Here is a 110,958-nt window from a genome sequence, read left to right as displayed (position 1 = left end):
CGACGAGTGGCGCGTCCTCGACTTCGCCACCGCCGCCCCGTCGACCCATCAGGGGCCGCCCTCCTCCGACACCCGCCCGGAGATCGACCGAGGCCAACTGCGCGGCCTGCTCCTGGACTCGCTCACCGACGGCACGGTCCGGTGGGACCGCGCCGTCGCCGGGGTCACCCCACTGCCGGACGGCACCTGCCGCCTCCTCCTCGCCGACGGCGGCACCGAGGACTTCGACCTGGTGGTCGGCGCCGACGGCGCCTGGTCACGCGTCCGCCCGGCCCTGTCGCCCGCCGCACCCCGCTACACCGGTGTCACCTTCCTCGAGACCGGCTTCGACCACTGCGACACCCGCCATCCCGACCTCGCCCGCCTGGTCGGCAACGGATCGATGCTGGCGAAGGGCGCCGGCAGGTCCCTGGTCGCCCAGCGCAACAGCAACGGCCACATCCGCGCCTACATCGCCCTCCGCGAGCCGCAGGACTGGCACGCGACCGCCGGCGTCGACCTCGACGACCACCGGGCCGTACGGACGCAGCTCCTCAGGATGTTCGACGGCTGGGACGAAAGCCTGCGCTACCTCCTGCGCAACGGCGACACCGGCTTCGTCAACCGGTCCCTGTTCGTCCTGCCCGCGCCCCACACCTGGGAGCACGTCCCCGGCGTCACCCTGCTCGGCGACGCCGCGCACCTGATGCCCCCGGTGGGGCTCGGCGCCAACCTCGCCATGCTCGACGGCGCCGACCTCGCCCACGCCCTCCTCACCGAATCCACCATCGACGCCGCCGTCCGCGCCTACGAGAGCGTCATGCTGCCCCGCTCGGCCGAGGCCGCGACGGCCAGCGCGCAGGGCCTCGACCACCTCGTCCCCACGACGGCCCCCTGAACCGGCTCCCCCGCCCCGCGATCCGGATCCGCCCCCGGAACTCGCCGAGAAGCCGGCCGCCGACCCCGAGGAGCGCGTCCGCCGCGCGGTCGCGCCCCATCGCAACCTCCCGCACCCGTCCCTGCTCCGCCTCCTCGCCGACCCCTCGGAGCGCGTGGCGGAAGCCGCCGGCGCCTCACCGTTCCTTCCGGGCGAGCACATGGAGCGGCTGCTGAACAGGGCGGGTCTGTAGCCCCGACCCACCCGGGCCCCGTAAGCGAGCGGTACGCTCCTTCTACAGCTGTAGAAGATCCGGCGAGGACGAGGGGAAGGACCGGTCATGAGCGGCAGGAACGCGGTGGTGGTCGGGGGCGGCATCGGCGGGCTGGCGGCGGCGATCGGGCTGCGGCTGGCCGGGTGGGAGGTGACCGTGCTGGAGCGGGCCGCCGTCCTGGACGACGCGGGCGCCGGCATCTCGCTCGCCGCCAACGGGATGCGCGCCCTCCAGGCCCTCGGGGTGGGCGAGCGGATCGAGGCGGCCGCCCGGCGCCAGTACACCGGCGGCACCCGCACCCCCGACGGGCGGCGGCTGGCCCGGATGGACGGGCGGGCGCTGGAGCGCGAGCTGGGCGCGCCGATCGTCGGCATCCCCCGCGCGGAGCTCCACCGCATCCTGCGCGAGGCGCTGCCCGCCGGCTCCCTGGTGGTCGGCGCGGAGGCGACGGAGGTCGGCGGTGCCCCCGGCCGGCCGCTGGTCCACCACGGCGGCACCGCGCTCGAGGCCGATCTCCTCGTGGCGGCCGACGGCATCCACAGCCGCGTCCGCCGCACCCTCTTCCCCGCCCACCCCGGGCCGGTCTACAGCGGCTCGACCGTCCTGCGCGCGATCACCGAGCACCCCGTCGAGGGCCTGCGCACCGACTTCGAGCTGACCTGGGGCCACGGCGCCGAGTTCGGCCACATCGCCTTCCCCGACGGCCGGGCCGAGTGGCACGCCGTCCTCACCGCCCCCGCCGGGGTCCGCCACCGGGACCCGCTGTCCGAGATGCGCCGCCGCTTCGCCCGCTGGCACGAGCCGATCCCGGCACTGCTCGCCGCCACCGACCCGCGGGCGGTGCTGCACCACGACATCCACGAGCTGGCCACCCCGCTGCCCTCCTACGCGGCCGGCCGGGTCGCCCTGCTCGGCGACGCCGCGCACGCGATGACGCCCTTCCTCGGCCAGGGCGCCTGCCAGGCGCTGGAGGACGCCGTCACCCTCGCGGCGGCCGTCGCCGCCGGCCCCACCGTCGAGGGCGCGCTCGCCCGCTACGACGCGGCGCGCCGCCCGCGCAGCCAGACCGTGGCCCGCGACGCCCGCCGGGCGGGACGGATGGGCCAGCAGCTCACCAACCCGCTCGCGGTCGGGCTGCGCAACGCCGCGATCCGGCTCACCCCGCCCGGCGCGATGATGCGCACCGTGCTGCGGCACGCCGACTGGACGCCGCCCCGGATCGCCCCGCGCGCCGCATGAGCGCGCCCCAGGCGTCCGGGCGACTTGACCGCGGATCTGATTAGGTACCATATTAGATCCGTGAACGAGCACCCGACCCCCGAACCGGCCTCCCCCAGCCTCGACCAGGCCCGCCGCCAGATCGCCCGCTACGGCCTGTCGGCCGATCCGCAGGCCGTCCTGGTCGCCGCCCGGCTGATGGCCGCGGGCGCCAGGGTCGGCCAGGCCGGGGAGGTGCACTTCGGACGCTTCGGGCTCTCCACCGGCCGCTACCGGCTCCTCGCCGACCTGGAGGACCACGGCGGCGAGAAGTCGCCCTCCCAGCTGGCCACGAGCCTGGGCGTCTCCCGGGCGACGGTGACGGGCCTGGTCGACGGGCTGGAGCGGAAGGGCCTGGTGGCCCGCAGGCCGTCCACCGAGGACGGCCGGGGCAACGTGGTGATCCTCACCGCCCGTGGCGCGGACCGGCTGCGCGAGCTGGCCCCCGAGCACTTCGCCCGGATGCAGGCCATGGTCGACGGGCTCTCCGTCGAGGAGCGCGCGACCTTCCTGGACCTCCTGGGCCGGGTGGTCGCGGGCATCGACGCCCTGACCGCCGACTGACCGGAACACCCCGAGGCGGGCCGCCCCACGCCGGCGGCCCGCCTCCCCTCGGCCCTCATAGTTAGCTGCCTAAGCACAAATACTTAGCCACCTAAGCACATCCCGAGAGGACACCGCATGAGCACCAAGGCCCCCGGCGCTCCCCCGCCCTTCGTCCTGTGGCGCGAGGTCCTGGCCGCCTACGCCATGCCCGCCCTCATGGCGGGCGCGGGCGGGGCGATCACCCGGCAGCCCGAACTGGTCGCCGCCGCCCTGACCACCATCGGCGGCACCTCCGCCCTGGTGGCCGCCACCCTCGGCGCCCTGCTGCGCCGCCGCCCCGCCCGCACCCGGCCACCGCGCACCCCGCGCGCCCTGGCCGCCGCCCTCCTCGGGCTGACCGCCGCCGCACTCGGCCTGGCCGCCGGACTCGCGGCCGCGCACTGGCTCCCGCACCTCCCGCACCTGGCCGACAACCCCTGGCCCCGCCGCCTGCCCGTCGACCTCCCGCTCTCCTCCGCGATCGCCGCCACCATCGTCACCTGGCGCTGGCGCGGCAGCCGCCGGACCCCCGGCACCACCACCGCACCCCTCCCCGAAAGGCAGAACGCATGATCGTCGTCATGGGCGCCACCGGCGCCACCGGAGGCGCCACCCTGCGCAGCCTCTCCGCCCTCGGCGTGCCCACCCGGGCCCTGAGCCGCGACCCCGCCCGCCTGGCCGCCGCGCTGAACGGCTCCGCGCTGGTCGGTTCCGCACCGGACGATCCCGCGCCCGCCCTCGCCCAGCCCGTCGCGGCCGACGCCGCCGACCCGGCCTCGCTCCGGGAAGCCTTCCGGGGCGCGAAGCAGCTCCTGCTCACCATGGCCAACGGGCCCCGGCAGGTGCAGTACGAGCTGAACGCCGTCGAGGCCGCGCTCGTCTGCGGGGTGGAGCACATCGTCAAGGTCTCGGCCCCCGCCGCCGAGCCTGACTCCCCCGTCGCCGTCTCGCGCGGCCACCACTTCATCGAGGAGCAACTGCGCGACTCCGGCATCCGGACCACCGTCCTGCGGCCGTACGCCTTCATGCAGAAGCTGCTCCTGCAAGCGCCGGCGATCGCCGCCGGGGTGCTGCCCGGCGCGATGAAGCGGGCGCGGTGCAACTACGTGGACGTCCGCGACGTCGGCGAGGCGGCGGCCGCGGTGCTGACCCGCCCGGAGATGGCCGGCGCCACGGTGCCGCTCACCGGCCCCCGGCCGTACAGCCACCAGGAGCTCGCCGACCTGCTGAGGGACCTGCTGGGACACCCCGTGCGGCACCTGGAGCTGACCCCGTCCGAGTTCCACGCCCATCTGGTCGGGCGCGCCGGGATGCCCGACTGGCTGGCCGCCCACGTGGTGGAGATCCAGCAGCTGGCCACGCTCCGTGAGGAGAAGCCCGACGACGCCTTCACCCGCCTGACCGGACGGGCCCCGCGTACCCTGGAAGCCTTCCTCGGCGAGCACCTGCACCACTTCCGCTGACCGTCCGTGACGGCCCGGCGGGCCGGGTCTACCGACCGGTAACCCGGCCCGCCACCCGAAGGGAGCACCATTCCCTGTGGCGTGGGTCACGATCGGAAAATCGGCCTGACGATCCGTCAATTCGACTGACTCACCGTCACCGTCGGGAGAACAGGCGTCAGTTGTGAGCTGATGAGGCGTCAGATTCGGCCACCGAAGGCCTAGTTGGGCCGAGTGTCACCCTCCGCAACCACGGCCGTACGGGTCTACCATCGGTCGGGTTGTCCGCTCCGGCCCCGGAGTGGGGTCACCCGGTCCGGCGAGTGCTCCCACTGCCCCCAAGGGCCGGGCATCGATCGGGACGGGGCGAGGACGAGGAGTACACGGACCGCCATGACCACCGAACCGAGTCAGACGCACGAGAGCACCGCGAGCACCGAGCCGCACGGCGCAGCGCAGGCCGCGCCGCAGGCCGCGCAGGCCGAACAAACCGCGCCGAAACAGGCCCTCTTCCGGGGCCGCCCGGCCGCCGAGCCGCGCACCCTGGTGGACGTCCTGGACGCCACCGTACGCGCCCACGGCGACGAGCCGGCCCTGGACGACGGGCGCACCGTGCTCAGCTACCGGGCCCTCGCCGCCGAGGTCGATCAGCTGCGCCGCCGCCTGGCCGCCGCCGGGATCGGCGCCGGCGACCGGGTGGGCGTGCGGGTGCCCTCCGGCACCAACGACCTGTACGTGTCCATCCTGGGCGTGATCGCCGCCGGCGCCGCCTACGTCCCCGTCGACGCGGAGGACCCGGACGAGCGCGCCCAGCTGGTCTTCGGCGAGGCCGCCGTGGCCGCCGTGCTCGGCGCCGAGCGCGCCCTGACCGTCACCGGCGAGCGCGCCCCCGCCCTGGAACGCCGCCCCACCCCGGCCGACGACGCGTGGATCATCTTCACCTCCGGCTCCACCGGCAAGCCCAAGGGCGTCGCGGTCACCCACCGCAACGCCGCCGCCTTCGTGGACGCCGAGGCCGCGCTCTTCCTCCAGGAGGAGCCGATCGGCCCCGGCGACCGCGTGATGGCCGGGCTGTCCGTGGCCTTCGACGCCTCCTGCGAGGAGATGTGGCTGGCCTGGCGCCACGGCGCCTGCCTGGTGCCCGTGCCCCGCTCCCAGGTGCGCAGCGGCGCCGACCTGGGCCCGTGGCTGGCCGAGCAGGAGATCACCGTGGTCTCCACCGTGCCCACCCTGGCCGCGCTGTGGCCGGCCGAGGCGCTCAACGAAGTCCGGCTGCTGATCTTCGGCGGCGAGGCGTGCCCGCCCGAGCTGGTGCAGCGCCTGGTCACCGAGGGCCGCGAGGTGTGGAACACCTACGGCCCCACCGAGGCGACCGTCGTCGCCTGCGCGGCGCTGCTGACCGGCGAGGGCCCGGTGCGCATCGGCCTGCCGCTGGACGGCTGGGACCTCGCCGTGGTCGACGAGGCGGGCGTGCCCGTGGCCCCCGGCGGCACCGGGCAACTGGTGATCGGCGGCGTCGGCATGGCCCGCTACCTGGACCCGGAGAAGGACGCCGAGAAGTACGCGCCGCTGCCCTCGCTGGGCTGGGAGCGCGCCTACCGCAGCGGCGACCTCGTCGAGGCCGACCCGCAGGGCCTGCTGTTCCTGGGCCGCACCGACGAGCAGATCAAGCTCGGCGGGCGCCGCATCGAGCTGGGCGAGGTCGACGCGGCCCTGCAGGCGCTGCCCGGCGTGGCCGGCGCGGCGGCGGCCGTGCGCACCGCGCGCGGCGGCAACCAGCTGCTGGTCGGCTACCTGGTGATCCAGGAGGGCTTCGACCGGGAGCTGGCCGTGGAGCGGCTGCGCGCCGAGCTGCCCGCCGCCCTGGTGCCGCTGCTCGCGCCCGTGGACACCCTGCCCACCCGCACCTCGGGCAAGGTCGACCGGGCCGCCCTGCCCTGGCCTCTGCCGGAGCTGGAGAGCGCCGGCCCGTCCGAGCAGCTGTACGGCACCGAGGCGTGGCTGGCCGAGCAGTGGTCCGAGATCCTCGGCGTGCAGGTCTCCGGCGCCCGCGACGACTTCTTCGCCGTCGGCGGCGGCAGCCTGGCCGCCGCCCGGCTGACCACCCTGCTGCGCTCGCGCTACCCCAACGCCTCCGTGCTGGACGTCTACCAGCACCCGACGCTGCGCAAGCTCGCCCGGCACCTGGAGAGCACCGCCGCCGAGAGCGGCGAGGCGCGCACGATCACCCTGGTGCCGACCAGGGCCAAGCTGCTGCAGCTGCTGCTGCTGATCCCGCTGTTCACCGTGGTGGGCCTGCGCTGGACGGTCGCCCTGCTGGCCGCGGGCAACCTGCTCACCCACCTGGGCGACTTCCCGTGGGCGCCCACCGCCTCCTGGTGGTGGGTCGGCGCGGGCGCGCTCGCCCTGTACACCCCGGCCGGCCGGCTGGCCGTCGCGGCGGGCGGGGCGCGGCTGCTGCTGCGGGACCTTCGCCCGGGCACCCACCCGCGCGGCGGCTCGGTGCACCTGAGGCTGTGGACGGCCGAGCGGCTGGCCGAGCTGACCGGCGCGACCGGTCTGTCCGGCGCCTGGCTGACCCGTTACGCGCGGGCGCTGGGCTGCAAGGTGGCCCCCGAGGTGGACCTGCACTCGCTGCCGCCGGTCACCGGCATGCTCAAGCTGGGCCGGGGCTGCGCCGTCGAGGCCGAGGTGGACCTGTGCGGTTACTGGCTGGACGGCGACCTGCTGGAGGTCGGCTCCGTGAAGGTCGGCTCCGGCGCGACCGTCGGCACCCGCTCGACGCTGCTGCCCGGCGCCAGGGTCGGCAAGCGCGCCCAGGTACTGCCGGGCTCCAGCGTCCTCGGCCAGGTGCCGACCGGCCAGCGCTGGGGCGGCGCGCCCGCCGTCAAGCTGGGCCGCGCCGAGCGGACCTGGCCGAAGTCCCGCCCGCAGCGAAAGGCCCACTGGGCCGCGATGTACGGCGTCGGCGGCGCGGTGCTGGCCGCGCTGCCGGTGCTGCCGGCCGTCGCCGCGCTGGTGGTGCTCTCCCGCTTCGTCGAGCAGGGCACGGACCTCGGCGGGGCGCTGGGCGGCGCGATGCTGGGCCTGCTGCCCGCCACCCTGGCCTACGGCGCGGTGTACGCCGCGCAGCTGGTGGCGCTGGTACGGCTGCTGAGCCGCGGGCTGACGCCGGGCGTGCACCCGCTGCACGGGCGGGTCGGCTGGCAGGCGTGGACGGTGACCCAGCTGATGGACCAGGCCCGGGAGGTGCTGTTCCCGCTGTACGCGGGGCTGGTCACCCCGCTGTGGCTGCGGGCGCTGGGGATGCGGGTCGGCCGGCACGCGGAGGTCTCCACGGTGCTGGCGCTGCCGAGCCTGACCACGGTCGGTGACGGCGCGTTCCTGGCGGACGACACGCTGATGGCCCCGTACGAGCTGGGCGGCGGCTGGCTGCGCCTGGGCGAGGCGAAGGTGGGCGAGCGGGCGTTCCTCGGCAACTCGGGGATGACGGCGCCGGGCCGCTCGGTGCCCAAGCGGGGCCTGGTGGGCGTGCTGTCGGCGACGCCGGCGAAGGCGAAGAAGGGCGGCTCGTACCTGGGCATGCCCCCGGTGCGGCTGCCGCGCTCGGCCGACGAGGCCGACCAGAGCCTCACCTACGAGCCCCCGGCGCGGCTGCTGTGGGCGCGCGGGCTGGTCGAGGTCGCGCGGGTGCTGCCCGTGGTCGCCTCGGGGGCCCTGGGCCTGCTGACGGCGGCGGCGCTGACCTGGCTCACCGACACCTCCCCGCTGCTGGCCGCGGCCCTGTCGGGCCTGGTGCTGCTGGCGGCGGGCGCCGTGGCCTGCCTGGTCGCGGTGGCGGCGAAGTGGCTGCTGGTCGGGCGGTTCCGGGCGGTGGAGCACCCGCTGTGGAGCGGTTTCGTGTGGCGCAACGAGCTGGCGGACACCTTCGTCGAGGTGCTGGCCGTGCCGTGGCTGGTCGGCTCGGTGCCGGGCACGCCGGTGCTGAACCTGTGGCTGCGCTCCCTCGGCGCCAAGGTCGGCCAGGGCGTGTGGTGCGAGAGCTACTGGCTGCCGGAGGCCGACCTGGTCACCCTCGGTGACGGCGCGACCATCAACCGTGGCTGCGTCGTGCAGACCCACCTCTTCCACGACCGGATCATGCGGATGGATACTGTGGTCCTCCGCGAGGGCGCCACCCTGGGCCCGGGCGGGATCGTGCTGCCCGGCAGCACGGTCGGCGCGCGCAGCACCCTGGGCCCGGCCTCGCTGGTGATGCGCGCCGAGTCCGTCCCCGCCGACACGCGGTGGCTGGGCAACCCCATCGAGGCGTGGCAGACCACGTCGTGACCACCCGTCCCGGCCCCGCGAGCGCCGGCCCCCAGGAAGTGCACGCCCCCGTGAAGCCCAAGCACCTCCCGGCCGTCGCCGGCGCCCCGGACCCGTACTTCCCCGACAGCGGCGACCACCGCTTCCGGGTGCACCGGTACGAGCTCGCCCTGGACTACCGGCCCGGCCCCAACCGGCTGGCCGGGTCGGCCCGGCTCAGCGCGGTCGCCGACACGGCGCTGGACTCCTTCGCCCTGGACCTCGCCGAGTTCCGCATCGGCCGGGTGCTGGTCGACGGCAAGGCCGCGAAGTACACCCACCGCGGCGGCAAGCTGCGCATCCGCCCCGCCCGGACGCTGGCCGCGGGGGCGGCCTTCACCGTCGAGGTGCACTACACCGGCAACCCGCGCCCGGTGCGCAGCCCCTGGGGCGGCGTGGGCTGGGAGGAGCTGGAGGAGGGCGCGCTGGTGGCCAGCCAGCCGATCGGCGCGCCGTCCTGGTACCCGTGCAACGACCGGCCGGCCGACAAGGCCACGTACCAGATAGCGGTGACCACGCCCTCGCCGTTCACCGTGGTCGCGAGCGGGCGGCTGCTGACCCGTACGACCCGGGCCTCCAGCACCACCTGGGTGTACGAGCAGAGCGCGCCGACCTCGCCGTACCTGGTGACGGTCTCCATCGGGCCGTACCGTCCGGTGCCGCTGGCCGCGCGCCCCGCCGTGCCGCAGACCGGGTACGCGCCGGAGCGGCTGACGGCCGACTTCGCGCGGGACTTCGCCCGGCAGCCGGAGATGACGGAGTACTTCGGCCGGGTCTTCGGGCCGTACCCGTTCGGCGAGTACACGGTGGTCGTCGCCGACGAGGAGCTGGACGTACCGGTGGAGGCGCAGGGCGTCGCCACCTTCGGCACCAACCACCTGGGCGGCGGCTGGGAGCGCGAGCGGCTGATCGCCCACGAGCTGGCACATCAGTGGTTCGGCAACAGCGTGACCATCGCGAACTGGCGGCACATCTGGCTCAACGAGGGCTTCGCCAAGTACGCGGAGTGGCTCTGGTCCGAGCACGCCGGCGGCCCGTCCGCGGCCACCCACGCGGCGGCCGCGCACTCCCTGCTCGCCTCGCTGCCGCAGGACCTGCGGCTCGGCGACCCGGGGCGCAAGCTCATGTTCGACGACCGGCTGTACCAGCGCGGGGGCCTGGTGGTGCACGCGCTGCGCCACCTCCTCGGCGACGACGCCTTCTTCGCGATGCTGCGGGACTGGACGGCCGTGAACCGGCACGGCGTGGTCTCCACCGAGGACCTGGTCACGCACACCGCCCGGTACGCCGGGGCGTCGCGGGAACCGCTGGAGGCGCTGTTCGAGGCGTGGGTGTACCGGCCCGAACTGCCGGAGCTGCCGGGCCGGGGGCCCGGGGAGTTCGTTCGCCGGCTGTTCATCCGCTGAGCTCGTTCGCCGGGGCCCGGGCTCGGTCCATTCGCTGAGGCCGGGGCTCGGTCTGTTCGCTGAGGCCCGGGCTCGGTCCATTCGCCGCGGCCGGGGCGCCGGATATTCGCTGAGGCCGGGATGTGGGCTCGGCTACTGTCGCCGGCATGCCGAACTTCGATCATCAGACCGACCTGCCCGCCGAGCTGCTCCCCGCCACCCAGCGCGCGCTGCTGCACCGGATCGCCGTCGCCCAGTCCGAGGGCCGCACCCCCTCCCTGGTCGCCGGCCTCCTGCGGGGCGGGCGGCCGGTCTGGAGCGGCGCCCGCAGCATGATCGACGGGCACGCGCCGACCCCCGACGTCCAGTACCGCATCGGCTCGATCACCAAGACCTTCGTGGCCGTGCTGGTCCTGCGGCTGCGCGACGAGGGCCTGCTCGACCTGGCCGACCCGCTGGGCCGCCACCTGCCCGGCACCCCCGCCGACGGGGCCACCGTCGCCCAGTTGCTCTCGCACTCCTCCGGGCTCACCGCCGAGACGCCCGGGCCCTGGTGGGAGCGCACGGAGGGCTCGCTGCGCCCCGGGCTCGGCGACCTGCTGGAGGCCGAGCGCCCGCTCAAGCACCCGGCCGGGCGGCGGCACCACTACTCCAACCCCGGCTTCGCGCTGCTCGGCGCCCTCGTCGAGCAGCTGCGCGGCGAGCCCTGGGGCGAGGTGCTGCGGCGCGAGGTCCTGGAGCCACTGGGCATGGACCGCACCAGCCTGCTGCCGCAGGCCCCGCACGCGGGCGGCTTCGCCGTCCACCCGTGGGCCGATGTCATGCTCCCCGAGCCGCTCACCGACACCGGGCGGATGGCCCCGGCCGGCCAGCTCTGGTCCACCGGCGCCGACCTGGCCCGCTGGGCGGCCTTCCTCGCCGCCGGCGACGACAAGGTGCTCTCCTCCGCCACCCTCGCCGAGATGCGCCGCCCGGCCGTCGCCCCCGAGGACGAGCAGTGGACCTCAGCGTACGGGCTGGGCCTGGCGCTGATCCGCCACCAGGGCCGCACCCTGTACGGGCACTCCGGCTCCATGCCCGGCTTCACGGCGGGCCTGTGGGTCAGCGCGGCGGACGGCCTGGCCGCGTACGCCCTGTCCAACGCCACCACCGTCGACACCCCGCGGGTGGCGGCCGAGCTGATCGACCTCGTCGCCACGCACGAGCCGGCGCTGCCCGAGCCCTGGCGCCCGCTGCCGGCGGCGGACGCGGACGACGAGCTGCTGGCGCTCACCGGGCCCTGGTACTGGGGCGCCGCACCGCAGGCCCTGCGGCTGCGCGCCGGGCGCCTCCTGGAGCTCGGCCCGCTCGGCGGCGGGCGCCGGGAGTCGCGCTTCGAGCCGCAGGCGGACGGCACCTGGCTCGGGCTGGAGGGGTACTACGCGGGCGAGACGCTGAGGGTCGTCCGGGGCACGGACGGCGCGGTCAGCCACCTGGACGTCGGCTCGTTCGTCTTCACCCGTGAGCCGTACGGGCCGGCCGCGGTCGTCCCCGGCGGGATCGATCCGCAGGGGTGGCACGCGGGCTGAGCCTCCCCTCGGGGGGCTCGACGGGCTGCGCGGGGGCGTGCATGACAGGTGCGCGCCCCCGTTGTCCACCCATGTCGAACGGCCGTCCGGTGCCCGGGAGATGACCTACGGGCCACGGGTGGTCCCATTCAGCAGTTGCACATCTGCGCTCCTCCGCGCCGCAACGTGGATGCCAACCGGCTCGGACATTCATACGGGGACCGGTTCGCGACCCTGCCCGACACCTGCGAGCCGGGACGGTGCCTGGGGAGACCACGGCACCGCCGATCGTGCTGCCCTGGAGGGTCCGCCATGACCACCGTCCCCACGTACGCTCCGACCGCAGTAGCCCCCACCCACGAGACCCCGGCTGTCCCGGCTGTCCCGGCCGTGCCGGCCCAGCGCCACCAGCCCGCCCCGGCCGGCTACACCGTCTCCCTCGCCCGCGACGAGGACGACGTCCGCGCCGCCCAGCGCCTGCGCCACCGCGTCTTCGCCGCCGAGCTCGGCGCCGTCCTGAACAGCCCGCTCTCCGGGCTCGACATCGACCCCTTCGACGAGTTCTGCGACCACCTGCTGGTCCGCGAGCAGGAGACCGGCGAGGTGGTCGGCACCTACCGGCTGCTGCGCCCGGAGGCCGCGCGGCGGGCCGGACGGCTCTACTCCGACGGGGAGTTCGACCTCTCCGCCCTCGCCCCGGTCCGCCCGGACCTGGTCGAGGTCGGCCGCTCCTGCATCCACCCCGACCACCGGGGCAACGGCGCCGTCATCAACCTGATGTGGGGCGGCATCGCCCGCTACCTGGTCGACACCGGCAACACCTGGGTCGGCGGCTGCTGCTCCATCGACCTCGCCGACGGCGGCGCCGAGGCGGCCCGCGTCTGGGACACCGTCAGCGCCAAGCACCTCGCCCCCGACGAGTACCGCGTCACCCCGCACCGCCGCTGGGACGCCACCGGGGTGCCGCGCGCCGAGCGCGGCGCGCTGCCCGCCCTGCTGCGCGGCTACCTGCGGCTCGGGGCCTGGGTCTGCGGCGAGCCCGCCTACGACCCGGACTTCGGCTGCGCCGACCTGTACGTGCTGCTGTCGCTGAAGCGCACCGACCCGCGCTACCTGCGGCACTTCCTGTCCGGCGCGGCCCAGACGCAGCCCTCCGGCACGTCCGGCACCTCCGGCACGTCCGCCACCTCCGGCTCCTCCGCCCCTGCGGCCCCCTCGGTCCCGTGAGCGTCTGGCTGCCGACCGCACCCTGCCGTCCGGAGACCTGCCTCGGCGAGCGGGCTCCGGCGGTGCCGCACCCCCTGCGGGTCCTGCGGCTGGCCTCCTGCGTGGCGGTCGTCCTGGCGGGCGTCGCGCTGAGCGTGCCGGTGAAGCTGCTGCCGTACGCGGCCCGGACGCCACTCACCCGACTGTGGGCCCGCGTGCTGCTGCGCAGCCTCGGGGTCACCGTGCGGCTCAGCGGGTCGGGCGGCAGCGGCGGGGCCCTGGTGGTCGCCAACCACGTGTCCTGGCTGGACATCCCGCTGCTCGCGGTCGGGCGGCCGGGGCGCTCCCTCGCCAAGACCGAGGTGCGCAGGTGGCCGGTGCTCGGGCACCTGGTCGCGTGGGGCGGCACCGTCTTCCTCGACCGGGACCGGCTGCGGACCCTGCCCGACACCGTGGCGGCGGTGGCCGCGGTGCTGCGCTCCGGGCGTCCGCTGATCGTCTTCCCCGAGGGGTCGACCTGGTGCGGCCGGGAGAGCGGTCGCTTCCGCCCGGCGCTGTTCCAGGCCGTGGTGGACGCGGGAGCCGTCGTCCAGCCGGTGACGATCCGCTACCGGCTGGAGGACGGCACGCCCACCAACGCCGCGGCCTTCATCGGGGACGACGGGCTGCTCACCTCCCTCGCCCGGGTGGTCGCCGTCCGCGGGCTCGTCGCCGAGGTGACGTTCCGTCCGCCGATCCCCCCGCCCGGACCCCAGCCCACCCGAGCGGGCGCCCGCCGCGAACTCGCCCGCGCGGCCCAGGCGTCGGTGGTGGGCTTCCACTGAGGCGCACGCCGGATCGGGCGGCGAGGCGTGACCGCCGCCCGACCCTGCTCGGGCCTGCTCGGGCTGTTCCGGCTTGCTCCGGCCTCCGGCGCGGGGTGGTGAGGTCGAGCGCTACGCGGGGGCGGCCTCGGGTTGTTCCTGCTGGGCCTGCGGGTTGGGCCGGTCGCTGCTGCCGCCGTTGCCGGACTCGGACTCGGACTCGGCCTGGGCCCCGGACTCGGGATCGGGATCGTGCTGGAGGCGGGTGGCCCGGCCCAGCAGCACGGCGACCAGGACGGCGGTGACGGCCAGCGCCACCGAGCCGCTGCGCAGGGCGAGGTGGATGCCGTCGACGAAGGCGCCGTCCACCGCCTGCTGCACCGGGGCGGGCAGGGCCACGGCGGCGGTCCCCGCCCCGTGGGCCCCGCCGGCGGGGGCGTCCGCGATCGAGCCGACCGACTCCGGCGAGATACCCAGCCGGTGCAGCGAGGAGGTCAGTTCCTCCGTCATCCGGCTGGTCAGGACGGCACCGAGCACCGCGATCCCGAAGACGCCACCGAGTTCGCGCAGGGTGTTGATGGTGGCCGAGGCCATGCCCATCTGCACGGGCGCGACCCGCTGGAGCACCGCGACCGAGATCGGGGTGAAGGTCAGCCCCATGCCGAAGCCCATGGTGAACAGCGTCCAGAGGTAGGCGTCGTAGTGGGCGTGGTCTCCGTAGAGCGACAGCCCGCCCAGGCCCACGGCGCAGAGCACCAGGCCGGCCACCATCGGCAGCCTGGGGCCGTACCTCCCGGCGAGCCGGCCGGAGAGCGGACCCGCGATCACCAGCATCGCGGTCATCGGCAGCCCGCCGTAGCCCGCGCCGGACGGGGACCAGCCGAGCACGCCCTGCATCATCAGCGGCAGGAAGAACAGCGCCCCGAACATCCCGAAGCTGACCATGAACGCACCCAGCAGCGCCCCACCGAGCCCGCCGTCGCGGAAGAGCCCGAGCTCCAGCATCGGTTCGGCCAGCCGCAGTTCGAGCGCCAGGAAGGCGACCAGCAGGAGGACCCCGGCGGTGCCGCAGCCGAGCACCACGGTGCTGGTCCAGCCGCGCGAGGCGCCCTCGATCAGGGCGTAGACCAGCAGGCCCAGGCCCGCCGAGGACAGTGCGAAGCCGCCGTAGTCGATCCGCCGGGCGCGCGGCGGGATCACGGGCAGCACCTTGGCCGCGAGCACCACCCCGGCCACGCCGATCGGCACGTTGATCCAGAACACGCTGGACCAGCCCAGGTGTTCGACCATCGGACCGCCGATCACCGGGCCGACCGAGAGGCCCAGGGCGGAGACCCCGGACCACAGCCCGATGGCCTTGGCCCGTTCGGCCTCGCCGGTGAAGACGTGGCCCAGCAGGCTCAGGCTCCCGGGCGTGAGCAGCGCGGCCCCGACGCCCTGCACCATCCGCGCCGCGACCAGGACGCCGATCGTCCCGGCGAGGGCCGCCACGGCGGAACCGGCCGTGAACAGGGCCAGGCCCAGGACGAACATCCGGGTGCGGCCGTACCGGTCGCCCAGCGCTCCGCCGGTCAGGACGAGCGCGGCGTAGATCAGGCTGTAGCCCTCGGCGACCCACTGGAGGCCGCTGATCCCGGCGTCCAGGTCCTGCCCGATGCGGGGCAGGGCGACGTTGACGACGACGTTGTCCAGCATGGCCATGAACATGGCCACGCAGAGCGTGAGCAGCGCCAGCCCCTTGCGGCGCGCGCTCGACTCCCCCATGGGGTCCCTCCCGAGTTCCGGCCCCTAACGGCGTTAGGGGCTGATGTGACACGCACAGGCTGCCCCTAACACCGTTAGATGGCAAGCCGAATTCCCGACCTGCGGATTCGCCCGCGAAGCCGCCGTGGCACTGTTGATGCGCCGCACCGCACGATCGGGGGCACCGCACCGATCCGCTCGACCACTGGAGGCGTCCGAACAGCCATGCCGGAGAATGACCACGCGACACCCGCTCTGACCAGGGACGCCCTCGCCCAGGCAGCCCTGCGCGTGCTCGAACGGGACGGCCTCGCCGGACTGTCGATGCGCAAGGTCGCCGCCGAGGTCGGCGTCAAGGCGGCCTCGCTGTACTGGCACGTGCGCAACAAGGAGGAGCTGCTCGACCTCCTCAACGACGCCATCCTGGCCAAGGCCGATCCCCCGCCCCGCGAGGGCGGCTGGCGCGAACAGCTCGCCGAGTACTGCCACCGCTACCGCCGGCTACTCCTCGACAACCGCGACGCCGCCAAGGTCATCTCCGGTCGGCTCGTCCCGGGCCCGAGCATGTTCGACCTGATGGAGGACAAGCTCGACCGCCTCCGCTCCGCCGGGTTCTCCGACTCCGACACCGCCATGGCCACCTACCTGATGAGCTCCTTCGTCCAGGGTTTCGTACTCCAGGAACAGTCACCGCTGTCCGCCGCCGAGGCCGGCGGGGCCAGCCGGCTGGAGGTCGTCACCTCCGTCGCCGACCGGTTCCGGGCACTGCCGCCCGAGACCTACCCCAACCTGGTCGACCTCGCCGACGAGCTCACCACCCCCAATATGGATGTCCGTTTCGAATTCTGCGTCCAGCGCGTCCTCGACGGGCTCGCCACACTCCTCCCACCGGAACGCCGCTGACCACCGCCCCGACCTGCGGTGACACCCCGGGCCACTGTTAGCCTTCCCGGAGGTCAAGGGCGGGCAAAGAACGGCGGGGGCATGAGCGACACTCAGGCGGGCGGGGGCGAGCCGACCGGCCATCAGCCGGGGGACCCGACACCCGTCCCCGGCGGTCAGGTCGGCCCGATCACCTTCGTCGCCCGGAAGGCCGGCGGCTGCCTCGGCGAACTGCTCATCGAACTCGTCGGCGGCACCCTCGCGATGGCTCTCACCACAGCCTCGCTCGCCGGGGCCTTCTACGGCGTCAAGCTCCTCCACCGCGCCAGCGCCCTCGGCGCCTACGGGGTGGCCGCACTCGGCCTGCTCGCCCTCGTCCACGGCATCCGGCAGGTGCGCCGCCCCAGGGAACAGCGCAGCCGTGCCGGACGGTTCGCCGCCACCGCCACCGCCGTACTCGGCGGCTGGCTGCTCCTCTGCGTCGGCTACGCCTCCCTGGACGCCGCCTTCGGCCTCAACATCGGCCTCTGACCCCCGACTTGTGGCCACCGCCTTGCGGCCCCCGACCGGCGCCCCCGACCGGTGCCCCCGGCTCGGCCCCGCCGTGCTGCGCCTACGATACGAGTCATGATCGCCTACCTCCCTGCCGCCTTCTTCTTCCTGTTGTTCGGCATCGGGGTCCTGCGAGACCGCCGCCGGTTCAGCAATGCCGTCCTGCTCGGCATCGCCGTCTCCCTCCTCTCCCTCGCCCTGCTCGCCGAACTGCGCCACGCGCCCACCCTGGTCGCGGAGTTGGCGGCGGTCGCGATCGTCCTCCTTCCGGCCATCGGCACGATCGCCCTGATCTGGTTCCTGATCGCCAACGGCCTCACCATGATCCGCAAGGAGGGCCGCCGACCCGCCAACCTGCTGTCGTTGCTCGCTGGGCTCGGCATCCTCGCCCTGCTCGCCCTGATGGCCGCCGCCATCGCCACCCGCTCGCCCCGTCTCGGCATCCTCGCCGGCACGGCCCTCCTGGTCGTCGGCTACATCTCCTTCCTGTTCGTCTGCTTCGTGGGCTACGCCTTCCTGTACGGCCGCCACCGGCCGCGCCGGGACGTGGACTTCGTGGTCGTCCTCGGCTCCGGACTGATCGGCGGTGAGCGCGTCCCGCCGCTGCTCGCCAGCCGGATCGACCGGGGCCGGGAGGTGTACGAGCAGCAGGCCGCCCGCGGCAACCCGCCGGTGCTGATCACCTCGGGCGGCCAGGGCCCCGACGAGAAGCTGCCGGAGTCCCACGCGATGGCCGACTACCTGACCGAGCGCGGCTTCCCGGCCGAGCACGTCGTACGGGAGGACCGCTCGCGCACCACCGAGGAGAACCTGCTGTTCAGCAGGGCCCTGATGGAGCAGGCCAAGCCCGACTACCGCTGTGTGGTGGTCACCAACAACTTCCACGCCTTCCGTGCGGCCCTCCTCGCCCGCAAGACCGGGGTCAACGGCCATGTCTTCGGCTCCCCGACCGCCGCCTACTACTGGCCCAGCGCGACGATCCGCGAGTTCGCCGCCGTCTTCCTCTCGCACAAGCTGATCAACTTCGGGATCTGCGGCCTCCTCGCTCTCTGTGGTCTCCTCGCCGTCCTCTGACCGGCACTGACGGCACCACCCGCGCCGTTCGGGCCCGGTCGCCGGGCCGGGGCGTCCGGCCCGGCGACCAGCGCCCTCTCAGGCCGCCGGACGCGGGGCCAGGATCGCGCAGGTCGTGGTGCCGTGGGCGTAGAGCTTGCCGTTCTCCACACCCACCACCCGGGCCTCCGCCGTCGCCATCGTCCGCCCCAGGTGCAGTACCTCGCCCTCGCACCGCAGCAGCCCCGAATCCGCGAACAGCGGGCGCAGCATATGGACGTTGAGCTGGGTGGTGGTGTACCCGATCCCCGCCGGAAGCCGGCTCAGCACCGCGCAGCCGAGCGCCGAGTCCAGCAGGGTGGCCAGGTAGCCGCCGTGCACGGTGTTCATCGGGTTGTACAGGTGCTCACCCGGCTCACCCTCGAACACCGCGATGCCCGGCTTCACCTCGGTCACATGGAAGTCCATCGTGCTGCAGATCGCGGGCTCCTGGATCCGCCCGGCGATCATCTCCAGCAGAATCTCCTCTCCGGTCAAATGGGTGTACTCCGCCAGCGGCGGGCCCACCGTCCAGGTGTGCGTCCGGGAGCGCGGCTCCCCACCCTCCGCAGTCCCCTGCCCGCCGTCACCGATCTCATGGTTCGTCATGGGATCAACCTGCCCTGCCCGACCTCCGCTCTCAAGTGCCCTCTACGGGAGGGCGGGTGGCCAATCGCCGCGAAACCGGACCATGTCGGCCCACACCATTCCCGGGTGGCGGACCTCGGCTCACCGTCACATGGCTCCCGGCCCCGGCACGCGCCACCCTGCAGGGAATCGGCCCCCACGCCGACCCCACCCAGGAGCCCCCATGTCCCTGCGCTTCACCCTGACGCGGCTGCGCCCCGCCACCGCCGCGCTGCTGACCGCCGCAGCCCTCGCCATCGGCACAGCCGCACCCGCGCCGACCTCCGCCACCACCGAAGCCACCGCAGCCACCGCAGCCACCGCCGAGGTCACGACCGCTACGACCGCCACCACCACCGACGCCACCGGGGCCTTTCAACAGGTGACCGGCTTCGGTGCCAACCCGGGCCACCTGGCGATGTACACCTACACGCCCGCCACCCTGCCCACCGGCGCTCCCCTCGTCATCGCCCTGCACGGCTGCACGCAGAGCGCCACCGACTACTACCGCAACTCGGGCTGGACCACCTTCGCCGACCGCTACGGCTTCGCGGTGGTGTTCCCGCAGACCGACAGCACCAACAACCCCCTCTCCTGCTTCAGCTGGTTCGACACGACCAAGGACGCCCGGGGCGTCGGCGAGGCCGAGTCGGTGGCCGAGATGGTCACCAAGGCCGAAGCCCTGTACAGCTCGGACACCCACCGGGTGTTCGTCACGGGCCTCTCCGCCGGCGGCGGGATGGCCGCCGACCTGCTGGCCGACTACCCCGACGTGTTCGCCGGCGGGGCGATCGACTCCGGCCTGCCGGCCCGCTGCGCCTCCACCCAGGCGGCGGCGAGCAGCTGCCAGAACTCCGACCAGGGCCTCTCGCCCGCCCAGTGGGGCGACAAGGTCCGGGCCGCGTACCCGGGTTACACCGGCTCGTGGCCCCGGGTGGCGATCTGGCAGGGCAGTGCCGACACCACGGTGAAGCCCGTGAACGCGACCGAGCTTCGCGATCAGTGGACCAACGCCCAGGGTCTCGGCCAGCAGCCGAGCAGCACCCACAGCCTGCCGGGCGGCACCACGGAGGAGGACTACGCCGCCTCGAACAGCCGGCCGGGAGTGGCACTGTTCACCATCCCCGGGATGGCCCACGGCCTCGCCGTCCACCCCGGCACGGGCCCCGACCGGTGCGGGGCGACCGGCACCTACTACCTGGACACGATCTGCTCCAGCTACTACACCTCGCTCTTCTGGGGGCTGGACGGCACCGGCCCCGGCACCCCCGGCCTCCCGGCACCGACCGGGCTGACCGCGGCCCCGGTCGGACAGGACTCGGCCTCCCTCAGCTGGCAGGCCGTCAGCGGGGCCTCCTCCTACCAGGTCTACCGGGACGGCGCCCCGCTCAGCAGCAGCACCGCCACCTCCTACACCGACGAGGGGCTCTCCCCCGCCACCACCTACGGCTACGCCGTGGCCGCCGTGGACCCGGCCGGAGCCATCGGCGCCCGCTCGCCGGCCGTGACGGTCACCACCGGTGGCAGCGCGCCGCAGTGCTTCACCGACAGCAACTTCGGCCACGTCCAGGCGGGCCGGGCCACCCAGCGCTCGGGCCTGACGTACGCGCTCGGCTCGGGCCAGAGCATGGGCCTGTGGAACGTGTTCGTCACCCACACCCTGAAGCAGACCGGCCCGGGCTACTTCGTCCTCGCCGACGGCCAGTGCTGACCGGAGGACGATCGAACGGCGGTTCATCCGCACCCCTCCTTACTGCTCTGGCCCGCGTCCTTACTGCTCTGGCCCGCGAATTCCGGACGCAGCCCCTCGAACAGGTCCGTCTCGACCCGCCCGTCCCCGGTGCTCGGCGCCGCCGCCAGGCTCCGGGCCAGGTGGTAGTCCTCCGTCGGCCAGACCTCGCGCTCGATGTCCCGGGGGTGGGCCATGAAGGCGACGCCGGGCTGCACCTGGGTGGCGTGGGCCAGCAGTGCCGCGTCCCGTACGGCGAACTGCTCGGCGCAGGCGATCCGGGTGGTGGTGGCGAGGGCGGGTGGGGTGTCGGGCCAGCCGGCGAGCAGCTCGCCCATGGGCGAGGGCATGCCCTTGGCCGTCATGGCGTCGTGCAGGGCCTGGAACCAGGCCCGTGAGAGAGCGAGGTGGTAGTAGAGCTTCGCCACCTGCCAGGGCTCTCCCGCCTCCCGGTACCGGGTGCCGTCGGCCGCCGCCTCGATGGCTTCGAGCGTGGCCCGGTGCGTCATCACGTGGTCGGGGTGCGGATAGCCGCCCGTCTCGTCGTACGTGATCACCACCTGCGGGCGGAACTCCCGGATCAGGGCGACCAGCGGCCCGGCCGCGACCTCCACCGGTTGGGCCGCGAAGCAGCCCTCGGGCAGGGGATCGCCCGGGCCGGGCATCCCGGAGTCGACGAAGCCGAGGAACTGCTGCCGCACGCCGAGGATCTCCCGGGCCGAGGCCATCTCCCGGCGCCGGATCCGGGCGAGATCCGCCCTGACCTCGGGCGTGTCCATGGCCGGGTTGAGCACCGAGCCACGCTCGCCTCCCGTGCAGGTGGCGACCAGGACGTCCACTCCCTCGGCCGCGTAGCGGGCCAGGGTGGCGGCGCCCTTGCTGGACTCGTCGTCGGGGTGGGCGTGCACGGCGAGCAGGCGCAGTCCGGACTGGTGCTGGATCAACATCGGGGCCTCCCAAGCGGTTCGGTCGGCGGCCACGGTGGCCGCCCGAGGAGAACTTAGGACGGTCCCAGTCATGAGGTCAAGGCAATTAATTAGGTCGAGCATAAATACTGTGCTCGACCCAGAGAAGTGCGCTAAGGTCGCGCCATGACGAAGCCCAGCCCCGAAACCGCCCCCGGAACCGCGACCACCCCCAACCTCCGCGAGCTCAACAAGCGCCGCACCCGCGAGGCGATCTCGCACGTCGCGACCAGGCTCTTCATCGACCAGGGCTTCGACCGGACGACCATCGCCGAGGTGGCCGCCGCCGCCGGCGTCGCCAAGATGACCGTCACCAACCACTTCCCGCGCAAGGAGGACCTGCTGCTGGACCTTCACGAGGAACTCGTCGGCCGACCCGCACGAGCGGTGGCCGCCCGCACGCCCGGTGAATCCGCGCTCGCCGCAGTGCGCCGCGACTGCCTCTCCGCACTCGACCGGCACGACCCCCGACTCGGCTTCGCCGCCCAGGCGTTCGCCCGCACGATCGCCGACAGCCCCGCTCTCCTCGCCCGTCTCCGCGAACTGCACGAGCAGGGAGAGACGGCGCTCGCCGAGGCGCTCGCGGAGGCCGCCCATCCGACGCCCGCCACCGACCCCACCGCCACCGACCCCGCCACCGACCGCACCGACCCCGTCCACGTCGACTTCGAGAGCCGGGTCGCCGCCGCCCTGCTCGCCGCAGTCGACCGGTCGGTGTTCACCGAGGTGTTCCGCCGCATCCTGGCCGGGGAGGAGCACCCCGCCATCACCGCAGCGGTGCGCCCGTCAGCCGTCCTGGCCTTCGACCGATTGGAGGGTGCCCTCGGAGGCTTCGCCGTCCGGCCCACCGACTGACCCCTCCGACCACTCGGGCCCCTTTGACCCGCCTTGACGAAAGGTTGACTTGTTCACGGCAGAAGCTAGAAGCACACCAGACCTATCGTCGGCCCATGCCCCCACAGCCCCTCAGGCCCACCACCCTGCCGGTCCTGCCCTACCGCAAGCCCACCCGCGGCCGGGACTACTGGGTCCTCGACAACGTCCTGGCCGACCCCGACGCCGTCCGTGAACGCTGCCTGGCGCGGGGAGAGTGGACAGAGGGCTACCCGTACCGTCCCGAGACCTGGCCGGGCCTGCGCACCATGCCCGGTCTCGAACCCGAGGAGCTGGCCCGGGTCGAGGCGCTGGTCCGCAAGGCCACCGGCGCCTCCCGCCTCTGGGTCCAGAGCACTCCGGGCGGCGGCACGCTCAACCACAACTGCGTCCAACTCGTGGGCGCGGGAGAGTCGGAGTCCCGTCCGCACACCGACTCCCGCGCGCTCTGCCGCTACGCCGCCGTGCTCTACCTCAGCCCGGGCGCCCCCAAGGACGCGGGCACCAGCTTCTACCGCCAGCAGTTCCCGGGCGGCCGCCTCGGGGGCAACCTGGTCGACGCACCGCACAACAACCTGGTCGAGGCACTGGGCACCCGGCGCGTGCCGGCCGACCACTTCGTCGAGGATGTCCGCGTCCCCAACCGCTACAACCAACTGCTCCTCTACCACTCCAACCTCATCCACAGCGCGACGAGTTACTACGGCATCGAACTGCCGGACCGCCGGATGACGGCCGTCTTCTTCTGGATGGCCTGACACCCCCGCTCCCCGACCCGCCCGGGGACGAGAGCTGCCGCCCTCAGCCCCCGACCCCGGGCCGCCCGCCACCGCGCCCTCGCCCTGGTTCGGATGCGTTGTGTGCGGGGACGGTGACGGCATGGAGAACCCCGAACCGCTTCCGGCCACCGAGGCCGTTCACCCTGCCTGGGCGGGCATCGACGAGCTGCCCACCCTCGACCTGCTTCGGCTGATGAACGCGGAGGACCGTACCGTCCCGCCGGCCGTGGGTGCCGAACTGGAGGGGATCGCCGCCGTGGTCGATGCGGCTGCGGCGCGGATGGCGGCAGGTGGGCGGCTGATCTACGTGGGCGCGGGGACGGCAGGGCGGCTGGGGGTCCTGGACGCCTCCGAGTGCCCGCCGACGTTCGGCACTGATCCGGGGCTCGTGGTCGGTCTGATCGCGGGTGGGCCGTCGGCCCTGACCACCGCCGCCGAGGGTGCGGAGGACCGCCCGGACCTCGCCGAGGCCGACCTCGCCGCTCTCCGCCCCACACCGGCCGACACGGTGGTGGCCGTATCGGCCTCGGGGCGGACGCCCTATGCGGTGGCGGCCGTGCGGGCTGCCCGCGCGGCGGGTGCGCTGACGGTGGCTCTGGCCTGCACTCGTGGCTCGGTTCTGGCGCAGGCTTCCGAGCTGGCCGTCGAGGTGGTGGTGGGCCCGGAGGTGCTGGCCGGGTCGAGCCGTCTCAAGGCGGGCACAGCGCAGAAGCTGGTGCTCAACCTGCTGTCGACCGCCGTGATGATCCGTCTGGGTCGGACCTACGGGAATCTGATGGTCGACCTCCGGGCCACCAACACGAAACTCCGCGACCGGGCCCGCCGGATCGTCACGGAGGCCACCGGGGCGGATGAGGAGGCGGTGCGTCAGGCCCTGGAGGCGAGCGGCGGTCGGACGAAGGACACGATCCTGATGCTGCTCGCCGACGTCGACGCCGAGTCCGCGGCCCGCCTGCTCGCCGCCTCCGAGGGGCGCCTGCGCCAGGCCCTCCGAGCGGCAAAGCCCTGAGCAGCCACCCCGCCCCGCCTCACCCCAACCGCAGCTCCTCCGCCGTCACGACCTCGCCGAGGCGCGGGAAGTCCAGGTCCACCGAGGCCCGGTGCTCCTCCGCCGAGAGCGCCGCCATCGCGTCCTCGACGAACACCACCTCGTAGCCATGGTCGCTGGCCGCCCGCGCGGTCGACTCCACGCCCAGGTTGGTCGCGATCCCGGCGAACACCAGGGTGTCCACCCCGCGCGCCGCCAGCAGCTCATGCAGCCCGGTGCCCTGGAAGCCGCCGATGGTGCGCTTCACCACCACCTCGTCGGCCACCGCGACGACCTCCGCCGCCAGGTCGCTGCCGGGCGGCTGCACCTCGACGTTCGGCCGCTCGACGCGCACCGCGACGACCGGCGCCCCGGCCTCCCGGAAGGCGCGGGCGAGGCCGAGGGAGGCGGCCAGCACCTCCGAACCGGGGCGCGGCGCCAGCTGGTTGGCGATGATCCGGTCCATCAGGTCGATCAGGACGAGGGCCGTACGGCGGGATTCGAGAGTGGTCACCCGCCTCACGCTAGCGCACTCCCGAAACACCCTCCCCGCCTGCGCCCGCGTCCCCACTCACGCCCTCGCCTGCGCCCGCACCCCGACCCGCATCCCCGCCCTCACGCGCGATCTCGACCCGGAAGCCCTCGATCAGCACCCGCAGCCCGTACTCGAAGTCCGCGTCGTGGTCGGTCATCCGCAGCACCTCCACGGCCTCGCTCAGCAGCGGCAGTCCGTCCAGCGCCTCGTCGGGGAAGGGCTCGCGCCCGGCCGCGTTCTGGAGCCACGCCTGTTCCTCGGTGACCCAGCCCATGATGTACCGGTCGACGGTGAGCAGCAGCCGCAGCGCCGTCCGGGGCCGCAGTCCCGCCCGGCACAGGGCGCTCAGCTGGGCCTCGACGGCGGGCAGTTCGTCGACCGTGGGCAGGGTGCCGGCGTGCACCCGGGCGCCGTCGCGGTAGGCGAGCAGCCCCTTGCGCTTGGCGCGGGCGTCGGCGGCGATCCATTCGGGCCAGCGGTCCGGTTCGGGGGCGCGGTCGGGCGGCAGCGCCTCGGCGAGCATGGCCTCGGCCATGAGGTCGAGCAGTTCCCGCTTGTTCTTGAAGTGCCAGTACAGCGCCGGGGACTGCACGCCGAGTTCACGGGCGAGGCGCCGGGTGGTGAGCCCCTCGATGCCCTCCTCGTTGAGCACGCGCAGCGCGGTGCGCACCACCTCGTCGCGTTGCAGCGCCATCCGCGACCACCCCTTCCCGCATACGAGATCGAACCCCTGCGGAGGAGCAGAAGAAATCGACTTGCCCCCTCACCTTATCGCCGATAAGTTCCCGAGCTGGAATTTATCAGCGATAAGTAACGCCGTCGCGCCCAGCCGTCGTACCCGGCCGACACACCCACGCCGACACACCCAGCCGACACACCCACACCGACGCCCCTGAAGGGATCGACTCCCGCATGCCCTCGCTCCTGTCCGGCCTGACCCGCCTGTCCGGACTGCTGCCGAACACCGCCCCCTGGCGCAACTCCCGGGACTTCCGGCTGACCTGGACCTCCGGCACCGTCACCATGCTCGGCTCGATCTTCACCATGACCGCGATCCCCCTACAGATCGCCCACCTCACCGGCTCGCCGCTGGCCGTGGGCGCCGTCGGGGCGGTCGAACTCGCCCCCGTGATCCTGTTCGGCCTGTACGGCGGTGTGCTCGCCGACCGCGCCGACCGGCGCACCGTCGCCCTGGTCACCGAGATCGCGCTCGCCGGCCTGAGCGCGCTGCTCCTGGCCAACGCCCTGCTGGGCACCCCCGCCGTGTGGCCGCTGTACGTCGCCGCCGGGGTGACGGCCGCCCTCCAGGGCATCCAGCAGCCCTCGCTCGACGCGATGATCCCCCGCCTGGTGCCGCACGGCCAGCTGGTCGCGGCCGGGGCGCTGCTGTCGCTGCGCGGGAGCATCGCCACCGTGGCGGCCCCGGCCGCCGCCGGGCTGCTGATCGCGGGCGCGGGCGTCCCATGGGCCTACCTGATCGACCTCGTCACCTTCCTGGTCTCGATCGCCCTGCTCGCCCGCGTCCGCCCGGTGCCCTCCGAGCGCGACGCCGAGGCGCCGCAGCTCCGCGAGTTCATCGAGGGTGCCCGCTACGCCGCCCGCCGGCCCGACCTGATGGGCACCTACCTGGCCGACCTGGCGGCCACCGCCTTCGCCCTTCCCACCGCCCTGTTCCCGTTCCTCGCCGAGGAGTTGGACGCGGTGTGGGCGCTCGGCCTGCTCTACTCGGCGGCGGCGGTCGGCAGCCTGCTCGCGGCCGCGACCGGCGGCTGGACGGAACGCGTCCACCGGCACGGCCGCCTGGTGCTGCTGTCCGTCGCCCTGGTCGGAGCGGCCACCGCCGCGGCCGCCCTCGCCCCGAACCTCTGGACCGTCCTGATCTGCCTGGCCCTCGCGGGCGCCGCCCACTGGATCGGCGACACCTTCCGCGGCGCCATCTGGAACCAGTCCATCCCGGACGAACTCCGGGGCCGCGCCGCTGGGTTGGAGATGCTGATCGGCACCGCCGGACCGGCCCTCGGCGACCTGCGGGCCGGGGGCCTGGCCGCCCGGCAAGGCATCCTCGCCTCGCTGCGCACCGGGGGCCTGCTCTGCCTCGGCGGAGCCGCCGTCCTGTCGGCCTCGTTCCCCTCCCTGTGGCGCTACGACCAGCGCACGCACGCGCAGCACACGCACGGGCAGGAGCCCCACGGACAGGAGCCGCACGAGCAGGAGCCGCAGCCCGCTGAGCCCGCGCACTGACGCCGGCTCAACCGCGCCCCGGGGGCGGCAGGATCCCGTACGCATACGAGCCATGCGCCACCCGCCCACCTCGACCGGCCACCCTCCGAAACCAAATCGACGTGGCCGCGTCAAGCGAAGACTTGCCCACGGATTGCCGACCGATGCTTCGTCAATCGTTCACCGCACGAGGTCTACTCGCATAGACGATCCAATGGTGCCATGGACACGTCGCCCGGCCGCCCGAGCCCGGCCCACCCCCAGGAGCCCCCATGCCCCGCCCCCGCCGTCTGGCCACCGTCCTCGCCACCGCCGCCCTGACGGGCGCCGCCCTCACCACCGGCGCCACCGCCCACGCGGCCCCGGTCGCCCACACCGCAGGCTCCACCCTCGCCGTGAGCTGCTCCCAGGCGTACCTCCCGCTGCCCGACCCGGCCTGCACCCCCGGCGCCACCAACCCGGACGTCAGCCAGGACACCATCGACTCCACCATCTGCGTCGGGGGCTACAGCACCTCGATCCGCCCGTCCACCAGCTACACCAACCGCCTCAAGATCCAGCAGATCGCCCAGTACGGCTACGCCGACACCAACACGGCGGACTACGAGGAGGACCACCACATCCCGCTGTCCCTCGGCGGCCACCCGACCGACCCGCGCAACCTGTGGCCCCAGCCCCGCTACGCCACGGGCCCGAACGACAACACCGCCGCCGACAAGGACACCGTGGAGTACAAGCTCTACAAGGCCGTCTGCAACCACCAGGTCGACCTGGTGCCCGCCCAGCAGGCCATCGCCACCGACTGGACCACCGCGCTGTCCGTCCTCGGCCTCTCCTGATCACAACCGCGCCCCATCACGGCTGCACCTGATCACAACGGCGCCCGATCACAACCGCGCCCGATCACAACGGCACCCGATCACAACCGCGCCCGATCACAACCGCAGCCGATCGAACCCACGAGGGTTCACAGACCGAGCGCCCGCGCCGACGCCCCGATCGGCGCGGGCAGCTCCGTCCACCCGCGCAGGTAGCGATCCACCGCCGCGGCCACCGCCCGGCCCTCGGCGATCGCCCAGACGATCAGCGACTGCCCGCGCCCGGCGTCCCCTGCCACGAACACCCCGGCCGGACCGGCCGCGAAGCCCTCGTCCCGCTGCAGGGCGCCGTCCGGCCCGGTGGCGAGGCCGAGTTGGGCGAACAGCACGTCCGGCTCGGGCCCGGTGAAGCCCAGCGCGAGCAGCGCCAGCCGTGCCGGCAGCACCCGTTCGGTGCCGGGCAACGGGCTCCGCTCCCTCGGGTCGGCCTCGGCGAAGCGGACGGCGCCCAGCCGGCCGTCCGGCCCCGGCTCGAAGCCCACCGTGGCCGCCGCGAACATCCGGGCGCCGAGCGCCGCGGCCCCGCCCTCCTCGTGCGAGGTCGTCTCCCGCTCGACCTTGGGATGCACGGGCCAGGGCTGCCCGGCCGCCCGACGCGCAGGAGGTCGCGGGTTGATGTCCAACTGCGTGACGGAGGCCGCGCGCTCGCGCAGCGCCGTCCCCAGGCAGTCCGCCGCGGTGTCCCCGCCGCCGACGATCACCACGTCCAGGCCCTCGGCGGAGAGCGGCGAGACCGGACGGTCGCCCTCGGCGACCCGGTTCGCCCAGGTCAGGTACTCCATCGCCGGGTGCACCCCGGGCAGGTCCCGCCCGGGTACGGGAAGCTCCCGGCAGGCGGTGGCGCCGACGGCGACCACCACCGCGTCGTACTCGGCCCGCAGCTCCGAGCCCGGTACGTCCCGCCCCACCCACACCCCGGTGCGCAGCACCGTGCCCTCCTCCCGCAGCTGGTCCAGGCGGCGCTCCAGCCGGTACTTCTCCAGCCGGAACGGCGGGATGCCGTACCGCAGCAGGCCCCCGGCCCGGTCCTCCCGCTCGTACACCGTGACGGCGTGCCCGGCCCTGGTCAGCTGCTGCGCGGCGGCCAGCCCGGCCGGGCCCGAGCCGACCACCGCGACCCGCCACCCGCCACCAGGCCCGTCACCCTGCCCGTCACCACGCCCGTCCCCCCGCCGCGCCCCGCACGGATCGGCGGGCTGCGGACGGTCCCAGCCCTGCTCCCAGGCCCGGTCGGCGAGCGCCAGTTCCACGCTCTTGATCGTCACGGCCCCGATCGCCGCGGCCGAGCCCTCGATGGCGAGCACGCAGGCACTCTCGCAGGGCGCCGGGCAGAGCCGCCCGGTGAACTCGGGGAAGTTGTTGGTCGCCAGCAGCCGCTCCGCCGCCGCGCGCCAGTCGCCCGCAGCCGCCAGCCGGTTCCACTCGGGCACCAGGTTCCCGAGCGGGCAGGCGCTGTGGCAGAAGGGCAGTCCGCAGTCCATGCACCGCGCGGCCTGCGCGCTCACCACCGGCAGCGGCGGGCCCGGCCGGTACACCTCGCGCCGGTCCCCCAGCCGTTCCCGGGCGTCACGCCGCTCCCGCTCGGTGCGCGGGGTGGTGAGGAAAGCCATCCGGTCCGCCATGACGGCCTCCGGCGAGGGGCGTGCCGACATCGTGCCCGGCGGCCCGCTCGGCGGCGCGCCACCGTGAGGCCACCGTACGCCCCCGAAGCACTCCACAACACCCCGAAGCAGCCCCGGGAACCGCCCCGAACCCAGCGGGCCCGAGGGCACGCACGGGAACAGCCCCAACAGCAGGCCCGAGGCGCACACGGGAACTCCCCGAGCACGGGCCCGAGCCCTCGCCCACGCGCCCCCCGGCGCGCGCCGCCACCCCGTACGCCCCCGAAGCACCGCCCAAAAGCCGCATCGCAGCCCGAAGCCCCGCCCCGCCCTCACCCGCCGTGGCCACGCCAGGGAGAATCGCTCGTCATGAGCCACACCGTGCTGATCGCCGAGGACGACCGGGCCATCCGCGACTCGCTCACCCGCGCGCTCACCCTGGAGGGGTACCGGGTCCGCAGCGCCCCGGACGGCGTCCAGGCCCTGGCCGTCCTGGCCGAACAGCGCCCCGACGTCCTGATCCTGGACGTGATGATGCCCGCGCCGGACGGCCTGGAGATCTGCCGCCGCCTGCGCGCCGCCGGCGACCGCACCCCCGTCCTGATGCTCACCGCCCGCGTCGAGGTGCCGGACCGGATCGCGGGCCTGGACGCCGGGGCCGACGACTACCTCGTCAAGCCCTTCGACGTGGAGGAGCTCTTCGCCCGCCTGCGCGCCCTGCTGCGCCGCAACCCTCCCGAAGCCCCGCCCGGGCCCGCCGAGGAGGTGCTCACCGTCGCCGATCTGCGGGTGGAGCCCTCCGCCCGGCGCGTCTGGCGGGCCGAGCACGAACTGGAGCTCTCCCGCACCGAGTTCGACCTCCTGGAGCTGCTGGCCCGCAACGCCGGCGCCGTCCTCGACCAGACCACCCTGTACGAGCGCATCTGGGGCTACGACTTCGGCCCCGGCTCCAAGAACCTCGCCGTCTTCATCGGCTACCTGCGCCGCAAGCTGGACCTGCCCGGCCTGGCCCCGCTGATCCACACCGTCCGCGGCGTCGGCTACACGCTGCGCGAGCCGTGACGGGCCCGCGCCGCCGCATGGGGAGCCTGCCCCGGCCGGGGTTGCGCACCACCGTCACCCTGGTCTTCGCCGCGATGGCCGCCCTGGTCGCGGTGCTGATCGGCACCCTCGGCTACCACTCCGCCGCGCGGCTGATCCGCGACGACGAGTCGGACGACTTCACCTCCGCCGTCCGGGCGGTGAGCGGCCAGGTGCAGAGCCAGAACCTGTTCCCGGGGGACTTCAACGGCCCGACCGGGATGGGCGAGCAGCTGCTGCACCCGGTCAGGGTGACCGCCCAGGCCCTCGACTCCCACGGCGCCGTCCTCCCCGGCACCTCCCACTTCGACCTGCCGACCACCGCGGCGGACCGCGAGCTCGCCGCGGCCCAGGCCCCCGGCCGCACGGAGACGGGCGTGCGCAACCCCAACGGCATCATCTGCCGGGTGGGCGTGATCTCGCTCGGAAACGGCCGGGGCGCCGTCCAGATCGTGCAACGGCTGGACGACGTCGAGGAGTTGCTGGGCGAGCTGCGCCGCCAGATGATCGCGGTGGTGGCCGTCGTCGTCCTGGTGGCGGGGGCGGCCGGCTGGCTGGTCGCCGGCCGGATCACGGGACGCCTGGTCCGGCTCACCGACGCGGCCGAACTCGTCGCCGCCAGCGGCCGGTTGGACGTTCCGGTGCCCGCCCGGGGGACGGACGAGGTGAGCCGTCTCGCGCGGGCCTTCGACCGGATGCTGGTCCGGCTGGCCACGGCCAAGGAGAACCAGCGCCGGCTCGTCCAGGACGCCGGACACGAGCTGCGCACCCCGCTGACCAGCCTGCGCACCAACCTCTCCGTCCTGCCCAGCCTGAACCGGCTGCCGCCCGCCGAACGCAACGCGCTGATGGCCGATCTCGCGGACGAGGCCCGGGAGTTGACCCAGCTCGTCGAGGAACTGGTGGCCCTGGCCGCCGACCGCAAGGCGGACGAGGAGCCGACGCGGGTCGCGCTGGCCGAGCTCGTCCGCACCGCCGCCGCCCAGGCCCGCCGGCGCAGCGGCCGGGAGATCACCGTGGACGCGGACGACTCAGTGGTGACCGCCCGCCCGGACGCGCTGGCCCGCGCGGTGGCCAACCTCCTGGACAACGCCGCCAAGTTCGACCCGGCCGGCACCGCCCCGATCGAGGTGGTGGTGCGCGACGCCCGGGTCGAGGTGCGCGACCGGGGCCCGGGCATCGACCCGGCCGACCTGCACCGGGTCTTCGACCGCTTCTACCGCGCCACCGCCGCCCGCAGCCTGCCCGGTTCGGGCCTCGGCCTGGCCATCGTCCACGAGGCCGCCCGCTCCCACGGCGGCTCCGCGTTCGCCGCCAACCGCGAGGGCGGCGGCGCGGTGATCGGCTTCACCCTGGGGCCAGGCTGAGGCCCCTCAGCCCAGACTGAGGCCGCGGCCTCGTTCATCCGGCACCGGCGGCTGGAGCACTGTCGCGCCGACCTGATGGCCGCCGCCTTCGGCGGGGTGTCGGTCGCCAGGATCGGCGCGCGCTGGGGGTTCCCGGACGCGGCGGTGTTCAGCCGGACGTTCAAGGCCGCCTACGGACTGCCCCCGGGCGAGTTCCGCCGACGGGCCTTCACCGGCTCCGGGTTCGTCCTGGCGTGACGCACGTCCAGGTGTGACGCACGTCCAGGTGTGACGACGGCGGGCCCCGGCGACGAATCGCCGGGGCCCGCCGGGGGAGGTGCCGTCAGACGGCGGCCAGCAGCGCCCGGCCGAGCCAGTCCGCGTTGTCCTTCACGCCGGGCAGGACGAAGAAGTACCCGCCGCCGGTCGGCGAGATGTAGTCGACCAGCGGCTCGTCGATCAGCCGGGTCTGGGTGGCCTCGAACTGCCGCACCACGTCCTGCTGGTAGCAGCAGAACACCAGGCCCATGTCGAGGTTGCCCGCCTTGTCCACGCCCCGGTCGTAGTTGAAGCCGCGGCGCAGGATGCGGGAGGTGTCGGTGTCGGCGGTGCGCGGGTTGGCGAGGCGGATGTGGGCCTTGAGCGGGATCGCCTTGCCGTCCGGGTCCTTGGCGTAGTCCGGGGTGTCGTTCTCCGCGTGCCCGTCCAGCGGCGCGCCGGTGTCGCGGCGGCGGCCGAACATCTTCTCCTGCTCGGCGAGGGTGACGCGGTCCCAGAACTCGATCAGCATCCGGATGATCCGAATGACCTGGTAGCTCCCGCCGGTGGCCCAGGCGGGCTCACCCGCGCCGTCCTGCACCCAGATCAGCCGGTCCATCTCCCGGGAGGAGGTGGTGTCCGGGTTGACGATGCCGTCCTTGAAGCCGAGCAGGTTGCGCTGGGCGCCGTCCGGGCGGGACTGGTTCTGGAAGCCGTCGACGCGCCAGAGGATCTGCAGGGCGCCGCGGGTGTGCCGGGTGATGTCGCGCAGGGCGTGCAGCACGGTGTCCTGACGGTCGGCGCAGATCTGCAGCGAGAGGTCGCCGTGCAGTTCGGCGGCCTGGAGGTTGTCGTTGGGGAAGGTCTTCATCGGCGCGAGCTTGACGGGCTTGGCCTTGGCGAGGCCGTAGCGGTCGTCGAAGAGCGAGGCGCCGACGCCGACGGTGACGGTCAGGTTGTCGGTGGTCACGGTCGGGCCGAGGATGCCGCTGTCCGCGGGCGGCGCGCCGACGCCGAGGTCGGGCGGGGTGCCTCCGGCGGTGAGGAAGCGGATCCGCTCGGTCAGGGTCTTGAGGAGGTCTTCGAGGCCCTTGCGGTCCTGGGCGATGACCTGGCAGGAGACGAACGCGGCGTAGCCCGGGACCGGGGTGGTGACGCCGGCCTGGTGCGCGCCGTGGAAGGGCACGACCCCGTTCGACGCCTGCTTGCTGTCCCCGGCGGTGGCCGTGCCCGTACCGAGGGCGAAGGAGGCCCCGCCGGCGAGGACGGCAGCCCCGGCGCCCGCGCCGAGCGCGGCGCGCATGAAGCCGCGACGCGCCGGTCCGGCCTCCGCCACCGCCGTCGCCGCCGTCGGAGCAGCGGGGGCGGTGTGGCCGAACGGGCAGGTGCCTCCGGAGGCTGCGGTGTGGTCGGTCATCAGGCGGCCTTCCGGATCTCGAGCAGGGCGGGGATGGGCGAGAGGTCTTCGAGCAGCTGGCCGGTGGCGCCGTTGATCTGACGGCGGGTGTCGGCGGGCAACTGGTCCAGGGGCGTCCAGCCCTCGGGCTTGTGGGCGGCGGCGACGAGGTCTCCGACCCGCTTCATCCCGGCGTTGACGCGCACCAGCACCTGCGGGTCGCGCTCGTCGAGCAGCGGCTGCAGGACGGTCAGCAGCTCCTGGGTGCCGGCCAGGTTGGCCTGCGTGGTGGCCAGGTTGGTGCCGCTGCCCTGGTCGGTGTCGCCGGTCAGCTCGAACTGCAGCGTGTTCTCGAGGATCTCGTGGGCGCGCAGCGGCAGGTCACCCGGGTCGAACTGCTGCCCGGGGAAGTCCTGGACGAGCTTGGCGACGTCTCCGGAGAGCTGGTCGGCGACTCCCGTCAGCTCCTCGGCGGACTGGCCGTGCCACAGGCCGTACTCCAGCCGCAGGAAGCCGGAGAAGTCCTTGTCCCGGGCCTTGTCGGCGAGGCCGTCGGGGCGGCCGTCGATCTTGCCGTCGAGGTCGGCGAAGGTGCCGTAGGCGGCGCCGAGGGAGGCGTACCGGAGGTGGGCGGTGAGCCAGTCGGCCTTCGCGGTGGCGAGGTCGCCCGCGTGGACGTCGGCCTGGAGCTTCTGCGTCTCGGTCAGCAGGGTCGCGAGGCCCTTGTTGACGTAGTCCTTGTAGGCGTCGAGCGGGCCCTTGAGGTCGTCCTCGGCCACGGGCTTGACGGCCTTGACCTGGGCGCCGCCGGTGACGTGGACGGCGGCCGAGGTGACGGACTTCCCGCCGGTGGGCACGCAGCGCCAGGCGTAGTCCCCGGAGCCGATGGTCGCGGTCAGCGCCCGGGTGGTGCCGGGGGCCAGGCCCTCGATCTCGCCGTAGACGGCGCCGGTTCCGGGGTTGACGAGGTACACCTCGGAGACCTTGTCCCCGGTGTTGTGCATCTGGAAGACCTGCTGGCCGGGCAGCGGGGTGGTGAAGCCGTGGCCGCACTCCGCCTCGGAGACGGAGACGGTGGAGGAGCTGTCCTTCTTGCCGTCACTGGCCGCGATCACCACGCCGGCGACCACCACCGGGACGGTCACCAGCACGACCGGCACCACCCAGCGCGGACGCCCGGAGCGTACGGGCTCGGCGGGCTCCTCCTTCGGCTCCGAAGCAGCCGAAGCAACCGGGGCAGCCGGGGCAGCCGAAGCGGCCGGGGCGGAAGGAGCCGGGGCGGAAGGTGCCGAGGCCGGCCTGCGCACACCCTCGACGAACAGCGTCATCACCACGCACAGGTACGCCACGTACCCCAGCACCTGCAGCACCGTCATCGTGACGGTCAGGTTGAGCGTGCCCTGCACCAGCGTCGCGTACCAGGACGAGGCGTCCAGGTGCCCGCTCAGGTCGACGGCGTACGTGCTGCCGCCGCCGACCAGCCCGGACTCCTGGAGGTCGCGCAGCCCGTACCCGAGCACACCCGCCGCGACGACGATCAGCCCGGCGCCGGTGATGGTGAAGAACCGGGTGAGGTTCATCTTCAGCGCCCGCCGGTACAGCCCCCAGCAGAGCCCGGTGGAGAGCAGCAGGCCGACGGCGGCGCCGAGGAGCGGGCCGGTGGACTCCCCGGCGGTGCGCACGTTGGTCCAGAGGAAGAGCGAGGTCTCCAGGCCCTCGCGGGCGACGGCGAGGAAGCTGGTGAGCACCAGCGCGCCGGCGCCCATGGCGAGCGAGGCCTGCACCTTCTCCTTGAGGTCGGCGGAGAGGGTGCGCGCGGAGCGGCGCATCCAGAACACCATCGCGGTGACGAAGCCGACCGCGATCAGACTGAGCACCCCGCCGAACGCCTCCTGGGCGTGGCCGGAGAGGTTGGCCGCGGTGAAGGTGAGCACCGCGCCGAAGCTGAGGCTGAGCGCGACGGCCGCCGCGACGCCGGTCCACACCTGGGGCAGTCGGGCCCTGTGACCGAAGCGGACGAGCGTGGCGACGAGGATCGACACGATCAGTCCGGCTTCGAGGCCCTCCCGGAGCCCGATCAGAAAGCTCGGAAACGCTTCATCCCACATGCAGCGGGCTCCTCCCCCGGGCCGCCCCGGGTCATACCGGTCCTGAGGCCCCCGACGCCGGCGGCGGGCGGGGCGGCACAACCGAACGCCCCGGACGGATATGGTCCGGGGCGACACGGATTAGCTTAGGCAAACCTTAGGGTCGGGCCGGTCAACTGCACCCCACGATCGCGTAAGAGTTCGGTATGAGAATGGTTGTGCGAAGGTCAAGACCGCAGGTCAACACCGTGCAGCGCGTCTCACCCCCACCACTGCCCGGGGAGGGCCTCCGGCTCGTCCGGCCCGGCCGCGCCCACCCTCGCGGGCTCGGCCGCGGTGACGAGCAGACCGCCGTCCGCCGTCCCGGCGACGAGGTGGCCGCGCTCGCGCAGCACCGTCGCGGCGGCCTCGACGACCGCCGCGCGCGTCGCCCCGGAGGGCGGGCCGTCGGGCCCGTCGGCGGGCCGCCAGCCGACCACCACCCCCTCGGGGCCCGGGCCGATCCACAGCGGTGAGGCTCCGGGCGCGGTGTCGAAACCGGCGCGGGCCAGGGCTTCGGTGACGTCCTCGCAGAGTTCAGGGTGATCCACCATTGGCGCAGCGTAGGCCCGGGCCCGTACGGCCCCCCGGCGCCGCGCGCGCCGGAGCGCCCCAACGGCACCCGACCGCAGCAGCGGCACCCGTACGGCCGTCCGGTGGACGCCCGATCGGGCGTCAGGGACCCCCGTCCGGCCCGACACGAGCCGCCGGACGGGCCGATGGACGTGCACAGTCGGCGCGCTGCGGACAGCATGTCAGAGTAAGCGCTTCATCACTCTGAGCAGCGGGCCGGCGGATCGGGCCGATCCGCCCGCCGGTGCGTCCGGCGGGTCCCGCATCGAGAGGTCCCATGATCACCACACTTCGTCGGCCGGCCGTCGCGCCGGCGGGCCTCCCCGTCGGCACGACGGCTCGTCGGCCGAGGACGCCGATGACGCGGATGACGCCGGGGAGCCAGTCGTGAGCACCGACCAGCAGTCGAAGCCGGGACCGGTCACCAGCACCCGCGCCAAGCCGGCGAACAAGGCCGAGGCCCTCGCCGACTGGACCGACGGCCGGCTCGGCATCTACTCCCTCGCCAAGGCGAACCTGCGCAAGATCTTTCCGGACCACTGGTCCTTCATGCTGGGCGAGATCGCGCTCTACACGTTCGTCATCATCATCCTCACCGGCGTCTGGCTGACCCTGTTCTTCAAGCCGAGCATGGGCGAGGTCGTCTACGACGGCTCCTACGTGCCGCTCAAGGGCATCCGGATGTCGGAGGCGTACGCCTCGACGGTCGACATCAGCTTCGAGGTGCGCGGCGGCCTGCTGATGCGCCAGATCCACCACTGGGCGGCGATCGTCTTCGTCGCCTCGATGCTGACGCACATGCTGCGCGTCTTCTTCACCGGGGCGTTCCGCAAGCCGCGTGAGATCAACTGGGTCTTCGGCGCGCTGCTGCTCTTCCTCGGCATGTTCGACGGCTTCATGGGCTACTCGCTGCCCGACGACCTGCTCTCCGGCACCGGCATCCGGTTCATGGAGGGCGCCGTCCTGGCCGTCCCGATCGTCGGCACGTACCTGCAGTTCTTCCTCTTCGGCGGGGAGTTCCCGGGCTTCGACATCGTGCCGCGCCTGTTCACCGTCCACATCCTGCTGATCCCCGGCATCATGGTCGGCCTGCTCGCGGCCCACCTGATCCTGGTCTTCTACCACAAGCACACCCAGTTCGCGGGGCCCGGCCGCACCAACGACAACGTGGTCGGCATGCCGCTGCTGCCGGTCTACATGGCCAAGGCCGGCGGCTTCTTCTTCCTGGTCTTCGGCGTGGTGGCGGTGATGTCCGCGATCGCGACCGTCAACCCGATCTGGGCGTACGGCCCGTACCGGCCCGACCAGGTGTCCACCGACGCGCAGCCCGACTGGTACATGGGCTTCTCCGAGGGCCTGGTGCGCGTGATGCCGGGCTGGGAGATCAGCGTCTGGGGCGGGCACACCCTCAACCTCGGGGTGTTCGTCCCGCTGGTGATCTTCCCGACCGTGCTGCTGGTCATCTGGTGCTGGCCGTTCCTGGAGGCGTGGGTCACCGGCGACCGCGGCGAGCACCACATCGCCGACCGGCCGCGCAACGCCCCGGTGCGCACGGCGTTCGGCGCCGCCTGGATGAGCCTCTACCTGATCCTGCTGGCCGGCGGCGGCAACGACCTGCTGGCCACCCACTTCCACCTGTCGATCAACGCGATCACCTACGCGGTGCGCGCGGGCTTCTTCGCCGTGCCGGTGGTCGTCTTCGTGATCACCAAGCGGTGGTGCCTGGGCCTCCAGCGGCGCGACAAGGAGAAGGTGCTGCACGGCCGGGAGACCGGCGTCATCGAGCGGCTCCAGCACGGCGAGTTCGTCGAGATCCACGCGCCGCTGCCGCAGGGGCGGCTGCACACGCTCACCTCGCACGACCAGCCGCAGCCCTCCGAACTGCCGCCCGCGGTGGACGAGAACGGGGTGGCGCGCAAGGCGGGCCTGCTGACCCGGGCGCGGGTGAAGCTGTCGCGCGGCTTCTACGGCGAGGGCAGTCAGATCGCCAAGCCGACCGCCGAGGAGCACCACGAGATCACCAGCGGCCACGGCCACCACTGATCCCGGCTCGAACACGACGAAGGCCCGCCGCACCCGCGGCGGGCCTTCGTCGTTGCGAACCTTCGTCGCTGCGGGCTCAGCCCCGCAGGGCGGCGGGGACGACGGCGAGCAGCGCGGCCGCCAGGGTCACGGACAGGCAGAGCACCGCCCAGCGGCCGCAGATGCGACGGCACTCGGCGCGGTAGCGGGCGGCGAGGCGGCGGCAGCGCTCGACCGCGCGGTCCACGACCTCCTCGGCGTAACGCAGGCGGTCGGCGGTGTACGCCTGTTCCAGGCTCTCCCGCTCGGCGGCGGGCAGCCAGGGGAACTGCTCGGCGAAGGCCCGGGCGTCCCGTTCGGCGGCCGCGACCTCGGCCTCCCAGGCCAGGAACCCCTCCAGGCGGGCGAGCCCCAGCCGGGACTCCCCGCGGCCGCCGGTCGGCCCGCCCTGCCGCGGGGCCCGTGCTCTCGGCGGACGCCGTCTGCCAGCCATGACCGCTCCTCGTGTCCTGTCGGGTCGTCCCGCCGGCACGCCGTCCGGGACTCACTCCTGCGCTGGATCGCTCCGCGACCACGCCACTACTACCAGTGACCGTGCGCAGCTCACCGCCCGACTCGCCGACCCCCTCGGCGGCGGAGCCGATCCGGGGCGACCGGCGGTTTGGACGTTGCGTGCCGCGCATACTTGCGTGGCACGCAACTTTCTGGCCAGAGTGGGCACATGACGAAGGAGCAGCCCGGTCTGCGGGAACGGAAGAAGGCCGCGACCAGGGAGGCGATCACCTGGGCGGCGCTGTGCCTGGCCGTCGAGCGCGGGCTGGAGAACGTGCGGGTGGAGGACATCGCGGCCAGGGCCGGGGTGTCCCCGCGCACCTACAACAACTACTTCTCCAGCAAGGCGGAGGCGATCGTCTCCCGCCACCACGACCGCATCGTCCTGGCCGCGGAGGAACTGCTCGCCCGCCCGGCCGAGGAGCCGCTGTGGGAGGCGCTCACCCACGTCCTGCTCGCGCGCTTCGAGCGCGCGACCGAGGACCCGGACCCGGAGTGGACCTCGGCCGTACGGCTGGTGATGAGCCGGCCGGCCCTGCAGGCCGAGTTCAGCCGCGGCGGCGCGGTCGCCCGTACGGGCCTCGCGGCCGCGGTGGCCGCCCGCACCGGCACCGACGCCGCCCGCGACCTCTACCCGAGGCTGGTCGCCGCCGTGGCGCTGGCCGCGGTCGACGCCGCCAACGAGCAGTACCTCGCCGCCGACCCGGTGGTGCCGTACCGGCCGCTGCTCGCCGACGCGCTGCGCCAGGTGGCGGCCGGGCTGCCGGCTCCTCCGTCATCCCCATGAAGTCACCGCGAACTCACCGTCCCTGAGGGGGATTCGAGATGAGCACACCATCGACGACCGTCGACGTCGTCATCGCGGGCGCCGGCCCGGTCGGCCTGATGCTGGCCTGCGAGCTGACCCTGGCCGGGATCCGGCCGGTGGTGCTGGACCGGCTGACCGGGCGTTCGACCGCGCAGAAGGCCAACGGCCTGGTCGGCCAGGTGGTCCGGCTGATGGACCGGCGCGGACTGTACGAGCCGCTGGGCGGCACCGGCACCCCGCAGCCCGTGCCCCGGTTCGTGTTCGGCGCCTTCCCGCTCGACCTGAGCCTCGTGCCGGACAGCCCGCTGCACGTCCTGATGACCCCGCAGCACCGGATCGAGGCGGTGCTCGAGGAGCGCGCCCTCGAGCTCGGCGTCGGGTTCCGCCGGGGCTGCGAGGTCACCGGGTACGCCGAGGAGGCCGACGGCGTCACCGTCGAGTACCGGGGCCCCGAGGGCGAGGGACGGCTGCGCGCCCGGTACCTGGTCGGCGCGGACGGCGGGCGCAGCACCGTCCGCAAGCTCGCGGGCATCGGCTTCCCCGGGGTCACCTCCACCGACCCGGTCTCGTTCACCGGCCACGTGGCGCCGCTGGAGGGCCTGCGCACCACCGAGTCCGGCGCGCTGCTGCTGCCCGGCTGCCCGACGCCGATCGCCCCGTTCACCCACACCCGCACCGAGCACGGCGTGGTGGTCGTCGCCCCGTTCAGCCCGCAGGCCACCATGCTGGCCGCCGTGGAGTGGGGCCGCCCGGCCCCGGAGGAGGCCGAGCCGGCCACCCTGGAGGACCTGCGCGCCGCACTGCGGCGGGTCACCGGCGCCGACCTGGAGCTCGCCCCCGCCCCCGAGGGCTTCCCGCAGGGCGTACGGCGCCACGCCGGGCACAACACCCGGCTGGCCGAGCGCTACCGGCGGGGCCGGGTGCTGCTGGTCGGCGACGCGGCGCACGTCCACGCCGCCGCCGGGGGCCCGGGCCTCAACCTCGGGCTCCAGGACGCCGCCAACCTCGGCTGGAAGCTGGCCGCCGACATCCGGGGCTGGGCACCGCCGGGCCTGCTCGACACCTACGAGGGCGAGCGGCGGCCCGTCGGGGAGCGGGTGTTCATGCACAGCCAGGCCCAGATGGCCCTGATGGCCCCGGGCGACGGCATCACCGCGATCCGCGCCCTGTTCGGCGAACTGCTCGCCCACCCGGACAACCTGGGCCGGATCACCTCGCTGATGGCGGGCAGCGACGTCCGCTACGCCGTCGACTGCGCGCACCCGCTGGCCGGGCGCTTCGCCCCGGACCTCACCGTGACGACCACCGAGGGGACCGCCCGGCTCGCCGAACTCACCCGCACCGCAAGGCCGTTGCTCCTCGACCTCACCGGCGGGCCCACCGGCGGGCCCACCGACGGCCCGCCCGGCCTCGCCGACCGGGCGGCGGGCTGGAAGGACCGGGTGGACGTCGTGTCGGCGCGCTGCGCGGAAGCGCCCGCCGGCGCGCTGCTGCTGCGCCCGGACGGGTACGTCGCCTGGGCCGGCGGGGCCGAGGCGGACGGCCCGGACGGCCCGGACGGGCTGGAGCGGGCACTGAACACCTGGTTCGGCGCGCCCCGGGCCTGAGCCCCGCCCCTGAAACAGGCCGCGCGAGCGGCCCGGCGTCCACTATCGTCGTCGCGGCCCGTGCCACCGGGGGCGGGCCGTCATCTGACGGAACGACGGGACGGGGACGCGGTGCGCGTCGGAATCATCGGTACGGGCATGGTCGGGCAGACGCTGGGGAGCAAGCTGGTCTCCCTCGGCCACCAGGTCACGCTGGGATCGCGGAGCAAGGACAACGAGAAGGGCCTGGCCTGGGCCGAGGAGGCGGGCCCCGACGGCCACACCGGCACCTTCGCGGAGGCCGCGGCCTTCGGCGAGGTGGTGCTGAACGCCACCGGCGGCACCGTCTCCCTGGAGGCGCTGCGCGCGGCCGGGGCCGAGAACCTCGACGGCAAGCTGCTGATCGACATCTCCAACCCGCTGGTGTTCGGCCCGGACGGCCAGGTGAGCCTCGACCCGGTGAACACCGACAGCGTCGGCGAGCGGATCCAGCGCGAGTTCCCCGGGGCGAGGGTGGTCAAGACCCTCAACACCGTGAACCGCGAGCTGATGGTGGCCCCGGAGAAGCTGGCCGGCGAGCACAACCTCTTCGTCGCCGGGAACGACGAGGCCGCCAAGGCCGAGACGGTCGCGCTGCTCGGCGAGTTCGGCTGGCCGGCCGAGTGGATCATCGACCTCGGGGACATCGCGGGCGCCCGCGCCACCGAGATGATGATGCCGTTCTGGCTCCGGGTGATGGGAAGCCTGGGCACCGCCGAGTTCAACTACCGCATCCAGCGAGCCGGTTGATCCGGCTCGGGACACACCCTGAGCCCGCCCCCGCGCGCACACCGCCGACGGGGGCGGGCCCGGGGCGGCCACGGGCGGCCGGTGGGGGAGAATGGGGGCATGTCCCGACGTCGCTCCGCGCCCCGCCAGGCCGCTCCCCGGCTGCTGCCCTCCTCCCCCTGCCCGTGCGGGCTGCCCGGCACGTACGGCGACTGCTGCGGCCGGCTGCACCGCGGGACCGCGAAGGCGAGCACCGCCGAGTCGCTGATGCGCTCGCGCTACAGCGCCTTCGCCGCGCGGGACGAGGCGTACCTGCTGCGCACCTGGCACCCGGACACCCGGCCCGCCGAGGTGGAGCTGGACCCGGGGCTGCGCTGGACGGGGCTGGAGGTGGTCGCCACCACGGAGGGCGGGGCCTTCCACTCCCAGGGGACGGTGGCCTTCCGGGCGCACTGGACGGAGGGCGGCGAGGAGGGCGTGCTCACCGAGAACAGCCGCTTCGTCCGGCACGAGGGCGCCTGGGTGTACGTCGACGCCCTCTCGCTCGGCTGATCGGGCGCTCCTTACAGGTAGTCGTCCAGGCGGGCCAGGGTGAAGCCGGCCGCGGTGACGTCGTTGACGACCTTGCGCAGCAGGTCCGGCATGGTGGCCTTCCAGATGTCGGTGCCCCGGAAGTGGGTCAGGATGATGTCGCCCGGGTGCAGCTTCTGGTCGTCGTAGCGCCAGTCCATGCGGTCCGGCCACGCCTCCTCGTTCCACATCGGCACCGCCTGCACGCCGCAGGAGGCGGCTGCGCGCAGGGTGTCGTCGTTGTACTCGCCGTAGGGCGGGCGGAAGAGGCGGGGGCGGGTGCCGATCTGCTGCTCCAGCTGGTCCTGCTGGCGGCAGATCTCCGCGCGCTGGGTCTCGTAGTCGAGGACCTTGAGGTTGCGGTGGTTGATGGTGTGGTTGTTGATCTCCACACCCTGGGCGTGCAGGTCGCGGAAGTAGCCGTAGTTGTCGCGGGCGAGGTAGTCGGAGACGAACGCGCTGACGGGGACGCCGAGTTCGTCGAGCATCCGGTTGAACTCCGGGTCCTTCTCGGCTCCGTCGTCGACGGTCAGGAAGACCACCTTGTCCTCGGTGGGCACCCGGTAGACGACGGGCGGGCGGCCCTCCTTCATCTTGACGCCGGTGGTCGGGCTCAGCGCGACCCTGGCCGCCGGGCGCGGGGCCTTGAGCAGCGGGGTGGTGACGCCCCAGCGCTGGGCGGTCTCGAAGGCGGCGCGCACGGCGGCCTCCTGACGGGCCACCGCCTCGCTGCTGCTCTCCTCCTCCTTGCGGGCGAGGCCCGGCAGCAGCGGCGGCGCGGCCGGAGGGCGGGCGGTGCCGCGCTCGGCCACGGCGGGGGCGGCCGCGTTCGCCTCGACGTTCGCCTCTGCCTTCGCCCCTGCGTTCGCACCGGCGTTCGCACCGGCGCCTCCCCCTGCTTCCGCGCCGGCGCCCGCCACGGCCGGGGCTGTCGGGGCTGCCGGGGCCGCCGGGGCGGGCTGGGGACGGTCGGGCGCGGCCGGCCCGGCGCAGCCGGAGACGACGGCGGAGAGGCAGACGGTGGCCAGCAGGCTTGTTCGCGCCGCTCTCCTCTGACTCCCCCTCAAACCCCCATTAATCCGACTATCTGATGGTCTGCTCATGAGGGCACTGCTCCCCCCTCACGGGCCCCCGCCAACCCTCCATCACCCGTGCGGGGCAACGACGCGCCGGGCACCTTGCCCATCCTTTGCCTGGCCCCCACCTGCGGAGAAAACCCGATTGCGGCCGACGGGCCCGACCGACGATCATGCGCCCATGACCGACACCGCGCACCCGACCCACCGCTGGACCGTCACCCCGGAGGACGTGACCACCCCCGAGGCCCAGCGGCTCCTGCGCGACTACTACGACGACGTCGCCAACCGCTACTACCGCCTCCACCTCGGCCGCGAGGGCACCCCCGAGGAACTGGAGACCGGCTTCGCCGACTCCCCCAGCGACGACCTCGCCCCGCCCACCGGCGTCTTCCTGCTCGGCCGCCACGACGGCGCCGCCCAGTCCTGCGCCGGGCTGCGCCTGCGCGAGGACGCCACCGTGGAGCTCACCCGCGTCTTCGTCCGCCCCGCGCTGCGCGGTACCGGCGGCGGCGCCCGGCTGCTCGCCGCCGTCGACGAGGCCGCCCGGGCGCTGGGCGCCCGCCGGATCGTGCTCGACACCCGGCTCGACCTGGTCGAGGCCCGCGCCCTGTACGGCCGCCACGGCTACCGCGAGATCCCCGCCTACAGCGACGGGCCCTACGCCGAGATCTGGTACGCCAAGGAGCTCACGCCGTCGGCGAGTTGACCGGCACCCCTGCCTGCAGGGCCGCCTCCAGCTCCGCCGCCGAGGGCGGGTTGGCGCCGGGGCGGGAGACGGTGAGCGCGGCGGCCGTCACGGCCTCGGCCAGGCAGCCCGCCAGGTCGGTGCCGGCGGCGCGGGCGTGCAGCAGGGCGGCCATGAAGGAGTCCCCGGCGCCCACCGTGTCCGCGACCCGCGCGGGGACGGCGGGCACCCGCAGCCGCTCGCCCTCGGAGGTGAGCGCGAAGGCGCCCCGCTCACCCAGGGTCACCGCGACCACGGACGGGCCGAGGGCCAGCCAGCGTTCGGCCACCGCCTCGGGCCGCTCACCCGGGTAGAGCCAGTCCAGGTCCTCGTCGCTGGCCTTGACCAGGCCGCTCAGCGCCACACAGCGCTCGACCCGCCGCACGGCCCCGGCCCGCTCACCCATCAGCGCGGGGCGCACATTGGGGTCGTAGCTGACCGGCACCCGGCCGCGCCAGCGCTCCACCAGGGCGAGGACGGAGGTGGCGCCCGGTTCGGTGACAGCGCCGATCGAGCCGAGGTGGAGGGCGGCGGGCGGCGCCCCGAGGTCCACGGGCGGCAGCGTCCAGCCGATGTCGAAGGTGTACTGCGGACGCCCCTGCCCGTCCAGGCGGACCACCGCCGAGGGCGTGCGCGCCGACTCCGCCGCCCGGACCGTCACCCCGGCCGACTCCAGGTGCGCCCGGATCAGCCTGCCGTTGGCGTCAGGACCCAGCTCCGTCAGCAGCACCGCCGGGCGGCCCAGCCGGGCCAGGCCGTACGCGACGTTCGCCGGGCTGCCGCCGGGGTGCACCACGTCCGGGGCGCCGTCCGCGCGGACGATGTCGGCGACGCACTCGCCGACCACCAGGACGGGGGAATCGGGGCTGGTCACGGGCGGGCTCCTGGCGTCCGGTGCGGGCGGCGGTCGGGCGCCACCCTACGGGGCGATGCCGGACGAGGGGAGCCGTGCACACGAGTACGGCCGCCGGATCTGGCCAGGAGCTCCGGCGGCCGTGACCTCGTCCGTCAGGGGACGAAGTGATTCCGAGACTAGGCACACCCCGGGCTCGCTGCCAGCACAGTGCGCCGTCCGGGGGATCACCGCGTGTCGCGGGGGGCGATCGGCTAGCGTCCGGCGGTGTGCTGAACCTTCTGCGCGGGACTCGTGCCGTCCTCGCCCTGGTACTCGGAGGGGTGCTGCTGTCCGGCGCCGTCCCGGTGGCGAACGCCGCGGACGGGCTGGGCGACCCGGTCTTCCCCGAGCTCGGCAATCCCGGCTACCGGGCGCTGGCGTACGACCTCGCCTTCGACTACCGGGGCGACACCCGCACCGTGGAGGCCACCGCCGCCGTCACCGCGCGCCTCGACCGGACGCTCGCCGAACTGCGGCTGGACGCCCTCGGGTTGGCGGTGCGCGCGGTGCGCGTCGACGGGCGGCCGGCCCGGTTCGCCACCCGGGACGAGAAGCTGGTCGTCACCCCGGAGCGGCCGCTGCGGCGCGGCGGCACGGCCCGGGTGAGCGTCGAGTACACGGCCGATCCGCGCGCCCGGCTGCCGCACAGCGCCTGGGTCCCGACCCCGGACGGCTTCGCCGTCGCCCCGCAGCCGGACACGGCGCACACCGTCTTCCCCTGCAACGACCACCCCGGCGACAAGGCCCGCTTCACCGTCGCCGTCACCACCCCGGACGGCCTGACGGGCGTGGCCGGCGGGGAGTTGACGGCCACCGAAGCCCTGGGCGACGGCCGCACCACCCGCCGGTACGTCTCGCGGGCGCCGATGGCCACCGAGCTGTTCCAGCTCTCCGTCGGCGACTACACCGTGCGCGAGCGCACCGGCCCGCACGGGCTGCCGGTGCGCGACGTCGTCCCGACCGCCCGGGCCGCCGCCCTCGAACCGGCCCTCGCCCTCACCCCCGGCCAACTCGCCTGGGCGGAGGACAGGTTGGGGCCGTTCCCGTTCGAGACCTACGGCCTCCTGCCGGTGAACAGCGACGACCCGGCCGCCTTCGGCTTCACCGGGCTGGAGACCCAGACCCTCACCCTGTACAAGCCCGGCTTCCTGCTCAAGCCCGAGCCGGCGATCGGCTCGCACATGATGCACGAGATCGTCCACTCCTGGTTCGGCGACAGCGTCACGCCCGCCACCTGGGCCGACCTCTGGCTCAACGAGGGCCACGCCGACTACTACGGACTGACGTACCGCTACGAACGCGGCTGGCCCGACGACGCCGGGCGCACCACCCTGACCGAGCGGATGCGCGAGGTCTACCGGCAGGGCGACCGGTGGCGCCGCGAGGCCGGGCCGGTCGCCGCGCCCACCGCCGAGCACCTCTTCGACGACCAGCGCTACCTCGGCGGCGCACTGGTGCTGTACGCCCTGCGCGAGAAGGTCGGCGAGGACGCCTTCGCCCGGATCGAGCGCGCCTTCCTGACCCGCTACCGCCACGGCAACGCCGACACCCGGGACTACGTGCGGCTCGCCTCCGAGGTCGCGGGGCAGGACCTGGACGGGTTCCTCGGCGCGTGGCTGTACGGGCGGAGCACCCCGCCGATGCCGGGGCACCCGGACTGGACGGTCGGGTAGCGGAGCGGGTGGCGGACCGGGCCGCGGGGCGCCGCGCCCGTACGCCGGGTTTGCGTCCGCGCGCCCGTGTGCGCCCCTGGCCGGGCGGGTGGCGCGGGGCCCATCGTGGTACTCACGGCCCGCCCGCCGCCCGGCCTAGCCCCGGTCGGCTCGCGGGCCGTCCAGCTTTCCCCTCGGCGCTTTCCCCCGAGAATCCCGCAAGAAATCTCGCCCCGGCGGGCAACCGGACCCGCCCGCCATCGCGTTCAGCAGCCGTGAGAACGACATCGACGGCGCGGCCCCTCGGCCCGCCACGGCTGACGGGAACGGCGCGGACACCATGGCGGGGGCGGCGGGATGAGGGACGCGACACCGGACTTCGGCGAGTTCGTCGCCGCCTGCGGTCCCAAACTGCTGCGCACGGCCTGGCTGCTGACCGGCGACCCGCACCAGGCCGAGGACCTGCTGCAGACGGCGCTCGCCAAGGTCTGGCCCCGCTGGGAGCGGATCGCGCGCGACCGGCCCGAGGCGTACCTGCGCAGAGTCCTCGTCACCTGCCATGTCTCCTGGTGGCGGCGTCGCTGGACCGGGGAGCTGCCGCACGGCGAACTGCCGGAGCCGGCGCCGGGCGCGGACCCGTTCGAGGGGGTGGTGCTGGGGCAGGTGGTCGCCGAGGCCGTCCGGGCGCTGGCGCCGCGCCAGCGGGCGGTGGTGGTGCTGCGGTTCTTCGAGGACCTGAGCGTGGAGGAGACCGCCGAGGTGCTGCGCTGTTCCACCGGCACGGTCAAGAGCCAGACGCACCGTGCGCTGGCCGTCCTGCGCGAACGGCTGCCGGAGCGCGAACTGCTCCTGCACGGGCGCGGGGGGCGGCATGAGTAGGCGCGACCTCCACCGGGACGTGTACGACGAGGGTGAGCTGCGTGAGCTGCTGCACCGCGCCGTGCCCCCGCTGGCGACGCCGGACGACCGCGTCCGGCAGGTGCTCGCGAAGGCCGGGCGCACCCGGCGCCGTCGGCGGGCCACCGGGCTCGCGGGCGGGCTGGGCGCCGGGCTGCTCGCGGCGGCGCTGGCGGCCGCGCCCGCGATGGCCCCGCGCGGGCCTGACGCGGTGATCGAGCCGGGGGCCGGTGCCTCGGGCTCCGCGTCCGCGCCCGGGGAACCGGTGGTGACGACCCGGTTCCCGGCGTTCAGCCTCGCCGTGGACCTTCCGCCGGGCTGGCAGGCCCGGAGCGTCACCGCGAACCCCGCGGACGGCATCGGTCACCTGGCCAACCTGCCGTTCGACGCGAAGCCCTCCTGCCCGGCGAACACCGGCTCCTGCTCGCCGCTCGGGCTGCTGCCCGCCGACGGCGCCGTCCTCACGGTGCGGCTCACCACGGTGACGCAGCAGGACACGCCGACACCGGCGGCCCTGACCGACATGACGCTCGACAAGGACTGCTCCACCCACGGCGGCACGCGCGAACTCCTCGGCCACCGGACGGTCGGGACGGCCGAGAAGCAGGCACGCGTCGAGGTGACCGCCTGCCTCAGGACGCCGAGCCAACGGACCCTGGGGCAGGTCCAGCACATCCTCGACTCGGCACGGGTCGCGGGCCCCGCCGACGAGGGCTCGGCCGTCGCCGAACCACAGGGCTGAGCCCCCCTTCCTCCTCGCCCCTTTTCCCCCTTCACGTGAGGAACAGATCGACATGTCCCTACCCCGTCGCGCCCTCTTCGGGCTCGGTGCGCTGGTCCTGGCGGGCTGCGCGCCCAGCGGCCACCCGGCCTCCGCGCCGGCCATCTCCGCCGCGGCGCCCGCCGCCGTACCCTCCACCACGACGGCCGCGCGGCCCGCGCCGCCCGAGCTGCCGCGCCAACTGCCGGGCGTCGGGCCGAGGATGCTCGCCGCCGTCCCGGCCGAGGCGCGCCAGGTGCTGGTCGTCACCGGCGACGGTCCGGAGGCCACCACCGGGCACGCGGTGCTCTACCGCGACGACGGCGCCGGGTGGCTCGCCAGGCCCTCCTCGCCCACCCGCAACGGCGGGCACGGCTGGAGCGCCGACCACCGCGAGGGCGATCTGCGCTCCCCCGTCGGCGTGTTCGGCCTCAGCGACGCCGGCGGCCGCCTCCCGAACCCGGGCACCCGGCTGCCGTACGACCGCACCGACACCTTCACCATCGGCGGCACGGGCCTGATGGGTGAGCCGCTGGCGGGCTCCTTCGACTACGTCGTCGCCATCGACTACAACCGGGTGCCGGGCAACTCGCCCCTGGACACCCGCCGTCCGCGCGGCGGCCGCTTCGGCGGCGGGATCTGGCTGCACGCCGACCACGGCGGCCCGACCCACGGCTGCGTCGCACTGCCCCTGGAGCGGATGCGGGACCTCCTGCTCGCCCTCGATCCAGCACTCCACCCGGTAGTGGTGATGGGGGACGCGCAGTCCCTGGCGGGGTGATGATCAATTCGGTCGAGCGGGACCGGCGCTCCGCGTAGCCTCAGCCCATGGAGGATCAGGAGACGTACGCGCGGTACCGGGAGGACGCGAAGGTGCTGGCGGCGATCGGGGAGCACGTCCACGCCCAGGTCGACCGGGTGCCGCTGCGGCTGCCCCGGGCGCTGGCCCAGGCTGCGGTGGACGCCTGGGAGCGGGACGAGGAGGGCGACATCGGGGAGGAGACGATCGCCGAGTACGAACTGCGGGGCCAGGCCGGTGACCTGGCGCTGCTCGGCCTCTCGATCCAGGAGAGCGGCCGCTGGGAGGGCGAGGAGGTCGTCGTCGACCTGCACGTCTCCTACGCCGGGGCGGCCTTCGACGCGTACGTCGAGGCCGCCGGGCCGGCGTTCCGTCGGCGGGACTGAGGCGCATCGCGTAACCCGGGCGGCGGAGTGTCGTTGGACCTGCCATGAAGAAGCGCAGCATGCTCGCCGTCGCCTCCCTGGCCGTGGGGGTCGTCGCCTCCCTCACCGCTCCCTCCGCGCACGCCAGTGCCGTCGGCGGGCAGGAGGGCCTGCCCGGGCCGCTGGCCGGCGCGCCGGACGCACTGCCGGGGCAGGTCGGGGACGCCGGTGGCGTGGTCGGCTCGGCCACCGGGTTCGTGACGGGCTCGGCGCCGGGTCTGACGCCCGCGTAGGTCGGGGCACCTGGTCGAGCGCCGGGGCAGGACACCCGGTCAGGACATCGGCGCGGCGAGGTCCTGCGTCCAGTAGGTGGCCGTCGGGGTGGTCGCGAAGCCGACGCCGACGTCCTTGAAGGCGCAGTCCAGCAGGTTGGTCTGGTGGATGCCGCCGTCCATCCAGCGGGAGACGACGGCGGCGGGGGTGATCGGGCCCCGGTCGAGGTTCTCGCCCCACTGGGACCAGCGGTAGCCCGCGGCGGTGATCCGGGCGTCGGTACGGACGCCGTCGGGGCCGATGTGGTCGAAGTAGCCCCGGGCCACCATGTCGTCGACGTGCTTCTGGGCGGCGGTGTGCAGGCGGGGGTCGATCCGCAGCGGGCCGCAACCGGCCTTCGCCCGTTCGGCGTTGACCAGGTCGACGAGCTGGCGCTCGGGGTTGGGCGGCGGGGCGGTCGGCTTCGCGGTGGTCGCCGTGGGCGTCGGGGTCGGTGTCGGAGACGCGGTGGGCGTCTCGGCCGGGGTCGGCGTGTCGGCCGCCGCGGCGACGGTCGCCGGGGCGGTGTCGGGGGCTGCGGCGGCCGGGGTGGTCGGCGCGGGTGCGGCCTGCTGGGGCGGTTCGCCGTGCGGCCAGACCATGGCGAGGGTGGTGACGGCCAGGACGGCGGCCGTGCCGCCGGTCAGGGCGGCCTTGCGGGTGACGGAGCCCGTCCAGCCGCTGTGCCCGCCCGCGGCGTTCCCGGCGTGCCGGGCCGCCGTGGAGGCGGCGGTGGCGGCGGCGTGCTGGAGGGACAGCGCCGTGGGAAGGCCCGGCAGGCTCGGCGGGAGCGGCACCAGGGCGAGGCCCGCGAGCAGCCCCTCGGCGGGGAAGAGGTCGCGGCCGAGGCGGTCGCAGTCGGCGCAGCCCCGGACGTGGCGGGCGATGCGCTTGCGCCACACCGAGTTGGGGGTGCCGTCGAACCCGGTGGTCAGTTCGGCGAGTTCGGGGCAGCGCGGGTACGCGCCGAGTGCCCGGACCACGACGCGGCCGGCCTCCAGCTGCTTCTTCATCCGCTGGACGCGCACGGCGGTGTGCTGCGGGCTCAGGTCGAGGGCTTCGGCGAGTTCGGCGCGGGTGAGCTCGCCGGACGCCTCCATCCACCAGAGGGCGAGCAGTTCGCGGTCGTCCGGGTCGAGCCAGCGGGTCGCCTCGGCGACCTCGCGGCGCTGTCCGGACAGGCCGAGGCGCAGGATGGTCAGGTCGGTGAAGTCGGCCCGGGGGTCGGCGACCTCCCAGGTCTCGTCGAGGCCCCCGACGGTGGGCTGCTGCCGGCCGTCGGCGTGGCGGCGGCGGATCTGGTTCATCGTGATGGCGACGAGCCAGGAGCGGAAGGCGTCCGGGTCGCGCAGCCCGTCCAGGCCGTCGAGGGCACGGATCATGGTCTCCTGGGCGACGTCGTCGACGTCGGCGTGGCCGCCGAGGGCCCGCCCGGCCACGTTGTAGACGAGTGGCAGCCAGGCGGCGGCCAGCGCCTCCTGGGCCTGCCGGTCTCCTGCCTGGGCCGCCCTGACCAGGGTGCTCCCGGTCCGGTTCCGCACGTCCCTGCCGTGCACCTCAGCGTTCATGGTCCGCACTCCGTGTTGCCGTGTTTCCGTCCGCCGCTGCCTCCTCGGAGACTCGTGGGGAGTGATCAGATAACAACAATGTGCGCGGAATCGGAAAATCGGCTCTGATCGGTCTCTCGGTCGGTCTCTCGGTCGGCGTCTCCGGCGGCGGCCGGGACTCAGGACGGGGAGGCGAACACCTGGGTCCACCAGGGGCCGCCGGAGCCCGTGCGCACGCCGACCCCGAGCTGCTTGAAGGAGCAGTTCAGGATGTTCGCCCGGTGGCCGGGGCTGTTCATCCAGGCGTCCATCACGGCGGCCGGGTCCTTCTGGCCCCGGGCGATGTTCTCGCCCCAGGTGCTCCAACGGTAGCCGGCGGCCTCGATCCGCTGGTCGGCGTGCTGGCCCTCGGGGGTGGCGTGGTCGAAGTAGTTGCGGTCGGCCATGTCGTCGCTGTGCGCCTGGGCGGCGGTGGCCAGGCGGGAGTCGGCGGTGACCGGGCCGCAGCCGGCCTTGGCGCGTTCGACGTTCACCAGGTCGAGCACCTGCTGGGCGTAGCCGGGGGACGCCCCTCCCCCGGCCGGGGCCGCCGGGGCGCCGGTGGCGGAGCGCTGGGCCGTGCCCGTACCGGTGGCCCGGGCGGCGGTCGGGGTCGGCTTGGCGGGGGCGGTGGTGGCGGTGGTGGCGGTGGGCGCCGGGGTGGCGGTCGCGGTGGGTGACGCCGGGGCGGTGGGCGTCGGCGCGGCCGTCGCGCTCGGGCTCGCCGGCGCCGGTACCGTCCCCGTGCCGAGCGCTCCGGCACCGGGCACCTGGATGCCGTCGTGGGTGCCGACCTCGGCCTCGATCAGGGAGTCGGCCGCCAGCGACTGCGCGGCGGAGTCCCGGTCGGTCTGCTTCCCGCCGAAGGCCGCGTACCCGGCTCCGGTCAGCGCGGCGACCAGTCCGGTGCCCGCCACGGCCGCGACCACCGCCGTGACCGGCAACAGGGCGCCCCGGCGCTTGCCCCGGCGCCCGCGGCCAGCCTGGCGCCGGTCCGCGCGCCGGGATGCGCGGCCTTCGGCGGCCGGGAGGATGGTCGTCCTGTCGTCGCTGTTCACGTGGTCACGCTTTCTGTCCGGGCCGGCTCGATCGGGTCCTGGGGTCGGGTGCCGACACCTGGGAGACCCCTGCCCGGCGTGCCGATAACAGAAATGTCCGAACGGATGTCCGGAGGACCCGGACGGACGGTCCGGGAGTGCCCCGCGGGGCTTCGATTCGTCCGAGTGACGTCGATTCAAACCTCCGGTTCCACCGAACCGTTCCGGACCGGGTTGAATCGGCCATTCTCGACAAAACCCCCGACGGGCGATCCGTGGACGGACAACTGGCGGTTAGGTTGGCAATGACAACGAGAGGCGCTCGCCCGCGGGCCGGCGCCGCATCGACGAGAGGTGCCCGCCCATGCAGGTGAGCGTCGACCGGGACCGCTGCTGCAGCTCCGGCATGTGTGTCACCAACGCCCCCGACATCTTCGACCAGGACGACCGGGACTCCCTGGTGATGCTCCGTCAGACCTCCTTCCGGCCCGAGCAGTTCGCCGCGCTGCGGCTGGCCGCCGAGCTCTGCCCCGGCGGCGCGATCAGCGTCACCGAGGACGCCCCGGAGAGCTGAGCACGACCCCGCCGTTACCCGGCCCGTCCCCCGCTCCCCACCCCGCCCCGGCCCGAACCCGCCCGAACCCCCAGGACTCCGCGACACGAGGAGACCCCCGTGACCACCACACCCACCACACCCACCGCCACCGCCGTCCCGATGCCGTCCCCGCACTCCGCCGGGTGCCCGTTCGGCCCCCCGCCCGCGTACACCGAGGCCGCCACCCGCGGCCCGGTCACCCGGGCCGACCTGCCCGACGGCGGGTCCTGCTGGCTCGCTACCGGCTACGCCGAGGTCCGCGCCATCCTGTCCGACCGCCGCTTCAGCGCCGACGCCCGGCACCCCGCCTTCCCCTTCCTGCTGCCCGGCCGGCGCGAGCTCGTCGCCGCGAACCCGACCTTCGTGCGGCTCGACGACCCCGAGCACGCCCGGCTGCGCCGGATGGTCACCGGCGACTTCCTGGTCAAGAAGGTCGCGGCGCTGCGCCCGGCCATCCAGCGGATCGTCGACGAGGCGCTGGACGCGATGACCGAGGGCCGCACCTCGGCCGACCTGGTCGCCGAGTTCGCGCTGCCCGTGCCCTCCCTGGTGATCTGCCTGCTGCTCGGCGTCCCGTACGAGGACCGGGCTCGGTTCCAGGGCCTCAGCCGCATCCTGCTGAGCAACACCAGCACGGTGGAGGAGGTGGGCGCCGCCTCCGACGAGCTGCGGGACTACCTGACGGAGCTGGCCGCGCTCAAGCGGGAGCGGCCGGCGGACGACATCATCAGCCGCCTCGCCGCCCGGGACGACCTCACCACGCGCGAGGTCGCCGCCACCGGGGTGCTGCTGCTCGTCGCCGGGCACGAGACCACGGCGAACATGATCGCCCTCTCCACGGCGCTGCTCGTCGACCAGCCCGAGCAGGTCGCCAAGCTCGCCGACCCGGAGCTGGTGCCCGGGGCCGTTGAGGAGCTGATGCGCGTCCTGACCATCGTGGACAACGGGCTGCCCCGGGTGGCGACGGAGGACGTGGAGCTTGGCGGCGTCCTGATCCGGGCCGGGGAGGGCGTGATCGCGCTGGTCTCCACCGCCAACCGCGACGAGACGGTGTTCGGCGACGCCGGGCACCGGCCCGTCGACGAGGTCGACCTCGGCCGCGACGCCCGGCGCCACCTGGCCTTCGGGTTCGGCGTGCACCAGTGCCTCGGGCAGCCGCTGGCGCGCGCCGAGCTCCAGATCGCCCTGCCGACGCTGTTCCGGCGGCTGCCGGGCCTGCGGCTGGCGGTGCCGCGCGAGGAGCTGGCGTTCCGCACCGAGTCGCTGATCTTCGGGATGCGCTCGCTGCCGGTGGCCTGGTAGCGGACGGGGCCCGGGAAGGGCGCTGCCCCGGCTGGCCCCCGCGCCGGGGCGGGGGCAGGCTGGTAGGGACCCGAGCAGGACCCGAGCAGGACTCGAGCAAGACCAGTGCAGGACCAGAGAGGACGGAGCCCGCGATGAGCGACATGAGCGACCGCTCCGGGCCGAGCACCGACCGTGACGAGGACATCCGCGCCGCCGACCCGGAGGAGGGCATCACCTCGATGCAGAACGTGCACGCGCAGGACACCTCCCAGGCCGAGGGCGAGGAGATGATGGACGAGCCGGGCTCGTACAGCTGAGAGCCGCTGCGCATCCGAGAACGACACCTGACTCACGACCGACCAGGACCGCCCGGTACCACCGGGCGGTCCCCGTGACCGCCCGTGTCGCCGCCCCGGCGGCGGTCCACCGGCGAGGGAGGATGGGCGCATGACGGAACACGACCAGGCGGGGCGGGCGGCGACGCCGCCGGACCCGCACATCTCATGGGCGACCTGGACCACGCAGTCGATCATCAGCGGCCCCGGCGGGGTGACCACCGTCGAGGTCGGCCCGATCTCCGGCGATCTCACCCTCCACACCACCTGGGTGGACGGCGAGGCCCGGCTGACCGTCCAGTACTCGGGCGCGCTGGACTGGTACACCGTGGCCGGCAGCCCGGTGGCCGCCGCCGACGAGACCACCGCGCGGGCGATCCACCAGGCGATGGTCAACGGCGTCAAGCAGGGCGGGGGCGCCTCGGCCCCGGTCTCCTAGAGCAGCTCCGCCGCCCGCGGTCCCGTACGGGACCGCGGGCGGCGTTGTCGCGCCTCGGGCCGGCGGGATCAGGGCAGCGGGTGGGCGTGCACCGGCAGGTGCGGGCTCTGGTGACCGCCGCTGGCCAGGATCCGTACCTCGCCCGCGTCACTGATCTCCGCGCGCACGATGCCGCTCTCGTCCTCGTACACCGGGTGCCCGCCGGGGCCGGTCGCGCTGGTGCGGACGACCACCACCACGTCCTGCGGCGCCTGGGTGCCCGGGGTCCCGGGGAAGGTCAGCGCGTAGCGGTTGACGGATGTCATCATCGGCTCCTGGCTCATGGCGCCGTCCGGACTACCCGACGGGCTGGGCGGCCCGGGCGGCGGCGCCGCGGACCTCCAGTTCGGCGAGCAGCAGGGCGGTGGCCTCGGTGACGGCCTCCACGGCCCGGTCGAACGCCTCCCGGTTGTGCGCCGCCGGGGCGCGGAAGCCGGACACCTTGCGGACGTACTGCAGCGCGGCGGCGCGGAAGTCGTCCTCGTCGGCGTCGGGGGTCACGGGCGGACGCAGCGTCTTGATGTTGCGGCACATGCCCCCAGTGTCGCGCGCCGGGGGCGCCTGGGCGACCCTCTTCCGTCACCCCGTCCTCACGGGCGCGTCATCCGGCCGGATTAGGATGCCGGTCGAACCAATCCTCTCCGCCGCCCCTCGTACTCCGGTCCGTGGGGGTGGCTCCCTGCTGCTCGGAGCCCCGTCTTGCCTCTCGCGCTGGTCGCGCTGGCCGTCACCGCGTTCGCCATCGGCACCACCGAATTCGCCGCCATGGGGCTGCTCCCCCAGGTCGCCGACAGTCTGGGGGTCACCATCCCGCAGGCGGGCTGGCTGATCTCCGCGTACGCGCTGGGCGTGGTGGTCGGTGCGCCGCTGCTGACGGCGCTGGCCTCCGGGCGGCCGCGCAAGGCGGTGCTGGTGGCGCTGGCCGGGCTGTTCGCGGTCGGGAACCTGCTGTGCGCGGTGGCGCCGGACTTCTGGACGCTCGCGGCCGCGCGGCTGATCACCGGGCTGCCGCACGGCGCGTTCTTCGGGGCGGGCGCGGTCGCGGCGGCCGAGCTGGTGGCGCCGCAGAAGCGGGCACGGGCGGTGGCGGTGATGTTCTCCGGGCTGACCGTCGCCAACATCGTCGGCGTCCCCGCCGCCACCCTGCTCGGCCAGCACCTGGGCTGGCGGGCGACCATGCTCGTGGTGGTGCTGATCGCCGCCGCCGGGACGCTGGCCATCGCCCGGCTGGTGCCGCACCTGCCCTCCCCCGGCCAGACGGGGCTGCGGCACGAGCTGCGGACCTTCCGCAGCGGGCAGCTGTGGCTGGCGCTGGCCACGGTGGTGTTCGGCTGCGGCGGCATGTTCGCCTGCTACAGCTACATCGCGCCGCTGCTCACCGAGGTGTCCGGCTACGCGACCGGGTCGGTGACGCTGGTGCTGGCCCTGTTCGGGGCCGGGATGACGATCGGCAACGTGCTCGGCGGCTTCGCGGCCGACCGGGCGCTGCGGCCCACCGTCTGCGTCTCCTTCGTGCTGCTCTCGGCGACGCTGGCGCTGTTCGCGCTGACGGCGCACGCACGCTGGTCGGCGGCGCTCACGGTGGTGCTGATCGGGCTGTTCGGGTTCGCGATCGTGCCGGCCGTGCAGACCCTGGTGATGCGGAGCGCGCGCAGTGCGCCGACCCTGGCCTCGGCGACGGTGCAGGGCGCGTTCAACCTGGCCAACGCACAGGGCGCGTACTTCGGCGGGGTGGCGCTGGACGCCGGTCTCGGCTGGACCTCCCCGACGCTGGTGGGCTCGGGCCTGGCGGCCTCCGGCGCGCTGATCGCGGTGCTCGCCTGGGCGGCGGACCGGCGGCGGCCGGCCCCCGTTCCGGTGGAGCCGGCCGCGTTGGTGAGCGTCTCCTAGTGCCGCGCCAGGCAACCTTCGCCCCGTCGCGACGCCCGACGCGGCACTAGAAGGCTTCGCGGTGGGCCTCGGCGAGGAGGAGGTAGCCCTCGCCGTTGGCCTTGATGCCGGCCTTCTCGTCCTCGGTCAGCTCGCGGCGGACCTTGGCGGGGACGCCGGCGACCAGGGAGCCGGGCGGCACGACGGTGCCCTGGGTGACGACGGCGCCGGCGGCGATCAGCGAGCCTGCGCCGATGCGGGCGCCGTTGAGCACGGTGGAGCTCATCCCGACCAGGACGTCGTCCTCGACGGTGCAGCCGTGCAGCACCGCGTTGTGGCCGACCGAGATGCGCTCGCCGACGACCAGGGGGAAGCCGGGGTCGGCGTGGAGGCTGCAGTTGTCCTGGATGTTGGTGCCCGCGCCCACGCTGATCGGCCCGGCGTCGCCGCGCAGCACCGCCCCGTACCAGACGCTCGCTCCGGCGCCGACCGTCACGTCCCCGATCACGACGGCGCCCGGTGCGACGAAGGCGCTCGGGTCGACGGTGGGGGTCAGGCCCCCGACTGCGGCGATCAGCGGCTCGGGCATGTCTCGTCCTCCGGCGGTTCGGTGGTTGGGTCGCCGGTCAGCGTAGGGGGTCGGCGGCGGTGGCGGGAGCCCCGGATCCGCAGAGGGCGGCGGTGGCCACCCGGCTCCAGGCCGCCCGGACCGCGGCCTCGTCCGGGACGTACGCCCGACCCCGAGCCGACCCCGAGCCGACCCCGAGCCGACACCGAGCCGCGTCCCCGGGCCGCGTCCCCGATCCCTCTCGGGGGCGCGGCCCGGTCGGGTTCAGCCCAGCGGGGCCTTGTCGCGCAGGATCTCGACGAAGGCGCGCAGCCAGGCCGGGTGGTCGGGCCAGGCGCGGGCGGAGACGACCACGCCGTCCACCACGGCCTCGCCGTCGACGAACTCGGCGCCGGACGCCTTGATGTCGGGGGCGAGGGCCGGGTACGCGGAGCTGCGACGGCCGTCGAGGACTCCGGCGGCGGCGGTGATCAGCGGGCCGTGGCAGATCTGGGCGACGGGCTTGTCGGCCTCGAAGAAGTGCCGGGCGATGCGCTGGACCTCGGGGTCGTTGCGCAGGTACTCGGGGGCGCGGCCGCCGGGGATGACGAGGGCGACGTACTCGGCCGGGTCGACGTCGGCGAAGGCCACGTCGGCGGGCCAGGTGTAGCCGGGCTTCTCGGTGTAGGTGTCGTAGCCGTCGACGAAGTCGTGCACCACGAACTGGAGGCGCTTCCTGCTGGGGGCCGCGATGTCGACCTGGTAGCCCTCCTCGCGCAGCCGCTGGTACGGGTAGAACACCTCCAGCGACTCGGCGGCGTCCCCGGTGACGAGCAGGATCTTGGATGTCATCGCCGACGTTCCTCCACGTGGTCGGGCCTCGGAGCTGGTCCGGGCGCCGGTCGGGTGGGCCGCGTTCCCGGGCCCGGCGCCCAACCTCCCGCACCGGCCCGCCCGTTGGCAACAGGGCGCACCGGGCGCGCAACAGCGCGTACGCGGCGGCGCGCGCCGGTGGCGGTGCGTGTGCGCCGGGTGACCGCCCGGCCTGGGTGCCGGTTGTCGGGCCGCCTAGACTCCTGTGCTGCCCGTACCGGATGCCCCAGGAGGAGCCCGTGACCGACCGCACCACCTATCTCGTCCTGCCCGGCTACCAGAACTCCGACCCGGGGCACTGGCAGTCGCTCTGGGAGGCCTCCGAGCCCGAGACGTTCCACCGGGTCGTGCAGGCGGACTGGGACCACCCGGAGCAGGGCGACTGGGTGGCCCGGGTGGATGCGGCGGTGGCCGCCGCCGCGGCGGACGGGCCCGTGGTGCTGGTCGCGCACAGCCTCGGCTGCATCACCGCCGTCCGCTGGGCGGCCGGCGCCGGGGCGGAGCGCACCGCGGCTGTCCGGGGCGCGCTGCTGGTGGCCCCGGCGGACGTGGACACCGCCGAGGTGCCGGAGCTGGTGAACTTCCGGCCGGTGGCGCTGGAGGCGCTGCCGTTCCCGTCGATCGTGGTCGCCTCGACGGACGACCCGTGGGTGAGCCCGGCGCGGGCGCGGCGGTTCGCCGCGGCCTGGGGCTCCCGGTACGAGCAGCCGGGTGCGTACGGGCACCTCAACGCGGGCTCCGGACTGGGGGACTGGCCGCTGGGCCGTGAGCTGCTCGCCGAACTGTGACACCGTGAACGGGGGGATGACGTGGGTGACGTGGGTGGAGGGAAACGGCCCCGCCGGGGCAGGCGCCTGCTGGTGAGGCTGCTCGCGGCGAGCGGTCTGGCCGCCGTACTGCTGTACACCGAGGGCCAGTGGGAGAGCCGCTCCGGCGGGCGGATGCTGGTCGCGGACCTGCTGAACCGGCCGGGCCTGATGCTGGGATCGGCGCTGGCCGCACTGATCGCGGCGGCCTGGCTGGGCGACCGCCGCACCGCGCTGCGCACGGCCACCAGGGCGGTCACGGTGACCGCGGGGGTGGTGTTCGTGCTCGGCGCGGTGTCGGTGAACAAGGTGCAGGCCGCGGAGACCCGCAGCCGGGAGGAGGCGCCGGCCGCCCAGCAGCGGACGCTGGTCGTGGTGCACCGCTCCTACCCGGACGGGCCGCACGCGGGCGAGCACTGGCAGGTGCTGCTGGAGGCGGGCGAGGGCTGGTCGGCCCGGCGCTGGTCCCTGGCGGAGGTCGGCGGCGGGGAGCAGGAGGCCCGGCTGGTGACGGCGCGGTGGACGGGCCGGGAGCAGATCACGGTGGTCACCGACTCCTACCAGCGGGTGTTCAACCTCGACCAGGACACCGGGGAGCCCGTCGAGGCCCGCTGAGAAGCGGGGGAAGGCCCGCTCCTTCCTTCCAGTTCCTCCAGGAGCGGGCCCCGTCCACCTACCTACTGGTCGTCGCCCGGCGGCGGGTCCGAGGGCGAGGAGCGGCCCTTGTCGGTCCCGCGGGTCCTCCCCGGGTTCGGCGTCCCCGTGCAGGTGGGCCCGGTCGGCGGGGTGCTCGCGGTGGCGCAGTTGCCGTCGCGCTTGGGCGGGTCGGGGATGTACGTGGTGGTGAACTGCTGGTCGGGGACGGTCCTGACGGCGTCGCTCATCGCCTTCTGCCAGATCGGCCCGGGGCCGGTGGCGCCGAACACCTCGTCCTGGTGCTCCCCGCCGATGGTGATGTTGCGCATCGGCACCTTGGTGCCGGGGCTGCCCAGCCAGACGGAGCCCACCAGGTTGCCGGTGTAGCCGGTGAACCAGGCCGACTTCTTCTCGTCCGAGGTGCCGGTCTTGGCGGCGATCTGGCGGCCGTCGTCCAGGCCGAGGTTCTTGGCGGTGCCCTTCTCCGTCACGCCGAGCAGCACGGAGTTGATCACGTCGGCGGTGTGCTCGGACATGACCGACTCGCAGTGCGGGGCGGGCACCTGGACGTCCTTGCCGTCCACCATGGTGATCCGGGTGATCGCCAGCGGGGCGCAGTGGGTGCCCCGGGCGGCGAAGGTGGCGTAGGCGTTGGCCATGGTCAGCGGGCTGACCTCCTGGGTGCCCAGGCCGAGGGAGGGCGACTCCTCGAACGCGTCGCCGCTCGCCTTGCCGTTGATGCCCAGCTTGCCGGCCATCTGCTCGACGGCGCAGAGGCCGATCTCCTGCTCCATCTGCACGAAGTAGGTGTTGACGGAGAGCGCCATCGCCTCCTTGAGCTCGTACGGGCCCACCTCGCGCGCGCTCTCGTTGGGGACGCTGCCCTCCTTGGTGCCCTTCTTGAGGTTCTTCCAGGTGCCGTGGCAGGTGCTCACCGTCGGCCATTCGAGCCGGTTCGGGGCGTCGTAGCGCTGGGTGGGCGGCAGGCCCGCCTCCAGGGCGGCGGCGGCCACGACCGGCTTGAAGTTGGAGCCGGGCTGGAAGCCGAGGCCCCCGCCCATCGCCAGGTCGACGTTGTAGTTGATGATGGTCTCGTTCTTCTCCTTCGCGAGGCCGTACGGGCGCGTCTGCGCCATCGCGAGGATCTTCCCGCTGCCGGGCTCGACCATCGTCATCGCCGCCGAGACCGGGTCGGTGACGAAGACCTTGGTGGAGACGGCGTTCTGGGCGGCGGCCTGCTTGTCCGGGTCCAGCGTGGTGTAGATGTTCAGGCCGCCGGTGTTCCACAGCTGCTTGCGCTCGGCGGAGCTCTTGCCGAAGACCGGGTCCTGCCGCACGATGTGCCGCACGTAGTCGCAGAAGAAGCCCATGCCGGCCTGGGCGGTGATGCAGCCGTTCTGCGGCTCGCGGTAGCGCAGGCCCAGCGGGGCGGCCTTCGCCTCCTTGGCCTGGTCGGCGGTGAGGTGCTTGTTCTCCACCATCTTGTCGATCACCGTGTCCCGGCGCTTCTGCGCGGCGACGGGGTGCAGCTTCGGGTCGTACTGGGTGGGGTTCTGCACCAGCCCGGCGAGCGTCGCGGCCTCGGGGACGGTGAGGTCCTTGGCGTCCTTGCTGAAGTAGCGCTGGGAGGCGGCCTGGATGCCGTACGCCTGGTGACCGTAGAAGGTGATGTTGAGGTAGTTGGTGAGGATCTGCTCCTTGCTCAGGTCCTCCTCCAGCTTGATGGCGTACCGCAGTTCCTGGATCTTGCGGCCCAGGGTCTTGCGCTGCGCCTCGCGCACCGCGTCCAGGTCGTCGCCGGCCTTCTCCACGTTGACGTTCTTCACGTACTGCTGGGTGAGGGTGGAGGCGCCCTGGACGGCGGCGCCGCTCTCCGCGTTCTTGGTGATGGCCCGCAGGACGCCCTTGAGGTCGACGGCGCCGTGCTCGTAGAAGCGGGCGTCCTCGATGTCCACCTGCGCCTTGCGGACCAGCGGGGACATCTGCTCGGCGGTCAGGACGGTGCGGTCGCGCTCGTAGACCTTGGCGATCAGGCCGCCCTTGGCGTCGAAGATCTGGGTGGCCTGGGTCAGCGGCGGGGTCTTGAAGTCGTCGGGGATGTTCTCGAAGCTCTCGGCGCCGCTCTTGGCCCCCAGGCCCATCGCGCCGGCCGCGGGGAGGACGATGCCCGCGAGGAGGACACCGCCGAGGGTGCAGGAGCCGAGGAACGTGGCCGCATGGCGGAGCAGTCCGAGCGGGGTCTCGCGGCGCTTGGGGCGCGGCACCCAGGTGTCCCCCGGGTCCGGGACGGCTATGCGGCTCTTCCGTGACATAGATCGAACACTACGGCCGCGATTGCCCTGCGTGGGCAGGCTGTTGGCGAACGATTGTCACAAAATCGCCACAGCTTGGGCCACTTGACCGTGGCCCGCCAGATGATCACCCCGGGACAAGGGCCGTTCGCCCACAACCCTTGCCCCGGGGCGGGCGGTTCACCCCGCGGGGCAGAACACGTCCTGCGCCGGGCGACGGCCCGTGACCAGGAAATCCGTGACCGCCGCGTCACCGCAGGCGTTCCCGTTCGCCCGGTACACGTCGTGCCCTCCGGAGTCCACGGTGACCATCCGGGCGCGCTCCCCGAAGGCCGCCCGCAGCTTGAGCGCGCCCGCGTACGGCGTGGCCGGGTCCCGCAGGTTCTGCGCCAGCAGGACGTTCGCCGGGCCCCGGTCCGTCACCTGTACCGCGGGCTCCGCGGGGGCGAACGGCCAGTAGGCGCAGGGCATCACGTTCACCGGCATGCCGGCCGTCAGCGGACGGGCGGCGCGCTCGGCGGCCACGTCCTTCGCGTACGCGGCCTCGTCGGCCGGCCAGGAGACGTCGTTGCACAGGGTGCCGGCCGAGGCGGCGATGTGGTTCTGCGCGACGGCCTCCACCTGCGGGGTCATCACGGCCGGGGCGGGCAGCGGGCGGCGGCCCAGGCCCGCGAGCATCAGCCGGGCGAAGCCGGGGAACTGCTGGTCCGAGTACAGGCTCTGGAGCATGGCGCCGCGCAGCACGTTGCCGTTCAGCTCGGCCGGGAGGGCGCCGGGCCAGGGCAGGGGTGTACGGTCCAGGCGGGCGGCGAGGTCCAGGTAGAGCGGGCGGACCTCCTCGGGGGTGTCGGCGAGGCGGTCCGGGTTGCCCGGCGCGGAGGCCCACTTCGCGAAGTCGGGGAAGCGGTCCTCGGCGCCCGGGCCGAAGGCGGCGAGCCAGTTGCGGCCGACCTTCGCCGGGTCCGGGTCGTCGTTGCTGTCCAGCACGACCCGGTCGGTGGTCCGGGCGAACAGGGTGGACCAGACGGCGCCCGCGTAGGTGCCGTAGGAGGTGCCCCAGGCGGAGAGCCGGCGCTCGCCGAGGGCGCGGCGGATGCCGTCGATGTCGCGGGCCTCGTTGGCGGTGGAGAGACTGCGCAGCACCGGGCCGCCGTTGCGGGCACAGGCCTCAGCGAAGCGGTGGCCGAGGGCGATGTTCCCGGCGATGGAGCCGTCCGGGGCGGGGAAGGGGCGCAGCCGGTCGGGCGCCAGGTCCTCGTGGTCGATGCCGCAGGTGACGGGGGTGGAGGCGCCGACGCCGCGCGGGTCGAAGCCGACCAGGTCGAAGCGGTCCCTGACCTCCTGCGGCAGGGTGGCGCCCAGGCGGGTCGGGCGGTCGAGGCCCCCGTCGCCGGGGCCGCCGGGGATGAGCAGCAGCACGCCGTGGCGCTGGTCGGGGTGGGCGGCGCGAACGCGGGAGACGGTGAGGGTGATCTGCTCGCCGTCCGGGTCCGCGTAGTCCAGGGGGACGCGGACGGTGGCGCACTGCTGGGGCAGGCCGGGGGCGGCGCCGGGGCAGTCCGTCCAGGCGAGGCGGTCCCTGTTCGTGGGGGCGGCGGAGGCGGGGGCGGCGGTGAGCACGGTGGCGGCGAGGGCGGCGACGGTGGCGGCGGTTGCGATGGTGCGGATGTTCTTCGGCATGCCCAGGAGTCTGGTCGGGCAGGCGAGTTGGGGACATCCGGGCAACCGCCCGCCCGGGGGTGGGGTTCTCCCCCGGGCCGCCCGCTCGAGAATGGCCGGATCGGCCCTGAGTCCCGCCGCGCTTCCCGCGCGGCGGGCGGGCCGCCTCACGTACGGGGATCGTCAGGGCAGGGTGAGGATGCGGGGGCCCTCCTCGGTGATCGCGACGGTGTGCTCGACGTGGGTGGCGCGGCTGCCGTCGGCGGTGCGCAGCGTCCAGCCGTCCGGGTCGGTGTCGCAGGCGTCGCGGCCGCCCGCGATCAGCATCGGCTCGATGGCGAGGACGAGACCCGGGCGCAGCGGGTAACCCCGGCCGGGGCGGCCCTCGTTGGGCAGGTGGGGGTCCTCGTGCATGCGGCGGCCGATGCCGTGCCCGCCGAAGCCCTCGGGCATGCCGTACCGGCTGGCGCGGGCGACGGTGCCGATGGCGTGGGAGATGTCGCCGAGGCGGTTGCCGACCACGGCGGCGGCGATGCCGGCCTCCAGGGCGCGGCGGTTGGCAGCGATGAGGGCGGTGTCCTCGGGGCGGGCGGTGCCGACGGTGAAGCTGACGGCGGCGTCGCCGGCCCAGCCGTCCAGGAGGGCGCCGCAGTCGATGCTGACCAGGTCCCCGTCGCGCAGCCGGTAGCCGTCGGGGATGCCGTGCACGACGGCGTCGTTGACGGAGGCGCAGATGACGGCGGGGAAGGGGACGGGCGCGAAGGCGGGGCGGTAGCCGAGGAACGGGGAGGTGGCCCCGGCGGCCTTGAGGACGCCGCGCGCCACCTCGTCCAGGTCCAGCAGGCTGACGCCGACGGCGGCGGTGTCCTCGCAGGCGGCGAGGGCGTTGGCGACGACACGGCCGGCTTCGCGCATGGCGGCGAGGGCGGTGTCCGACTTGAGTTCGACCATGGGGTACCTCCCGGTAGCTCCAATTCTTATACCGGTATTTATATCACGGTCGGGGTGGACGGACGGACGGGCGGCGTAGACTCGGCGCCATGGTGAGGACTCCGCTGACCCCCTGGGAGCGCGAGCGCGGCGAGCGCTTCGGCGCCCTGCTGCGCGAGGCGCGCGGCGAACGCAGCATGGTCGAGGTGGCGGCGGTGGCCGGCGTCTCGGCGGAGACGCTGCGCAAGATCGAGACCGGACGGGCGCCGACGCCCTCCTTCTTCACCATCGCCGCGCTGGCCTACGCCCTCGGCCTCTCCCTGGACGAGCTGGCGGGCGCCTGCGCGCTGCCCGAGGACGAGAACGAGGGCGAGGCGCTCTCCGCGTAGGAGCCGGGAACGGCGGACGGCCCGCCCGGTGCGTACCGGGCGGGCCGTGTCGTGTGTGCGGGCGGACGGGCCTCAGCCCACCGAGCTGTTGTAGCTCTCGATCGCGGGCTGGATCTCCTTGGCCGCGTCGGCGAGCGCCTGCTTGGCGGTCTTGGAGCCCGAGATCGTCTGCTCGATCGCCGTCTCCACGCCCTTGCGCGCCTGCGGCATCACGCCGAGCAGGCAGCCGGCGGTGGCCGGGGTGGGCTTGGTGGCCTTCAGCTGGTCGATGGCCGTCTGGAACTGCGGGTACTTGGCCACCCACTCCTTGTCCTTGGGGTCGTCCAGGGACTTCTGGTTGACCGGGAAGTAGCCGGTGCCGGTGTGCCAGGCGGCCTGCTGCTCGGGGGCGGTCAGGAACTTCTCCAGCTCCCAGGCCGCGCGCTTCTCGGCGTCCGAGTGGCCGGGGCCGCTGATCCACAGCGAGGCGCCGCCGATCACCGGGCCGCCCTGGTCGCCGGCGGCGGTCTTCGGGAAGGCGGCCGTGCCGACCTCGAACTTGGCGGCCTCCTTGTAGCCGCGCAGCACGCCGGTGGACTCCAGGTGCATCGCGACCGTGCCGGCCTTGAACGCGGCCTGGGCGTCGTCGGTGTTGCGGCCGGTGTTGCTCGCGTAGCCGCCCTTGACCAGGTCGGCCCACCACTGGACGATCTCGGCGCCCTTGTCGGAGTCGAAGGAGACCTTGCCGGCCTTGTTGGTCCGACCGTTGTCGTTGTCGCAGTACATGCTGCCGGACTCGGCGAGCAGCTGCTCCACGAACCAGCCGTAGATCGCGGCGCCGAAGCCGGCGCGGACGACCTTGCCGTCGGCGTCCTTCTTGGTGAGCTTCTTGGCCAGCTCGCCCAGCTCCTTCAGGTCCTTGGGGGCCTGCGCCGGGTCGAGGCCCGCCTCCTTGAAGGCGTCCGCGTTCAGGTACAGCAGCGGCATCGAGGAGTTGAACGGCATCGAGACGAGCTTGCCGCCGGCCGAGTAGTAGTTGCGGATGTTGGGGTCGAGGTCGTCCAGCGAGTACTTGTCCTTGTCCGCGAACGCCTGCGCGGGGACGGTCTGCTTGGAGTCGATCATGAACCGGGTGCCGATGTCGTACACCTGGGCGATGGACGGGGTGCCCTTCTGCTGCACTGCGGCCTTGTACTTGGCGACCAGCTCGTCGTACTTGCCCTGGAACTCGGCCTTGACCTCGATCTTGCCCTGGTGCGCGGCGTTGAACTGGCTGACCAGGCCGTTGAGCACCTCGGCGTTCTTGCCGGTCATCGAGTGCCAGAACTCGACCTTGGTGACGCCGGTGGCCGAGTCCAGCGCCTGCGCGCCGGGCGCCGCGTCGGCCGAGGCGCCCGAACCGGAGCCCGAGTCGGAGGCGTCGGAGCCACAGGCGGTGATCGCGGTCAGGGACAGGCCGGCCACGAGCAGGGCCGCGAGCGCGCGGGCACTCTTCTTCACGAGGGTTCTCTTTCCAGTCTGGGGTGTGGCTGACAACGGGGCTGACAACAGGGCTGGCAACGGAGCTGACAACGGATCGGACGGGACGGTCAGCGGACGGCGCCCGCGGTGAGCCCGCGGACGATGAAGCGCTGACCGAAGACCACCAGCGCGAGGGTGGGGAGCAGCGAGAGCACCGCGCCGGCCAGGATCAGGCCGGGGTCGGCCATCTCGGAGTCGCGCAGGGACGTCAGGCCGATCTGCAGGGTCCGCATCTCGGCGGTGCGGGTGATGATGAGCGGCCAGAAGTACTGGTTCCAGGCGGACAGGAACACGTAGATCGACAGCGCGGCGAGGGCCGGCTTGTTGAGCGGCACCACCACCCGCCACAGGAAGCGCCAGTGGCCGGCCCCGTCGATCCGGGCGGCGTCGCGCAGTTCGCCCGGCAGCTGCCGGAAGGACTGGCGCAGCATGAAGGTGCCGAACCCCGAGGCGAGGAAGGGCAGCACCAGGCCGAAGTAGGTGTTACCGAAGCCCCAGTCCGACAGCGTCAGGTAGTTGGGGATGATGATGGCCTCCCACGGGACCATCAGCGTGGCCAGGAACACCCCGAACACCAGGGCCCGGGCCTTCATCGGCAGGAAGACGAAGGCGTACGCGGCGAGGATCGAGGTGACGAGCTGGGCGAGCGTGATGATCGTCGCGGTGAGCGCCGAGTTGGCGTACTGGCGCACCAGCGGGATCGCGTCCACGGCGCCGGTGAAGTTGCGCCCGGTGATCTCGTGCGGGACCAGCGCCGGCGGGTAGCTGGAGAGTTCGGTCGGGCCCATGAAGGCGCCCGCGAACGCGTAGTACACCGGGAAGACCACGGTGAGGACGGCGACGGCCAGCACCAGGTAGACCACGGCCCGGCCGATCAGGTCGCGCGGGGAGCGCCCGGCTATGAGGCTCATGCGCCCGCCTCGCTTCGCTCGGCAGGGGCATTCGCCCATACGCGCCTCTTGATGATTCGCTCACTTCGTTCGCTCATGCGCCTCTTGATGATTCGCTCACTTCGTTCGCTCATGCGTAGTGCACCTTCCGCTCCAGGACGCCGAACTGGACGGCGGTACAGGCGAGCACGACCACGAGCAGCACCACGGCCTGGGCACTGGCCATGCCGAAGTCGCTGGAGCCGTAGGCGAAGGCCTTCTCGTAGACGGAGTAGACGAGGGTCTTGGTGGAGCTGTCCGGCCCGCCCTTGGTGAGGATGTGGATCTGGCCGAAACTCTGCAGCGCGTGGACGGTGGAGATCACCGTCAGGAAGAACAGGTTCGGGCCGAGCATCGGGACGGTGATGCTGCGGGCCAGCCGCAGGCCCGAGGCGCCGTCCAGGCGGGCGGCCTCGACGATCTCGGTGGGGATCGAGCCGATGCCCGCGGAGAGCACCAGCACGTTGTAGCCCAGGTTCATCCACACCGTGGTGACGGCCACCGAGATCAGCGCGTACCGCGAATCGGTGAGCCAGCCGACCGGGCCGAGGCCCACCTGCGAGAGCAGGCCGTTGAGCACCCCGCTGGCGGGGTTGTAGAACACCGCGAAGACCACCGAGCCGCTGGCCACGGAGAAGGCGAAGGGCAGCGCGAAGGCGGAGCGCATGAACCGCACGCCGCGGATCCGGTTCTCCAGGAGCAGGACCACCACCAGCGCCCCGAGCACGCCCGGTACCACGGTGAACAGCGTGAACAGCGCCGTGGTGAGGAGGGTCTCGCCGAAGTCGGCCGAGCTCAGCAGCTGCTGGTAGTGCTTCATCCCCACGAAGCGGCTGGGCGCGCCGAACAGGTCGTTGGCGTGCGCGCTCAGGTAGAGGGTGCGGCCCAGCGGGTAGCCGATGAAGACGGCGAAGACCGCCAGGGAGGGCAGCAGGAAGGCCCAGGCGAGCCCGTGCTCGCCCCAGCGGTGACGGCGGCCCGGGAGGCTCGCGGGGTGCGGTGCGGTCGGCATTCTGCGCGCGTCCGCCTTTCGTGTGTCGGTTCCGGCCGAAACCGTGTCCTGCCCACACGACGCGGTGGAAACCTCACGATGAGCAACAGGTGTCCTCGGGCTTACGCGTTCGCGTCAGATCCGGCCGTTCGGCGCCGGGACGTGCGGCGGATCACACGCCGGTCGTGGGCGGACGGCTCCCCGGGGTGCCGACCCGATATCGCCGGGGTGTCCGTGCGGTGCAATACGGTGCCCGCGTGGACGACACCGAATTCGACATGCGGGCCGCGATGGCCGAATCCTTGCGGGGGCGCTCCGGCGCCTGGGCCCTGGTCGAGGGCTTCGCCGCCCACTGGGGCAAGCCCCTGGGGCCGGACGACGGCTTCGCCGGGGCCGAACTGGACGCCGCCGAGGCGCGGCTGGGCCTGCGGCTGCCGGTGGCGCTGCGCGAGGCGTACGAGCTCTTCGGGCGCCGGGCGGACCTGACCAGCAACCAGGACGTGCTGCTGACGCCGGACGAGCTGTACGTCATGGAAGGCGCACTGGTCTACCGGGAGGAGAACCAGGGCTGCGCACACTGGGGCGTCCTCCTCGACGACCTCGACCAGGAGGACCCTCCGGCGGTCGTGCGCCCGGATCTGGCGGACAAGTCCCAGGAGCGGTGGGAGCCGTGGGAGGAGCGCTTCTCCATCGCGGCCGCGGTGATGGCCCTGTACGAGAAGGTGCTGGAGGACGACGACCTGAGCCTGGAACTCGACCCGGAGGACGAGGTGTTCGGCGAACTGGAGGCCCTGCCCCCGCTCGGGCAGGACCTGCGGTGGTTCACGGGGCGCGGCGTGCTGGTGATGGTGATGGAGGGCTACGCGGTGGGGCGGGCCCGCACCGAGGCGGAGCTGGACGCGTTCTAGGGGTTACGGAACCGGCCCGGGGCTACGGAACCGGCTCGACGGCCCTGCGGTGCGGGGCCGTCGAGCCGGTTCGGCCTACGGTCAGGCGGTGACGCCGCCGTCGAGGACCAGGTCGGCGCCGACGGTGTACCCGGCCTCCGGGGAGGCGAGGTACAGCACGGCGGCGGCGATCTCCTCGACCGCGCCGGCCCGGCCCACCGGCACCTCCGCCTTCATGCGCTCGGCCTTCTCGGCCTCGCTCTCGCCCGTACGGGTCGACATGTCGGTGGCCACCGGGCCGGGGCTGACCAGGTTGATCCGGATGCCGTCCGCGACGTGGTCGCGGGCGGCCGAGCGGGTCAGCGCGCTGACGGCGGCCTTGCTGGTGACGTACGCTCCGGCGCCCTCCAGGCGCTTGTGGGCGCCGAGGTTGGAGGAGACGTTGACGATGGCGCCGCCGCCGTTCTCCCGCAGGTGGGCGATCTGGTGCTGCATGGCGAACAGGGTGCCGTTCACGTTGACCTCGAACAGGTAGCGCCACTGCTCCTCGTCGATGTCGGCGACCTTGCCCATGCCGGCCAGCACCCCGGCGTTGTTGACGGCCACGTGCAGGGCGCCGAAGGCTTCGACGGTCTCCCGGACCAGCCGGGCGGCGTCCTCGCTCTTCGACACGTCGCCGGTGATCGCGACGGCCTTGCCGCCCGCCTGCTCGATCAGCTCGACGGTCTCCGCCAGCGGCCCGGCACTGCGGCCCGCCACGGCGACGTTGGCGCCCTCCGCGGCGAAGGCCAGGGCGATGGCACGGCCGATGCCGCGGCCGGCGCCGGTGACGAGGACGGAGCGGTCGGCGAAACGCGTGGTCATGATGGTTACTCCTCGGTGGTGTTCGGTGGAACGGATCGTGGGGGTCTGGGGTGCTGCCGCTGCATGCGGCAGGGTCTCGGGGGCCGCGGCCGTACGCGGCAGGGTGGCGGCCGCGGCGGCGGTGAGCGCCAGCAGCACGGCGGCGGCCGCGAAGGCCAGGGCGTAGCCGTCGACACCCGGCCGGACGGCGGCGAGCGCCATCAGGGCGGCGACTCCGGCGGCCGGGCCGAGCTCCATCGCGGTGTTGAACAGGCCCGCGGCCAGGCCCGTGCGCTCGGCCGGCACACCGGCCGTGGCGAGCACGGCGGCGCCGGCGAAGGAGGCGGCGGAGCCCGCGGCGAGCAGCACCAGCCCGGGCAGCAGCCCGGTGGCGTAGCCGCTGTCGGGCCCGAGGCCCGCCAGCAGGCCGAGGCTCGCGCCGGCCAGGGCGAGCCCGGCGGCGGTGACCGGTACCGGGCCGCGCCGGGCGGTCAGCGCTCCGGCGATCCGGCCGGCCACCGGGAGGGTGAGGGCGAAGGGCAGGAACGCGCCGGAGGTGGCCAACACGCCCCAGCCGCGCTGCTGTTGGAGGTAGAGGGCGATCAGCAGCGAGCTGAGCGCGGTGCCGGTGGCGGTGGCCATGACGGCGGCCAGCGCGGTGGCCCGGCGCCGCTCGGCGAGGAAGCCGGGCGGCAGCAGCGGGTCGGCGGTGCGGCGTTCGGCGGCGGCGAAGGCCAGCAGCAGGAGCGCGCCGAGCGCCACGGGGGCGTACGCGGCGGGGCTGCGCCAGCCGTACCCGGTGGAGGCGACCAGGCCGCAACTGGCGGCGCAGACACCGGCGGTGGCGAGGGCGGCGCCGCGCAGGTCGAGACCGGCGGTGCGGGCGGGGCTACGGCCGGGTGCGGGCGCGCTCTGCGGGAGCGTGCCGGAGCGGGCGAGGGCGGTGGCCGCGACCAGGACGGGCACGGCGAACAGCCAGCGCCAGGACACCCAGGCGGCGACGGCCCCGGAGAGCAGGTTGCCGACGGTGGCGCCGAGCACCGACAGGCCGCCCCAAGTGGCCATCGCCCGGCGGTAGTCGGCCGCCCGCGGGTGCAGTTCCCGGACGACGGCCACCGCCGCGGGGGCGATCAGGGCCGCGCCGAGGCCCTGGGCGAAGCGGCCGGCGAGCAGCAGGGCCGGGGAGGGGGCGAGCGCGCACAGGACGGAGGAGGCCGCGAACAGGAGCAGGCCCGACCGCAGGACGGAGCGCCCTCCCCGACGATCCGTCAGCCGCCCGCCGAAGAGCAGCAGGGAGCTGAAGGAGAGTCCGTAGACGGCGTTCAGCAGCAGGAGTCCGGCCGGGCCGAGCCCCAGTTCGCCCGCCACCAGCGGCAACGGGACCGAGAGGATCATGATCGTGAAGATCAGCGTCGCCTGGACGACACCGAGCAGCGCGAAGCCGGAGCGACCGGCCCTGGCAGCGTCATGCACAATCCTTACCCCCTTCAAGAACGATCGGTCCAGAATGAGGGCATGCAAAATCCCACCCCCGTAACATGATTGACATCTCGTCAGTCCAGCAGCGCCAGCGCCTGCTCGGCGGCGTCCAGCACCCGCGGGCCCCCGTCCACGGTCTTTCCGACCACCCGGATGCCCTGCAGCAGCACCACCAGCATCCGCGCCAGCGCCCGCGGCTCCCGCCCCGGGGAGAGCTCGCCCTGCGCCTGGGCGCGCATCAGGGCGCCGGTGAGCGCCAGCTCCAGGCTGCCCAGACTGGCGGCGGCCTTCCGTTCCACCCCCGGGTCGTGCGCGGCGAGTTCGATCACCGTATTGGTCACGAAGCACCCGCGACGCCCTTCCTCCCCTGCCGTGTCGGCATAGCGCCGCACCAGCGCGCGCACGGCCGGCAGCGCGGGGCCCGGCTGGGACAGCTCGGCCAGCAGCGCGGGATCGTGCTGCTCGACGTAGCGCTCCAGCGCGCGCAGGTACAGCTCGCGCTTGCTGCCGAAGGTGGCGTACAGGCTGGCCCGGGCGATGCCGAGCCCCTCGACCAGGTCGGCCATCGAGGTGGCCTCGTAGCCGCGCCGCCAGAACAGCTCCAGTGCGGACTGCAGGGCGGCGTCCGGATCGAACTCCTTGGTGCGTGCCATGAGAGGAACCCTAGACCCATCTAGAACGATCGGTCAAGAATGGCCAACTTGCGCCCCTTGACAGCTTGCTGACTGAGCATTGCCAAGCGGCCCGTGCACGGCTACGTTTACCGATCCGTTCATCATTCAACCTCCCCCGCACTGGAGGCTCTTCCCCATGTCCACGAACCTCCCAGCCAGCACCAGGCAACTGGCCGAGACCGCCCAGCCCTACGTACTGGCGGCCTTCCGGATCGTCGTCGGCCTGCTCTTCGCCTTCCACGGCGCCGCCTCGCTCTTCGGCGTCTTCGGCGGCGCGGCCAAGTCCGGCGGCAGCGTCCCGGTCGGTGAGTGGCCGGGCTGGTGGGCCGCCCTGATCCAGCTGGTCGGCGGCGTGCTCGTCCTGGTCGGCGCCGGCACCCGCTGGGCGGCGCTGCTCAGCTCCGGCTCGATGGCCTACGCGTACTTCACCGTCCACCAGGAGCACTCCCTGCTGCCGCTCCAGAACGGCGGCGAGGCCTCGGTGATGTTCTGCTGGGCCTTCTTCGCCATCGCGTTCATAGGCTCCGGCCCGTACTCGGTGGACGCGCTGCTGACCCGCCGCACCCAGGCCACGGCGGCCGAGCCGGCCGCCCGGCCGGCCACCACGGTCTGAGCCACCACGGTCCGAGCCGGCACGCATCTCCGAGCCGGGGCCGCGCCGGGGCTCACCCCTCGGCGAGGTACCGCTCGACAGTGGCCACCTTCGCGGTGAGCCCGTCGGTGACCCCGGCACGGTCGTCGATCTTGATGACCGTGCTCACCCGGTCCCCGTACGCCTTCACCGCCTCGATCGCCGCCCGGATCACCGGCATCACCTCGTCCCACTCCCCCTCGATGCTGGTGAACATCGCATCCGTGCGGTTCGGCAGTCCGCTCGCACGCACCACCCGGACGGCGGCGGCCACCGCCTCCCCCACGTCCTCGCCGATGCCCAGCGGGGTCACCGAAAACGCTGCGATCACCGTTCCTCCTAGCCTGGTCGCGTCCCCGGATCCCCGGGGCCGCGACCAGGCTAGACGGCCGTTCAGCCGATGGCCGTTCAGCCGACGGCCGGCAGCGGCGGGTCGACGGCCAGGGAGGCGGTGGAGCGGGCGCGGTGCTGGTCGGCCCAGGAGGCCAGGGCGAGGGTGCAGGCGTGGTCCAGGTGGCGCAGGCCGGACCAGTCCAGTTCCACCGGGCGGTCGGCGGGGAGCCGTTCCAGGGTGTCCAGCAGGCGGGGCAGCCGCAGGAAGGTCGCGTTGCCGCTGAGCCGGACGCGGTGCAGCGGCTGCCCGGTCTCCGGCACCACCTCCTCCACGGCGATCTGCAGGTGGGAGGTCTGCCAGGCGGACTTGACCACCGCCAGGCCGACGCCGATGAGCACCCCTTCGAACAGGTCGGTGGCGATGATCGCCACTGCCGTCGCGGTGAGCACCACCGCCTCCCCCCGGTGCCCGCGGCAGAGCGCAGCGATCCGCCGTACGGGCACGAGCTTGGCGCCCGCGTGCACCAGGACGGCGGCCAGCGCCGCCAGCGGGACGTACCCGAGGGCGGCGGGCAGCAGGGCGGTGAACAGCAGCAGCCACAGGCCGTGCAGGAAGCGGGAGGCCCTGGTGCGGGCGCCGGCCTGGACGTTGGCGGCGCTGCGGACGATCACGGCCGTCATCGGCAGGGCGCCGAGCAGCCCGCAGACGGTGTTGCCGACGCCCTGGGCGGTGAGTTCGCGGTCGTAGTCGGTGCGCGGGCCGTGGTGCATCCGGTCGACGGCGGCGGCACTGAAGAGCGTCTCGGCGGAGGCGATGAGGGTGAAGGCGATGACGGTGCCGAGCCCGGCGGTGCTCAGCAGCGCCTGGAGGTCGGCGCCCTCGGGCGTGTGGACGACGTCGAGCAAGCCGGAGACCCGCACCCGGGCCACGGGCAGGTCGGCGGCGACGGTGACGGCGGCGGCCAGCCCGACCGCGGCGAGCGGCGCGGGGACGGCGCGGGCGATCCGCGGGGGCAGGTGCTTCCAGGCGAGGAGGACCAGCACCGTGGCCAGGCCGAGGGCGAGCGCGGTGCGGTTCGCGGCGCCGGTGAGCGCCTCGGCGGCCAGGTGGGGCAGTCCGGCGAGCTTGTCGGGGCCGGTGGCGGGGGCGCGGCGGTCGGCGAGGGCGTAGAGCTGGCCGGTGAGCAGGGTCAGTCCGATGCCGGCGAGCATGCCGTGCACCACCGAGGCGCTCATGGCGCGGAACCAGCGGCCGAGCCGCAGGGCGCCCATGGCGAGCTGGAGCAGCCCGGTGGCGAGCACCAGCAGGCCCAGTGCGCCGGGGCCGTAGGTCCGGACGGCGTCGGCGACGAGCACGGTCAGTCCGGCGGCGGGGCCGCTGACCTGGAGGCTGCTGCCGGGCAGCAGGCCGACGACCAGGCCGCCGACGAGGCCCGTGACCAGCCCGAGTTCGGCCGGGACGCCGGAGGCGACGGCCACGCCGACGCACAGGGGCAGGGCGATCAGGAAGACGACGAGGGAGGCGGGCAGGTCGTGCCGCCAGGGCACGGCGCGCAGCGCGGCGAGGGGGTGGCGGCGGGCCGGCGCGGTCACCCGGTCACCGCCGGGCGGCGGGCGGGGGCGGGGGTGAGGGTGCGGACGGGGGTGGGGTCACAGCACATGGAGTCGTTCCTTCCGCGCGCCCGGGCACTGCGGGCGCGCCGTCGCGTGGCGAGCGGGGTGTGAGGACCACCCGGGTGGGGGCGACAGCGGTGGGGGCGACAGCGGGGCGGCCGGGCGGGCCGCGGGGTTGCGGTCCCGGGCGACGCTTCCGGACGGCGGCCGTGGACGGCGGTTCGGGAAGGCGGTTCTGGAAAGGCGGCCGCCCACGGGAGCTCCCCCGCTCCCCGGGCGCCTCGAACTCCCCCCGCCGCGGCCTCAGTTCGGACGTCACGGGCCCGGCGTGGCACCGACGGTACCCAGCCGCGCCGGGCCGTCCGACCCCGGACACCGGGCCTTCACCGGCACTCCACGCGAGGTCCGCTTTCGGGCGCGGAGGCGGGGGTTCCCCGGGAACGCGGGCACGAGCCTCGTCCTTCTGTACGAAAGGGCCCGCCACCCAGGCGTTCAACAATCCGTTGAAGTCCCCTTGACACCCCACGGGCCTCGCCGTACTTTCATTCCACATACAGAAACCGTTCTTCCGTATGGTGGAATTCTGGAGATGAGCCCTCCGACCCACTGCGGGCCGACGCAGGAGAGATCCGATGCCCCGTATGACAGCCGCCCGCGCGGCCGTGGAGATCCTGAAGCTCGAAGGCGTCGAGGTCGCCTTCGGCGTGCCGGGCGCCGCCATCAACCCGTTCTACGCCGCCCTCGAGGCATCCGGCGGCATCCGCCACACCCTCGCCCGCCACGTCGAGGGCGCCTCCCACATGGCCGAGGGCTACACCCGCGCCGAGGCGGGCAACATCGGCGTCTGCATCGGCACCTCCGGCCCGGCCGGCACCGACATGATCACGGGCCTGTACTCGGCGATCGCCGACTCCGTCCCGATCCTGTGCATCACCGGCCAGGCGCCCGTCGCCCGCCTCCACAAGGAGGACTTCCAGGCCGTCGACATCGCCTCCATCTCCCGGCCCGTCACCAAGGCCTCCACCACCGTGCTCGAGGCCGCGCAGGTGCCCGGCGTCTTCCAGCAGGCGTTCCACCTGATGCGCTCCGGCCGCCCCGGGCCCGTCCTGATCGACCTGCCGATCGACGTCCAGCTCACCGAGATCGACTTCGACCCCGAGGCGTACCAGCCGCTGCCCGTCCACAAGCCGGCCGCCAACCGCGTCCAGATCGACAAGGCCATCGCCCTGCTCCAGCAGTCCGAGCGGCCCCTGATCGTCGCCGGCGGCGGGGTCGTCAACGCCGACGCCGCCGAACTCCTGCGCGAGTTCGCCGAGTTGACCGGTGTCCCGGTGGTCCCCACCCTCATGGGCTGGGGCGTCCTGCCGGACGACCACGAGCTGAACGCCGGCATGGTCGGCCTCCAGACCTCCCACCGCTACGGCAACGCGACCTTCCTCGCCTCCGACTTCGTCCTCGGCATCGGCAACCGCTGGGCCAACCGCCACACCGGCGGACTCGAGGTCTACACGGCCGGCCGCACCTTCGTCCACGTCGACGTCGACCCCACCCAGATCGGCCGGATCTTCGCCCCCGCCCTCGGCATCGCCTCCGACGCCAGGGCCGCGCTCGAGCTGTTCGTCCAGGCCGCCCGCGAGCTCAGGGCCTCCGGCGCCCTCAAGGACCGCAGCGCCTGGGCCGCCTCCGCCCAGGAGCGCAGGGCCACCCTCCAGCGGCGCACCCACTTCGACGACGTGCCGCTCAAGCCCCAGCGCGTCTACGAGGAGATGAACCGCGCCTTCGGCCCCGAGACCCGCTACGTCACCACCATCGGCCTCTCCCAGATCGCCGGCGCGCAGATGCTCCACGTCTACCGGCCGCGCCACTGGATCAACTGCGGCCAGGCCGGCCCGCTCGGCTGGACCATCCCGGCCGCCCTCGGCGTCGCCACCGCCGACCCCAGGGGGCAGGTCGTCGCACTGTCGGGCGACTACGACTTCCAGTTCATGATCGAGGAGCTGGCGGTGGGCGCCCAGCACCGCATCCCGTACGTCCACGTGCTGGTCAACAACTCCTACCTGGGGCTGATCCGCCAGGCGCAGCGCGCCTTCGAGATCGACTTCCAGGTCAACCTGGAGTTCGAGAACCTCAACTCCCCCGAACTGGGCGTCTACGGCGTGGACCACGTCAAGGTCGTCGAGGGCCTGGGCTGCAAGGCCATCCGCGTCACCGAGCCCGACCAGCTGCTGCCCGCCTTCGAGGAGGCGAAGAAGCTGGCCGCCGAGTTCCGCGTCCCGGTGGTGGTCGAGGCGGTCCTGGAGCGGGTCACCAACATCTCCATGGCCGCCGCCGACATCGACAAGGTCAACGAGTTCGAGGAGCTCGCCACCCTCCCGGAGCACGCGCCGACCGCCGTCAGGCCGCTCGTCCGCTGATCCGCGCCGCCGCGCCGGGGCCGGTACTCCGCGCCGGTACGGTGTGCTCTGACGGGCATACCGCCGACCCTCCGAGAGGACCACCACCGTGAGCCTGTACGACATCCCGCTGCGCACCCTCGCCGGCGAGGCCACCTCCCTCGCCGACTACAAGGGCAAGGCGCTGCTGATCGTCAACGTCGCCTCCAAGTGCGGCCTCACCCCGCAGTACGGGGGCCTGGAGCGCCTCCAGGCCCGCTACGCCGCGCGCGGCTTCACCGTGCTCGGCTTCCCCTGCAACCAGTTCGCCGGGCAGGAGCCGGGCAGCGCCGAGGAGATCCAGGCCTTCTGCTCCACCTCCTACGGCATCACCTTCCCGCTGTTCGAGAAGGTCGAGGTCAACGGCGAGGGCCGCCACCCGCTGTACGCCCGGCTGACGGAGACGGCCGACGCCGAGGGCGAGGCCGGGGACATCACCTGGAACTTCGAGAAGTTCGTCGTCTCCCCGGACGGCGCCGTGAGCGCCCGCCTGCGCCCGCGCGTGGACCCGGAGTCGGACGAGGCGATCGCCGCCATCGAGGCCGTTCTGCCCGCCTGACGGCGTTCACAGCAACAGCCGTGTCCCGGGCGGGAGTTCACCCGCCCGGGCCGCGTCGTGCAGATGCGCCAGCAAGGTGGCGTGCAGCGCCTCCGCCGCCCTGGTCGGCGGCAGCCCGTGGCCGTGCGCGATGGCGATCGTGCGCCCCAGGCCCGGGCCGGCGAACGGCGTCACCGCCAGACCCGAGCGGGCCGCCACCATCCCCGGCACCACGGCCGGCCCGAGCCCCGCCCGTACGAAGCCGAGCACCGCGTCCATCTCCCCGCCCTCCACGGCGAACTCGGGCTCGAACCCGGCCTCCCGGCAGGCCGCCAGCGTCGCCTCCCGCAGGTCGTAGCCCTCCCGGAACATCACCAGCGGGCGCCCCTCCAGCTCCGCCACCCGGACCTTCGCTCGTTCCGCAGGCTCCGCGGAGACCAGCACCAGCTCCTCGTGCAGCAGCCCGGTCACGCCCGGCTGCTCCGCGCCCGTCCGTTCCAGGCCCGCCCGTTCCCCGCCCGCCGGGGCGATCACCAGCGCGAGGTCCAGCTCCCCCGCCTCCAGCAGCCCCACGAGGTCGCGCGAGCCGCCCTCGCGGATCACCATCGCCACCCCCGGATGCCGGTCCCGGAAGGCGCGCAGCACGTCCGGCACCAGGCTGGTGCACAGGCTCGGCGGCGCCCCCAGCCGCACCCGGCCCCGGCGCAGCTGCACCGTCTCCTGGACGGCGAGGCGCGCGCTCTCGGTGTCCGCCACGATGCGCCGGGCCAGCGGCAGCAGCGCGTCCCCGGCGTCGGTCAGGGCGATGTTGCCGCGCGTACGGTGGAACAGCTCCGCGCCCAACTCCCGTTCCAGGGACCGGATCTGCTGGGAGAGCGAGGGCTGGGCCACCCGCACCGCCTCGGCGGCCCGGGTGAAATGGCAGGTGTCGGCCACGGCGAGGAAGTAGCGGAGCTGCTGGAGCTGCATTCCCCCAGCGTACGGCGCCTCCATAGCCAGGGCCTATCGTCACCAGCCGCATCATGTCTTGGACGCACCCCCGCGCACCTCCCTACCGTTGCCGCCATGACAACCGCGACGCGGACGGGCCGCCCTCCGTCCCTCCTCTTGAACCTGTGGCGGTCGACCGTCGGCAAGAAGGCCGTCATGGCCGTCAGCGGACTCCTCATGCTGCTGTACCTGGTCGCCCACATGCTGGGCAACCTGCAGATCTTCTTCGGGCCGGCCGAGATCAACCACTACGCCCACTGGCTGCGCACCCTCGGCACGCCGTTCCTGCGCTACGAGTGGCTGATCTGGATCTTCCGCGTCGGCCTGCTCGCGGCCGTCGTCGCGCACGGCGTCTCCGCGTACCAGCTCAGCCGCCGCGACCTCGCCGCCCGGCCCACCAAGTACGCCCACCGGCGCCGGCGTGCCAGCTACGCGACCCGCACGATGCGCTGGGGCGGAGTGATCCTCGGCCTGTTCGTGATCTGGCACATCCTCGACCTCACCACCGGCACCGTGAACCCCGCCGGCGAGCACGAGCACCCGTACCAGAACATCGTGGCCTCCTTCGACCGCTGGCCCGTCGCCCTGTTCTACATCCTCGCGGTGCTCGCCCTCGGCCTGCACATCCGGCACGGCTTCTGGAGCGCCGCCCAGACCCTCGGCGCCAACAACCCCCGCCGCGACCGCACCCTCAAGATCGCGGCCAACGGCCTCGCCCTCGCGCTGACCTGCGGATTCGTGTCCGTGCCCGTGGCCGTGATGATCGGAGTCGTCCAGTGAGTCGTCCTGTGAGCTACCTCGACTACACGATCGGCGACCCGGTCACCGACACCAAGGCCCCCGCCGGGCCCATCGAACAGCGCTGGGACGAGCGCCGCTTCCAGGCGAAACTCGTCAACCCGGCCAACCGGCGCAAACACACCGTGATCGTCGTCGGCACCGGCCTGGCCGGCGGCGCCGCCGGCGCCACCCTCGCCGAACAGGGCTACCACGTCGTCCAGTTCTGCTTCCAGGACTCCCCGCGCCGGGCCCACTCGATCGCCGCCCAGGGCGGTATCAACGCGGCCAAGAACTACCGCAACGACGGCGACTCCATCCGCCGCCTCTTCTACGACACCGTCAAGGGCGGCGACTTCCGCGCCCGCGAGTCCAACGTGCACCGGCTCGCCCAGGTGTCGGTGGAGATCATCGACCAGTGCGTCGCCCAGGGCGTGCCCTTCGCCCGCGAGTACGGGGGCCTGCTCGACACCCGCTCCTTCGGCGGCGTCCAGGTCTCCCGCACCTTCTACGCCCGCGGCCAGACGGGCCAGCAGCTGCTGCTCGGCGCCTACCAGGCGCTCTCGCGGCAGATCGCCGCCGGGAACGTGGAGATGCACCCGCGCACCGAGATGCTCGACCTGATCGTGGTCGACGGACGGGCCCGCGGCATCGTCGCCCGGGACCTGGTCACCGGCGAGATCCGCAGCTACACCGCCGACGCCGTCGTCCTCGCCAGCGGCGGCTACGGCAACGTCTTCTACCTCTCCACCAACGCCAAGAACTCCAACGCCACCGCGATCTGGCGGGCCCACCGGCGCGGCGCCCACTTCGCCAACCCCTGCTTCACCCAGATCCACCCCACCTGCATCCCGCGCTCCGGGGACCACCAGTCCAAGCTCACCCTGATGAGCGAGTCCCTGCGCAACGACGGCCGCATCTGGGTGCCCAAGGCCCAGGGCGACACCCGCCCGCCCGCGCAGATCCCCGAGGAGGAGCGCGACTACTACCTCGAGCGCATCTACCCCTCCTTCGGCAACCTGGTGCCCCGCGACATCGCCTCCCGCGCCGCCAAGAACGTCTGCGACGAGGGCCGCGGCGTCGGCCCCGGCGGGCAGGGCGTCTACCTCGACTTCGCCGACGCCATCCGCCGGCTCGGCCGGGCGGCCGTCGAGGCCAAGTACGGCAACCTCTTCGAGATGTACGAGCGCATCACCGCCGAGGACCCGTACCAGGTGCCGATGCGCATCTACCCGGCGATCCACTACACGATGGGCGGGCTCTGGGTGGACTACGACCTCCAGACCTCCGTACCCGGCCTGTTCGCCATCGGCGAGGCCAACTTCTCCGACCACGGCGCCAACCGCCTCGGCGCCAGCGCCCTGATGCAGGGCCTCGCCGACGGCTACTTCGTCCTGCCGCCCACCCTCAACGACTACCTCGCCCGCCACCCGCTGCCCGCCGTCCCCGGCGACCACCCCGCCGTCACCGAGGCGGAGGCCGAGGTCGGGGACCGGCTCAACCTGATCCTCGCCGTCGACGGCGACCGCACCCCCGACTCCTTCCACCGCGAACTCGGCGAACTCCTCTGGGACGAGTGCGGCATGGCCCGCGACGAAGCCGGCCTCAAGCGGGCCCTCGCCCGGATCCCCGAACTGCGCGAGGAGTTCTGGCGCCGCATCAAGGTCCCCGGCACGGGCCGGGAGCTCAACCAGTCCCTCGAGAAGGCCAACCGGCTCGTCGACTACTTCGAACTCGCCGAACTCATGTGCCTCGACGCCCTCCACCGCGCCGAGTCCTGCGGAGGCCACTTCCGCACGGAGAGCCAGACCCCCGAAGGCGAGGCCGCCCGCCGCGACGACACCTTCTCCTACGCCGCCGCCTGGGAGTTCACCGGCACCGGCACCGCCCCCGTCCTCCACCGCGAAGCCCTCGCCTTCGAACACGTCCACCCCACCCAGCGGAGCTACGCATGAACCTCACCCTTCGCATCTGGCGCCAGGCGGGCCCGGAGTCGGCCGGCTCGATGACCACGTACGAGGTGTCCGGGATCAGCCCCGACATGTCGTTCCTGGAGATGCTCGACACCCTCAACGAGGAGCTGATCCTGCGCGGGGACGAGCCCGTCGCGTTCGACCACGACTGCCGGGAGGGCATCTGCGGCGCCTGCGGCATGGTCATCAACGGGCAGGCGCACGGCCCGGAGCGCACCACCACCTGCCAGCTGCACATGCGGCACTTCGAGGACGGCGACACCATCGACGTCGAGCCCTGGCGGGCCGCCGCGTTCCCGGTGGTCAAGGACCTGGTCGTGGACCGCTCCGCCTTCGACCGGATCATCGGCTCCGGCGGGTACATCACCGCCCCCACCGGCAGCGCCCCCGAGGCCCACGCCACGCCCGTCCCCAAGGAGGTGGCGGACCTCGCCTTCGAGCACGCCGAGTGCATCGGCTGCGGCGCCTGCGTGGCGGCCTGCCCCAACGGCTCGGCGATGCTCTTCACCTCCGCCAAGGTCGTCCACCTCAACGTCCTCCCGCAGGGCGGCCCCGAGCGCACCTCCCGGGTGCGCGAGATGGTCGGCACGATGGACGCCGAGGGCTTCGGCGGCTGCACCAACACCGGCGAGTGCGCCACGGCCTGCCCCAAGGGCATCCCCCTGACCGGCATCGCCACCCTGAACCGGGAGTTCCTCCGCGCCTCCCTCGGCGGCTGAGGCTCCCTCTTCACGGTCGGCCCCTCGCGGCGGGAATCGTCAGACGCATCCCAGGCTCATCGCGAGGGGCCGACGTGCGTCCTGATGCCGATGGGGGCGCGTGGCTCCATCTCACGCTCCCCGTACGGGTGGTGGATCGGCGGCAGCGGTGCTCGTTCCCGGGAATTCGCGCTACGGTGGTCCTCCGCTACGGGAGGACGGCATATGCCCGAGGTTCAGTCCTGTTCCGGCTGCGGCGGGTCCGGGGGGACCCAGAAGACCGAGGCGACGGTCGATCTGGACGAGGAAGGAAGCATGGTGCCCAGGGTCCACGAGTACTGGTCACCCTGCGGTCGGTGCCACGGATCGGGAACGGTGATCGTCGGATGAGGCTGGTCTTCGAGTGCGTCGAGTGCGGTGGGCACTACCTGCCGCCCGAGAACATGAGCTACCCGGACGGGCCCGCCTCGCCCGTGTGGTGCTCCGCCTGCCAGGGCGCCAAACGGGCGGAGGGCCTGCGGGAGGACCCGCTGCTGGCCCGGGTCGCCCTGGCCGCCGCCCGCGCCGCGCTGGCGCGGCGGGCCGCCGACCAGAGTGAGCCCGTCGCCGCCCAGGGCCGCGGCGACGTCCGCCCGTCCCGGCCGCCGCTGTCGCGCCGGGCCCGGTCGGGGCCGGGCGGGGTGCGGGGAAAGCTCGGCTGAGCACGAGCTCCTGAGGAGTTCGCCCCACCGGGCGGAGCGGCCCGGTCAGAACAGCGCTTCCTGGGTGTCGGGCTCGGGCGGGCGGAGGCGGTGTTCGATGGTGAGGCCCTCGGTGGGGCGGGCGGCGGCGGGGGTGAGGGTCCAGCCGGTGAGGCGGCGGGTGTCGAGGAGGAGCGGGGGCGCGCCGGCGGGCTGGTCGAGGAAGAGGTGGCGGCCGACGGGTGGGCGCAGGGCTCCGGCGATGACGGCGCCGTCGGTGAGGGCGGTGATCTCGCCGTAGGACTCGGGGGCGCCGGTGGTGAGGCCGAAGCGGTCGACGTGGTCGACCACCGGGCGGTCGGTGAAGAGCTCCAGGGCGTGGCCGTCGAGGAGGCGGTGGGCGCGGTCGCGGGCCTCGGTGAGAACGGTGCGGCGGTGCGGTTCGTCGCCGTGGCGCCACCAGTGGTCCACCTTGAGACGGGATTTGAGGCGTTCGCGGGCCATTCCCGAGGCGGAGACGGTGAGTTCGGCGCGGCGTACGGCGGGCAGGCTGCCGCGGGCCGTCAACGCGTAGGCCAGGGCGCCCTGTTCGAGGAGGCGGCTGTCGCCGCGCTGCTCGGCGGTGAGGCCGACCTTGAGCAGGCCCTCGCCGAACCAGGCGAGGTAGAGCAGGTAGGTGCGGCCGTCGTCGAGGATCTGGTCCCGGGCGAGGGCGAGGCCCCGGTCCACACTCTGGCAGGCCGGGCACTGGGTGGCACCGCCGTCCGGGGCGACCGTCGCGTGGTGCGGGCAGGACGTGCGCTCCGTCGCCCCGGCCAGCCAGGCCCCGACGCACCGGCGCGGGCCGTGCAGCAGCCAGCCGACCTCGGCGCCCGGCTCCACCGCGCGCTCGTGCACCCGGGCGCCGGAGACGGCCCCGAGCAGGGCGCGGCCGCCGTGCCAGCTCAGGCCGGTCGACATCCATCCGGGACGCTGCACCCCGATCGTCACGCCTCTCCTCACGTGGAGCGGATCGAAAGGAGAGAGGCTACCCGGTGGCACCGACAGAGCGGGTGCCCGCGCGCTCATGAGCGGAGCCGGATGACCAGCGCGGCGAAGTACCGCCGATTGAAACGCACTACGCCGCACCGGGGTTCAGACACAGGGGCCGAATCAGCCATTCTCGATCCGGCCACCGTACCCCTCCGTAAGCGGACCAGCGGCGGCTAGGTTGACCGGGACAACGAGAGGCGGCCGCCGGGCAGCCGGCGCCGCCCTGGCGAAAGGTGCCCGACATGCAGGTGAGCGTCGACCGGGACCGTTGCTGTAGCTCCGGCATGTGCGTGACGAACGCCCCCGAGGTCTTCGACCAGGACGACCGGGACAGTCTCGTGAGGCTCCGTCGGACCGTCCTGCTGCCCGAGCAGTTCGACGACGTCAGACTCGCCTCCGAGCTCTGCCCGGGCCGGGCGATCACCGTCACCGGGGACGAGCCCCCGCACACCGGGGCCTGACGGACCCCCCGCCGCCGGCCCGACGGGCCGCTGGGCACCTTCCTGGGCTCCCTGAACCCCACGAGGAAACCCGCGACGTGAGGAAACCCCCGCCTTGACCACCACACCCACCGCCCCCGCCGTCCCGTTGCTGCCGGCCCGGCACTCCGGCGGCTGCCCGTTCGGCCCGCCGCCCGCGTACTCCGAGGCCGCCGCCACCGGGCCGGTGACCAGGGCCGAGCTGCCCGACGGCGACCTCTGCTGGCTGGTCACCGGCTTCGCCGAGGTCCGTACCGTGCTGTCCGACCGCCGGTTCAGCGCCGACATACGCCACCCGGCCTTCCCGCTGCTGATCGCCGGCGCTCGCGAGCTGATCACCGACAATCCGGACTTCCTGCGGCTCGACGACCCCGAGCACGCCCGCCAGCGCCGCATGATCACCGGGGAATTCCTGGTCAAGCGGGTGGAGGCGCTGCGCCCGGAGATCCAGCGGATCGTGGACGAGACACTGGACCGGATGACCGCGGGCCGGACCACGGCCGACCTGGTCACCGACTTCGCGCTGCCGGTGCCCTCGCTGGCGATCTGCCTGCTGCTCGGCGTGCCGTACGAGGACCACGACCGCTTCCAGGGCCTGAGCCGCACGATGCTCAGCCGGGAGAGCACCGTGGAGCAGCTCCGGGAGGCCCAGGAGGAGGTCCGGGCGTACCTGCGCGACCTGACGGCCCGCAAGCGCGCGCAGCCGGAGGACGACGCCCTCAGCCGACTGGCGGCGCGGGACGACCTGACCCCGGACGACGTGGCCGGCATGGCCGTGCTGCTGCTGGTCGCCGGGCACGAGACGACCGCGAACATGATCTCGCTGTCGACGGCGCTGCTGCTGGAGCACCCCGAGCAGATCCCCGGCCTGGCCGACCCGGCCACCCTGCCGGGCGCGGTGGAGGAGCTGCTGCGGCTGCTGACCATCGTGCACACCGGCCTGCCCCGGGTGGCGCTGGAGGACGTGGAGCTGGGCGGCGTCACCGTCCGGGCCGGGGAGGGCGTGATGGCGATGCTCTCCACCGCCAACCGGGAGGAGGCGGTGTTCGGCGGCGCCGGCCGTCGGGCGACGGACGAACTGGACCTGGAGCGGGACGCCCGGCGGCACCTGGCGTTCGGCTTCGGCGTGCACCAGTGCCTGGGCCAGCCGCTGGCCCGCGCCGAACTCCAGATCGCCCTGGAGACGCTGTTCCGCCGGCTGCCGGGGCTGCGGCTGACCGGCGAGCGCGAGTTCCGCACCGAGTCGTTCATCTACGGGATGCGGTCACTGCCCGTGGCTTGGTGAGCGGATCCCGCTCCTCGTCGAAGGCCGGTGGGCGCCCGCCGCGTGAACCTTTGCGCAGGCGGGCGGCACCGGCCCGCCCCCGGTGCGGGATCCCGTCGATCACCCGGCAGGATCCGAAGGAGAGGGCCTAAGCGGACCGGCCGACCCCGACGGAGAACGCCCCGTACGTGTTGCCCGTGTCCGGGCTGGCCGTCCGGGTCCACTGCCCGGCGGGCGGGGCGCTGTTGCCGCTGGGCCAGTCGGCGTGCGCCGCGCCGGCCGTCAGGGCGGCGATGCCGGCGGCAGCGGCGGCGGCCACGGCGAGGCGGCGAAGGGCGTTGTGCTGCATGAACTCTCCCCCGGAGTAGGCTTCCTGGCGATCCTCACCCACCCCGGTCCCGGTGTCCAGCGCCCGGGCGGGATGCGCAGGTCGCGGCGGGTTCACCGGGCGTTCTATTGTGGCCGAGCGCGACAGCGCGGTGACGTGAATGGGGTGGAACGGTGGCGGGGCGGCGGAACAGCGGGGTGCTGGCGATCTGGGCGGAGGCGCAGCGGCAGCAGCAGCGCCGGGAGGAGGCCCGCTGGCGTGCCGAGGCGGCGGAGCTGCGGCGGCACGAGCGTGACCAGCGGGAGGCGCAGCGGGCGGCCACCCGTGACGAGCGGGAGGCGAAGGCCGCCTACCAGCAGTCGCGGGAGGCGGAGGCGGCGCAGCGGACGGCCGAACTGGACGCCAGGGTCGGGGAGTTGCGCGGTCTGCTGGCGGCCGGTCTGGCGGCGCCCGCGTTCGGGCCGCAGGTGCTGTTGGCGGCGCCCCCGATGGCGCCGTTCGATCCGGGTCCGCTGGGTGTGGCGGTGGCGATGCCGGACCAGCGTGATCCGAAGTACTACGTGACGCCGCCGGACGCCGTCCAGGCCCGTGACCCCGGGGTGCGGCGCCAGTACGAGCAGTACCTGGCGCAGGCCCGGGCCGAGTTCGAGCGGGACTGGTACGCGGCGCAGGCGAGGGAGGCGGAGCGCCAGCAGCGGCTGGCCGGTTACCACGAGGAGTACCTGGCGTGGGCGGAGCGCTTCCGTCGGGAGGACGCCAAGCGGGCGGCCGCCACGGAGGAGTTGCTGCAGCGTCTGCGGGCGGGTGAGCCGGAGGCCGTGCAGGAGTACTTCTCGGCGGGGCTGTACGCCTCGGCGGCCTGGCCGGAGGGTTTTCCGCACGCGCTGGTGGCGGCCTGGGACGCGGCGAACCGGGAGCTGGTGGTGAACTGGGAGCTGCCGGGCCCGGACGTGGTGCCGGCGGCGGCCCGTGTGCGGTACGTGAAGTCGGACGACCGCGAGGCGGAGGTGGCCCGCCCGGCGGCGGAGCGCAAGGCGCTGTACAAGGAGGTGCTGGCGCAGTCGGCGCTGCGGGTGGCGGCGGAGCTGTTCCGGGCGGACCGGGACGGCCTGCTGGACTCGGTGGTGGTGAACGGCTTCGTGCAGGGGATCGATCCGGCGACGGGCCGGGAGGCGGAGCGCTTCCTGTCGACGCTGACGGCCTCCCGTGCGGACTTCGCCGCCCTGGCGCTGGACCGGGTGGCTCCGGTGGACTGCCTGGTGGGCCTGGGCGGCAAGCTGTCCTCGCGTCCGGAGCGGCTGGACGAGGTGAAGCCGGGCCGGCTGCCGGAGCAGGTGAGCGGCAGTGTGGCGGGGCAGGGCGGGGAGGGCGATCCGGACCTCTTCGAGATGGACCCGATCGAGTTCGAGGAGCTGATCGCGGAGCTGTTCCGGCTGCGCGGTTTCCGCGTGATGACCACGGCCCGCAGCGGGGACGTCGGCGTGGACGTGGTGGCCGAGGACCTGGATCCGGTGACGGGCGGAAAGATCGTCATCCAGGCCAAGCGGTACCGGAAGACGGTGCCGCCGACGGCCGTGCGGGACCTGGAGTCGACGGTGCGCCACCACGGCGCGATCAAGGGCGTCCTCGTCACCACCGCGGGTTTCGGCCGGGGCTCGTACGCCTACATCGAGGGCAAGCCGCTGACGCTGGTGACCGGCCCCGAGCTGGTGGACCTGCTGGCCGAGCAGGGCCTGCGCGGTCGCCTCGGCGGCGGTCCGGCGCCCGCCGCCGAGGCGCCGCGGGAGGAGGCGGCGGAGAGCGCGCTGACGGTGAGCTGGCAGAGCCGGGCCGCGACCGGGGGCGCGGTGGAGCTGGATGTGACGGCCTTCCTGTGCGCGGGCGGGCGGGTGCTGAGCGACGAGCACTTCGTCTTCTTCAACAACCCGCAGGATCCGGACGGCGCGGTGCGGCTGCACCCGACGCGGTCGGTGCCGGGCGAGCCGGTGCGGGAGGCCCGGCTGAGCGTGGACCTGCTGCGGCTGCCGACGGCGGTGCAGGAGGTGGTGGTCGCGGTCTCCACCGAGGAGGAGGAGCCCGGTCCGCTGCCGCTGGGCCAGGTGTACGGGCTGGCGGTGGGGGCCTCGTACGCTCCGGGCGCGGACGGGCCGGCCCGCTGGCCGGGCGCCAACGGGGGCGTGCCGGACTCGGCGATGCTGCTGGGCTCGTTCCGGCGGGCGCGGGGCGGCTGGCGGTTCGAGCCGTCGGGCCGCACGGTGACGGCGGGCCTGGCGGGGCTGGCGACGGCCTTCGGCGTCTCGGTGGAGTAGACCCCGGGTGACTTTGGTCCTCCGGGGCGGGTCATACCGCGGGAGGAGACCGGCCCCCGGCGCCACCCGCCGCCAGGTCGGCCGCTCGGTGAGCGCGTAGCCGCGCCCGCACGCGCAGGAGCCCCCGGACGGATTCCGAGAATCCTCCGGGGGCTCCTGCGCGTGAACGCGCCGGTCAGGCGGCCGGCTCGGCGCCGGCCGGCTTGGCCTCGACGGGCTTCGCGGGCTTGGACCTGCCGCCGCCGAGGAGGCCGAAGAAGACGGCCAGGGTCGGCACCAGGTAGAGCAGCCAGACGACCAGCTGGAGCACCGTCGGGTCGGGCTGGAAGTTGAACACGCCCTTGAGCAGCGTCCCGTACCAGCTGTCCTTCGGGATGGTGCTGGAGATGTCGAAGGCCGTCGAGTGCAGGCCCGGCAGCCAGCCGGCCTCCTGGAGGTCGTGCACGCCGTACGCGAGCACGCCCGCGGCGACCACGACCAGCATCGCGCCGGTCCAGGTGAAGAACCTCGCCAGGTTGATCTTCAGCGCGCCCCGGTAGAACAGCCAGCCGAGCACCACCGAGGTGAGCAGGCCCAGCGCCGCGCCGACCAGCGGGTTCCAGCCGTCGTCGGTGGCCTGCACCGCGGACCAGATGAACAGCGCCGTCTCCAGCCCCTCCCGGCCGACGGCCAGGAAGGAGGTGACCACCAGGGCCGTGGTGCCCATCGCGAGCGCCGCGTCCAGCTTGCCGTGCAGCTCGGTCTTCAGGTGGCGGGCGGTGCGGCGCATCCAGAAGACCATCCAGGTCACCAGGCCGACGGAGATGATCGACAGCGAGCCGCCGAGCGCCTCCTGCGCCTCGAAGGTGAGCTGCGAGGAGCCGAACTGCAGCACCGCGCCGAAGACCATGGAGAGCACCACGGCCGAGCCGACGCCGAGCCACACCGGCGGCAGCTTGTCCCGGCGGCCGGTCTTGACCAGGTAGGCGATCAGGATGCAGACGACCAGGCTGGCTTCGAGACCTTCGCGCAGGCCGATCAGGTAGTTGCCGAACACGGCTGACTCCTCGGGGTGTGGGGGGTGGGAGCGGGATCAACCCGGGAACGACCCGGGATCAGCCTGGGGCCGACCCGGGATCGACCCGGGAACGACCATGGGTCAGCCGAACAGGGCCTGACCCCACCACTCCCCCGGCTTGCGGACGCCCGCCGGGCAGGCGAAGTGGGCGGAGCCGACGTGCTGGATGTACTCGTTGAGCTTGTCGCTGCCCGCGAGCCGCTGCTGGAGGGGGACGAACGCCTTGCGGGTGTCACGCTGGTAGGCGAGGAAGAACAGGCCCGCGTCGAGGCGGCCGAGGCCGTCCGTGCCGTCGGTGAAGGAGAAGCCGCGGCGCAGGATCATCAGGCCGTTGTTGGCGTCGGGGTGCGCGAGGGCGACGTGCGAGTCGGCGGGCATCGCCTTCAGGTCGGGGGCGTCGTGCTCCTTGGCCTTGCCGTACGGGGCGCCCTCGCCCTTGGTGCGGCCGAAGACGTCCTCCTGCTCCTTGAGCGCGGTGCGGTCCCAGGTCTCGATGTGCATCCGGATGCGCCGGGCGACGAGGTAGGAGCCGCCGGTCATCCAGTCCGCGCCGTCGCCGGGGGCGGCCCAGACGTGCTCGCCGAGCTTGGCGTCGTCGGTGCCGGCGATGTTGTGGGTGCCGTCCTTGAAGCCCATCAGGTTGCGCGGGGTCTGCGCGTCCGGGGTGGTGGAGGAGGTCTTGCCGAAGCCGAGCTGGGACCAGCGGATGCCGACGGTGCCCATGCCGATGCGGGCCAGGTTGCGGATGGCGTGCACGGCCACCTGCGGGTCGTCGGCGCACGCCTGCACGCAGATGTCGCCGCCACTGCGCTGCGGGTCGAGCTTGTCGCCCTTGAAGCCCGGCAGGTCGATCAGCGCCTCGGGCCGCTTGGCCTTGAGGCCGAAGCGGTCCACGCCGTCCTTCTCGAACAGGCTCGGGCCGAAGCCGATGGTGAGGGTGAGCCGGGAGGCGGGCAGGCCCAGGGCCTCACCGGTGTCGTCCGGGGGCGCCTCGGGCAGTCCGGTCGCGGCGCCGGTGCCGACCTCGCGGCCGCCGGTCATCGCGGCGGCGGCCTTCGTCCACTCCTTGAGCATCTTCACCAGGGATTCCCTGGTGGCGCGCTCGGAGACGTCGAAAGCGGCGAAGTGCAGCCGGTCCTGGACGGGCGTGGCGATGCCGGCCTGGTGCTCGCCGTAGAAGGGCACCTCCGCGGCGGTCGGCGCGGGGGCGGCCGCCGGGGCCGCATCGTCCTGCCGGGTGGCGGCGGCGACGGAGCCCACGGCGGCGGCGCCGAGGGCGACTCCCGCGCCGGCCCAGCCGATGACGGCTCGGCGGCTGACGTTGCTGCCAGCCGACGACTGGTTCTGCTGCTCGTTCTCGGCGTCCATCGGCGGGCCGGACCCTTCTCGTTGTGCTGGTTGCTACTGGACCCGCGGAGGCCGTGGCGCCCGGTTCGGGCGGCCACGGCTTCGGTGGGGTGGGACTGCTCGGCTGCCGGGTCGACTACTCGACGACCTGCTCGGCGACCTGCCTGACGACCTACCTGACGACCTACTCGACGACCTACTTGACGACCACGGCGGCGGCCAGCTTCGACAGCGGCTCACCGAGGGAGTTGACCGCGTCGGAGAAGGTCTTGCGCTCGGCCTCGGTGACCTTGTCGTAGGAGGTGAAGGTGCCATCCGCCTGCTTGTACTTCGCGAGCAGGGCGTTGATGGCGGCGAACTCGGAGTCCAGGGTCTTGGCGAGCTCCGCGTCCTTCGCCGAGGCGACGGGCTTGAGCAGCTCGTACGCCTTCAGCGCGCCCTCGACGTTGGCCTGGAAGTCGGCCAGGTCGGTGTGGCTGTAGCGGTCCTCCTCGCCGGTGATCTTGTTGGTGGCGACCTCGTCCAGCAGCTCCTTGGCGCCGTTGGCCATGCTGGTCGCGGTGATCTCGGCGGAGGGGATCTTCTTCTGCCAGTCCTTCAGGTCGTTGACCAGCTGGTCGGCGAGGGTCTTCTCCTCGTCGCCGACCTTGCCGTCGGCCCACAGGGCCTTCTCCAGGCGGTGCCAGCCCGTCCACGGCTTGCCCTGCTCGACCTTGTCCTCGCGGGTGTCGGTCTTCGGGTCCACGTCGCCGAAGCTCTCCGCGACGGGCTCGGTGCGCTCCCAGCCGGTGCGCGAGGGGGCGTAGAGGGACTTGGCCTTCTCCACGTCGCCGGCCTTGATCGCCCCGGCGAAGGACTCGACGGCCGGGATGGTCGCGTCGGCCTGCTCCTGGGCGTACTTGCGGTACGCGTCGACGGCGGCGGTCAGCCGCGGGTCGGCCGGGGCGGCGGCGCTGCCGCTCTCGCCGCCGGTGACGGTGATCTTCTGGCGGATGCCGTCGCCGACCATGCCGGGCTTGCAGGCGATCTCGTACGAGCCGGCCTTGATCTCGGCGTTGATGCTCGCCTTGGTGCCGGGGCCGATGTTCTCGCGCTCGGTGACGATCTTGTCGCCCTCGCCGTAGACGTAGACCTCGGTGGTCTTGGAGCCCTTGTTCGCGATGTCCAGGACGACGTGGCCGGCCGGGAAGGTGGTCTTGGAGACCTCGCAGGCGGTGTCGGTCGCGTTCACCTTGACCGCGTCCGCGTCGCCGCCGGCCTTGTCGTCCTTCTTGGCGGAGCAGCCGGACAGGGCGGCGGTCGCCACGGCGAGGGAGAGCAGCACGGCTGCGGCGGAACGACGACGGGCGGACATGCGGGCTCCAACGGAAAAGGGCAGGGGGGTGCCATGGGAGCGGGCCGCCGGACGGATCGGCGTTCCGCGTTTAGCTGAGGCATACCTTACGTAGGGATGCCTCACCTTCGACACCCACCCCCCTGACCGTTACCTTTCCGGCATCCGGCGCGACCACCGCTCCGGCGCGGGTCTACCTCTCCGGCATCCGGCGGGTCGCCGCCCGGGCCGTCCAGCGGCCCTCGTGGCGGCTGATGCGGATCGGGTGGCCGAAGGTCTCGCTGATCAGCTCCGTGGTCATCACCTCGTCCACCGGCCCGGCGGCCACACACTCGCCGCCGCGCAGCAGCAGGGCGTGGGTGGTGCTCTCGGGCAGCTCCTCCAGGTGGTGGGTGACCAGCACGCTGGCCAGCTCGGGGTGCTGGTGGCGCAGCAGGTCGAGGCTGTCCAGCAGCAGTTCGCGGGCGGTGAGGTCGAGGCCCGTGGCGGGTTCGTCGAGCAGCAGCAGCCGGGGGCTGGGCATCAGGGCGCGGGCGATCAGGGCCCGGCCACGCTCGCCCTGGGAGAGGGTGGTCCAGGGGGCGTCGGCCATCGCAGTCATGCCGAGCGTGCCGATGAGGAGTTCGGCGCGCTCGACGGCCTCGGGGGCGGGCTTGCGGTGCAGGTCGGGCTCGATGGTGCCGGCGTACCCGGTGAGCACCACCTCCCGTACGGTCAGCGGGGAGCGCAGCGGGTGGCGGGGGTTGACGTGCCCGAGGTGGGCGCGCAGTTCGCGGATGTCGACCCGGCCGAGGCGCCGGCCGAGCACGTCGACCTCGCCGCGGGTGGGGTGGGAGACGGCGCCGAGCAGCGAGAGCAGCGTGGACTTTCCCGCGCCGTTGGGGCCGAGCAGGGCCCAGTGCTCGCCGGGTTCGATGCTCAGGGTGATCCCGCGCAGCAGGTGGCGCCCGTCGCGGACGACGTCGACGTCACGGGTGCGCAGCAGGGGGGAGAACGAGCTCATGGGTGCACCGTACAACCACCGGTTCGCGGCCCGCTCGGAGTCCTGCTGAAAACCGATCAGCTGTTGGTTAGTTACTGATCACTTTTGATTTGAGCAGGACACGACTTGGCAAAGTTATGACTTTTCCTCTAGCTGCTCGTGACCGATCACCGTCAATCTCTTCGCAGCTCTACTCCCTGCATCTCCACCCCACTTGGAGCCTGCGTGTCCCCCACCTCCCTCCGGCGTGCCCGCACGGCGGCCGCCGTCGCCGTCGTCGCCGCCCTCGCAGCCGTGACCGTCCCCGCCACCACCGCCTCCGCCGCGCCCGGCATGCGCGAGGCCGCGATAGCCCAGGCCCGCGCCAACGTCGCCCGCAACGCCGGGGTGTTCGGCTTCGGCGCGGGCCAGGACCTCGTCCTCAAGGACGTCGTCCTCGATGCGGACGGCGCCTCCCACGTCCGCTTCGACCGCACCTACCAGGGCCTTCCCGTCGTCGGCGGCGACCTGGTCGTCCATCAGGACGCGCGCGGCAAGCTCAAGGACAGCACCCGCGCCGCCGCCCACCAGCCCGCCGTCGCCTCCACCGTCCCCAAGGTGCCCGCGCAGAGCGGCGCCGCCGACGCGCTCACCGCCGCCCTCGGCGTCCGGGACGCCGTCAGCACCCCCGAACTCGTCGTCTGGGCCGCCGACGGCACGCCCCGCCTCGCCTGGCGCACCACCGTCGAGGGCACCGGCGACCACGGCCAGCCCGCCGGCCGCGTCGTCGTCACCGACGCCACCACCGGCGAGCAGATCGAGGCGTACGACGCCGAGCACCAGGCCACCGGCACCGGGAACTCCGAGTACACCGGCACGGTCACCGTCGACACCACCCCCGTCTCCGGCGGCTACACCCTGACCGACCCGATCCGCGGCCACGTCACCAAGGACGCCCACAACCTCTCGTCGAGCTCGATCAAGGCCACCTCGGGCACCGCGTTCACCAGCACCACCAACGTCTTCGGCGACGGCAAGAAGTTCTCCACCGACCGCTCCACCGCCGCCGTCGACGCCCACGCCAACACCGCCTGGACGTACGACTACTACAAGAACGTCCACGGCCGCAGCGGCATCAAGAACGACGGCAAGGGCGCCACCGTCTTCGTCCACGTCGGCACCAACTGGGACAACGCCCAGTGGTCCGACGCCTGCTTCTGCATGATGACCGGCGACGGCGACGGCACCACCGACCCCGAGCAGGTCGACCTCGACACCATGGGCCACGAGATGACCCACGGCGTCACCAGCGCCACCGCCAACCTGCGCTACAGCGGCGAGTCCGGCGGCCTCAACGAGTCGACCAGCGACATCTTCGGCACCATGGTCGAGTGGTACGCCAACAACTCCGTCGACAAGGGCGACTACCTGTTCAGCGACCAGTCCACCCCGCCGTGGCTGCGCCGCTTCGACAAGCCCTCCCTCGACGGCCGCTCCGCCGACTGCTGGAGCAGCTCCGTCGGCAAGCTCGACGTCCACAACTCCTCCGGCGTCGGCAACCACTGGTTCTACCTCGCCAGCGAGGGCAGCGGCACCAAGACCGTCAACGGCGTCACCTACAACAGCCCCACCTGCAACGGCTCCTCGCTGGCCGGCATCGGCAACCAGAAGGTCGCCAAGATCTGGTACCGCGCGCTGACCGTCTACATGACCTCCACGACCAACTACAAGGGCGCCCGCGCCGCCTCCCTCAACGCCGCCCGGGACCTGTACGGCTCCGGCAGCGCCGAGTACACCGCCGTGGCGGCGGCGTGGAGCGGGGTCAACGTCAACTAGCCAGTTCCTGCTAGCTCTTGAAACCGACGTGGACGTGGTCGTGGTGGGTGTCGTCGGTGAAGAACTGGTTGCCGACGCCGCCCTGGACCGCCAGCGGCCCGCCCACGTTGTACGAACCGGCGGCGGCCGCGTCCCGCATGAACTGCTCGATCAGGCCGCGGGACGTGGCCCGGTCCACCACGGGGTGACCGTCGATCCGCCACACGTCGAAGGCCCGGCCCAGCGGATGGTCGCTGGGCCGGGTCGTCCCGAACACGTCCAACGGGTGCCCGCTGCGCACCACGCTCACCGAGAAGGCGTACGGGCCGGCCAGGCGCAGCATCGCCTCCAGCACGCTGTCGTGCACGGCACCGCTGCGCAGATCCGCCACCGCCTCGGGCGGCAGCTCGATCCTCGGCTCGGCCAGCACCCTGGCCACCGCCGGGGCGGGGGTGGCGGCGGCCGCCCCCGGGGCGCCCGGGTGCAACTCGGTGACCGTCCAGCGGGGCTCGGCGCGGCTGAGGCGGACGTCCACGGTGGTGCCACCCTCCACCACCGACCCGTCGGGGCCGCGCGTCCAACGGCGGCAGACGACCAGCACGCTCGCCGAGTCGTCCAGCAGGCCCCCGTACTGGGCGTCCACCACCTCGACCGTGGCCTCGGGCTCCCCGGTGATCAGCCCCTGCGCCTGCTCCACCAGCCCGCCCGGCAGCCCCAGCACCACCACCCGCCGACGGGCCGCCTCCACCCCCTGCCCGCCGACCGGCCAGGCGGCCACGGCGGCAACCACCTCGACGGCGCGGCGCTTGACGTCCGGCTGCAGCTCATCCGGCCCGGGCTGCCAGAGCGCCGGGCCGGGCAGCGGCACCTGCGCGGGAGCCTGGACGGCCTCCCGCGTCCCGGTGGGAGTCCCGCTCGGGCCCGGCCTCCCTCCCCCAGCACCCGCACACCCGGTCACCAGCAGCCCCGCCCACAGCACCGTCCGCCGAGCCACACCCGTGCCGTTCGCGACGCTCGTCATGCGGCCAGTATCGGACCGAACCTCCCGGGGCGCCGATCGGAGATCCTCGTCACAGGGCCGTAACCTCGCCCCCGCCCGGGCTTTGTCATTGGCATGACGCCAATCATGACGCCGATGACGAACGACCTCTCCCGCCTCCTCTTCGGCCCCGACCGCCACCGCGTCCACGGCCCCTGGCGCGCCCTCGTCGCCGACCCCGCCATGCACCGCCTCCCCGAGACCCCGGTGGCGGATCAGATCGACGCCTCCTACCGGCGGTTGAAGGAGCTCAACGCCCGTACCGACCCGGCAGCCCTGGCCGCCGATCCCCGGCAGCTCGCCGCCCTGCACGAGTGGACGGGGGTGGTCGACGGCGGGCTGACCGTGCTGGCCGGCATCCACTACAACCTCTTCCTCGGCACCCTGCTCGACCACGACCCCTCCCCCAAGCGCCCCTTGGACGACTTCCTGCGGATGGACCGGATCGGCACCTTCCTGTGCACCGAACTGGGCCACGGCAACGACGCCGCGGCCCTGGAGACGGTGGCGGACTACGACCGCACCGACCGCTCCTTCATCCTGCACACCCCCGGGCCCTCCGCCCGCAAGTTCATGCCGAACACCGGCCCGGCCGGCGGGCCGAAGTCCGCCGTGGTCGCCGCCCGCCTGCGCGTCGAGGGGCGTGACCACGGGATCTTCCTCTTCCTCACCCCCCTGACCGACGAGGACGGCGGCCCGCTGCCCGGGGTCGCCGTCCGTCCGCTGCCGCAGCGCCCCGGCAGCCCCGTCGACCACTGCGTGACCTCCTTCGACCGGGTCCGGCTGCCGTTCGAGGCCCTGCTGACCGGCGCGCACGGCCGGCTCGCCGACGACGGCACGCTGAGCAGCGCCTACGGCAGCAGGCGGAAACGGTTCCTCACCGCGATCGGCCGGGTGACCACCGGCAAGCTGTGCATGAGCGCCGGTGCGCTCGGCGCGGCCCGGGCGGCCCTCGCCACGGCCGTCCGGTACGCGCACCACCGCGAGGTGACGGGCGCCCGCCCCGACCGGCGCGTCCCGGTGTGGACCCACCGCACCCACCACGGGCCGCTGCTGGAGGGGCTGGCCACCGCGTACGCGATGACCGCCCTGCACCGCGCCACGGTCGAGCGCTGGGCCGCCCACGACCCGGCCGACCCGGAGGCCTCCGCCACCGCCGAACGGCAGGTCGCCGTCACCAAGGGCTGGACGACCTGGCAGGCCCGCGACCTGATCATCGAGGCCCGCGAACGGTGCGGCGCCCAGGGGCTGCTGCCGGTCAACGGGATCACCGCCTACGCGGCGGACATCGAGGGCACCATCACCGCCGAGGGCGACAACCTGGCGCTCTGGGCCAAGGCGGGCGCCGAACTCCTGCTGGAGTCCGAGCCCCCGGCTCCCGCCGGCACCGACCTGCCCGGGGACCTCGGCTCGCTCGACGACCTCGACGACCTCGGCTCACTCGACGACCCGGCCGTCCGCCAGCGCCTGCTGCGGGCGGCCGTCCGGCTGCGGCTGGCCCGCGCCCGCGCCCGGCTGCGCGAGGCCCCCGCCCGGGACGGCCTGCGCCGGTGGAACGCCGCCGCACCCGACGCCCTGGCCGCCGTCACCGCGCACGCCGAGCACGAGGCCGCCGCCGCCCTCCTCGCCTGGGCCGGAGCCGCCCGCGACGACACCGCCCGGGCGCTGCTGCACGACCTGCACCGGCTGTTCACCCTGCGCCGGATCGACGCCCACGGGACGCTGCTGCTGGGCGCCGGGGAGCTGACCCCCGGACAGGCAGCCGCTCTTCCGGACGTGCAGGAACGATCCTTCGGACGGCTGGTGGAGCACGCACTCGCGCTGGTGGACGCCTTCGACCTGCCCGACGCCTTCCACGCCGCCCGGCCCATCACCGGCCGGGCCTACCAGGACGCCTTCGCCTCCATGTCCGTCCGCTCCGCCTGAGCCCGCCGGCCCCCACCCGCCGGGGGCGGCCGGAGGACCTCGGCCTCCGGCAACCTCCGACCGACGGCGCGTGAGAAGTCGACCCCGTCGACTTCTCACGCCAGGACTGGTCCGGTGGAAGGGCAGGGGTCGCTGTCGTGGGGGTCGGACAGCCTGCCCGGACGGCTGATACGGATCCACCGGTACCCGTTCCGGCCGGGCTGACCGAAGCCCCCGGCCGCCGGTGACTCTGGCACGATCTCCGTCACCGCCTCGAGGCGGTCGACGGCCTGACGGAAGCGACGAAGCACGTGATCACTCACTACCAGCAACGACTACGCGAACGGTTCCTGTCCGTCCCCGTTCTCCCGCCTCCCGCCCCCTGGCGCCCGGTCGGGCACCGCACCCCTGTCGGCGGACTGCTCGGCATCGGCTTCGCCCCCGCTCCCGACGACGGCCGAGACCTGGTCATGGTCGTCTCCGTCGACGGCCACGGACTCTTCGACGCCGTCACCGGTGAGAAGATCGCAAGGGACCGCGATCCCGACCCCGACACCAGCACCCCGGACGCAGTACCGGATCTCTCCTGCCCCGGACTCGGCCCCATCGCCGGAATCCGCGTACGCATCGCCGGACTCTTCGGCGGCGGCCTGCACACCACCACCCACGACGGCTGGACCCTGGAGGTCGTCAGCCCCGAGTGGCCGCACGACCGCGTCCTGCTGTCCGCAGACGGCGGACAGCACAACGGACCGCACGGCGAAAGCTGGTGGCACATCTTCGACTCCACCTACTCCGACCTGCGAGCCGCCGGCTTCTCCCCCTCCGGACGCACCCTCGCCATCGCCACCAGCAGCGACCTCACCCTCTGGACACGGCCGACGCTCGACGCGGCGCCCCCAGGCGAGGCCGTCGCATGACACGCGACGACCTCACCGCGCTGCTCGCCGAACAGACACCGGCATGCGGCCCCGCACGCGAGGCCCTGCTCACCGGAGGCGCCTTCGTCGTCTGGGACGGCCTGGTCCCCGCGTACCGGGTCGCGGGCACCTACCGGGCCCGGCTCGGAATCACCCGGAGGCGAGGGCAACCGACACTCGCCCTCGCCGAAACCGTCGAGATCCTGGGAAGCGCAGGAGACGAACTCCTCCGAATCGGCCGGATCGACGCGGCAGATCGACCATGGACGTTCATGCTCTTCCTCGACGCCACAGCCACCACGGTGTTGGCGTGCGCTGGTGTCGCCACCGCCCGGAACGAAACAGCCTGACAGCAAGCCGATTGCCCAACTGGCCGACGGAAGCACTCAGCGCGAGAAGTCGGCCCGGCCGACTTCTCGCGCTGGGTCCGCTCGGGATTCTGCTGGGGGAGCATTCACACACCGAGTACCGATGGCTAGGCGAGAGGTGGTGGCGACAGCTGTGACGACGAGGTCGACCCCGATTCCGCGGTGAGGATGACGGAGAGCGTCGCCTGGGTGCTGAGGCGACTGCCGCAGGATCAGCTTGACCGGTTCCTGGAGGTGCTCGCGGGTTTGGCCGAGGCGGAGGAGCACCCCGGGCGGCGCGAGTTCTTGGAGGGGTTTGCGGTCTCCTCCGGTCTGGTCGAGGTGTAGAGGGCGGCTGCCCGGCGGGTGGCTTCGGCGAGGCGGGTGCGGAGGCCGGCGGGGTGGAGGACTTCGGCTTCGGGGCCCAGGCGGAGGATCTCGAAGTAGCCGATGTCCCAGGATTCGAGGGGCAGGGTCACCATGACCCAGCCGTCGGCGTCGGGTGGGCCCGCGGTGGTCAGCGCGTCGGCGGCGGCGGTCGGTTCCAGGAACAGCGCGAGGTTCTCCACCGCGACGGGGCTGAGGCGGACCAGGGCCCGTTCGCGGAGCATCGCGCGGGCGAACTCCCGGGCGGAGGCGTCCCAGTAGGCGGCGAGGTCGAAGTCCTGGTCGCGGTCGAAGCGGTCCTCGGTGACGGTGGCGGTTTCGAAACGGTCGACCCGGTAGGAGGCCATCCGCCCGGACGGGCCCCGGGCCGCCAGGTACCACTGGCCGGCCTTCAGCACCAGCCCGTACGGTTCGAGGCGCCGCTCGCGCGAGCCGTACCGGGCGTGGAGGACCCGCTCCTCCCAGACCGCCCGTGAGACCTCCGGGAGCAGAGCGGGGGTGGCGGCCTCCCGGAACCAGGCCGGGGCGTCGAGGTGGAAGCGCTGGACGGCCGCCGCCGGAGCGTCCCCCACGGCCGCCGCGACCTTGAGCCGAGCCGCGAGGGCCTGCCCGGCGAGGCCCATGTCGCGCAGGGGGCCGGGAAGCCCGGCCAGGTGCAGGACTTCCGCCTCGGCGCGTTCGAGGCCGGTGAGCCGGGTCCGGTAGCCATCGACGAGCCGGTAGCCGCCGCCCCGGCCGCGTTCGGCGTAGACCGGTACCCCGGCCTCGGCGAGGGCGGCGATGTCGCGCTGGACGGTGCGCTCGGAGACCTCGAGTTCGGCAGCGAGGTCCGCGGCGGTCATCGCGCGCCGGTTCTGGAGGAGCAGGAGCAGCGCGATCGCCCGGCTGGCCCGCACATCATGTCCTTCCGTCGACGAAGGTCCATTGTCAGTCCAGCAGCGGCACCCCCGCCGCGGGTACCGGGCCGTGGGCGCGGCCGCGACCGGCGACGGCGGGCCCTGGGCCTCGGCGCGTCACGCCTCCGGCTTCGCGTCCTGCGCACCGGCGATGAGCGCGGCCGGGTGGGCGGCGAAGACGGTCATCCACTGCGGGTGCAGCCGGTAGTAGACGACCTCCTCCTCCCAGTCGAACATCTCGGCGCCGTACAGGTCCTTCAGGTACGCGAGCAACTCCGGCCAGGCGGCGGACGGCTCCTCGCCGTACGGGTTGAGGATCTCGACCGTGCCGTGGGTGAACACGCCGAGCTCCTCCCCCCGCATGTGCGCCGCGCTGACGGCCGGGCGGGCGGCCATGTGGCGGGCCTTGGCGGCGCGGCGCGCGGTGCCGAAGTGCCACATGCCGTGGAGGAAGTGCCCGTCGGCGCCGCTGATCCGCGGCTCGCCCTTGGCCGTGACGGTGGACAGCGCGAGGGTGCACATGCCGGTGAGCACGCCGGTGAGCTGTTCGGCGGTGATGGTGCGCTCGTCGCTGACGATCGAGCGCAGGTGGGCGCTGGAGCGGGAGAGCGAGGCGTCGAGGAGGGCCTGGAGCCGCTGGAGCTCCTCGGGGGTTTCGCGCATGGGGAGGGTTCCTGTCGCAGAGGGGTCGTCCCGGCCGGTGCCGCGTACGGCGCCGGCCGGCTCCTTCCACTGTTCCCCCGAAACCCGACACCTTCTGTCGTCTTTCCGGGCAGGGTCACCCGCAGGCGGGTCAGGACGACGACTCGGCCACCAGCCGCCCCGCCCACCGCTGCAGCGCGGGCACGACGGGCGGGTGCGTCAGGCCCAGCGTGGCGGCGAGGCGGGTGGCGGAGGCGGTGTCGTACTGGTCCTCGGAGAGGAAGGTGAGCGCCTCGGGGCTGGCGCCGGTGATGCCGCGCGGCAGGTGGCGCACCAGCCCGACGGGGACGATGGCGCGGGGCGGGCGCACGCCGAGGTGGCCGGCCAGCTGCTCGACGAGCTCGGGGAAGAAGGGCGTCGCCGGGTCGAGGACGGTGTGGACCTGCACGGGCGCGTCGTCGAAGTCGGGCACGGCGGCCAGGAAGGCGGCGAGGTGGTCCACGGTGACCACGGGCACGAAGGTGCGCTTCGAGCTGGGCAGCAGCGGCAGCTGCCCGGCCTTGAGCTGGCGGACGACCGTGGCGAGGCCGAAGCGCTGCCCGTACTCGCCGGTCTGCGAGTGCCCGATGACGTTGCCCGGGTTGACGGTGGTCAGCGGCACGCCGAGCTCGGGGGCGGTGACGCGGATCGCGGCGTCGCCGAGCCGCTTGGAGGCGGGGTACGCCCCGTGGGTGCTGTAGAGGGTGTCGGCGGCCTGCGTCGCGAGCGGGTAGCGCGGGTGGGTGTCGCTGCCGGTGCGATAGCCGGAGAGGTGGACGTGGCGGCGCAGCAGCGGCCGGGTGGCGGACCAGCGCAGCGCGTTGAGGGCGCCCTGCACGTTGACGGGCTCGGCCTCGGCGCGGGTGAGCCCGAACTGGTAGCGGGCGGCGAGGTTGTACACGTCGCGCACCTCGCCGAGCCGGGCCTCGTCCTCGCCGCCGATGCCGAGCCCGGGCGCGGTGACGTCGGCGGCGACGGTGGTCAGTCCGCTCTCGTCGGCGCCGTGGGTGCGCAGCCAGCGGCGCAGCGCGGCACCGGCCGTGGTGCCCCGGAAGGAGGCCGCCACCGGGGTGCCCCGGCCGAGGAGTTCGAGGACGAGCCACCGGCCGATGAATCCGGTGGCGCCGAGGACGAGCACGCGGGGCGGCGGCGGGGTGGGCGGCATGACGGGTTCTCCAGGGATCTGTCGACTCGTGGATTGCGTGTGGTGCCGGGCTCGTGACGTTGTGCGGCCGTCGCGGCGGCTGACGATAGACCGTCGCGCGTCGTCCTGTCGATGGATCAGATGGATCAGATGGATCAATCGGCCATCCCCCGGGACGAGTTCGTCCCCGGTGCCGTCAGGCCGGGTGCCGTCAGGCCGGGTGCTGCCGGGCCGCCGGGCGCTCCAGGACCAGCAGCGTCCACCGCACTCCCCCGCGCCCGTGCAGGTCCTGCCGCGACGCCTGGTGCACCGGGCGCAGGCCGTGCTCCGCGGCGAGGGCGAGGGTCTCCTCGTCGGGGACGTCGTACATCCGCCGCCCGGCGGGTACGGGTCCGTGGCGCACGGTGAGGGAGAGCCGGCCGCCGGGGGCGAGGAGGCCGCTCACCGTCCGCAGGGCGGTCCGGCGTTCCCCGGGGGCGAGGTGCATCCAGACGGCGGTGACCAGGACGAGGTCGTAGCGCTCGCCGCTCGCCCGCACCTGCGGCAGGTCGGGCAGCGCGTCCGACATCCACCGCACGCCGCTTCCGGCGTGCAACCGCTCGCCGTGGGCGCGCAGTTCGGGCGTCGGCTCGACGGCGAGGACGCGGTGCCCGAGGGCGGCGAGGGCCGCGGCGTCGCGTCCGGTGCCGGCCCCGAGGTCGAGGACGGCGGCGGGCGCGGGCGGGTAGTGGGCGAGCAGCTCGCCGTGGACCTCGTCGAAGCTCACGCTCTCGTACTGGACGGCGAGTTCGTCGGCCGCCTCGCCGTATCCGAGTGTTCCGGCGGGTCGGGTCATGTCGTGTCCCCCATGATGACGGCGTCGCCGGCCGCGGCGGCGCCCGCGAAGAAGTCGCGCAGGTCGCGCAGGTCACCGACGACGCGTGCGGCCCACGTCTCGGACCAGGGTGTGGCGTGGCCGAGCGTGGCGACCGTCCGGGCGAGGACGGCGGCCTGCTGGCGGACGAGTTCTCCGAGCGCGGAGTCGCGCAGGAAGAGGGAGGCGACGGCGACCTGGTCGGGGCGCAGCACCGGCGGTGCGCCGCGCTCGGGGCGGCGGGGCCCGCCGTAGACGGGCAGCCGGGCCGCCGGGTCGGGGTGGAAGCCGTTCTCGGTGAGCGCGAGTTCCATCAGCAGCGCGGTGCTGCGGACGCCGAGGGCGAGCCCGGCGGCGGCGAGCCGGTCGTAGCCGACGTCGCGGTGCCGGGGCACCAACTCGCCGAGTTCCTCGGGCGAGCAGGCGTCGACGGCCAGGCCCGGCAGACGGCGCCAGTAGTGATCGACACTCACCCGCACAGCCTAACGAACGGCGGCCGGACGGGAGGCCGATCACGCCTCGCCGGGGTGCCAGGCGGGCCATTCCCACGGGCGGTCGGCCCAGTGGACGCGCTGGGCGTCGTGCGGGTCGAGGTCGGGGAACAGCTGGTGGACGCGGGGTTCGAACTCCTCGGGTGCGAGCGGCTCCCAGCCGTGTCCTTCGAAGTGGACGAGCCGGTAGCGGCTGTCGGTGCGGAACTCGGCCACGTCGACCAGAGGTTTGGTCGTGCTGTTCGTCTCCATGACCCCAAGCATGTGACCGGGCGGCAACCGGCGCCCGCCCAGACCCCTCTTCCGGGTCATGTCCCGGCGTCCGCGCGCTCGTTGAACAGGTGGCTCGACGCATACGCGAGCGTTCGGCTCCGGGAGGACGAGGACATGACGGGGCAGCCGCCCACCGCAGGGCCGTGGCAGTGGCCGCAGAACGCCTGGCAGCCTCCCCCGGTGCCCGTGCCGCCCCCGCCGGGCGCGCCCCCGGCGCCCGCTGCTCCGCCGCCGCCTCCCCCGCCTCCGATGCGGCGCTCGCGCCGGGCGTGGGCGGTGGCGGCGGTCGGTACGGGCGCGGTGCTGGCGGCCGTCCTGGTGACCTGCGGGCCGGGTTCGGGCACGGACGTACGGCCTGCGGCCCTGGCCACCCCGGCGCCGACGCCGGTGCCCTCACCGCTGCCTGCCCCGACGCCGGGGCAGGAGGCGAGCCCGGGCCCGGCCGCCGAGAACGCCCTCGCCCAGGCGGCGCAGCCGTCCTCGGGCGCGCCGTCCCCGTCGCCGGGCGCGCGCCCGAGGCCCTCGCGCTCCCCGCACCCGGCGGGCCGCAGCGCCGCCTCCTCCGCGGCGCCCGCCGGGGCGGCCCTGCCGAGCCTGGGCCCGGGAAACCCCTGTGACCAGGGCGAACGCGTCGCCCACTGGCCCGCGGACTCCGAGCAGGCCCGGATCTGCCGCCACCTGTACGGCTGACGGGCGACGGCCGGACGGAGGCAGCGCACGGAAGGCGGCCGCACACGGCAGCCGGTGGGGCGGGGGCTCCACCCCCCACGGGCGGAGCCCCCGCGTTCAGCGCGCCGCCCCGAGCAGTTCCCTGTCGAGGCGCGGCGCGAGTATCCGGGCGAGGGTGTCGGTGATGTGCCCGGTGTCCCGGTACAGGACCACGCCCTCCAGCACCGCCGGGCAGCTGGGCCCGGTGCCGGGGCAGAGCAGCGGCCCGAGGTCGAGGGTGCGGACGCCGTAGCGGGCGGCGAGGCCGTCGTCGAGCAGCGGGTCGTGCTCGAAGGCGGTGTCGCGGGGGAAGACGCAGGCGTCGGAGCGGCCGTCGGAGGCGGCCAGGCAGGTGGGGATGTCCTTGCCGGGCATCGGGGTGTCGCCCAGGTAGGCGAGCGGGGCGCCGAGCGCGGTGAGACGGTCGAGGGTGCGGGTCCAGCCCTGGGCGCGCTCCTCCTGGGTGCCGTAGCGGTTGAGGCCCGCCAGCAGCACCAGCCGGGGCTTGGGCTCGTCGGCGAGCCGGGTGAGGGTGTTCTCCCGCCAGCGGTCGCACTCCTCGAAGGTGCGGCCGAGGACGTTGTTGCGCACGGTGAGGGTGCTGAGCGGGCAGCCTGGCTTGACGAGCACCTCCAGCGCCCAGTGCCGCTCCTTGGCCATGGCGAGCCCGGCGGAGATCCACTGACCGGCGTGGGAGTCGCCGAGGAGGACGATCCGGTCGGGGCTGTGCTCCTCGCCGAAGAGGCAGCGGGGGCTGCTGTCGGCGTTGAGCGCGATCTCGCAGCCCTTGCCGGGCGGGAAGTCCTCGCGGGCGCGGGCCAGGGAGGGCGTCAAGCCGGTGAGCACCGTGCCGGGGGCGAGCAGCTGCGGCCCGTCCGCGGCCCCGGGCGGGGCGACGGTGGAGCCGCCGGAGGCGGAGGTGCCGAGCGCCCGGACCGTCCCGCCGCCGAGGGTGAGTGCGGCGATCAGCGGGATGACCAGCGCGCTCGCGCCCACCGCGAGCCCGCGCCGGGGCGCCGTGGTGCCGCCGTGGCGCAGCGGCTCCTCGACGAGGCGCATGGTGAGCCAGGCGGGCAGGGCGCTGGCGGCCGTCAGCGCGGCCAGCGTCGTCCAGGGCAGGGCGCCGTAGCGGGCCTGGGCGATGGTGATCACCGGCCAGTGCCACAGGTACCAGCCGTACGAGAGCCGGCCGGCGGCGCGCAGCGGACGGGTCTCCAGCAACCGGGCGGCCGCGAACCGCGAGGGCGACCGCTCCGTCGAAGGCTGCGCGGCGTCGGCGAGGAGCAGGGCGGCCGCGCCGAGGACGGGCAGCAGCGCGGCGGAGCCCGGGAAGGGGGTGTCGCGGTCGTACAGGAAGAGCGGGACGGCCACGGCGGCCAGCCCGGCCCACCCGGCGATCCTCAACAGGGCCCGCACGCCCGCCCGTTCGATGCCACGACCCGCCAGCAGGGCGGCGCAGGCCCCGGCGGCGAACTCCCAGAGGCGGCTGCCGGTGGAGAAGTAGGCGAGCGGCGCGGAGGTCTCCGTCCAGCGCAGGCACAGGAACAGCGAGACGCCGCCGATGCCGAGCGTGCCGAGCGTGATCGCGGCCGTGCGCCGGCGCCCGTACAGGTAGCGGGCGAGGCCGATCAGCAGCACGCCCCAGAGCAGGTAGAACTGGTTCTCCACGCTCAGCGACCAGAAGTGCTGCAACGGGCTCGGGTCGCGCTCGGAGGCCAGGTAGTCGGTCTGCTGGCCGACGAAGCGCCAGTTGGCGAACTGCCCGGCGGAGGCGATGAGATCGCGGGCGAGGTCCGTTCCGCGCAGCGGGTCCAGCAGGGCGCCTCCGGCGACGGCGGTGGCGACGAGCACGGTGGCGGCGGCGGGCAGGATGCGCCGGGCGCGGCGGGCGGCGAAGTCCCACAGGCCCAGCGGGCGGCCGACGAGCATGCCGGTGATGAGGAAGCCGGAGATGACGAAGAAGACGTCGACCCCGACGTAGCCGCCGGTCAGGCCGGGCACCCCGGCGTGGAAGGCGAGGACGGACAGGACGGCGAGACCCCGCAGGCCCTCGATGTCGGGGCGGAACGCGCCGCGCCGGCGGGCGAGTTCACCCTTCGCCCTGGCGGCGGGCACCCGCGAGACCCGGACGACCTCGGGCAGCAGTTCGCCTGTGGATGCACTGGTGGATGTGCTGGTGGATGTACCGGTGGATGAACTGGTGGATGTACTGACGGCAGGGGACGAAGGCGGTACGGCCGTTGACACGGCGGTGCTCTCCTTGCAGATGGCGACGGTGGTCTGGGCCGCCGGCCGATGGGGCGGCCGGGCGGCGGAGTCCGCGCCGGTGGGGCGACGCGCCGGGAATCAGGGGGAGACGAAGCAGGATTGACGATGCGTCAGAAGATGAGCGGATCGGCCCAGCCGGAGGCCAGCAGCCCGCACAGCGCCAGGACGGCGGTGACGGCGACAGCCTCGGCGCGCCCGAACCCGAGGTCCGAGCGGCCCCGCGCGGGCGGGGCGACCTCGCCCACGGCGGCGCCCTTGCCGCCGCCGGTGCCGCCGAGCAGCGGCCACAGGGACCGGATCAGCGGGATCATGGTGTACGCGGTGAGCGCGAGCAGCCCGGTCAGGGCCCAGTACGGCTGCCAGCCGTAGAGCATCACGGCGCGTACGAGTCCGGCCACGCCGGCCAGGACGACGAACCCGAGCCAGCCGACCCCGATGCGGGCGACGGCGCGGGCGAGTGAACTACCGCCGGAGACGGCGCCGGTGGGCACCCAGTCGGCGGAACGGCGGCGCAGCGCGTGGGCGATGGCGACCACGTGGCAGAGCCCGCCGAGGAGTTGGACCCGGGTGACCTCGAATCGCCACCGGGTGCGGGACATGGCGGGCAGCAGCACGAGGGCGACCCAGATCGGCGGCAGGAACGGGAGCACCTGCCAGGGCTGGATCTCCTCCGGCCGGAAGAACAGCATGATCAGCGCGGGCAGTGGCACGGCGAAGACGTTCACCGCGCTGGTGACGTAGCCGAGGATGCCGTTCCAGAAGCAGAGCCGGGCAGATCGCGGTAGCGGACCCCTGCGGAAGTCGGGGTCGCCGACGAGTGCGAGGGAGCCGAGGCACCAGCGGTACTGCTGGCTGATGAAGGCGGGCAGGCCCGTGGGCGACATGCCCTTGGCGACGAGCGCGGGCACGTACCGGGTGGTCCACCCGGCGCGGGCGAGCGAGAGGCCCGTGTAGAGGTCCTCGCTGTGGTCGATCTCGGCGAAGCCGCCGACGCGCATCAGGGCGGCGCGGCGGTAGAGCGCATTGGTGCCGCAGCAGACGGTGCCGTCCTGGGCGTCCCGGGAGGGCTGGATCCAGCGGTAGAAGATCTCCTGGGTGGCTCCGGCCGCGCGCTCGAGCCAGGACATGTCGGCGTCCGTGTCGAAGCACTGCGGGCTCTGCACGATGCCGACCTCTGGGTTGTCGAGGTAGGGCACCAGGTGGTGCAGGAAGTCGGGGCGCGGGCAGAAGTCGGCGTCGAGGACGGCGATGATCTCGCCGTCGCCCTCGGCCAGGCCGTGGTTGAGGTTGCCGGCCTTCTTGAAGCGGCCCCGGTCGGGGCGGGCGCGGTACCGGAAGCCGTAGGACTCGGCGAGTTCGCGCACCTCGGGCCGGTCGGCGTCGTCGAGGACGATGACGGTGAGGCTGCCGGGCCACCGGACGGCGGCGGTGTGGCGGTAGGCGTTGTCCAGGACGGCGAGGGGTTCGCCGGCGGTGGGCAGCAGCAGGTCGACGCTGGGGTGGTGCCCGGGGTTCCAGGCGCGCAGCAGCAGGTCGTGGGAGTCGCGGGTGTAGCGGCGGGCGCGCTGGCCGTCGGCGAGGGAGAGCAGCCAGGTGGCCGCGTTGAGCACGGTCAGCACCAGGAACGGCCAGAGCAGCGGCTTGCTGAGGGCGAACAGGCCGAGCGTGGCGGTGGCTCCCGCGTAGGAGAGGGTGGCGCAGAGCAGCACCCAGCGGCGCTGCGGGCCGAAGTACCAGTAGAGCTCCTCGTCGTCGGGTGGGCTGGGGAGGCGGAGGTCGGGCTCGTCGGAGCCCGCCCCTGCGCTGGTCACGGCGCTGGTGACTGCGCTGGTCACGGCACTGGTGACGACGCTGGTCGCAGCGCCGGTGACGGGGTCGGTCACGGGGTCGGTGACGGGTGCGGACATGGCGGTGCCATGGAGTACGGGCATGCGGAGATGGCCCCCCTGGGCATGGGACGGAACGTGGCCGTTCGCCCTCAGCCTCTCACATTGGCCTAGACCAATCGTGAACGAGGCGTGACATCTCCGCATCGCCCCAGGTCAGCGACTTGACAAGGCGTCATCCTCCGACGAACCGTCAAACGATCAACGATTGACCGTTGGATCACTCCGGCGTCACGCCCTACCGGCGGGTCACCTCCGCACCCGTCACCCCCACCCGTCACACCGCCGGGAGCTCCTTCGTCAGCACCGCGAAGCGCAGATCCGACCGCAGCGGCAGCCCGAAGCGCTCGTCCCCGTACGGGAATGGCGAGTACTCGCCGGTACGGCGGTAGCCGCGCCGCTCGTACCAGGCGATGAGCTCGCCCCGCTGCTCGATCACCTTCATCTCGAGCAGCCCCACGCCCCACTCCTCCCGCGCCACCCGCTCCGCCTCGACCAGCACCACGCGGCCGATCCCGCCGCCCTGGAGGGTCGGGCGGACGGAGAACATGCCGAAGTACGCGCTGCCCTCGCGCCGCTCCAGCTGGCAGCAGGCGACCAGTTCGCCGTCGGCCTCGGCGAGCAGCACCACGCCCTGCGGGTCCTCGACGGCCTCGGTGACCCCGGCAGCGTCGGTGCGCCGGCCCTCCAGCAGATGCGCCTCGGTGGTCCACCCGGCCCGGCTGGACTCCCCCCGGTACGCGGACTCCACCAGCTCCACCAGAGCCGGGACGTCGGCTGCGGTGGCGCGCCGGAAAGTCGGCTCCCCGGTGAATCCGGCGGAACCGGCGGTGGTCTCGGACATGGCGATCTTCTCCTCGTACGCACGAACGGCCACCCGGACGGGCGGCCTCCGGGCATCGTGCCACAGCCCCGCGCCGGGCCCGCCGGACGGCCCGGACCAGGGCGGATGCATCTACGCGCGTCCACGATCGGCCCCGGACCCCCTCCGCAAGGGCCCCCGACACCATGTGACGGTCGTTCACGATGTGCTCCGAGAGGTCTGGCACCGTGGCGCGTCCATGGCTACTGTGCTCCCGGCCGAAAGGTCCCAACCTCCAGCCTCATCAGGCCCGTTGGGCCCTCCGCACCCGACCACAGGAGTGCTCCATGTCCCGCGCCGTCCCTGCCGTCCCCGCTCCGGGATCAGCCGACTCCACCGCCGCCGCCAAGGCTCCGGCCGCCCGCCGGTGGCTGCCCGCCCTCACCACCCTGGTCGCCTCCGCCGCCCTCGTCACGGGCCTGGCCGCGCCCGCCTCCGCCGCCGAGCCGGCCACGGCCGCCGCCCCCGTCGTCGAGGGCAAGGCCGGCTTCCACCCCGAGCGCGACTTCGCCGGCTCCACCGTCGCCGCCCACGAGGGCCGCGCCCAGGCCCCGGCCGTCGCCTCCCTCGCCGTCACCCAGACCCAGGGCCTGGACGTCTCCAGCTACCAGGGCAGCGTCAACTGGGGCGGCGTCGCCGCCAACGGCGCCCGCTTCGCCTACGTCAAGGCCACCGAGGGCACCGGCTACACCAACCCGTCCTTCGCCCAGCAGTACAACGGCTCCTACAACTCCGGCCTCATCCGCGGCGCCTACCACTTCGCCCTGCCCAACTCCTCCTCCGGAGCCACGCAGGCCAACTACTTCGTCAACCACGGCGGCGGCTGGTCCGCCGACGGCAAGACCCTGCCGCCCGCGCTCGACATCGAGTACAACCCCTACGGCGCCACCTGCTACGGCCTCAGCCAGAGCGCGATGGTCAGCTGGATAGGCGACTTCAGCAACACCGTCCACAGCCGCACCGGCCGCTACCCGACCATCTACACCACCACCAACTGGTGGTCCCAGTGCACCGGCAACTACGGCGGCTTCGCCGCCACCAACCCGCTGTGGATCGCCCGCTACTCCACCAGCGCCGGCACGCTCCCCAACGGCTGGGGCTACTACACCTTCTGGCAGTACGCCGACTCCGGCACCTTCCCCGGCGACCAGGACGTCTTCAACGGCGCCGCCGACCGCCTGCGGGCCCTCGCCCTGGGCTAGGCCCTCTCTTTCGGATCTTGCCGGGCGGTCGCCGCCGGGGCACGCACCTCGACGGCTTCTCGTCAGTCGCCAATGCTCCGCAGTGGCTCCCTCCTCGGCACCGCCGATGCACGC

Annotated in this window: 105 protein-coding genes and 1 pseudogene (1 of these 106 only partly in view); 60 read left to right on the top strand and 46 right to left on the bottom strand. The window is 73.8% G+C overall.

What is annotated here, in order from left to right; translation table 11 throughout:
• The 10 genes from ACIBCA_RS18525 to ACIBCA_RS18480 form a co-directional block, all read left to right on the top strand.
• Positions 1-877, top strand: the 3' portion of a protein-coding gene (locus ACIBCA_RS18525) for an FAD-dependent oxidoreductase (protein WP_396283965.1). It extends 242 nt beyond the left edge of the window; only the last 877 of its 1,119 coding nucleotides appear in the window; its start codon lies beyond the left edge, outside the window; it ends in the stop codon at positions 875-877.
• 319 nt (positions 878-1,196) lie between these two features.
• On the top strand, positions 1,197-2,369 hold the full coding sequence (locus tag ACIBCA_RS18520; protein WP_396283964.1) for an FAD-dependent monooxygenase: 1,173 nt from the start codon (positions 1,197-1,199) through the stop codon (positions 2,367-2,369).
• Between the two features lie 60 nt (positions 2,370-2,429).
• The gene (locus tag ACIBCA_RS18515) at positions 2,430-2,951 is read left to right on the top strand and encodes a MarR family winged helix-turn-helix transcriptional regulator (RefSeq protein WP_396283963.1); all 522 of its coding nucleotides are present in this window, start codon (positions 2,430-2,432) and stop codon (positions 2,949-2,951) included.
• 117 nt (positions 2,952-3,068) lie between these two features.
• Complete coding sequence (locus tag ACIBCA_RS18510; protein WP_396283962.1) at positions 3,069-3,545, top strand: hypothetical protein; 477 nt, start codon at positions 3,069-3,071, stop codon at positions 3,543-3,545.
• Positions 3,542-4,435, top strand: a complete 894-nt coding sequence (locus tag ACIBCA_RS18505) for an NmrA family NAD(P)-binding protein (RefSeq protein ID WP_396283961.1) — start codon at positions 3,542-3,544, stop codon at positions 4,433-4,435. The genes ACIBCA_RS18510 and ACIBCA_RS18505 overlap by 4 nt, the downstream gene beginning before the upstream one ends.
• A 372-nt stretch (positions 4,436-4,807) precedes the next feature.
• Positions 4,808-8,743, top strand: coding sequence for a Pls/PosA family non-ribosomal peptide synthetase (locus ACIBCA_RS18500; protein ID WP_396283960.1), 3,936 nt, complete (start codon positions 4,808-4,810; stop codon positions 8,741-8,743).
• 50 nt (positions 8,744-8,793) lie between these two features.
• Positions 8,794-10,167, top strand: coding sequence for a M1 family metallopeptidase (locus ACIBCA_RS18495; RefSeq protein WP_396284143.1), 1,374 nt, complete (start codon positions 8,794-8,796; stop codon positions 10,165-10,167).
• A 146-nt stretch (positions 10,168-10,313) separates the two neighbouring features.
• The gene (locus tag ACIBCA_RS18490; protein ID WP_396283959.1) at positions 10,314-11,714 is read left to right on the top strand and encodes a serine hydrolase domain-containing protein; all 1,401 of its coding nucleotides are present in this window, start codon (positions 10,314-10,316) and stop codon (positions 11,712-11,714) included.
• A gap of 291 nt (positions 11,715-12,005) precedes the next feature.
• Positions 12,006-12,920: a GNAT family N-acetyltransferase gene (locus ACIBCA_RS18485; protein ID WP_396283958.1), complete on the top strand. Its 915-nt coding sequence runs from the start codon at positions 12,006-12,008 to the stop codon at positions 12,918-12,920.
• Positions 12,917-13,723, top strand: a complete 807-nt coding sequence (locus ACIBCA_RS18480) for a lysophospholipid acyltransferase family protein (RefSeq protein WP_396283957.1) — start codon at positions 12,917-12,919, stop codon at positions 13,721-13,723. Before ACIBCA_RS18485 ends, ACIBCA_RS18480 begins: the two co-directional genes overlap by 4 nt.
• 111 nt (positions 13,724-13,834) lie before the next feature.
• On the opposite strand, the gene ACIBCA_RS18475 is transcribed toward ACIBCA_RS18480, so the two are convergent.
• The gene (locus tag ACIBCA_RS18475) at positions 13,835-15,466 is read right to left on the bottom strand and encodes an MFS transporter (RefSeq protein ID WP_396283956.1); all 1,632 of its coding nucleotides are present in this window, start codon (positions 15,464-15,466) and stop codon (positions 13,835-13,837) included.
• A 204-nt stretch (positions 15,467-15,670) separates the two neighbouring features.
• Between ACIBCA_RS18475 and ACIBCA_RS18470 the strand changes: the two genes are divergently transcribed.
• The 3 genes from ACIBCA_RS18470 to ACIBCA_RS18460 all read left to right on the top strand — a co-directional run bounded on the left by ACIBCA_RS18470 (position 15,671) and on the right by ACIBCA_RS18460 (position 17,953).
• A complete protein-coding gene (locus ACIBCA_RS18470) occupies positions 15,671-16,348 on the top strand; it encodes a TetR/AcrR family transcriptional regulator C-terminal domain-containing protein (protein WP_396283955.1) in 678 nt (225 codons plus the stop codon).
• Between the two features lie 81 nt (positions 16,349-16,429).
• On the top strand, positions 16,430-16,858 hold the full coding sequence (locus ACIBCA_RS18465; protein ID WP_396283954.1) for a hypothetical protein: 429 nt from the start codon (positions 16,430-16,432) through the stop codon (positions 16,856-16,858).
• 96 nt (positions 16,859-16,954) lie between these two features.
• Positions 16,955-17,953: a YdcF family protein gene (locus tag ACIBCA_RS18460; RefSeq protein WP_396283953.1), complete on the top strand. Its 999-nt coding sequence runs from the start codon at positions 16,955-16,957 to the stop codon at positions 17,951-17,953.
• Between the two features lie 78 nt (positions 17,954-18,031).
• Here the strand turns inward: ACIBCA_RS18460 and ACIBCA_RS18455 are convergent, their stop codons facing one another.
• The gene (locus ACIBCA_RS18455; protein WP_396283952.1) at positions 18,032-18,580 is read right to left on the bottom strand and encodes a PaaI family thioesterase; all 549 of its coding nucleotides are present in this window, start codon (positions 18,578-18,580) and stop codon (positions 18,032-18,034) included.
• Positions 18,581-18,782: 202 nt separating this feature from the next.
• On the opposite strand from ACIBCA_RS18455, the gene ACIBCA_RS18450 reads away from it, so the two are divergent.
• The gene (locus ACIBCA_RS18450; protein WP_396283951.1) at positions 18,783-20,309 is read left to right on the top strand and encodes a PHB depolymerase family esterase; all 1,527 of its coding nucleotides are present in this window, start codon (positions 18,783-18,785) and stop codon (positions 20,307-20,309) included.
• A 23-nt stretch (positions 20,310-20,332) separates the two neighbouring features.
• Here ACIBCA_RS18450 and mca read toward each other — a convergent pair whose 3' ends face one another.
• A complete protein-coding gene (gene mca, locus ACIBCA_RS18445) occupies positions 20,333-21,274 on the bottom strand; it encodes a mycothiol conjugate amidase Mca (RefSeq protein WP_396283950.1) in 942 nt (313 codons plus the stop codon).
• Between the two features lie 144 nt (positions 21,275-21,418).
• Between mca and ACIBCA_RS18440 the strand changes: the two genes are divergently transcribed.
• The 3 genes from ACIBCA_RS18440 to murQ all read left to right on the top strand — a co-directional run bounded on the left by ACIBCA_RS18440 (position 21,419) and on the right by murQ (position 23,953).
• A complete protein-coding gene (locus ACIBCA_RS18440) occupies positions 21,419-22,147 on the top strand; it encodes a TetR family transcriptional regulator (RefSeq protein ID WP_396283949.1) in 729 nt (242 codons plus the stop codon).
• Between the two features lie 95 nt (positions 22,148-22,242).
• On the top strand, positions 22,243-22,923 hold the full coding sequence (locus ACIBCA_RS18435) for a DUF6445 family protein (protein WP_396283948.1): 681 nt from the start codon (positions 22,243-22,245) through the stop codon (positions 22,921-22,923).
• 121 nt (positions 22,924-23,044) lie between these two features.
• Positions 23,045-23,953 (top strand): N-acetylmuramic acid 6-phosphate etherase, encoded by a 909-nt coding sequence (gene murQ, locus ACIBCA_RS18430; protein ID WP_396283946.1) that lies wholly within the window; start codon positions 23,045-23,047, stop codon positions 23,951-23,953.
• Positions 23,954-23,972: 19 nt separating this feature from the next.
• Here murQ and ACIBCA_RS18425 read toward each other — a convergent pair whose 3' ends face one another.
• Together ACIBCA_RS18425 and ACIBCA_RS18420 are read right to left on the bottom strand one after the other, a co-directional pair.
• A complete protein-coding gene (locus tag ACIBCA_RS18425) occupies positions 23,973-24,437 on the bottom strand; it encodes an isochorismatase family protein (RefSeq protein WP_396284142.1) in 465 nt (154 codons plus the stop codon).
• Between the two features lie 58 nt (positions 24,438-24,495).
• Complete coding sequence (locus tag ACIBCA_RS18420) at positions 24,496-25,200, bottom strand: TetR/AcrR family transcriptional regulator C-terminal domain-containing protein (protein ID WP_396283945.1); 705 nt, start codon at positions 25,198-25,200, stop codon at positions 24,496-24,498.
• A gap of 218 nt (positions 25,201-25,418) precedes the next feature.
• On the opposite strand from ACIBCA_RS18420, the gene ACIBCA_RS18415 reads away from it, so the two are divergent.
• The gene (locus tag ACIBCA_RS18415) at positions 25,419-26,747 is read left to right on the top strand and encodes an MFS transporter (RefSeq protein WP_396283944.1); all 1,329 of its coding nucleotides are present in this window, start codon (positions 25,419-25,421) and stop codon (positions 26,745-26,747) included.
• Between the two features lie 251 nt (positions 26,748-26,998).
• Entirely contained in the window at positions 26,999-27,565 is a 567-nt protein-coding gene (locus ACIBCA_RS18410) for a hypothetical protein (protein ID WP_396283943.1), read from the top strand.
• A 128-nt stretch (positions 27,566-27,693) separates the two neighbouring features.
• Here ACIBCA_RS18410 and ACIBCA_RS18405 read toward each other — a convergent pair whose 3' ends face one another.
• Positions 27,694-29,226 carry a glutamate synthase subunit beta gene (locus ACIBCA_RS18405; RefSeq protein WP_396283942.1) on the bottom strand — a complete coding sequence of 511 codons (1,533 nt, stop codon included), beginning with the start codon at positions 29,224-29,226 and terminating at the stop codon, positions 27,694-27,696.
• 348 nt (positions 29,227-29,574) lie between these two features.
• Between ACIBCA_RS18405 and ACIBCA_RS18400 the strand changes: the two genes are divergently transcribed.
• Genes ACIBCA_RS18400 through ACIBCA_RS18390 form a run of 3 tightly spaced genes read left to right on the top strand, consistent with a single transcriptional unit; the run spans position 29,575 to position 31,889 of the window.
• Complete coding sequence (locus ACIBCA_RS18400) at positions 29,575-30,267, top strand: response regulator transcription factor (protein ID WP_396283941.1); 693 nt, start codon at positions 29,575-29,577, stop codon at positions 30,265-30,267.
• Positions 30,264-31,652 (top strand): ATP-binding protein, encoded by a 1,389-nt coding sequence (locus ACIBCA_RS18395; RefSeq protein WP_396283940.1) that lies wholly within the window; start codon positions 30,264-30,266, stop codon positions 31,650-31,652. The genes ACIBCA_RS18400 and ACIBCA_RS18395 overlap by 4 nt, the downstream gene beginning before the upstream one ends.
• 36 nt (positions 31,653-31,688) lie before the next feature.
• Positions 31,689-31,889: a helix-turn-helix domain-containing protein gene (locus ACIBCA_RS18390; protein WP_396284141.1), complete on the top strand. Its 201-nt coding sequence runs from the start codon at positions 31,689-31,691 to the stop codon at positions 31,887-31,889.
• A gap of 85 nt (positions 31,890-31,974) precedes the next feature.
• On the opposite strand, the gene efeB (ACIBCA_RS18385) is transcribed toward ACIBCA_RS18390, so the two are convergent.
• From efeB (ACIBCA_RS18385) to ACIBCA_RS18375, 3 genes are all read right to left on the bottom strand, one after another.
• Complete coding sequence (gene efeB, locus ACIBCA_RS18385) at positions 31,975-33,306, bottom strand: iron uptake transporter deferrochelatase/peroxidase subunit (protein WP_396283939.1); 1,332 nt, start codon at positions 33,304-33,306, stop codon at positions 31,975-31,977.
• Complete coding sequence (gene efeU / locus ACIBCA_RS18380) at positions 33,306-35,393, bottom strand: iron uptake transporter permease EfeU (protein ID WP_396283938.1); 2,088 nt, start codon at positions 35,391-35,393, stop codon at positions 33,306-33,308. Before efeU (ACIBCA_RS18380) ends, efeB (ACIBCA_RS18385) begins: the two co-directional genes overlap by 1 nt.
• A gap of 239 nt (positions 35,394-35,632) precedes the next feature.
• A complete protein-coding gene (locus ACIBCA_RS18375) occupies positions 35,633-35,965 on the bottom strand; it encodes a hypothetical protein (RefSeq protein ID WP_396283937.1) in 333 nt (110 codons plus the stop codon).
• Positions 35,966-36,371: 406 nt separating this feature from the next.
• On the opposite strand from ACIBCA_RS18375, the gene ACIBCA_RS18370 reads away from it, so the two are divergent.
• Entirely contained in the window at positions 36,372-38,027 is a 1,656-nt protein-coding gene (locus ACIBCA_RS18370) for a cytochrome bc complex cytochrome b subunit (protein ID WP_396283936.1), read from the top strand.
• Between the two features lie 76 nt (positions 38,028-38,103).
• On the opposite strand, the gene ACIBCA_RS18365 is transcribed toward ACIBCA_RS18370, so the two are convergent.
• Positions 38,104-38,499, bottom strand: coding sequence for a hypothetical protein (locus ACIBCA_RS18365; RefSeq protein ID WP_396283935.1), 396 nt, complete (start codon positions 38,497-38,499; stop codon positions 38,104-38,106).
• Between the two features lie 228 nt (positions 38,500-38,727).
• On the opposite strand from ACIBCA_RS18365, the gene ACIBCA_RS18360 reads away from it, so the two are divergent.
• From ACIBCA_RS18360 to ACIBCA_RS18345, 4 genes are all read left to right on the top strand, one after another.
• Positions 38,728-39,345: a TetR family transcriptional regulator gene (locus tag ACIBCA_RS18360; protein ID WP_396283934.1), complete on the top strand. Its 618-nt coding sequence runs from the start codon at positions 38,728-38,730 to the stop codon at positions 39,343-39,345.
• A gap of 38 nt (positions 39,346-39,383) precedes the next feature.
• A complete protein-coding gene (locus ACIBCA_RS18355; protein ID WP_396283933.1) occupies positions 39,384-40,973 on the top strand; it encodes an FAD-dependent monooxygenase in 1,590 nt (529 codons plus the stop codon).
• Between the two features lie 111 nt (positions 40,974-41,084).
• The gene (locus tag ACIBCA_RS18350; RefSeq protein ID WP_396283932.1) at positions 41,085-41,741 is read left to right on the top strand and encodes an NADPH-dependent F420 reductase; all 657 of its coding nucleotides are present in this window, start codon (positions 41,085-41,087) and stop codon (positions 41,739-41,741) included.
• Positions 41,742-41,840: 99 nt separating this feature from the next.
• Positions 41,841-42,272, top strand: a complete 432-nt coding sequence (locus ACIBCA_RS18345) for a YchJ family protein (RefSeq protein ID WP_396283931.1) — start codon at positions 41,841-41,843, stop codon at positions 42,270-42,272.
• Between the two features lie 11 nt (positions 42,273-42,283).
• Here ACIBCA_RS18345 and ACIBCA_RS18340 read toward each other — a convergent pair whose 3' ends face one another.
• On the bottom strand, positions 42,284-43,357 hold the full coding sequence (locus tag ACIBCA_RS18340) for a polysaccharide deacetylase family protein (RefSeq protein ID WP_396283930.1): 1,074 nt from the start codon (positions 43,355-43,357) through the stop codon (positions 42,284-42,286).
• Positions 43,358-43,547: 190 nt separating this feature from the next.
• Here ACIBCA_RS18340 and ACIBCA_RS18335 point away from each other — a divergent pair, with 190 nt between their 5' ends.
• Positions 43,548-44,075, top strand: a complete 528-nt coding sequence (locus tag ACIBCA_RS18335; RefSeq protein WP_396283929.1) for a GNAT family N-acetyltransferase — start codon at positions 43,548-43,550, stop codon at positions 44,073-44,075.
• Here the strand turns inward: ACIBCA_RS18335 and ACIBCA_RS18330 are convergent.
• Complete coding sequence (locus tag ACIBCA_RS18330) at positions 44,056-44,967, bottom strand: carbohydrate kinase (protein ID WP_396283928.1); 912 nt, start codon at positions 44,965-44,967, stop codon at positions 44,056-44,058. The two genes, ACIBCA_RS18335 and ACIBCA_RS18330, sit on opposite strands and share 20 nt — an antisense overlap.
• A 302-nt stretch (positions 44,968-45,269) precedes the next feature.
• Between ACIBCA_RS18330 and ACIBCA_RS18325 the strand changes: the two genes are divergently transcribed.
• The 6 genes from ACIBCA_RS18325 (at position 45,270) to ACIBCA_RS18300 (ending at position 49,754) form a co-directional block, all read left to right on the top strand.
• Positions 45,270-46,661, top strand: coding sequence for a M1 family metallopeptidase (locus ACIBCA_RS18325; protein WP_396284140.1), 1,392 nt, complete (start codon positions 45,270-45,272; stop codon positions 46,659-46,661).
• Positions 46,662-46,997: 336 nt separating this feature from the next.
• Positions 46,998-47,519, top strand: a complete 522-nt coding sequence (locus ACIBCA_RS18320; protein WP_396283927.1) for a SigE family RNA polymerase sigma factor — start codon at positions 46,998-47,000, stop codon at positions 47,517-47,519.
• Positions 47,512-48,279 (top strand): hypothetical protein, encoded by a 768-nt coding sequence (locus tag ACIBCA_RS18315; protein WP_396283926.1) that lies wholly within the window; start codon positions 47,512-47,514, stop codon positions 48,277-48,279. Before ACIBCA_RS18320 ends, ACIBCA_RS18315 begins: the two co-directional genes overlap by 8 nt.
• A gap of 52 nt (positions 48,280-48,331) precedes the next feature.
• Positions 48,332-49,078 carry a L,D-transpeptidase family protein gene (locus ACIBCA_RS18310; protein ID WP_396283925.1) on the top strand — a complete coding sequence of 249 codons (747 nt, stop codon included), beginning with the start codon at positions 48,332-48,334 and terminating at the stop codon, positions 49,076-49,078.
• Between the two features lie 47 nt (positions 49,079-49,125).
• Positions 49,126-49,482 (top strand): hypothetical protein, encoded by a 357-nt coding sequence (locus ACIBCA_RS18305; RefSeq protein WP_396283924.1) that lies wholly within the window; start codon positions 49,126-49,128, stop codon positions 49,480-49,482.
• A gap of 44 nt (positions 49,483-49,526) precedes the next feature.
• Positions 49,527-49,754 (top strand): hypothetical protein, encoded by a 228-nt coding sequence (locus tag ACIBCA_RS18300; RefSeq protein WP_396283923.1) that lies wholly within the window; start codon positions 49,527-49,529, stop codon positions 49,752-49,754.
• A gap of 39 nt (positions 49,755-49,793) precedes the next feature.
• On the opposite strand, the gene ACIBCA_RS18295 is transcribed toward ACIBCA_RS18300, so the two are convergent.
• Together ACIBCA_RS18295 and ACIBCA_RS18290 are read right to left on the bottom strand one after the other, a co-directional pair.
• Positions 49,794-51,341, bottom strand: coding sequence for a sigma-70 family RNA polymerase sigma factor (locus ACIBCA_RS18295; protein ID WP_396283922.1), 1,548 nt, complete (start codon positions 51,339-51,341; stop codon positions 49,794-49,796).
• A 158-nt stretch (positions 51,342-51,499) separates the two neighbouring features.
• Entirely contained in the window at positions 51,500-52,417 is a 918-nt protein-coding gene (locus ACIBCA_RS18290) for a CAP domain-containing protein (protein ID WP_396283921.1), read from the bottom strand.
• Between the two features lie 343 nt (positions 52,418-52,760).
• Here ACIBCA_RS18290 and ACIBCA_RS18285 point away from each other — a divergent pair, with 343 nt between their 5' ends.
• The 4 genes from ACIBCA_RS18285 to ACIBCA_RS18270 all read left to right on the top strand — a co-directional run bounded on the left by ACIBCA_RS18285 (position 52,761) and on the right by ACIBCA_RS18270 (position 55,049).
• Positions 52,761-52,970 (top strand): ferredoxin, encoded by a 210-nt coding sequence (locus tag ACIBCA_RS18285; protein WP_396283920.1) that lies wholly within the window; start codon positions 52,761-52,763, stop codon positions 52,968-52,970.
• A 99-nt stretch (positions 52,971-53,069) separates the two neighbouring features.
• Positions 53,070-54,293 (top strand): cytochrome P450, encoded by a 1,224-nt coding sequence (locus ACIBCA_RS18280; RefSeq protein ID WP_396283919.1) that lies wholly within the window; start codon positions 53,070-53,072, stop codon positions 54,291-54,293.
• A 134-nt stretch (positions 54,294-54,427) separates the two neighbouring features.
• Positions 54,428-54,592, top strand: a complete 165-nt coding sequence (locus ACIBCA_RS18275; protein WP_396283918.1) for a hypothetical protein — start codon at positions 54,428-54,430, stop codon at positions 54,590-54,592.
• Between the two features lie 130 nt (positions 54,593-54,722).
• Positions 54,723-55,049 carry a hypothetical protein gene (locus ACIBCA_RS18270; protein ID WP_396283917.1) on the top strand — a complete coding sequence of 109 codons (327 nt, stop codon included), beginning with the start codon at positions 54,723-54,725 and terminating at the stop codon, positions 55,047-55,049.
• A 68-nt stretch (positions 55,050-55,117) separates the two neighbouring features.
• On the opposite strand, the gene ACIBCA_RS18265 is transcribed toward ACIBCA_RS18270, so the two are convergent.
• Positions 55,118-55,354 (bottom strand): DUF6296 family protein, encoded by a 237-nt coding sequence (locus ACIBCA_RS18265; RefSeq protein ID WP_396284139.1) that lies wholly within the window; start codon positions 55,352-55,354, stop codon positions 55,118-55,120.
• A gap of 31 nt (positions 55,355-55,385) precedes the next feature.
• A complete protein-coding gene (locus tag ACIBCA_RS18260; RefSeq protein WP_396283916.1) occupies positions 55,386-55,622 on the bottom strand; it encodes a DUF2277 domain-containing protein in 237 nt (78 codons plus the stop codon).
• Between the two features lie 165 nt (positions 55,623-55,787).
• On the opposite strand from ACIBCA_RS18260, the gene ACIBCA_RS18255 reads away from it, so the two are divergent.
• Entirely contained in the window at positions 55,788-56,978 is a 1,191-nt protein-coding gene (locus ACIBCA_RS18255; protein WP_396283915.1) for an MFS transporter, read from the top strand.
• Between the two features lie 46 nt (positions 56,979-57,024).
• Here the strand turns inward: ACIBCA_RS18255 and ACIBCA_RS18250 are convergent, their stop codons facing one another.
• Positions 57,025-57,546: a gamma carbonic anhydrase family protein gene (locus tag ACIBCA_RS18250; RefSeq protein WP_396283914.1), complete on the bottom strand. Its 522-nt coding sequence runs from the start codon at positions 57,544-57,546 to the stop codon at positions 57,025-57,027.
• 243 nt (positions 57,547-57,789) lie between these two features.
• Positions 57,790-58,356, bottom strand: a complete 567-nt coding sequence (locus tag ACIBCA_RS18245; protein WP_396283913.1) for a DJ-1/PfpI family protein — start codon at positions 58,354-58,356, stop codon at positions 57,790-57,792.
• Between the two features lie 260 nt (positions 58,357-58,616).
• On the opposite strand from ACIBCA_RS18245, the gene ACIBCA_RS18240 reads away from it, so the two are divergent.
• Positions 58,617-59,165 carry an RBBP9/YdeN family alpha/beta hydrolase gene (locus ACIBCA_RS18240; RefSeq protein ID WP_396283912.1) on the top strand — a complete coding sequence of 183 codons (549 nt, stop codon included), beginning with the start codon at positions 58,617-58,619 and terminating at the stop codon, positions 59,163-59,165.
• 72 nt (positions 59,166-59,237) lie between these two features.
• Positions 59,238-59,798 (top strand): hypothetical protein, encoded by a 561-nt coding sequence (locus ACIBCA_RS18235; RefSeq protein WP_396283911.1) that lies wholly within the window; start codon positions 59,238-59,240, stop codon positions 59,796-59,798.
• A gap of 62 nt (positions 59,799-59,860) precedes the next feature.
• On the opposite strand, the gene ACIBCA_RS18230 is transcribed toward ACIBCA_RS18235, so the two are convergent.
• The 3 genes from ACIBCA_RS18230 to map form a co-directional block, all read right to left on the bottom strand.
• On the bottom strand, positions 59,861-62,131 hold the full coding sequence (locus ACIBCA_RS18230) for a transglycosylase domain-containing protein (protein ID WP_396283910.1): 2,271 nt from the start codon (positions 62,129-62,131) through the stop codon (positions 59,861-59,863).
• Between the two features lie 159 nt (positions 62,132-62,290).
• The gene (locus ACIBCA_RS18225) at positions 62,291-63,790 is read right to left on the bottom strand and encodes an alpha/beta hydrolase (protein ID WP_396283909.1); all 1,500 of its coding nucleotides are present in this window, start codon (positions 63,788-63,790) and stop codon (positions 62,291-62,293) included.
• A 162-nt stretch (positions 63,791-63,952) separates the two neighbouring features.
• On the bottom strand, positions 63,953-64,720 hold the full coding sequence (map, locus tag ACIBCA_RS18220) for a type I methionyl aminopeptidase (RefSeq protein WP_396283908.1): 768 nt from the start codon (positions 64,718-64,720) through the stop codon (positions 63,953-63,955).
• Positions 64,721-64,809: 89 nt separating this feature from the next.
• On the opposite strand from map, the gene ACIBCA_RS18215 reads away from it, so the two are divergent.
• Positions 64,810-65,088, top strand: coding sequence for a helix-turn-helix domain-containing protein (locus ACIBCA_RS18215; protein WP_396283907.1), 279 nt, complete (start codon positions 64,810-64,812; stop codon positions 65,086-65,088).
• A gap of 72 nt (positions 65,089-65,160) precedes the next feature.
• Here ACIBCA_RS18215 and ACIBCA_RS18210 read toward each other — a convergent pair whose 3' ends face one another.
• The 3 genes from ACIBCA_RS18210 to ACIBCA_RS18200 form a co-directional block, all read right to left on the bottom strand.
• On the bottom strand, positions 65,161-66,567 hold the full coding sequence (locus ACIBCA_RS18210; protein WP_396283906.1) for an ABC transporter substrate-binding protein: 1,407 nt from the start codon (positions 66,565-66,567) through the stop codon (positions 65,161-65,163).
• Between the two features lie 89 nt (positions 66,568-66,656).
• Complete coding sequence (locus tag ACIBCA_RS18205; protein ID WP_396283905.1) at positions 66,657-67,499, bottom strand: carbohydrate ABC transporter permease; 843 nt, start codon at positions 67,497-67,499, stop codon at positions 66,657-66,659.
• Between the two features lie 109 nt (positions 67,500-67,608).
• Positions 67,609-68,529: a carbohydrate ABC transporter permease gene (locus tag ACIBCA_RS18200; protein WP_396283904.1), complete on the bottom strand. Its 921-nt coding sequence runs from the start codon at positions 68,527-68,529 to the stop codon at positions 67,609-67,611.
• Positions 68,530-68,765: 236 nt separating this feature from the next.
• Between ACIBCA_RS18200 and ACIBCA_RS18195 the strand changes: the two genes are divergently transcribed.
• A complete protein-coding gene (locus tag ACIBCA_RS18195; RefSeq protein ID WP_396283903.1) occupies positions 68,766-69,416 on the top strand; it encodes an SMI1/KNR4 family protein in 651 nt (216 codons plus the stop codon).
• Positions 69,417-69,497: 81 nt separating this feature from the next.
• On the opposite strand, the gene ACIBCA_RS18190 is transcribed toward ACIBCA_RS18195, so the two are convergent.
• From ACIBCA_RS18190 to ACIBCA_RS18180, 3 genes and pseudogenes are all read right to left on the bottom strand, one after another.
• Complete coding sequence (locus ACIBCA_RS18190) at positions 69,498-70,259, bottom strand: SDR family NAD(P)-dependent oxidoreductase (protein ID WP_396284138.1); 762 nt, start codon at positions 70,257-70,259, stop codon at positions 69,498-69,500.
• Between the two features lie 225 nt (positions 70,260-70,484).
• A pseudogene (locus ACIBCA_RS18185) lies at positions 70,485-71,711 on the bottom strand (MFS transporter); the annotation flags it as partial.
• A gap of 80 nt (positions 71,712-71,791) precedes the next feature.
• The gene (locus ACIBCA_RS18180; RefSeq protein WP_396283902.1) at positions 71,792-72,370 is read right to left on the bottom strand and encodes a TetR/AcrR family transcriptional regulator; all 579 of its coding nucleotides are present in this window, start codon (positions 72,368-72,370) and stop codon (positions 71,792-71,794) included.
• Between the two features lie 157 nt (positions 72,371-72,527).
• Here ACIBCA_RS18180 and ACIBCA_RS18175 point away from each other — a divergent pair, with 157 nt between their 5' ends.
• Complete coding sequence (locus ACIBCA_RS18175) at positions 72,528-73,004, top strand: DoxX family protein (RefSeq protein WP_396283901.1); 477 nt, start codon at positions 72,528-72,530, stop codon at positions 73,002-73,004.
• A 52-nt stretch (positions 73,005-73,056) separates the two neighbouring features.
• Here the strand turns inward: ACIBCA_RS18175 and ACIBCA_RS18170 are convergent, their stop codons facing one another.
• Positions 73,057-73,353 (bottom strand): MTH1187 family thiamine-binding protein, encoded by a 297-nt coding sequence (locus ACIBCA_RS18170; protein ID WP_380531236.1) that lies wholly within the window; start codon positions 73,351-73,353, stop codon positions 73,057-73,059.
• A gap of 77 nt (positions 73,354-73,430) precedes the next feature.
• Positions 73,431-74,948 (bottom strand): SulP family inorganic anion transporter, encoded by a 1,518-nt coding sequence (locus ACIBCA_RS18165; protein ID WP_396283900.1) that lies wholly within the window; start codon positions 74,946-74,948, stop codon positions 73,431-73,433.
• 653 nt (positions 74,949-75,601) lie between these two features.
• Between ACIBCA_RS18165 and gcl the strand changes: the two genes are divergently transcribed.
• Positions 75,602-77,383: a glyoxylate carboligase gene (gene gcl / locus ACIBCA_RS18160; RefSeq protein WP_396283899.1), complete on the top strand. Its 1,782-nt coding sequence runs from the start codon at positions 75,602-75,604 to the stop codon at positions 77,381-77,383.
• An 88-nt stretch (positions 77,384-77,471) separates the two neighbouring features.
• Positions 77,472-77,960 carry a glutathione peroxidase gene (locus ACIBCA_RS18155; protein ID WP_396283898.1) on the top strand — a complete coding sequence of 163 codons (489 nt, stop codon included), beginning with the start codon at positions 77,472-77,474 and terminating at the stop codon, positions 77,958-77,960.
• A gap of 6 nt (positions 77,961-77,966) precedes the next feature.
• Here ACIBCA_RS18155 and ACIBCA_RS18150 read toward each other — a convergent pair whose 3' ends face one another.
• On the bottom strand, positions 77,967-78,908 hold the full coding sequence (locus tag ACIBCA_RS18150) for a LysR family transcriptional regulator (RefSeq protein ID WP_396283897.1): 942 nt from the start codon (positions 78,906-78,908) through the stop codon (positions 77,967-77,969).
• Positions 78,909-79,004: 96 nt separating this feature from the next.
• On the opposite strand from ACIBCA_RS18150, the gene ACIBCA_RS18145 reads away from it, so the two are divergent.
• The 4 genes from ACIBCA_RS18145 (at position 79,005) to ACIBCA_RS18130 (ending at position 83,078) form a co-directional block, all read left to right on the top strand.
• Complete coding sequence (locus ACIBCA_RS18145) at positions 79,005-79,709, top strand: succinate dehydrogenase cytochrome b subunit (RefSeq protein ID WP_396283896.1); 705 nt, start codon at positions 79,005-79,007, stop codon at positions 79,707-79,709.
• A gap of 8 nt (positions 79,710-79,717) precedes the next feature.
• A complete protein-coding gene (locus ACIBCA_RS18140) occupies positions 79,718-81,661 on the top strand; it encodes a fumarate reductase/succinate dehydrogenase flavoprotein subunit (protein ID WP_396284137.1) in 1,944 nt (647 codons plus the stop codon).
• Positions 81,658-82,398 (top strand): succinate dehydrogenase/fumarate reductase iron-sulfur subunit, encoded by a 741-nt coding sequence (locus ACIBCA_RS18135; protein ID WP_396283895.1) that lies wholly within the window; start codon positions 81,658-81,660, stop codon positions 82,396-82,398. The genes ACIBCA_RS18140 and ACIBCA_RS18135 overlap by 4 nt, the downstream gene beginning before the upstream one ends.
• Before the next feature lie 365 nt (positions 82,399-82,763).
• Entirely contained in the window at positions 82,764-83,078 is a 315-nt protein-coding gene (locus ACIBCA_RS18130; protein WP_396283894.1) for a hypothetical protein, read from the top strand.
• A gap of 45 nt (positions 83,079-83,123) precedes the next feature.
• Here the strand turns inward: ACIBCA_RS18130 and ACIBCA_RS18125 are convergent, their stop codons facing one another.
• Positions 83,124-84,017 carry a DUF2797 domain-containing protein gene (locus ACIBCA_RS18125; protein WP_396283893.1) on the bottom strand — a complete coding sequence of 298 codons (894 nt, stop codon included), beginning with the start codon at positions 84,015-84,017 and terminating at the stop codon, positions 83,124-83,126.
• 314 nt (positions 84,018-84,331) lie between these two features.
• Here ACIBCA_RS18125 and ACIBCA_RS18120 point away from each other — a divergent pair, with 314 nt between their 5' ends.
• Together ACIBCA_RS18120 and ACIBCA_RS18115 are read left to right on the top strand one after the other, a co-directional pair.
• The gene (locus tag ACIBCA_RS18120) at positions 84,332-84,550 is read left to right on the top strand and encodes a ferredoxin (RefSeq protein WP_396283892.1); all 219 of its coding nucleotides are present in this window, start codon (positions 84,332-84,334) and stop codon (positions 84,548-84,550) included.
• Between the two features lie 94 nt (positions 84,551-84,644).
• A complete protein-coding gene (locus ACIBCA_RS18115) occupies positions 84,645-85,853 on the top strand; it encodes a cytochrome P450 (protein ID WP_396283891.1) in 1,209 nt (402 codons plus the stop codon).
• Positions 85,854-85,980: 127 nt separating this feature from the next.
• On the opposite strand, the gene ACIBCA_RS18110 is transcribed toward ACIBCA_RS18115, so the two are convergent.
• On the bottom strand, positions 85,981-86,181 hold the full coding sequence (locus tag ACIBCA_RS18110) for a hypothetical protein (RefSeq protein ID WP_396283890.1): 201 nt from the start codon (positions 86,179-86,181) through the stop codon (positions 85,981-85,983).
• Positions 86,182-86,333: 152 nt separating this feature from the next.
• Between ACIBCA_RS18110 and ACIBCA_RS18105 the strand changes: the two genes are divergently transcribed.
• Positions 86,334-88,469, top strand: coding sequence for a restriction endonuclease (locus ACIBCA_RS18105; protein WP_396283889.1), 2,136 nt, complete (start codon positions 86,334-86,336; stop codon positions 88,467-88,469).
• 175 nt (positions 88,470-88,644) lie between these two features.
• On the opposite strand, the gene efeU (ACIBCA_RS18100) is transcribed toward ACIBCA_RS18105, so the two are convergent.
• The 4 genes from efeU (ACIBCA_RS18100) to ACIBCA_RS18085 form a co-directional block, all read right to left on the bottom strand.
• A complete protein-coding gene (gene efeU, locus ACIBCA_RS18100) occupies positions 88,645-89,505 on the bottom strand; it encodes an iron uptake transporter permease EfeU (protein ID WP_396283888.1) in 861 nt (286 codons plus the stop codon).
• A gap of 102 nt (positions 89,506-89,607) precedes the next feature.
• The gene (efeB, locus tag ACIBCA_RS18095; protein ID WP_396283887.1) at positions 89,608-90,894 is read right to left on the bottom strand and encodes an iron uptake transporter deferrochelatase/peroxidase subunit; all 1,287 of its coding nucleotides are present in this window, start codon (positions 90,892-90,894) and stop codon (positions 89,608-89,610) included.
• Positions 90,895-91,069: 175 nt separating this feature from the next.
• Positions 91,070-92,227 (bottom strand): iron uptake system protein EfeO, encoded by a 1,158-nt coding sequence (efeO, locus tag ACIBCA_RS18090; RefSeq protein WP_396283886.1) that lies wholly within the window; start codon positions 92,225-92,227, stop codon positions 91,070-91,072.
• A 172-nt stretch (positions 92,228-92,399) separates the two neighbouring features.
• Positions 92,400-93,209 carry an ABC transporter ATP-binding protein gene (locus ACIBCA_RS18085; protein ID WP_396283885.1) on the bottom strand — a complete coding sequence of 270 codons (810 nt, stop codon included), beginning with the start codon at positions 93,207-93,209 and terminating at the stop codon, positions 92,400-92,402.
• A gap of 204 nt (positions 93,210-93,413) precedes the next feature.
• Between ACIBCA_RS18085 and ACIBCA_RS18080 the strand changes: the two genes are divergently transcribed.
• Positions 93,414-95,003, top strand: coding sequence for a M4 family metallopeptidase (locus tag ACIBCA_RS18080; RefSeq protein ID WP_396283884.1), 1,590 nt, complete (start codon positions 93,414-93,416; stop codon positions 95,001-95,003).
• 10 nt (positions 95,004-95,013) lie between these two features.
• Here the strand turns inward: ACIBCA_RS18080 and ACIBCA_RS18075 are convergent, their stop codons facing one another.
• On the bottom strand, positions 95,014-96,003 hold the full coding sequence (locus tag ACIBCA_RS18075; RefSeq protein WP_396283883.1) for a hypothetical protein: 990 nt from the start codon (positions 96,001-96,003) through the stop codon (positions 95,014-95,016).
• Positions 96,004-96,117: 114 nt separating this feature from the next.
• On the opposite strand from ACIBCA_RS18075, the gene ACIBCA_RS18070 reads away from it, so the two are divergent.
• The 3 genes from ACIBCA_RS18070 (at position 96,118) to ACIBCA_RS18060 (ending at position 99,196) form a co-directional block, all read left to right on the top strand.
• Positions 96,118-97,947 (top strand): acyl-CoA dehydrogenase, encoded by a 1,830-nt coding sequence (locus ACIBCA_RS18070; protein WP_396283882.1) that lies wholly within the window; start codon positions 96,118-96,120, stop codon positions 97,945-97,947.
• Between the two features lie 290 nt (positions 97,948-98,237).
• Entirely contained in the window at positions 98,238-98,846 is a 609-nt protein-coding gene (locus ACIBCA_RS18065) for a hypothetical protein (RefSeq protein ID WP_396283881.1), read from the top strand.
• Positions 98,843-99,196: a hypothetical protein gene (locus tag ACIBCA_RS18060; RefSeq protein WP_396283880.1), complete on the top strand. Its 354-nt coding sequence runs from the start codon at positions 98,843-98,845 to the stop codon at positions 99,194-99,196. Before ACIBCA_RS18065 ends, ACIBCA_RS18060 begins: the two co-directional genes overlap by 4 nt.
• Before the next feature lie 230 nt (positions 99,197-99,426).
• Here the strand turns inward: ACIBCA_RS18060 and ACIBCA_RS18055 are convergent, their stop codons facing one another.
• The 6 genes from ACIBCA_RS18055 to ACIBCA_RS18030 form a co-directional block, all read right to left on the bottom strand.
• A complete protein-coding gene (locus ACIBCA_RS18055; protein WP_396283879.1) occupies positions 99,427-100,476 on the bottom strand; it encodes a helix-turn-helix transcriptional regulator in 1,050 nt (349 codons plus the stop codon).
• A gap of 117 nt (positions 100,477-100,593) precedes the next feature.
• Complete coding sequence (locus ACIBCA_RS18050; protein ID WP_396283878.1) at positions 100,594-101,139, bottom strand: pyridoxamine 5'-phosphate oxidase family protein; 546 nt, start codon at positions 101,137-101,139, stop codon at positions 100,594-100,596.
• Positions 101,140-101,269: 130 nt separating this feature from the next.
• Positions 101,270-102,322, bottom strand: coding sequence for an SDR family oxidoreductase (locus ACIBCA_RS18045; protein ID WP_396283877.1), 1,053 nt, complete (start codon positions 102,320-102,322; stop codon positions 101,270-101,272).
• A gap of 190 nt (positions 102,323-102,512) precedes the next feature.
• Complete coding sequence (locus tag ACIBCA_RS18040) at positions 102,513-103,136, bottom strand: class I SAM-dependent methyltransferase (RefSeq protein WP_396283876.1); 624 nt, start codon at positions 103,134-103,136, stop codon at positions 102,513-102,515.
• Entirely contained in the window at positions 103,133-103,627 is a 495-nt protein-coding gene (locus tag ACIBCA_RS18035) for a hypothetical protein (RefSeq protein WP_396283875.1), read from the bottom strand. The genes ACIBCA_RS18040 and ACIBCA_RS18035 overlap by 4 nt, the downstream gene beginning before the upstream one ends.
• A 39-nt stretch (positions 103,628-103,666) precedes the next feature.
• The gene (locus ACIBCA_RS18030) at positions 103,667-103,897 is read right to left on the bottom strand and encodes a hypothetical protein (protein ID WP_396283874.1); all 231 of its coding nucleotides are present in this window, start codon (positions 103,895-103,897) and stop codon (positions 103,667-103,669) included.
• Positions 103,898-104,032: 135 nt separating this feature from the next.
• On the opposite strand from ACIBCA_RS18030, the gene ACIBCA_RS18025 reads away from it, so the two are divergent.
• Complete coding sequence (locus ACIBCA_RS18025) at positions 104,033-104,608, top strand: hypothetical protein (protein ID WP_396283873.1); 576 nt, start codon at positions 104,033-104,035, stop codon at positions 104,606-104,608.
• A 96-nt stretch (positions 104,609-104,704) separates the two neighbouring features.
• Here the strand turns inward: ACIBCA_RS18025 and ACIBCA_RS18020 are convergent, their stop codons facing one another.
• Complete coding sequence (locus tag ACIBCA_RS18020; protein WP_396283872.1) at positions 104,705-106,741, bottom strand: acyltransferase family protein; 2,037 nt, start codon at positions 106,739-106,741, stop codon at positions 104,705-104,707.
• A 37-nt stretch (positions 106,742-106,778) separates the two neighbouring features.
• Between ACIBCA_RS18020 and ACIBCA_RS18015 the strand changes: the two genes are divergently transcribed.
• The gene (locus ACIBCA_RS18015) at positions 106,779-106,997 is read left to right on the top strand and encodes a hypothetical protein (protein WP_396283871.1); all 219 of its coding nucleotides are present in this window, start codon (positions 106,779-106,781) and stop codon (positions 106,995-106,997) included.
• A gap of 7 nt (positions 106,998-107,004) precedes the next feature.
• On the opposite strand, the gene ACIBCA_RS18010 is transcribed toward ACIBCA_RS18015, so the two are convergent.
• The gene (locus tag ACIBCA_RS18010; RefSeq protein WP_396283870.1) at positions 107,005-108,825 is read right to left on the bottom strand and encodes a glycosyltransferase; all 1,821 of its coding nucleotides are present in this window, start codon (positions 108,823-108,825) and stop codon (positions 107,005-107,007) included.
• Between the two features lie 232 nt (positions 108,826-109,057).
• Positions 109,058-109,624: a GNAT family N-acetyltransferase gene (locus ACIBCA_RS18005; RefSeq protein WP_396283869.1), complete on the bottom strand. Its 567-nt coding sequence runs from the start codon at positions 109,622-109,624 to the stop codon at positions 109,058-109,060.
• A 305-nt stretch (positions 109,625-109,929) separates the two neighbouring features.
• Here ACIBCA_RS18005 and ACIBCA_RS18000 point away from each other — a divergent pair, with 305 nt between their 5' ends.
• Entirely contained in the window at positions 109,930-110,844 is a 915-nt protein-coding gene (locus ACIBCA_RS18000) for a lysozyme (RefSeq protein WP_396283868.1), read from the top strand.
• The last annotated feature ends 114 nt before the right edge of the window (positions 110,845-110,958 follow it).

This window comes from Kitasatospora sp. NPDC051170 (genome assembly GCF_044455705.1).
Taxonomy (GTDB): domain Bacteria; phylum Actinomycetota; class Actinomycetes; order Streptomycetales; family Streptomycetaceae; genus Kitasatospora.
This window is presented reverse-complemented; position numbering and strand designations above follow the sequence as displayed.

What these genes read in the sequence shown, in the direction of transcription:
- ACIBCA_RS18520 (WP_396283964.1), top strand. Translation starts at nt 1,197, where the DNA reads ATGAGCGGCAGGAACGCGGTGGTGGTCGGGGGCGGCATCGGCGGGCTG.
- ACIBCA_RS18510 (WP_396283962.1), top strand. Translation starts at nt 3,069, where the DNA reads ATGAGCACCAAGGCCCCCGGCGCTCCCCCGCCCTTCGTCCTGTGGCGC.
- ACIBCA_RS18505 (WP_396283961.1), top strand. Translation starts at nt 3,542, where the DNA reads ATGATCGTCGTCATGGGCGCCACCGGCGCCACCGGAGGCGCCACCCTG.
- ACIBCA_RS18500 (WP_396283960.1), top strand. Translation starts at nt 4,808, where the DNA reads ATGACCACCGAACCGAGTCAGACGCACGAGAGCACCGCGAGCACCGAG.
- ACIBCA_RS18490 (WP_396283959.1), top strand. Translation starts at nt 10,314, where the DNA reads ATGCCGAACTTCGATCATCAGACCGACCTGCCCGCCGAGCTGCTCCCC.
- ACIBCA_RS18485 (WP_396283958.1), top strand. Translation starts at nt 12,006, where the DNA reads ATGACCACCGTCCCCACGTACGCTCCGACCGCAGTAGCCCCCACCCAC.
- ACIBCA_RS18475 (WP_396283956.1), bottom strand. Translation starts at nt 15,466, where the DNA reads ATGGGGGAGTCGAGCGCGCGCCGCAAGGGGCTGGCGCTGCTCACGCTC.
- ACIBCA_RS18470 (WP_396283955.1), top strand. Translation starts at nt 15,671, where the DNA reads ATGCCGGAGAATGACCACGCGACACCCGCTCTGACCAGGGACGCCCTC.
- ACIBCA_RS18465 (WP_396283954.1), top strand. Translation starts at nt 16,430, where the DNA reads ATGAGCGACACTCAGGCGGGCGGGGGCGAGCCGACCGGCCATCAGCCG.
- ACIBCA_RS18460 (WP_396283953.1), top strand. Translation starts at nt 16,955, where the DNA reads ATGATCGCCTACCTCCCTGCCGCCTTCTTCTTCCTGTTGTTCGGCATC.
- ACIBCA_RS18455 (WP_396283952.1), bottom strand. Translation starts at nt 18,580, where the DNA reads ATGACGAACCATGAGATCGGTGACGGCGGGCAGGGGACTGCGGAGGGT.
- ACIBCA_RS18450 (WP_396283951.1), top strand. Translation starts at nt 18,783, where the DNA reads ATGTCCCTGCGCTTCACCCTGACGCGGCTGCGCCCCGCCACCGCCGCG.
- mca (WP_396283950.1), bottom strand. Translation starts at nt 21,274, where the DNA reads ATGTTGATCCAGCACCAGTCCGGACTGCGCCTGCTCGCCGTGCACGCC.
- ACIBCA_RS18440 (WP_396283949.1), top strand. Translation starts at nt 21,419, where the DNA reads ATGACGAAGCCCAGCCCCGAAACCGCCCCCGGAACCGCGACCACCCCC.
- ACIBCA_RS18435 (WP_396283948.1), top strand. Translation starts at nt 22,243, where the DNA reads ATGCCCCCACAGCCCCTCAGGCCCACCACCCTGCCGGTCCTGCCCTAC.
- murQ (WP_396283946.1), top strand. Translation starts at nt 23,045, where the DNA reads ATGGAGAACCCCGAACCGCTTCCGGCCACCGAGGCCGTTCACCCTGCC.
- ACIBCA_RS18425 (WP_396284142.1), bottom strand. Translation starts at nt 24,437, where the DNA reads ATGGACCGGATCATCGCCAACCAGCTGGCGCCGCGCCCCGGTTCGGAG.
- ACIBCA_RS18420 (WP_396283945.1), bottom strand. Translation starts at nt 25,200, where the DNA reads ATGGCGCTGCAACGCGACGAGGTGGTGCGCACCGCGCTGCGCGTGCTC.
- ACIBCA_RS18415 (WP_396283944.1), top strand. Translation starts at nt 25,419, where the DNA reads ATGCCCTCGCTCCTGTCCGGCCTGACCCGCCTGTCCGGACTGCTGCCG.
- ACIBCA_RS18410 (WP_396283943.1), top strand. Translation starts at nt 26,999, where the DNA reads ATGCCCCGCCCCCGCCGTCTGGCCACCGTCCTCGCCACCGCCGCCCTG.
- ACIBCA_RS18405 (WP_396283942.1), bottom strand. Translation starts at nt 29,226, where the DNA reads ATGGCGGACCGGATGGCTTTCCTCACCACCCCGCGCACCGAGCGGGAG.
- ACIBCA_RS18400 (WP_396283941.1), top strand. Translation starts at nt 29,575, where the DNA reads ATGAGCCACACCGTGCTGATCGCCGAGGACGACCGGGCCATCCGCGAC.
- efeB (WP_396283939.1), bottom strand. Translation starts at nt 33,306, where the DNA reads ATGACCGACCACACCGCAGCCTCCGGAGGCACCTGCCCGTTCGGCCAC.
- efeU (WP_396283938.1), bottom strand. Translation starts at nt 35,393, where the DNA reads ATGTGGGATGAAGCGTTTCCGAGCTTTCTGATCGGGCTCCGGGAGGGC.
- ACIBCA_RS18375 (WP_396283937.1), bottom strand. Translation starts at nt 35,965, where the DNA reads ATGGTGGATCACCCTGAACTCTGCGAGGACGTCACCGAAGCCCTGGCC.
- ACIBCA_RS18365 (WP_396283935.1), bottom strand. Translation starts at nt 38,499, where the DNA reads ATGGCTGGCAGACGGCGTCCGCCGAGAGCACGGGCCCCGCGGCAGGGC.
- ACIBCA_RS18360 (WP_396283934.1), top strand. Translation starts at nt 38,728, where the DNA reads ATGACGAAGGAGCAGCCCGGTCTGCGGGAACGGAAGAAGGCCGCGACC.
- ACIBCA_RS18355 (WP_396283933.1), top strand. Translation starts at nt 39,384, where the DNA reads ATGAGCACACCATCGACGACCGTCGACGTCGTCATCGCGGGCGCCGGC.
- ACIBCA_RS18345 (WP_396283931.1), top strand. Translation starts at nt 41,841, where the DNA reads ATGTCCCGACGTCGCTCCGCGCCCCGCCAGGCCGCTCCCCGGCTGCTG.
- ACIBCA_RS18335 (WP_396283929.1), top strand. Translation starts at nt 43,548, where the DNA reads ATGACCGACACCGCGCACCCGACCCACCGCTGGACCGTCACCCCGGAG.
- ACIBCA_RS18320 (WP_396283927.1), top strand. Translation starts at nt 46,998, where the DNA reads ATGAGGGACGCGACACCGGACTTCGGCGAGTTCGTCGCCGCCTGCGGT.
- ACIBCA_RS18315 (WP_396283926.1), top strand. Translation starts at nt 47,512, where the DNA reads ATGAGTAGGCGCGACCTCCACCGGGACGTGTACGACGAGGGTGAGCTG.
- ACIBCA_RS18310 (WP_396283925.1), top strand. Translation starts at nt 48,332, where the DNA reads ATGTCCCTACCCCGTCGCGCCCTCTTCGGGCTCGGTGCGCTGGTCCTG.
- ACIBCA_RS18305 (WP_396283924.1), top strand. Translation starts at nt 49,126, where the DNA reads ATGGAGGATCAGGAGACGTACGCGCGGTACCGGGAGGACGCGAAGGTG.
- ACIBCA_RS18300 (WP_396283923.1), top strand. Translation starts at nt 49,527, where the DNA reads ATGAAGAAGCGCAGCATGCTCGCCGTCGCCTCCCTGGCCGTGGGGGTC.
- ACIBCA_RS18295 (WP_396283922.1), bottom strand. Translation starts at nt 51,341, where the DNA reads ATGAACGCTGAGGTGCACGGCAGGGACGTGCGGAACCGGACCGGGAGC.
- ACIBCA_RS18285 (WP_396283920.1), top strand. Translation starts at nt 52,761, where the DNA reads ATGCAGGTGAGCGTCGACCGGGACCGCTGCTGCAGCTCCGGCATGTGT.
- ACIBCA_RS18275 (WP_396283918.1), top strand. Translation starts at nt 54,428, where the DNA reads ATGAGCGACATGAGCGACCGCTCCGGGCCGAGCACCGACCGTGACGAG.
- ACIBCA_RS18270 (WP_396283917.1), top strand. Translation starts at nt 54,723, where the DNA reads ATGACGGAACACGACCAGGCGGGGCGGGCGGCGACGCCGCCGGACCCG.
- ACIBCA_RS18265 (WP_396284139.1), bottom strand. Translation starts at nt 55,354, where the DNA reads ATGACATCCGTCAACCGCTACGCGCTGACCTTCCCCGGGACCCCGGGC.
- ACIBCA_RS18260 (WP_396283916.1), bottom strand. Translation starts at nt 55,622, where the DNA reads ATGTGCCGCAACATCAAGACGCTGCGTCCGCCCGTGACCCCCGACGCC.
- ACIBCA_RS18250 (WP_396283914.1), bottom strand. Translation starts at nt 57,546, where the DNA reads ATGCCCGAGCCGCTGATCGCCGCAGTCGGGGGCCTGACCCCCACCGTC.
- ACIBCA_RS18245 (WP_396283913.1), bottom strand. Translation starts at nt 58,356, where the DNA reads ATGACATCCAAGATCCTGCTCGTCACCGGGGACGCCGCCGAGTCGCTG.
- ACIBCA_RS18230 (WP_396283910.1), bottom strand. Translation starts at nt 62,131, where the DNA reads ATGTCACGGAAGAGCCGCATAGCCGTCCCGGACCCGGGGGACACCTGG.
- ACIBCA_RS18225 (WP_396283909.1), bottom strand. Translation starts at nt 63,790, where the DNA reads ATGCCGAAGAACATCCGCACCATCGCAACCGCCGCCACCGTCGCCGCC.
- map (WP_396283908.1), bottom strand. Translation starts at nt 64,720, where the DNA reads ATGGTCGAACTCAAGTCGGACACCGCCCTCGCCGCCATGCGCGAAGCC.
- ACIBCA_RS18215 (WP_396283907.1), top strand. Translation starts at nt 64,810, where the DNA reads ATGGTGAGGACTCCGCTGACCCCCTGGGAGCGCGAGCGCGGCGAGCGC.
- ACIBCA_RS18205 (WP_396283905.1), bottom strand. Translation starts at nt 67,499, where the DNA reads ATGAGCCTCATAGCCGGGCGCTCCCCGCGCGACCTGATCGGCCGGGCC.
- ACIBCA_RS18200 (WP_396283904.1), bottom strand. Translation starts at nt 68,529, where the DNA reads ATGCCGACCGCACCGCACCCCGCGAGCCTCCCGGGCCGCCGTCACCGC.
- ACIBCA_RS18190 (WP_396284138.1), bottom strand. Translation starts at nt 70,259, where the DNA reads ATGACCACGCGTTTCGCCGACCGCTCCGTCCTCGTCACCGGCGCCGGC.
- ACIBCA_RS18180 (WP_396283902.1), bottom strand. Translation starts at nt 72,370, where the DNA reads ATGGCACGCACCAAGGAGTTCGATCCGGACGCCGCCCTGCAGTCCGCA.
- ACIBCA_RS18175 (WP_396283901.1), top strand. Translation starts at nt 72,528, where the DNA reads ATGTCCACGAACCTCCCAGCCAGCACCAGGCAACTGGCCGAGACCGCC.
- gcl (WP_396283899.1), top strand. Translation starts at nt 75,602, where the DNA reads ATGCCCCGTATGACAGCCGCCCGCGCGGCCGTGGAGATCCTGAAGCTC.
- ACIBCA_RS18150 (WP_396283897.1), bottom strand. Translation starts at nt 78,908, where the DNA reads ATGCAGCTCCAGCAGCTCCGCTACTTCCTCGCCGTGGCCGACACCTGC.
- ACIBCA_RS18145 (WP_396283896.1), top strand. Translation starts at nt 79,005, where the DNA reads ATGACAACCGCGACGCGGACGGGCCGCCCTCCGTCCCTCCTCTTGAAC.
- ACIBCA_RS18135 (WP_396283895.1), top strand. Translation starts at nt 81,658, where the DNA reads ATGAACCTCACCCTTCGCATCTGGCGCCAGGCGGGCCCGGAGTCGGCC.
- ACIBCA_RS18130 (WP_396283894.1), top strand. Translation starts at nt 82,764, where the DNA reads ATGAGGCTGGTCTTCGAGTGCGTCGAGTGCGGTGGGCACTACCTGCCG.
- ACIBCA_RS18125 (WP_396283893.1), bottom strand. Translation starts at nt 84,017, where the DNA reads ATGTCGACCGGCCTGAGCTGGCACGGCGGCCGCGCCCTGCTCGGGGCC.
- ACIBCA_RS18120 (WP_396283892.1), top strand. Translation starts at nt 84,332, where the DNA reads ATGCAGGTGAGCGTCGACCGGGACCGTTGCTGTAGCTCCGGCATGTGC.
- ACIBCA_RS18110 (WP_396283890.1), bottom strand. Translation starts at nt 86,181, where the DNA reads ATGCAGCACAACGCCCTTCGCCGCCTCGCCGTGGCCGCCGCCGCTGCC.
- efeB (WP_396283887.1), bottom strand. Translation starts at nt 90,894, where the DNA reads ATGGACGCCGAGAACGAGCAGCAGAACCAGTCGTCGGCTGGCAGCAAC.
- efeO (WP_396283886.1), bottom strand. Translation starts at nt 92,227, where the DNA reads ATGTCCGCCCGTCGTCGTTCCGCCGCAGCCGTGCTGCTCTCCCTCGCC.
- ACIBCA_RS18085 (WP_396283885.1), bottom strand. Translation starts at nt 93,209, where the DNA reads ATGAGCTCGTTCTCCCCCCTGCTGCGCACCCGTGACGTCGACGTCGTC.
- ACIBCA_RS18075 (WP_396283883.1), bottom strand. Translation starts at nt 96,003, where the DNA reads ATGACGAGCGTCGCGAACGGCACGGGTGTGGCTCGGCGGACGGTGCTG.
- ACIBCA_RS18070 (WP_396283882.1), top strand. Translation starts at nt 96,118, where the DNA reads ATGACGAACGACCTCTCCCGCCTCCTCTTCGGCCCCGACCGCCACCGC.
- ACIBCA_RS18060 (WP_396283880.1), top strand. Translation starts at nt 98,843, where the DNA reads ATGACACGCGACGACCTCACCGCGCTGCTCGCCGAACAGACACCGGCA.
- ACIBCA_RS18050 (WP_396283878.1), bottom strand. Translation starts at nt 101,139, where the DNA reads ATGCGCGAAACCCCCGAGGAGCTCCAGCGGCTCCAGGCCCTCCTCGAC.
- ACIBCA_RS18045 (WP_396283877.1), bottom strand. Translation starts at nt 102,322, where the DNA reads ATGCCGCCCACCCCGCCGCCGCCCCGCGTGCTCGTCCTCGGCGCCACC.
- ACIBCA_RS18040 (WP_396283876.1), bottom strand. Translation starts at nt 103,136, where the DNA reads ATGACCCGACCCGCCGGAACACTCGGATACGGCGAGGCGGCCGACGAA.
- ACIBCA_RS18030 (WP_396283874.1), bottom strand. Translation starts at nt 103,897, where the DNA reads ATGGAGACGAACAGCACGACCAAACCTCTGGTCGACGTGGCCGAGTTC.
- ACIBCA_RS18025 (WP_396283873.1), top strand. Translation starts at nt 104,033, where the DNA reads ATGACGGGGCAGCCGCCCACCGCAGGGCCGTGGCAGTGGCCGCAGAAC.
- ACIBCA_RS18010 (WP_396283870.1), bottom strand. Translation starts at nt 108,825, where the DNA reads ATGCCCGTACTCCATGGCACCGCCATGTCCGCACCCGTCACCGACCCC.
- ACIBCA_RS18005 (WP_396283869.1), bottom strand. Translation starts at nt 109,624, where the DNA reads ATGTCCGAGACCACCGCCGGTTCCGCCGGATTCACCGGGGAGCCGACT.
- ACIBCA_RS18000 (WP_396283868.1), top strand. Translation starts at nt 109,930, where the DNA reads ATGTCCCGCGCCGTCCCTGCCGTCCCCGCTCCGGGATCAGCCGACTCC.